The 85710-nt window shown below is 27.1% G+C and carries 59 protein-coding genes, 3 tRNA genes, 1 rRNA gene and 2 pseudogenes; 16 read left to right on the top strand and 49 right to left on the bottom strand.

Annotated elements, in window-relative coordinates; genetic code table 11:
- Positions 1-114: 114 nt before the first annotated feature.
- Together CRV11_RS03120 and rluD are read right to left on the bottom strand one after the other, a co-directional pair.
- A pseudogene (locus CRV11_RS03120) lies at positions 115-2241 on the bottom strand (AAA family ATPase); the annotation flags it as partial.
- A 427-nt stretch (positions 2242-2668) separates the two neighbouring features.
- Positions 2669-3609 (bottom strand): annotated as a pseudogene (rluD, locus tag CRV11_RS03115) (23S rRNA pseudouridine(1911/1915/1917) synthase RluD).
- Between the two features lie 105 nt (positions 3610-3714).
- Between rluD and bamD the strand changes: the two are divergent.
- Together bamD and CRV11_RS03105 are read left to right on the top strand one after the other, a co-directional pair.
- Positions 3715-4446 (top strand): outer membrane protein assembly factor BamD, encoded by a 732-nt coding sequence (bamD, locus tag CRV11_RS03110; RefSeq protein ID WP_136131878.1) that lies wholly within the window; start codon positions 3715-3717, stop codon positions 4444-4446.
- A 355-nt stretch (positions 4447-4801) separates the two neighbouring features.
- Positions 4802-5962, top strand: a complete 1161-nt coding sequence (locus tag CRV11_RS03105; protein ID WP_136131877.1) for a chorismate mutase — start codon at positions 4802-4804, stop codon at positions 5960-5962.
- A gap of 767 nt (positions 5963-6729) precedes the next feature.
- Here CRV11_RS03105 and CRV11_RS03100 read toward each other — a convergent pair.
- From CRV11_RS03100 to pncC, 13 genes are all read right to left on the bottom strand, one after another.
- Positions 6730-7794, bottom strand: a complete 1065-nt coding sequence (locus CRV11_RS03100; protein WP_136131876.1) for a 3-deoxy-7-phosphoheptulonate synthase — start codon at positions 7792-7794, stop codon at positions 6730-6732.
- 502 nt (positions 7795-8296) lie between these two features.
- Positions 8297-8644 (bottom strand): 50S ribosomal protein L19, encoded by a 348-nt coding sequence (gene rplS, locus CRV11_RS03095; RefSeq protein WP_136131875.1) that lies wholly within the window; start codon positions 8642-8644, stop codon positions 8297-8299.
- Between the two features lie 11 nt (positions 8645-8655).
- Entirely contained in the window at positions 8656-9411 is a 756-nt protein-coding gene (gene trmD, locus CRV11_RS03090; protein WP_136131874.1) for a tRNA (guanosine(37)-N1)-methyltransferase TrmD, read from the bottom strand.
- A 32-nt stretch (positions 9412-9443) separates the two neighbouring features.
- The gene (gene rimM / locus CRV11_RS03085) at positions 9444-9989 is read right to left on the bottom strand and encodes a ribosome maturation factor RimM (protein ID WP_136131873.1); all 546 of its coding nucleotides are present in this window, start codon (positions 9987-9989) and stop codon (positions 9444-9446) included.
- A complete protein-coding gene (gene rpsP / locus CRV11_RS03080; RefSeq protein ID WP_136131872.1) occupies positions 9989-10258 on the bottom strand; it encodes a 30S ribosomal protein S16 in 270 nt (89 codons plus the stop codon). The genes rimM and rpsP overlap by 1 nt, the downstream gene beginning before the upstream one ends.
- Before the next feature lie 142 nt (positions 10259-10400).
- Positions 10401-11762, bottom strand: coding sequence for a signal recognition particle protein (ffh, locus tag CRV11_RS03075; protein ID WP_136131871.1), 1362 nt, complete (start codon positions 11760-11762; stop codon positions 10401-10403).
- Positions 11763-12175: 413 nt separating this feature from the next.
- Positions 12176-13738: a glutamate--cysteine ligase gene (gene gshA, locus CRV11_RS03070; RefSeq protein ID WP_136131870.1), complete on the bottom strand. Its 1563-nt coding sequence runs from the start codon at positions 13736-13738 to the stop codon at positions 12176-12178.
- Between the two features lie 296 nt (positions 13739-14034).
- Positions 14035-14108 (bottom strand) — tRNA-Arg (locus tag CRV11_RS03065).
- Positions 14109-14130: 22 nt separating this feature from the next.
- A tRNA-Ser gene (locus CRV11_RS03060) sits at positions 14131-14220 on the bottom strand.
- Between the two features lie 187 nt (positions 14221-14407).
- Positions 14408-14590 (bottom strand): carbon storage regulator CsrA, encoded by a 183-nt coding sequence (csrA, locus tag CRV11_RS03055; RefSeq protein ID WP_136131869.1) that lies wholly within the window; start codon positions 14588-14590, stop codon positions 14408-14410.
- A 271-nt stretch (positions 14591-14861) separates the two neighbouring features.
- A complete protein-coding gene (gene alaS / locus CRV11_RS03050) occupies positions 14862-17495 on the bottom strand; it encodes an alanine--tRNA ligase (protein WP_136131868.1) in 2634 nt (877 codons plus the stop codon).
- Positions 17496-17648: 153 nt separating this feature from the next.
- Complete coding sequence (gene recA / locus CRV11_RS03045; RefSeq protein WP_136131867.1) at positions 17649-18692, bottom strand: recombinase RecA; 1044 nt, start codon at positions 18690-18692, stop codon at positions 17649-17651.
- A 52-nt stretch (positions 18693-18744) separates the two neighbouring features.
- Positions 18745-19248 carry a nicotinamide-nucleotide amidase gene (pncC, locus tag CRV11_RS03040; protein ID WP_136131866.1) on the bottom strand — a complete coding sequence of 168 codons (504 nt, stop codon included), beginning with the start codon at positions 19246-19248 and terminating at the stop codon, positions 18745-18747.
- Between the two features lie 225 nt (positions 19249-19473).
- Between pncC and mutS the strand changes: the two genes are divergently transcribed.
- Positions 19474-22035, top strand: a complete 2562-nt coding sequence (mutS, locus tag CRV11_RS03035) for a DNA mismatch repair protein MutS (RefSeq protein WP_136131865.1) — start codon at positions 19474-19476, stop codon at positions 22033-22035.
- A 39-nt stretch (positions 22036-22074) separates the two neighbouring features.
- On the opposite strand, the gene rpoS is transcribed toward mutS, so the two are convergent.
- The 12 genes from rpoS to CRV11_RS02975 form a co-directional block, all read right to left on the bottom strand.
- A complete protein-coding gene (gene rpoS, locus CRV11_RS03030; protein ID WP_422386600.1) occupies positions 22075-23088 on the bottom strand; it encodes an RNA polymerase sigma factor RpoS in 1014 nt (337 codons plus the stop codon).
- 668 nt (positions 23089-23756) lie between these two features.
- Complete coding sequence (gene ispF / locus CRV11_RS03025; protein ID WP_136131864.1) at positions 23757-24233, bottom strand: 2-C-methyl-D-erythritol 2,4-cyclodiphosphate synthase; 477 nt, start codon at positions 24231-24233, stop codon at positions 23757-23759.
- Positions 24234-24244: 11 nt separating this feature from the next.
- Entirely contained in the window at positions 24245-24946 is a 702-nt protein-coding gene (gene ispD, locus CRV11_RS03020; RefSeq protein ID WP_136131863.1) for a 2-C-methyl-D-erythritol 4-phosphate cytidylyltransferase, read from the bottom strand.
- 143 nt (positions 24947-25089) lie between these two features.
- A complete protein-coding gene (gene cysC, locus CRV11_RS03015) occupies positions 25090-25689 on the bottom strand; it encodes an adenylyl-sulfate kinase (RefSeq protein WP_199732491.1) in 600 nt (199 codons plus the stop codon).
- Positions 25690-25697: 8 nt separating this feature from the next.
- Positions 25698-27119, bottom strand: a complete 1422-nt coding sequence (cysN, locus tag CRV11_RS03010) for a sulfate adenylyltransferase subunit CysN (protein WP_136131861.1) — start codon at positions 27117-27119, stop codon at positions 25698-25700.
- A gap of 12 nt (positions 27120-27131) precedes the next feature.
- Positions 27132-28040: a sulfate adenylyltransferase subunit CysD gene (cysD, locus tag CRV11_RS03005; RefSeq protein WP_136131860.1), complete on the bottom strand. Its 909-nt coding sequence runs from the start codon at positions 28038-28040 to the stop codon at positions 27132-27134.
- A 9-nt stretch (positions 28041-28049) separates the two neighbouring features.
- Complete coding sequence (cysG, locus tag CRV11_RS03000; protein WP_136131859.1) at positions 28050-29462, bottom strand: siroheme synthase CysG; 1413 nt, start codon at positions 29460-29462, stop codon at positions 28050-28052.
- Positions 29463-29781: 319 nt separating this feature from the next.
- Positions 29782-30507 (bottom strand): phosphoadenylyl-sulfate reductase, encoded by a 726-nt coding sequence (locus CRV11_RS02995; protein ID WP_136131858.1) that lies wholly within the window; start codon positions 30505-30507, stop codon positions 29782-29784.
- A 4-nt stretch (positions 30508-30511) separates the two neighbouring features.
- Positions 30512-32227: an assimilatory sulfite reductase (NADPH) hemoprotein subunit gene (gene cysI, locus CRV11_RS02990; protein ID WP_136131857.1), complete on the bottom strand. Its 1716-nt coding sequence runs from the start codon at positions 32225-32227 to the stop codon at positions 30512-30514.
- Positions 32227-34011, bottom strand: a complete 1785-nt coding sequence (gene cysJ, locus CRV11_RS02985; RefSeq protein WP_136131856.1) for an NADPH-dependent assimilatory sulfite reductase flavoprotein subunit — start codon at positions 34009-34011, stop codon at positions 32227-32229. Before cysJ ends, cysI begins: the two co-directional genes overlap by 1 nt.
- Before the next feature lie 1012 nt (positions 34012-35023).
- Positions 35024-36298, bottom strand: coding sequence for a phosphopyruvate hydratase (gene eno, locus CRV11_RS02980; protein WP_136131855.1), 1275 nt, complete (start codon positions 36296-36298; stop codon positions 35024-35026).
- Between the two features lie 56 nt (positions 36299-36354).
- Positions 36355-37977, bottom strand: coding sequence for a CTP synthase (locus CRV11_RS02975; protein ID WP_136131854.1), 1623 nt, complete (start codon positions 37975-37977; stop codon positions 36355-36357).
- A 557-nt stretch (positions 37978-38534) separates the two neighbouring features.
- Here CRV11_RS02975 and queF point away from each other — a divergent pair.
- The 3 genes from queF to argA all read left to right on the top strand — a co-directional run bounded on the left by queF (position 38535) and on the right by argA (position 41222).
- Positions 38535-39377 (top strand): NADPH-dependent 7-cyano-7-deazaguanine reductase QueF, encoded by an 843-nt coding sequence (queF, locus tag CRV11_RS02970; RefSeq protein ID WP_136131853.1) that lies wholly within the window; start codon positions 38535-38537, stop codon positions 39375-39377.
- A 207-nt stretch (positions 39378-39584) separates the two neighbouring features.
- Positions 39585-39661: transfer RNA gene (locus CRV11_RS02965), tRNA-Met, on the top strand.
- 229 nt (positions 39662-39890) lie between these two features.
- Positions 39891-41222, top strand: a complete 1332-nt coding sequence (argA, locus tag CRV11_RS02960; RefSeq protein ID WP_136131852.1) for an amino-acid N-acetyltransferase — start codon at positions 39891-39893, stop codon at positions 41220-41222.
- Positions 41223-41882: 660 nt separating this feature from the next.
- On the opposite strand, the gene recB is transcribed toward argA, so the two are convergent.
- The 4 genes from recB to lgt form a co-directional block, all read right to left on the bottom strand.
- Positions 41883-44465 (bottom strand): exodeoxyribonuclease V subunit beta, encoded by a 2583-nt coding sequence (gene recB, locus CRV11_RS02955; protein ID WP_158674492.1) that lies wholly within the window; start codon positions 44463-44465, stop codon positions 41883-41885.
- A 75-nt stretch (positions 44466-44540) separates the two neighbouring features.
- Positions 44541-47918 (bottom strand): exodeoxyribonuclease V subunit gamma, encoded by a 3378-nt coding sequence (gene recC, locus CRV11_RS02950; RefSeq protein ID WP_136131850.1) that lies wholly within the window; start codon positions 47916-47918, stop codon positions 44541-44543.
- A 155-nt stretch (positions 47919-48073) separates the two neighbouring features.
- Positions 48074-48865: a thymidylate synthase gene (gene thyA, locus CRV11_RS02945; protein WP_136131849.1), complete on the bottom strand. Its 792-nt coding sequence runs from the start codon at positions 48863-48865 to the stop codon at positions 48074-48076.
- Positions 48866-48869: 4 nt separating this feature from the next.
- Positions 48870-49730: a prolipoprotein diacylglyceryl transferase gene (gene lgt, locus CRV11_RS02940; protein ID WP_136131848.1), complete on the bottom strand. Its 861-nt coding sequence runs from the start codon at positions 49728-49730 to the stop codon at positions 48870-48872.
- 502 nt (positions 49731-50232) lie between these two features.
- Here lgt and mutH point away from each other — a divergent pair.
- Positions 50233-50907 carry a DNA mismatch repair endonuclease MutH gene (mutH, locus tag CRV11_RS02935; RefSeq protein WP_136131847.1) on the top strand — a complete coding sequence of 225 codons (675 nt, stop codon included), beginning with the start codon at positions 50233-50235 and terminating at the stop codon, positions 50905-50907.
- Between the two features lie 28 nt (positions 50908-50935).
- Here the strand turns inward: mutH and lysA are convergent, their stop codons facing one another.
- The 4 genes from lysA to recJ all read right to left on the bottom strand — a co-directional run bounded on the left by lysA (position 50936) and on the right by recJ (position 57030).
- Entirely contained in the window at positions 50936-52210 is a 1275-nt protein-coding gene (lysA, locus tag CRV11_RS02930) for a diaminopimelate decarboxylase (protein WP_136131846.1), read from the bottom strand.
- Positions 52211-52523: 313 nt separating this feature from the next.
- Complete coding sequence (gene lysS, locus CRV11_RS02925; protein ID WP_136131845.1) at positions 52524-54044, bottom strand: lysine--tRNA ligase; 1521 nt, start codon at positions 54042-54044, stop codon at positions 52524-52526.
- 9 nt (positions 54045-54053) lie between these two features.
- Positions 54054-55152, bottom strand: a protein-coding gene (gene prfB / locus CRV11_RS02920; protein ID WP_136131844.1) for a peptide chain release factor 2 whose coding sequence is annotated in 2 segments (ribosomal slippage) — positions 54054-55082 and positions 55084-55152 — 1098 coding nt in all. Because the reading frame shifts where the segments join, the coding sequence is not laid out codon by codon here.
- 138 nt (positions 55153-55290) lie between these two features.
- Entirely contained in the window at positions 55291-57030 is a 1740-nt protein-coding gene (gene recJ / locus CRV11_RS02915; protein ID WP_136131843.1) for a single-stranded-DNA-specific exonuclease RecJ, read from the bottom strand.
- A 277-nt stretch (positions 57031-57307) separates the two neighbouring features.
- Between recJ and ygfZ the strand changes: the two genes are divergently transcribed.
- Positions 57308-58267 (top strand): tRNA-modifying protein YgfZ, encoded by a 960-nt coding sequence (gene ygfZ, locus CRV11_RS02910; protein ID WP_136131842.1) that lies wholly within the window; start codon positions 57308-57310, stop codon positions 58265-58267.
- 95 nt (positions 58268-58362) lie between these two features.
- Here ygfZ and pepP read toward each other — a convergent pair whose 3' ends face one another.
- Entirely contained in the window at positions 58363-59679 is a 1317-nt protein-coding gene (pepP, locus tag CRV11_RS02905) for a Xaa-Pro aminopeptidase (RefSeq protein ID WP_136131841.1), read from the bottom strand.
- Positions 59680-59969: 290 nt separating this feature from the next.
- Between pepP and CRV11_RS02900 the strand changes: the two genes are divergently transcribed.
- Positions 59970-60560 carry a 5-formyltetrahydrofolate cyclo-ligase gene (locus tag CRV11_RS02900; RefSeq protein WP_136131840.1) on the top strand — a complete coding sequence of 197 codons (591 nt, stop codon included), beginning with the start codon at positions 59970-59972 and terminating at the stop codon, positions 60558-60560.
- 13 nt (positions 60561-60573) lie between these two features.
- Here the strand turns inward: CRV11_RS02900 and serA are convergent, their stop codons facing one another.
- From serA to tkt, 7 genes are all read right to left on the bottom strand, one after another.
- Positions 60574-61794, bottom strand: a complete 1221-nt coding sequence (serA, locus tag CRV11_RS02895) for a phosphoglycerate dehydrogenase (protein WP_136131839.1) — start codon at positions 61792-61794, stop codon at positions 60574-60576.
- 87 nt (positions 61795-61881) lie between these two features.
- Positions 61882-62541, bottom strand: coding sequence for a ribose-5-phosphate isomerase RpiA (rpiA, locus tag CRV11_RS02890; RefSeq protein ID WP_136131838.1), 660 nt, complete (start codon positions 62539-62541; stop codon positions 61882-61884).
- A gap of 188 nt (positions 62542-62729) precedes the next feature.
- On the bottom strand, positions 62730-63557 hold the full coding sequence (mscS, locus tag CRV11_RS02885) for a small-conductance mechanosensitive channel MscS (protein ID WP_422386598.1): 828 nt from the start codon (positions 63555-63557) through the stop codon (positions 62730-62732).
- Positions 63558-63677: 120 nt separating this feature from the next.
- On the bottom strand, positions 63678-64757 hold the full coding sequence (gene fbaA / locus CRV11_RS02880; protein ID WP_136131836.1) for a class II fructose-bisphosphate aldolase: 1080 nt from the start codon (positions 64755-64757) through the stop codon (positions 63678-63680).
- Between the two features lie 25 nt (positions 64758-64782).
- Positions 64783-65943 carry a phosphoglycerate kinase gene (locus CRV11_RS02875; protein ID WP_136131835.1) on the bottom strand — a complete coding sequence of 387 codons (1161 nt, stop codon included), beginning with the start codon at positions 65941-65943 and terminating at the stop codon, positions 64783-64785.
- Between the two features lie 29 nt (positions 65944-65972).
- Entirely contained in the window at positions 65973-66998 is a 1026-nt protein-coding gene (epd, locus tag CRV11_RS02870; protein ID WP_136131834.1) for an erythrose-4-phosphate dehydrogenase, read from the bottom strand.
- A 142-nt stretch (positions 66999-67140) separates the two neighbouring features.
- Positions 67141-69141, bottom strand: a complete 2001-nt coding sequence (tkt, locus tag CRV11_RS02865) for a transketolase (RefSeq protein WP_136131833.1) — start codon at positions 69139-69141, stop codon at positions 67141-67143.
- A 614-nt stretch (positions 69142-69755) separates the two neighbouring features.
- On the opposite strand from tkt, the gene metK reads away from it, so the two are divergent.
- Both metK and pitA read left to right on the top strand, forming a co-directional pair.
- Positions 69756-70904, top strand: coding sequence for a methionine adenosyltransferase (gene metK, locus CRV11_RS02855; protein WP_136131832.1), 1149 nt, complete (start codon positions 69756-69758; stop codon positions 70902-70904).
- Between the two features lie 288 nt (positions 70905-71192).
- Positions 71193-72692, top strand: coding sequence for an inorganic phosphate transporter PitA (gene pitA / locus CRV11_RS02850; RefSeq protein WP_136131831.1), 1500 nt, complete (start codon positions 71193-71195; stop codon positions 72690-72692).
- Between the two features lie 81 nt (positions 72693-72773).
- Here pitA and prlC read toward each other — a convergent pair whose 3' ends face one another.
- Positions 72774-74840 carry an oligopeptidase A gene (prlC, locus tag CRV11_RS02845; RefSeq protein WP_136131830.1) on the bottom strand — a complete coding sequence of 689 codons (2067 nt, stop codon included), beginning with the start codon at positions 74838-74840 and terminating at the stop codon, positions 72774-72776.
- A 404-nt stretch (positions 74841-75244) separates the two neighbouring features.
- Between prlC and gmk the strand changes: the two genes are divergently transcribed.
- From gmk to recG, 3 genes are all read left to right on the top strand, one after another.
- A complete protein-coding gene (gene gmk, locus CRV11_RS02840) occupies positions 75245-75871 on the top strand; it encodes a guanylate kinase (RefSeq protein ID WP_136131829.1) in 627 nt (208 codons plus the stop codon).
- A 48-nt stretch (positions 75872-75919) separates the two neighbouring features.
- A complete protein-coding gene (rpoZ, locus tag CRV11_RS02835) occupies positions 75920-76138 on the top strand; it encodes a DNA-directed RNA polymerase subunit omega (protein ID WP_136131828.1) in 219 nt (72 codons plus the stop codon).
- Positions 76139-76515: 377 nt separating this feature from the next.
- Entirely contained in the window at positions 76516-78594 is a 2079-nt protein-coding gene (gene recG / locus CRV11_RS02830) for an ATP-dependent DNA helicase RecG (protein WP_136131880.1), read from the top strand.
- 13 nt (positions 78595-78607) lie between these two features.
- Here recG and typA read toward each other — a convergent pair whose 3' ends face one another.
- Positions 78608-80428 (bottom strand): translational GTPase TypA, encoded by a 1821-nt coding sequence (typA, locus tag CRV11_RS02825; RefSeq protein WP_136131827.1) that lies wholly within the window; start codon positions 80426-80428, stop codon positions 78608-78610.
- 462 nt (positions 80429-80890) lie between these two features.
- Here typA and yihA point away from each other — a divergent pair, with 462 nt between their 5' ends.
- Entirely contained in the window at positions 80891-81496 is a 606-nt protein-coding gene (yihA, locus tag CRV11_RS02820; protein ID WP_136131826.1) for a ribosome biogenesis GTP-binding protein YihA/YsxC, read from the top strand.
- 15 nt (positions 81497-81511) lie between these two features.
- On the opposite strand, the gene CRV11_RS02815 is transcribed toward yihA, so the two are convergent.
- Genes CRV11_RS02815 through CRV11_RS02810 form a run of 3 tightly spaced genes read right to left on the bottom strand, consistent with a single transcriptional unit; the run spans position 81512 to position 84897 of the window.
- Positions 81512-83335, bottom strand: coding sequence for a DNA polymerase (locus CRV11_RS02815; protein ID WP_241974176.1), 1824 nt, complete (start codon positions 83333-83335; stop codon positions 81512-81514).
- 57 nt (positions 83336-83392) lie between these two features.
- Complete coding sequence (locus tag CRV11_RS03725) at positions 83393-84250, bottom strand: 5'-3' exonuclease (protein WP_241974175.1); 858 nt, start codon at positions 84248-84250, stop codon at positions 83393-83395.
- A 38-nt stretch (positions 84251-84288) separates the two neighbouring features.
- Positions 84289-84897: a DsbA family protein gene (locus tag CRV11_RS02810; RefSeq protein WP_136131825.1), complete on the bottom strand. Its 609-nt coding sequence runs from the start codon at positions 84895-84897 to the stop codon at positions 84289-84291.
- 124 nt (positions 84898-85021) lie between these two features.
- Between CRV11_RS02810 and mobA the strand changes: the two genes are divergently transcribed.
- On the top strand, positions 85022-85606 hold the full coding sequence (mobA, locus tag CRV11_RS02805) for a molybdenum cofactor guanylyltransferase MobA (protein ID WP_136131824.1): 585 nt from the start codon (positions 85022-85024) through the stop codon (positions 85604-85606).
- Between the two features lies 1 nt (position 85607).
- Here the strand turns inward: mobA and rrf are convergent.
- Positions 85608-85710: ribosomal RNA gene (rrf, locus tag CRV11_RS02800) — 5S ribosomal RNA — on the bottom strand; the annotation flags it as partial.

The raw sequence follows: 85710 nt of genomic DNA, 5'->3' as shown, positions 1-85710 counted from the left end.
ATTGTCTGATAAATTGTTAAAGAGCTTTGCTATGTTAGCTTATTTAAAGTTATTAGTCAATCTTTAATGAAAGATTTAATTGTTAACTTAAATGCTTTCCTAAAAACAATATCTTTAATTGATTTCAATAGTTTTGTTTTTGATATTTATTTTTATAATTTTTTCTTGTGATATTCTTTTAGAAAGAATTTTTTGTGCAAGAGGATTTTCAATTTTTTGTTGAATAGATCTTTTAAGAGGTCGTGCTCCATGTAAGTAATTATAGTTATCATGCCCTAAAAAATCATATACTTCTTTGCAAATTTGTAATTTATAACCTTGTTCTTCCAATCTTTTTTTTAATATTTTTAATTGTATTTTTACAATAGATGTCATATGTATTTCATTAAGTGGATGAAACACAACTATTTCATCAATACGATTAATAAGTTCAGGTCTAAAATAGTTATCAACTTCATTGATTATTAATTCCTTAATTTTGTTATAAGTCAGGGAATTAAATTTTTCTTGAATTAGACTAGAACCTAAATTAGAGGTCATAATGATGACTGTATTACTAAAATTAATGGTACGTCCTTTACTATCTGTTAAACGTCCTTCATCTAGTACTTGTAATAAAATATTAAAAATATCTGTATGTGCTTTTTCAATTTCATCTAGTAAAACTACAGAATAGGGATGGATACGAACTGCTTCAGTTATATACCCTCCTGTTTCATATCCTATATATCCAGGAGGCGCACCTATTAGTCTAGCAATAGAATGTTTTTCCATGAATTCTGACATATCTATTCTTATCATGGAATTATCTTTATCAAATAAAAATTTTGCTAATGATTTAGATAACTCTGTTTTTCCTGTTCCACTAGGACCTAAAAATAGGAATGAACCAATTGGTCGATTAGAATCAGATAAACCAGCTCGATTACGACGAATAGCATTAGATACTATTTTAACAGCTTCATCCTGTCCTATAACTTTTTTATGTAATTCTTCCTCCATGCGTAAAAGTTTTTCTCGTTCATTTTCCATCATGTTCGATACTGGAATACCAGTCCAACGAGATACAATATCAGCTATTTCTACATCACTAACACAATTACGTAATAGTTTTATGTTATTTACTTCATTATTAGTAGCTTTAATAAGTTTTTTTTCAAGTTCTGGAATAATTCCATATTGTAATTCTGACATTTTAGAAAGGTCTACAGAACGTCTAGCTTGCTCTAGTGATAATCTAGCTTGTTCAAGCTGACTCTTGATATTTTGTGTATTTAATATAAATGATTTTTCAGTATTCCAATTATCTTCAAGATTTTTATATTCAATTTCTTTTTGTTGTAATTCTTTATTAATTAGATTAAAACGCTTTATACTTATTTGATCAGATTCTTTTTGTAGTGCTTGTTGTTCAATTTTTAGTTGTATGATTCTTCTTTCAAGTCTATCAAGAGATTCGGGTTTGGAATCCATTTGTAGACGAATACTAGAGGCTGCTTCATCAATTAAATCGATAGCTTTATCTGGTAATTGACGTTCTGAAATATATCTATTGGACAAATTAGCTGCAGCAACTATTGCTCTATCAGTAATTTGCACATGATGATATAATTCATAACGTTCTTTTAGTCCTCGAAGAATAGCTATTGTAGCTTCCACGCTTGGTTCAGATATATACACTTTTTGAAAACGACGTTCTAGAGCTGCATCTTTCTCAATATATTGTCTATATTCATCTACAGTAGTTGCTCCTACACAATGGAGTTCTCCTCTAGCTAATTTAGGTTTTAAAAGATTACTTGCGTTCATTGCTCCTTCGTATTGTTCTCCCATAACTATGTTATGCAATTCGTCAATGAACAATATAATATTACCTTCATGTTTGGATAAATCCTTTAGTAACCCTTTTAAACGTTCTTCAAATTCTCCTCGATATTTAGCTCCGGCTATTAAATTACCTATATCAAGTGCTAATATTTGATTTCCTTTTAGCCTATCTGGTATTTCACCATTAACAATGCGTTGAGCTAAACCTTCAATTATTGCAGTTTTACCTACACCAGGTTTTCCTATAAGAACCGGATTATTTTTAGTTTTACGTTGTAAAACTTGTATAGTTCGACGTATTTCTTCATCACGTCCAATTACTGGATCTAATTTATTGTTTTCAGCAAGTTTAGTTAAATTAATAGCATATTTGTTTAAATAACTTTGATTTTTAGATCCTTGATTGTTCATTCTGACCTCATGGATATTATCTAAGGTATCATTATGGAATATCTTGTATAATTAACAAAAAACAGGACAAATAATTCAATTATTAAAGAATATTATTATTAATAATAATTAATACAAATAAAATTACTATTATAAATTTATAGTATATCTTTTAATTATTAAAATAAACTTATATCAATACTTTAAAGTGGTTTATATATGATTGCATTTAATAATAACGAAGGATAAAAAAGATAACTTACCGGATAAGATTTATCATAATTAAGATATTATAAAATCATACTATAATAGTAAAATCTTGTTATCAATAATTTTTCACATTTACAAATAAAATAGCAATATATTGTAAATATATATAACTGTTTGATAAATAAATATATAAATATTTGATTTATTTTAAAGATTATGTTTAATATTAAAATTTATTTATTCATTTTAGTATATCAATAAGATTATTCATATCTTCAGGAATTGGGGCATTAATTTTCATTAAAACATTAGTAATAGGATGATAAAAAGTTAATGTTTTTGCATGTAGTGCTTGTCTATTGAAATTGTAGATTTCGTTCATAATATTTGAGGTTTGTTTTTCTGATTTAGATTGCCGCTTGCAATAAACTGGATCTCCGATCACTGGATGTTTAATATAAGCCAAATGAACACGAATTTGGTGTGTTCGACCTGTTTGTAAACGTACATGCAGCCTAGAATGGTTTTGATAATATTCCATAGTGCGATAATGGGTTATAGCATGTTTGCCTGTTAAATTTACTGTCATTTTTGTTCTGTTTTTTTTATGTCTAGCTATCGGTTGATTAATTATCCCGTTTATTGGTGTAATACCATTGACAATTGCTTCATATTCACGAATAATTTCGCGTTTTTGTAACATATTAATTAATTTTCTTTGTGTATCAAGTGTTTTTGCTATAAGAATTAAACCTGTAGTATCTTTGTCTAATCTATGTACTATACCTGCGCGTGGTACATTAATTATATTGGGATATTTATATAACAATGCATTTAATAATGTCCCATGAAAATTGTTTGCTCCTGGATGTACTACAAAATTTTTTTGTTTATTAATAATTATAATGAATTCATCTTCATATATAATATGTAATGGTAAGTTCTGAGGTTCTAAAATTGAACATTCTACATTATTAACATTAATAACGACTAATTCTCCACCTAATATTTTTTTTTTGGTTTTTCTACTATATTACCATCTAGTGTGATAAATTTATTTAAAATCCAATTTTTAATACATGATCTAGAATAATTTGGAAAACATTGTTTTAAAGATTGATCTAATCTTTTTTTAAATAGAGTTTTAGGTAAAGTTACAGTATGTTGGATTTTTTTTAACATAATAATTTATTTTAATAATTAAATAGTAACAATATATTTGATAACTAGATATCTGTTGTTTTTAAGTTTAATCGTAATAATACTATAAAGGATACTGATTATATCATGAAATTAATGAAGTATATATCAACTATTTTGATATTAATTTTAATTATAACTGGTTGTTCTGAATTTAACGTTAAAGAATTAACTCATGAATCATTACCTATATTAAATGATATTGCTCAAAAAAATATCCAAAAAGGTAATTTTAAAACAGCAATCAAATATTTAGAAATTATAAAAAATATAGATCTAATTGGATCATATACAAAACAAGCACAACTTGATTTAATATATGTTTATTATAAAAAGAAGGATTTTAATGAAGCGCGAGATCTAGTGAATAATTTTATTAATCTCTATCCTAAACATCCTAACATAGATTATGTAATTTATATGAAAGGATTAATAGAGATGTCATTAGATAATCCAGTAATTATGAAAGTATTATATTATAATCGTTTTAGCCATGATCCAGAACATGCATATAATGCTTTTAACTATTTTCTACAATTATTAAAAAAGTATCCTAAAAGTGAATATGTACATGATGCTTATCTTCGTTTGATCTATTTAAAAAATAGATTGGCTAATTACGAATTATCTATAGCATCATTTTATGATAAAAAAGAAGCATATGTTGCAGTAATTACTCGTATTAATAATATGTTAATATACTATCCTGATACAAAAGCAACTCTTAATGCATTACCTTTAATGGAAAAAGCCTATCGTAAATTACAAATTAATAATGAAGCAGATAAAATTAGTAAAATTATATCATTAAATCATTAAGATATAAATAAAAAATAACATGTTTTATTTGTTTTATATATACTTATTAATTAATTATTAATATAATTAAGCTCTCATTTCTGTAATTATCTATATTTATATACCATTAAAATTAATGGTATATAAAATTATACTATTAAAATAATATTTAATAATACATTGAATTAAAAATAATTTGATAAAATTTATGATTAAGAACAAAAAAATCATTAACCCCTATAATATAAATCAAATATCAATAATCTTAACATTATGATAGCTTTTAAAATTAAACTTTATACATAAAACATATCTTATTTAATAAAACATCACCAACAAAATTCCTTGATTTTTTTATATCTTATAAGGTGCCTTTATGAATTATAAACAATCAACATTAAACCAGATTCGTAAAAACATTAATGAAATTGATGAAAAAATATTGATATTATTATCTAAGCGTCGGTCATTATCTGTTGAAATAGCTGAAATTAAATTTAAAGATCATAGGCCAATTCGCGATATAGAAAGAGAACTATTAGTAATAGAACGTTTAGTGATAATTGGAGAAAAATATCATCTGAATTCATGCTTTATTGCTAAATTATTCCAATTAATCATTGAAGATTCTGTTTTAATTCAAGAATCAGCTTTAAAAAAAAAACCTAAATATTCCTGCGACAATATAACCAAAATTACTTTTCTGGGACCTAAGGGATCTTATTCTCACATTGCTGCTAGGAAATATTTTACACAATCCTTTGATAACATAGTTGAATGTGCTTGTTTAAGTTTTTTTGATATTATTCAGTACGTTGAGAAAGGTATTGCAGATCATGCTATACTACCAATTGAAAATACTAGTTCAGGATCTATTAATGAAGTATATGATCTATTGCAACATACAAATTTATCAATTACTCACGAAATAACTTTACACATAGATCATTGCCTATTATCTAAAAGAGGAACTAACCTTGATGAAATTTGTACAATATACAGTCATCTACAACCTTTTCAACAATGTAGTAATTTTATTAAACTTTTTCCTCATTGGAATATTAAATATACAACTAGTACTGCAATTGCTATGCAAAAAGTAGAGGAATTGAACTCATCAAAGATAGCAGCATTAGGTAGTGAGGCAGGAGGATCATTGTATAATCTTCAAGTATTACATCGTCATCTAGCAAATCAAGAATATAACCAGACGAGATTTATTGTTTTATCACGTAATCCAATCGAAGTAGATGATCATGTTGCTGCTAAAACAACTATTATAGTAGCAACTGGTCAGCGCGTAGGTTCATTAGTTGAGGTTTTGTTAGTATTACACAAACATAATTTAGTTGTTAATAAGCTTGAATCGAGACCTATTAATGGCAATCCCTGGAAGGAAATATTTTACCTAGATATTCAAAGTAATTTGAAATCAAAAAATATGAAAAATGCTTTAGAAGATATAAAAAATATTACTTATTATTTAAGAATTTTGGGATGTTATCCTAGTGAAAGTAATACCTTCACTAGGATGTAATTAGATAAAATTTTTTAGTAAAAAACACTATTTATTTTATATATTATATTTTATTAGTGTCATTGTTAGACTGTTATTATATCTCTTTTTTAATAAAAATATAGTTTTATCAAGTTTATTTATAATAATTTATTAATAAATAGCAAATATATTTATATATAATTTCAATATATTATTGAAATTATATATTTCTTCATTGTAATTAAATGTATATATAAAAGTTGTAAAATGTCTAAGATCCTAAACAAGACATATTGTAATAAATAAGACTGAATATATATCTTAAATATTTTGATGTATCTTAAAAAATCATTAATAATATTTAATTTTGTTACTATGAATTCAAACTAGCAAGGTCTTACTAGGCATTTGATGTAAATCTAAGTAAGATCGAATCGGCTTATACTGAAAGAATAGTTTTTAAAAGATTATTTTTTTTATTGATATAACATTTACTAAAATATTTTATTTAGTAAAATAAATTATTAAATTTATCCTAATTATCTTTTTCAATAATTTTAGTATTATTAACCAAATAATATTAACGTTTCTCTAAACAAATAAATCATTTTACCATTACTAATGGTTGCAATTGTCTATTTTGGAATATATTTTTTATATTTTTACAATATTTAATAAAATAATGAAGATATTATAATTACTTATTTTTAGATCTAGGCAGATAAGTCATCAAAAATATTTAATTGTACAATTATTTTTAATTTTGTTTGACTTATTTATTAATAACATTTCTTATCCTAAATTATTTAACGTTTTGATAATACACCTCGTAATTTTTTTTGCATTTTATGTAATAATTTTTCTGTAGATTCCCAGTTTATACAACTATCAGTTACAGAAACGCCATATGTCATTTCTCTACGTAGTTTATCAGAAGATTGATTTCCTTCATTTATATTACTTTCGATCATAAGTCCTATAATTGAACGATTTCCTTCTTTAATTTGATTAATTACTGATTCAGCTACTAAAATCTGTTTTTTATAATTTTTATTAGAATTGCCGTGGCTACAGTCTATCATTAGATAGGGATTTAATCCCGCTTTAATCATCTCTTTTTCACATTGAGCAACGTTATTAGGACTATAATTAGGCTCCTTTCCTCCACGTAAAATGATATGACTATCAGGATTACCTTTAGTTTGTAACAAACATACTTGGCCAGATTGATTGATGCCTACAAAACGATGCGACATTGAAGCAGCACACATAGCGTTAATTGCTGTATCTAGATTACCATCCGTACCATTTTTAAAACCAACTGGCATTGAAAGACCTGATGCTATTTCACGATGTGTTTGAGATTCTGTAGTACGTGCGCCAATTGCTGACCAACTAAATAAATCACCCAGGTACTGAGGACTATTGGGGTCTAGTGCTTCTGTTGCTAAAGGTAAACCTATTTCTACCAAAGACAATAACAAATTACGTGCGATATGTAATCCTGCTTCCATATCACAAGAATTATCCATATAAGGATCATTGATTAGACCTTTCCATCCAATAGTTGTACGAGGTTTTTCAAAGTACACACGCATAACAAGATATAATTGATCGTTTATTTTTTTAGACAGCTCATGCAATCTATTAGCATAATCAATAGCCGCTTTGGTATCATGAATTGAACAAGGTCCACATACTATTAATAATCTTAAATCTCTTCCTGCAATAATATCAGAAATAATTTTTCTAGAATCAGCAATTTGCGTTCTTTGATGAAAAGCCAAAGGAAATTTAGATTTAAGTTCTTCTGGTGTAATCAATATTTGTTCGTCAGCAATATGCACATTATTTAATACATCTCTTTCCATAATTAATTGCATACTCCATGTATTTAAGAAATATCAGAATTATATATTTCTGCTTATAGATTAAATAGATCTTATAAACTATCATTACTATCTTACCATACTTAATTAAGTATCTATTAGTAAATATATGATCTAATAATATCAATTAAATACATTTTCAATATTAAAATAGCATATGTAAATATTAGAGTTGTATTTATTATTTACTAACGTAAATATCAATTAGCATAATTAAAATAGTAATTATGATAGAAATTATAGAAAGATAATCATCTACTATTGATTGTTGTATATGAATAGTAAATATTAAAATTAGTTGAAACGTTTTTTAATAAATTTGAATAAATCAAACTATATTAGTTACTTAATAATAGTACATAAAAATTTTTTAGTAAAAATACAAATAATCATTGTTATTTATCTTCAACAACAGTAATTACAGCTAATTTTTGAAAAATTCAATTGTCTAGTACATTGATTTAATGTTAAATATAAAAAACATCTAATTAATACGTTCTTTAATACGAGCTGCTTTTCCTGACAAATTACGTAAGTAGTATAATTTAGCTTTATGAACATCGCCAAGACGTTTGACTGAAATACTATCTATTGCGGGGGAATAAGTTTGAAACACACGTTCAACACCCTCTCCATTAGAAATTTTTCTAACAGTAAAAGAAGAGGATAATCTTCGATTTCTTTTTGCTATCACAATACCCTCAAATGATTGGATGCGTTTTTTAGCACTTTCAACTACCCAAACCTTTACTTCCACAGAATCACCTGGACGGAAATATGGTATTTTTTTATTAATTTGTTCATTTTCTAGCTGTTTAATGATGTCTATCATAATTAAATCTCTTATTTTATAACAATATTTTTATTTATATCTCTTTTGAATTCAATTAATAATTGTAATTCTTCTTGACTCAAGATTATTTTTTTTAAAAGTTCTGGTCTTCTTAACCACGTTCTACCTAATGACTGTTTTAACCTCCATCGATAAATTTCACAATGTTTTCCTGATAATAATATCTCAGGAACTTGTTTCCCTTGCAAAACTTTGGGTCTAGTGTAATGGGGACAATCTAATAATCCATTAAAAAAAGAATCATTTGTAACTGATTCGTATTTGCCCAATACTCCAGGAATTAGCCTGGCAATAGCATCAATAAGTATCATTGCCGGTAATTCTCCTCCACTAAGCACATAATCACCTATTGATAATTCTTCATCTATATTGTCTTCAACTAATCTTTCATCTATACCTTTATACCTACCACATACTAAAATTAATTTGTTTTTTTCATATAATGAGATAATTGTTTTTTGATCTACTTTGCGCCCTTGAGGTGTAAGATAAATTACTTTCACTCCATTTCCTGCTTTTATTTTTGCAGCGCAAATCGCATCAAATAATGGTTGAAACATCATTATCATACCAGGTCCCCCGCCATAAGGTCGGTCGTCTATTATACAACGTTTCTTATATGTGAAGTCACGAGGATTCCAGATTTGAAGTTTTATAAACCCTTTTGTTATACCTTTACCAATTACACCATAATCAGTTATAATTTTAAACATATCAGGAAACAAGCTAATAATACCAATCCACATTTTATAATGTATCTTTAAATAAAAGTTATTTTTTAAAAAATTGGATCCCAATCTACTTCTATAATTTTTTTGTAAATATCTACTTTTTTAATCGTTTGATTTTTAATGAATGGAATTAACATTTCTTTTTCATTCAATGAATTTTTTGTTTGTTTAATAACTATAACATGATTAGATCCTGTTTCTATGAAATCCATTACAGTGCCCATATTATAGCCTTTAATATTAATTACTTTACATTCTAATAAATCTTTTAAATAATAATCTCCTTGGTTTAATTGTGGCAGTTGTGCTGCATCTATTATGATTTCATGGTTGTTTAATTCATTAGCGATATTTCTATTATCTATGTTTTTTATTTTTACAATCATACAGTTATTGTGATATTTCCAATTATTTACTTCTAATTTATGCCATTTATTAATTTGGTTAATAAACCATGGTTGATAAAGAAAAATATTATCTAATTTTTCAGTAAAAGATCTAATCTTAATCCAACCTAAAATACCGAATACTCCTATTATTCTACCTAAAGTAATAGGATTAACAGGATAAAAAGTAAGTGATGTTTTACTCATTATGATAATATATTATTAGAAATATAAGTCTTTTTATCTGATTTCATCAAATTATCAATTTTATGAGACAATTGTGCTCCATTTTTTATCCAGTGTTCTATGCGTTTTACATCCAAAAATAACCTTTGTTCCTTACCACAGGCTATTGGATTAAAAAATCCTACATTTTCAATAAAAAAACCATTTCTGGCTTTACGACGATCAGCTACTACTACCTGATAAAAAGGACGTTTTTTAGAACCGTGTCTTGCTAAACGAACAATAACCATGATACCTCCTGTTTTTAATCAAGGACCAGTTACTACAACTATATTTTATTATAAGAAATCGAGTATCCTATGAAAAGAACTTGAATTCTATTCATATTGAGGCAAAAAATCAAGATATAACAAATTACTATTATAGTCATTTTTACCGCTTATAAAAATTTTGTGGAATTATACCTTTTATATACCTAGATATTTTTCCTATTCCACTTTTTTTCATTTTTTTGATTATATTTTGCATATCTGTAAATTGTTTCAGTAAACGATTAACATCCTGTACTTTCATACCAGAACCATGAGCGATACGACGCTTGCGTGAACCTTTAATAATTTCTGGTTTTTTGCGCTCTTTTATTGTCATAGAGTTAATGATAGCTTCCATATGTATTAATATTTTATCATCTATTTCTGATTGTACATCATATGATATTTTTCCTAATCCAGGAATTTTTTTTACTAAATCAGATATATTACCCATTTTACGAATTTGTTCTAATTGTTGTAAAAAATCATTAAAATCAAAAACATCTCCTTTATTCATTTTTTTGGTAAAACGTTTTACTTGTTCGCTATCTATTTTACTTTCAATATTTTCTATTAATGATATTACATCTCCCATACCCAAGATACGAGAAGCTATGCGATCTGGATAAAAAGGTTCTAATGATTCCGGTTTTTCTCCTACCCCTATAAATTTAATTGGTTTTCCAGTTATATGCCTAATTGATAACGCCACCCCTCCTCGTGTATCACTGTCAACTTTCGTTAAAATTATACCAGTAAAGGATAAAGCTTTATCAAATATTGTTGCAACGTTAGCAATATCTTGACCCATCATAGCATCAACTACGAATAAAGTTTCTATGGGATTTATTGTATTGTATATTTGTTTTATCTCTTCCATCATACATTCATTAATGTGAAGACGACCAGCTGTATCAACTAATAAAATATCAAAAAATTTGATTTTTGCTTCTTTTAATGCATTTTGTACAATATTAATTGGTGTTTGATCACAATTCGATGCATAACAATCTATATTAATTTGACGTGATAAAATTTCAAGTTGTTTAATAGCTGCTGGTCTATAAATATCAGTAGAAACTGTTAAAACTTTTTTTTTATATTTCTCGGTGAGAAATTTAGCTAATTTAACTGTACTGGTAGTTTTACCTGTACCTTGTAAACCAACTAACAGTATCACAGCCGGTGGTACTGTAGATAAATTAAGGTTATTGTTTTTTTCACCCATAGTAGCAATTAGTTCATTACGAACAATTTTAATAAATTCTTGTCCTGGTGTCATGCGTTTATTTACTTCTTGGCCAATAGCTTTTTCTTTTACGCACTTAGTAAAATGACGTACAACAGAAACAGCTACATCGGCTTCTAATAAAGCTATGCGTACTTCATGAAGTGTTTCTTTTATATTGTCTTCTGTTAATCTTCCAATACCAATAATATTTTTAAAAGTTTTTGATAGGCGATTAGTTAAATTCTCAAACAATTGCACCTCACTTAAATTTAATTTTCCTTGATTTTTATTTAGCTAATTATAACATAATGTCTATATAATTCTCATTAACTAAAACATAATTTTATTATATCAAATAGACTTTTTAGAGATGAGATTAAAAATCATACAGATTAAAAAACATGCGATTATAACAAATAAATATTTATAAAAAAATAATTAATATATGCATATTATTAATAATACATTGTTTTGTTTGGTTAAATGAATGTTAAAAATTATAATTATTATTCCTAAATAATTATAATAGCTATATTGTTATAAATAATTAGTATACCTTTTATGCAATTTTAAAGCTTGTTTTATTATTTTAAGTTATCAAATTAAAATATAATATTGATTAATACCCTTTAATATTTTTCCAAAATATTTAGTTAAAATCCTTGTTAAACTAAATTATCAAGATAACTTTCAAAACTTATAAAATCACTATTTTCAATATTCTGTTGTTCTAAAATAGATTTTTCTGCTTTAATTTTAAGATCTGTTTCTTTTATTACTTGAAGTGATTCTGCACAGAGAATATCACGATATTTCCTTGACAAAGAAATTCCAGTTTCTATGATACCCTGTTGTTTTATAATATTAAGAATTCTTGCTGAATACGTTAATTCAGGATTATCAAAGTATAGGAAAAGCTCATCACAAATTTTCTGATATTTTTTATATTTTTCATATTTATCTAAAATTTCTGCTAACCTATGTAGGTTATGAAAAATTTCTTTTCCTATATCTGCTAGAAAATATTTTTTATTGTGTGATCTAATATTGATTTTTTGATTGGGTTTCCGTCCTTCTAATGTTACTACTCTCCAGTTTTCAGTAATGTAGTAAAGCTCTTCAAAACTTATTTTAGAAATATCAGAGATCATACACCAAATTAAAAACAGATCAAGAAAACAAACTTGTGTTTTATTAACACCTATAGCTGAAAATGGATTTATATCTAAGGATCTCACTTCGATATATTCAATTCCATTATTCATAAGTGCATCTAAATATGACTCACCTGAACGAGCAATACATTTAGGACGTATTGGTGAGTAAAATTCATTTTCAATTTGGAGAATATTAGTATTAAGTTGTATTCTATTACCATTTTTGTCTTTTATACCTTTTTCTACGAATTGTTTCCAAGGTGTTTTCAAGGCAATTTTCAACTTATTGACATATTCTTCTAGTGAATTAAAAGTCATTTTTAATATATTTTGTGATTTATTATTATATCCTAGATCGCTTAAACGTAATGAAGTTGCATAAGGGAGCCAAAGTGTCCTTTTATTGTTTATTTTAAAGGATAATTTGATATTGTTATTATGTTCTAAAAAACTAGAACATATTGCTGGTGATGCACCGAAGAGATAAGGTATTATCCAACCAAAACGATAGTAATTACGAATCAAAGATAAATACCCTAGAGAAATAGTTTCTTTGCAATTTTGTAGATTTTGCAAATTTGCCCATTCTTTCCAAAATGAGACTGGCAAAGAAAAATTGTAATGAACACCCGAAATAGTCTGCATTATAGCTCCATAACGGGTTTTTAAACCTTTGCGATATAAAGTTTTCATCAATCCAATATTAGATTTACCATAATTAGCCAATTTAATTCTATTCATATCTTCAATTCTACAAGGCATGCTTAATGGCCATAGAAGTTCTTTATCTAATACTCGACAAACGTAACGGTGAATGTCTCTTAGAAAAGATAACATATATTCTATTCTGTTATCAACTGGGGTAATAAATTCTAATAGAGATTCGGCAAAATCTGTTGTAATCCATTCATTTTTAAGAGCTGATCCTAAATCTTTAGGATGTTTACTAATTGCAATATTGCCATTTGGTTCAACTCGTAATGTTTCTCTTTCAATACCGCGATTGATATTCTTTAAATTAAATGCATTGTTTTCCAACCAAGTTAATGTATTAGATATATCAGGAATCACATTAATCTCCAGGTTAACAAGAAATTATTTTATATACTGATATTAAAATTAATAATTCAATATTAATTTTGATACGATTAACAACTATTGCTCGTTTGTTAAATTTGGATATAAATATATAGGTAAAAAACAGTATAATTTGAGTTTATATTAATTTTTAATTTAATTAATTGTTTGATTAAACTTATTATATAATAATAAGCTTCAACATATAATTTATGAAATTTTAAATTATCAAATGGAACAATTTATTTATTAGATAATCTGAAAAAACTGTAAATAGCTAATTAGGTTATCGCATCCGAGAGGATTCGAACCTCCGACCGCTCGGTTCGTAGCCGAGTACTCTATCCAACTGAGCTACGGATGCATTAAATTAATAGTAAAACTGACGGTGAGGGAGGGATTCGAACCCTCGAGTAGCTTTTATACTACATACTCCCTTAGCAGGGGAGCGCCTTAAGCCTCTCGGCCACCTCACCTAAAAATTTTTATTAATTAGATTTTTATTTATATTACTTTTATCTTTAAATAAGTCAAATAATTTTTAACGTTAATTGTAGCAATAATATAAAATTAATGAAACAAATATAATTAAGAAATAAAAAAATTATTTAAATGCAAAGTGTTTGCCTCGCGTTATTTTTTTAGCGAGGCATTAGATTTTTATTAAATGATTGTTTGCTTTGTTTCGGTTCTAATACGTTGATAAATTTCTTCACGATGTACAGATATTTCTTTGGGTGCTTTTACACCAATACGAACCTGATTACCTTTGACTCCTAATACTGTTACAATTACTTCGTTACCAATGACTAGGGTTTCACCAACTCGACGAGTTAGAATAAGCATTATGTACTCCTTAAAAAATAAAAAGAGTCGAGCTTAAGCTTATAAGCTTATTATGGATGATCCATTGTATTTATAACTAATTATTTATAATGCTAAGCGTTAATCTAAGAATGATTCATAAATATTATGAATATAAATATGGCTAATGTACTATATTGTATATTATTTTATCTGAAGTATACTATTTTAATTTAGCTTTATAAATATTAATACTAATATAAAAAATAGCACCAGAATATTTTTTAAGTGTTCTTTTCTATATTATTGATAATTATAATTTGCTAGATACCCACGGTTTAACACTTAGTAACATTCTATCTAGTTCTTGCTTTTTATTGCCACCAGCTCTGGCTAAATCCACTTTACCACCTCCCTTTCCTCCGATTTGTTTTGCTAAATAATCAATTAAATGATTTGCTTGAATTTTATTTGTTAAATCTTTGGTTACACTTGCTATAAGTAAAATTTTATCGTCTGTGATTGTTGCTAATACTATAATAGAAGAACTTAATTGATTTTTTAATTTAATTACTGTATTATTTAGCATCGATTCGGTGAAGTTGTTTATTTTGCTTACTAGAAGGATAGATCCTTTGATATCAATGACATTATTAATTAATAATTTGATTTCATGGTTAACTTGATTATTGCGAAGATTTTGTATTTCTCTTTCAAGAGAATTTGTATGGTTAATTAAATCACAAATTTTTCCATTCAAATGATTAATATTAGTTTTCATTAAATCAGATAAAATATTCAATTGTTTTTTATTGTCGTTCATTTTGTTAAAAGCGGTTTTGCTAGTATTAACCTCTAAACGACGAATTCCTGAAGAAACTCCACATTCAGATTTAATACAGAACAATCCTATTTCACTTGTATTTAGCACATGTGTCCCACCACATAGTTCGGTTGAAATGGTACCCATCTGTATAACACGTACATCATGATTATACTTCTCCTTAAATAGCATTTTTGCACCTTGCAGTTTAGCCTCATCAATACTCATAATTTTAGTTTCAATATTTATATTACAAAAAATATTTTCATTAACGATTTCCTCGATTTTATAAATTTCTTTCAATGTGAGGGGATTATAATGTAAAAAATCAAATCGGAAATATTTATCATTTATTGATGATCCCTTTTGCACTACGTGATTACCTAAAATTTTGCATAATGCTGCATGAAGTAAATGTGTTGCTGAATGATTTATAGACACAAGCTTACGATGCATAAAATCGACTGTAGCATTACAAATATCACCAATTGAAAATTCACCCGATAACAAAATACCCTCGTGATAAATAGTCTTGCCATATTTTTTTGTGTTTTTTATGCTAAATTTAGCATCTTGTTTTGTCAAACTACCTATATCTCCAATTTGACCACCAGATTCAGCATAGAAAGGAGTTGTATCTAGAATAATTATGGCATGATCACCTAAAGTAGAAATGTTTTCTACTGATTGATCTGAAATATAAATTGATTTTATAACAGAAGATACATGAAGCAGATCATAGCCCTTAAAACAGGATTGCACATCAAAAAACATTTCATTATTATATTTAGATTCAAACTTGCTAGATTGACGGGCTCTTATTTGTTGTAACTTCATCTCTTTTTCAAAACCTATATTATCTACATTATAGTTGCGTTCCTTACATATATCTTTGATTAAATCAACTGGGAAACCAAAAGTATCATGAAGACGAAACATAGTCTTACCACTTAAAGTGCTATTTTCTTTTAAATTTGACAATTCGAAATTTAACAGTAACAAACCTCGCTTTAATGTTTTATTAAATTGTTCTTCCTCAAATTTTAATATATTTTCTATTTTAATTTGCTGAGTACTTAAATATTCAGCCGCTTCACCCATAATCTCAATTAGAGGTTTAATTAACAAATGCAAAAAAAATTTTTTAGCTCCTAGTATATTACCATGACGAATAGCACGACGAATAATACGACGTAATACATATCCGCGATTTTCGTTTGAAGGCAATATACCATCTGCAATTAAAAATGCACAAGAACGTATATGATCTGCAATAACTCTTAGAGAACTATGATTAATATCTTTAGTTCCAATTATTTCTGCTATTCTTAAAATAAGATTTTTAAAAAGATCAATTTTATAATTAGATTTAACATGTTGCATAACAGAAGCTATTCTTTCAAGACCCATTCCAGTATCAACAAAAGGTTTTGATAGAGGGATCATACTTCCATTAGGTTGACGATCAAATTGTAAAAAAACTATATTCCACAATTCAAGATAATTATTATCATTTAATTTCATATTACTGTTTAGCAAACATGAATTATTATTGCCATAATAATATAAGATTTCAGTACATGGACCACACGGACCATCATCACCCATTTGCCAAAAATTATCTGATACATATGGTGAATTTTTTTGATCTCCGACTATAATAATACGATTTTTTGGAATTCCAATTTCATGAGTCCATATGTTATAAGATTCTTTATCTGATTTATAAACAGTAATTAAAAAGCGATTTATAGGTATATTAAACCAACTTTTGTGAGTTAATAATTCCCAAGCAAACAAAATCGCTTCTCTTTTAAAATAATCTCCAAAACTAAAATTACCCAACATTTCAAAAAAAGTATTATGTCTTTCAGTATAACCTACATGCTCTAGGTCGTTATGCTTGCCTCCTGCACGAATACAACGCTGGGAAGTTGCAACTCTCAAATGTTTAGTTTTTTCTCTACATAAGAAAATATTTTTAAATTGATTCATGCCAGCATTAGTAAATAATAAACTTGTATCATTATCTGGCACTAAAGAGCTACTAGGTAAAATTACGTGTCCTTTGCAACGAAAAAAATCAATAAACATTTGTCTAATCATATTAGTACTTTTGATCATATAATTATCTATATTCCATATACATAAGTTGAATTCAATTTTTATAAAACATATTATTTATAATATTGAATTATTTATAATAATGAATTATAAAACATACATACAAAATAAATATTTTAATATCAAAGACATTATCAATTTTTAATAGTGTTACTAGATAATAATCTTATTATCAACCAAAGCATAAGTAGTTGATTTATTACTAATATTCAACAACATTTCCCTCAGTTTAGTATCAATTTCATCAGCTATTATTGTGTTTTTCTTCAAGAAAGAACTAGCATTTAATTTACCTTGCCCAATTTTATTATCTTTATAACTATACCAGGATCCTGATTTATCAATTATTCCATGTTTTACACCTAATTCTATGAGCTCTCCAAAAATATTAATACCTTCTCCATACATAATTTGAAAATCAGCTTGTTTAAATGGAACAGCTATTTTATTTTTAACTACCTTAACACGTGTTTCACTTCCAATAACGTTATCTCCTTCTTTTATTGCCCCAACTCGACGTATATCAAGACGAATAGAAGCATAAAATTTTAGCGCATTGCCCCCAGTAGTAGTTTCTGGATTACCAAACATAACTCCTATTTTCATGCGAATCTGATTGATAAATACCAACAAAGTATTAGACTGTTTAAGATTGCCTGCTAACTTGCGCATCGCCTGACTCATCATTCGTGCTGCAAGACCCATGTGTGAAGCTCCAATTTCTCCTTCAATTTCGGCTTTAGGAGTTAATGCAGCTACAGAATCAACAATTATAACATCAATAGCACCTGATTTTGCTAAAGCATCACAAATCTCTAATGCCTGTTCACCTGTATCTGGTTGTGAACATAATAGATTATCAATATCAACACCAAGCTTCTTAGCATATATTGGATCTAAAGCATGTTCAGCATCAATAAAAGCGCAAGTTTTACCTTTAAGTTGAGCAGCAGCTATGACTTGAAGTGTTAAAGTAGTTTTTCCTGATGATTCAGGACCATATATTTCAACGATACGACCTAAAGGAAGACCTCCGGCACCTAATGCAATATCTAAAGATAAAGAACCTGTTGATATAGTTTCTACATCCATTGAACGATCCTCTCCTAAAAGCATTATAGAACCTTTGCCGAACTGTTTTTCAATCTGAAATATTGCAATTTCTAGTGCTTTTTTCTTGTTTTCATCAATTGCCATTTACACTCCTATTTCTAATTGCTAAATATTTTGTATATTTTTTACTATTTTTTTAATCTAATTGGTTTGTTAAAAAATTTTTATAGAATATTTGTAAAGCAAAGTATACAGATTGATGACGTATTCTGTCGCGATTGCCCTTGAATTGTTGATTCAAAGTGAATATTTTATTATCTGTTGTAGCGAAACCGAACCATACTGTACCAACTGGTTTATTAATACTACCACCATCTGGACCAGCTATACCACTAACTGCAATAGAATAAGAAGAACCTGATTTATGTTTTGCTGCTAAAGCCATTTCATGTACAATTATTTTGCTTACTGCTCCAAATTTTTTTAATAACGAGCTATTTATACCTAACAATTTTTCTTTAGCCTGATTACTATAAGTTATAAAACCAAATTCAAACCAATTAGAACTACCATTTGAATCAGTAAGGACTTTAGAAATCCAACCACCTGTACAAGATTCAGCACATGAAATAGTTGCTTTCTGCTTTTTTAATTTGTTACCTATTTGTTTGCTAATTAGTTGTAGATTAGGAAGAAACATAATGAATTCTTATTATAAATTAATAATGATAATTATATATAATCTTATAATAAGATAAAAGATTTATAAAATTTATTTAAGATTTTTAAATAAATTTTATAAATCTAATAATTTTAATTTTAGTTTTAGCTAAAGTATGTATTATCTCAATTGTAAATAACAAACATAATATTGCATTACAAAAATTAATAGTGCAACATTATAATTTCATCAAAAGAGAAAAACATGAATTCCTGCTTACATACACCTATGATGCAACAATATTTAAAAATTAAAGCTAAATATCCAAATATTTTATTATTTTATCGAATGGGAGATTTTTATGAACTATTTTATGATGATGCTAAAAAAGCATCTCAATTATTAAATATATCTTTAACTAAAAGAGGCAAATCAGAAGGTGAACCAGTACCTATGGCAGGTGTACCTTATTATAATGTAGATAATTATTTAGCTAAATTAGTACAACTAGGAGAATCTGTAGCAATTTGTGAACAAATAGATAATCAATCTTCCTTACAAAACAAAGGACTAGTAAATCGCAAAGTTGTTCGCATTATTACACCTGGTACTATTAGTGATGAAGTTATGCTGCAAGAAAAACATGATAATATCATAGCTGCTATTTTTCATAATAAATGTAATTATGGTTATGCTACTCTAGATATGACTTCTGGTCGTTTTCTTCTTAAAGAACTAATCAATTTAGAATTAATGGCTATAGAATTATATAATACTAATCCTTCAGAACTACTCTATCCCGAAAATTTTCAAAATTTTTCTTTGATTAAAAATCAACGTGGCTTAAGAAGACGTCCTCAATGGGAATTTGAAATTGATACTGCATATCAACAACTGAATTTGCAGTTTGGTACTAAAGAGCTAAAAGGATTTGGAATAGAAAAGACTTGTTTAGCTTTAAGAGCAGCTGGATGTTTATTACAATATGTAAAAAATACACAATGTACAGATTTATTGCCTCATATCAAATCCATAATAATACAACACTCCCAGGACAATATTATCATTGATCATAATACATGTCGCAAATTGGAAATAATAAACAATTTAGAAGGTGGGACACAAAATACATTAAATGAAGTATTAAATTCAACCGTAACTTCTATGGGAAATAGAATGTTGAAAAGATGGTTGCAATTACCAATTCGTGATATAAATATTATAAATCAACGTCAGGAATCAATTTTAGAACTACAAGATTTCTATGAAGAAATACAGCCTATTTTACACAAAGTAGGAGATTTAGAACGTATTTTGGCAAGGGTAGCACTTCGCACTGCTCGACCGCGAGATCTAGTCAGGTTGCGTCAAGCTTTACAACAATTACCTAATCTTAACAAGATTGTATCTAAATTTAAAACAAAAAAATTAAAAGAAATATTTAAACAAATAGATGAATTTCAAGAATTATGTGCTTTATTGGAAAAAGCAATAATTGAATTTCCTCCTATGCTCATTAGAGAAGGAGGAGTTATTGCTTCAGGTTATAATGAGGAACTGGATAAATGGCGTAATTTGGCAAAAGGTGCAAAAGATTACTTAAACGAATTTGAAATAAAGGAACGTAAAAATTTATTACTAGATACATTAAAGATAGGTTTTACTGGAATATACGGATACTATATTCAAATAAGCAAAAACCATATCAACAAAATTCCTGATCGATATATACTTGTTCAAACATTAAAAAATGTCAATCGTTATATTGTTCCTGAATTAAAACAGCATGAAAACAAAATAACAATTTCTAAAGAAAAAGCTTTATCATTAGAAAAAAAATTATATGAGTCAATATTTGATCACTTAATACCCTATATTAGATCATTACAACTTAGTTCTCAAGCTTTAGCTGAACTAGATGTACTAAGTAACTTGGCAGAACGTGCTTATAATCTTAATTATTGTAGACCTATATTACAAAACAAACCGTTAATAAATATTATAGATGGTCGTCACCCAGTAGTAGAAAATGCATCAATAGAACCATTTATCCCCAATTCATTATCTTTATCAATAGAAAATAGAATGTTAATTATTACAGGTCCCAATATGGGTGGTAAAAGTACTTATATGCGTCAAACTGCTTTGATAGTTTTAATGGCATGGATTGGAAGTTTTGTGCCGGCAAAAGAAGCATTAATAGGTAATTTCGATCGTATTTTTACTCGAATAGGAGCGGCTGATGATTTGGCATCTGGTAGGTCAACCTTTATGGTTGAAATGACCGAAACAGCAAATATATTACATAACTCTACTAGAAATAGTTTAGTTCTTATGGATGAAATTGGTAGAGGTACTTCAACATATGATGGTCTTGCCTTGGCATGGTCTTGTGCTTATTATCTTACTAATAAAATTAAATCCCTTTCATTATTTGCTACACATTATTTTGAATTAACTTTCCTTAAAGAGAAATATAAAGGTATAACAAACGTATATTTTGATGCAATAGAACAAGAAGACAACATAGCATTTATGCATACTGTTAAAATTGGAAGTATGAATAAAAGTCATGGTTTTTCTGTCGCTTTACTAGCTGGCGTTCCCAAAGAAGTTATTAATTTAGCAAAAAAAAAATTAAATGAGTTAGAGATAGAAAATCGTCATTTTCGCTCTAACTCAGCTACAAATGATTTTGTGCTAGCACCACCAATAGAACAAAACATATCTCTTATAAAGAATATTATCAAAAAAATAGATCCGGATAATCTAACACCACGCGAAGCTATTGATTTAATATATATTTTAAAGTCAATACAAAGCTAACAAATTTTATTTTCATAGATTGATAATAAAATGATCATGCTATTTACAAAATAAAGCCTCAATATTTAAACCGTGAGATTGCAAAATCTCACGCAATCTTCTTAATCCTTCGACTTGAATTTGACGTACTCGCTCTCGAGTTAATCCAATCTCACGTCCAACATCTTCTAGAGTAGCTGCATCATAACCTAATAAACCAAATCGACGTGATAATACTTCTCTTTGCTTTATGCTTAATTCAAATAACCATTTAATGATGCTTTTCTTCATGTCATCATCTTGTGTAGCATTTTCAGGACCTTCATCTTTCTCATCTGCCAAAACATCCAACAAGGCTTTTTCAGAATCTATACCTAGAGGCATATCAACTGAAGTGATATGTTCATTAAGTTTTAACATACGGTTTACATCATCAACAGGTTTATCTAATTTTTCTGCTATTTCTTCTGCACTTGGTTCATGATCAAGTTTATGAGAAAGTTCGCGAGCAGTACGCAAATAAACATTTAGTTCTTTCATAATGTGGATAGGTAAACGAATAGTACGAGTTTGGTTCATAATAGCTCGTTCTATAGTCTGACGAATCCACCAAGTAGAATAAGTGGAAAAACGAAAACCTCGTTCTGGATCAAACTTTTCTACAGCTCTAATTAATCCAAGATTCCCTTCTTCAATTAAGTCTAATAATGCCATACCTCTATTGCTATAACGACGAGCAATTTTTACTACTAAACGCAAATTACTTTCTATCATGCGCTTTCGAGAAATAATATCACCTTTTAATGCGCGGCGAGCAAAAAAAATCTCTTCTTCAGCTGTTAACAAAGGAGAATACCCAATTTCACCAAGGTATAATTGTGTAGCATCCAAAATTCGTTGAGTAGTTCCTGGCAATATTTCTTCTTCTACAATATTATCATCTCCCAGATCCGTTTCTATAAAATCATTACCGTGAAAAAATTCATTTTTACATTCTTTAAAATCCATATTTTCATGTATTTTATTCAATTTCAGTATATCATAATTCATACTTGGTCCTACCTGTGATCTCAAAGCAAAACGACCCCCCTCCAGCCTATATTATTGTTGTAATATTATTCTACAACGGTTGCAAATTGTTCCTTATAAACAACGAATTTTAAAATACTATTTATATAATTTATATTAGTAATATATTTGGTGCTTTTACTTACGTGTTTTTGCAAACCAAAATATATTTTATAAAGACAAATATGTAAATAATTATTTTTAACATTTTATGAAATCAAATCACTCAAAATATCAATTATTGATTTACGCAACATATGTTAAAAATATTGTTATATTTAAATAATTATATTTAACAATGTGTAATCTTATTTATATAAATAAAATTCTTTATTTACCTTTTTTTTATAATTAAAATAACTATTATTGTATAATTGGAAGAATTATATCAATATTTTGAATTTTAATAAATCACCTATTTTATTCTACAACATATTAGTTTTTAATAAAAGCTATTCAAAACTAATATGTTGTAACTATTACGTGACATTACCAATTAGTGTATGATTTTATTATATTTAATAATTAATATAATATTTTTGGTTGTGTTATTTAATAAATGTTTTATATGTAAAACATAATTTATTAAACAAGCAAAATAAATTGAAAGGGATATTTGTTTGAATATAGATTGTGGATTATGATTTTTATAGTTAGCTCATCTTTCAATAAAATTAATTATTGCTTAATAGCAATACCACAGCGTGACATGCAATGCCTTCTCCGCGTCCGATAAATCCTAATTTTTCAGTTGTAGTAGATTTTATATTGATTTTATTTATTTGACAATTAAGATTTTTAGAGATATTAATATGCATTTGTTTTAAATATGGGGCAAGTTTTGGATTTTGTGCCAAGATCGTCAGATCTATATTGCCCAAAGAATAATCCTTTAAAACTATATCTTTCCATACTTCATTTAACAAATGAAAACTATTTACGTTTTTAAAAATAGGACTATTATCGGGAAATAAAGTTCCTATATCACCCATAGCTGCTGCACCTAAGAAAGCATCAATAAGAGCATGTATAACCACATCTCCATCAGAGTAGGCTGTTAAACCGTACTTAAAAGGGATAACTACTCCGCCAAGAATAAGAGGATTAATACTACCAAAAGCATGTACATCAAAACCATGTCCAATACGCATTATTTAATATCCTAACCACTTTTATTTAGATAAATTTCTGTAAGCAAGAGATCTTCAGGATAAGTAACTTTGATATTATCATTACGTCCTTGTATTAAGATAGGATAATAACCACATAATTCTAAAGCTGAAGATTCATCTGTAATATTTATACCTTTTTGTATAACTACTGTCATACAAGAGACTATTAAAGGATAATAAAAAAACTGTGGTGTCATAGCACGCCAAAGGTTATCGCGTTCTACTGTTTTTTTTATAATTGTTTTTCTATTATTACTAATCTTAATAGTGTCGATTACAGGAACAGCTAATATACCTCCTATATTACTTTTTTCACGTATTTTTATTAAACGATTTAAATCTTCTTTATGTAAACAAGGCCTTGATGCATCATGTATTATGACCCAATTTGAGTTATATACAGCTTTTAATGCTGATAATACTGATTGTGCTCTAGTTGCTCCTCCCGTAACACATGTTATTCTATTATCATGTGCTATAGGCAGTTTGGAAAAATATCTATCATTAACATTTAAAGCAACAATGATATGCTTAATATAAGAGTTAGAAAGTAAATTTGAAATACAGTGCTCAATAATAGTTTGTTTACCAACAATTAGATATTGTTTAGGAATTGATATTTTCATGCGTTTGCCAATACCGGCAGCTGGTACTATAGCGACTATATTTTGTTTAATACATAAACTGTTCATAATCAATATTAAATAATTTTTGTATTTATTATATTAATAAAAAATTTAATTAATTACTATTAATATTTAAAATATTATAAACATAATTATACTTACAATAATGCATAGCATAATTAATTTAATTGCAATAATTTCCAATTAAATCAAACATTTATAATATTTCTTTCTATAAGGAAATTTAATAAATTATCAACTAATTGATTAATTGACTCTTCGCCGTTTAACTTGATGTCTGGTTTTTCTGGAATTTCATAATGACTATCAATGCCGGTAAAATTACATAATTTTCCAGAACGGGCTTTTTTATATAAACCTTTGGGATCTCTGGACTCACAAATACTTAAAGGAGTATTAATAAATACTTCAACAAATCGATCATTATTAAATAGTTTTCGTACCATTCTCCGTTCATATCGATTAGGAGAAATAAATGCAGTCATTACTAATAAACCAGCATCTACCATTAGTTTTGCTACTTCACCTATCCGACGTATATTTTCTTTACGGTCTAAATTACTAAAACTTAAATCACTGCATAATCCATGACGCAAATTATCACCATCCAACAGGTAAGTATTAATATTCATATGATATAATTTTTGTTCTAAAAATCCTGCAACAGTAGATTTACCTGAACCAGATAAACCAGTAAACCATAATACAACACCTTTATGTTTGTTTTTCTGTTCTCTTAATTTTTGTGTAATAAAATGTTGATGCCAAATTATATTTTTATATTGCATTATTTTAATTACGATAGTAAATCACGTATATTCCAATGAGGAAAATGGTTACGAATTAGTGCATTTAATTCCAATTCGAAACTACTATATTTATCTTGATAATTTTCAAAACCTACTTTACTTTTATAAATCATACCTGCTCCCATAGTAGCGTTACTCATGCGATCTATAAAAATTAAGCTCCCTGTTACTATATTATCACTGTATGTTTCTATAATTACAGTTTCTTCAAAATTTATTTTTACTAATCCTATACTATTTAATGATAAATTATTAACTTTATATGTTTCTAATGAATTTATGTTAATTTGATGTATTATATTTTCTACATTAATAACAATTTTTTTACAAGCTATTTTAGCATAATAACTCTGATTTACTCTCATAGGTCTTTCTGACATCCATACAACTTTAACAAGAGCAGTTTTTGCTGGTTTGATATTAGTATTAATATCTACAATTAAATCTCCTCTACTAATATCAATTTCATCTTTTAAAATTAAAGTAATAGCTTGTCCAGCAATTGCTTCATCTAAATCACCGTCAAAGGTTACGATACGTGATATAATTGATTCTAGACCAACAGGTAGAATTTTTATACGTTGACCAATATTTATGATACCAGAAGATATAGTGCCAGAATAACCACGAAAATCTGTTTTAAAACAATTAACGTATTGCACAGGAAAACGCATAAATTGACTATCTGCTAAATTTTTTAAATCAGTGTTTTCTAATATATTTAATAAAGTGGGACCGCTATACCAAGACATTTTTGCACTTTTAGTTACTACGTTATCACCTCTAAGCGCAGATATAGGAACAAAATTAATCTTCATGTACTGTGGTAATTTTACTGAAAAATTAAGAAAATCTTTTTTTACTTTATTAAATATATCAGTATTGTAATCAACTAAATCCATTTTATTAATGGCTACTACTAAATGTTTAATATTTAATAAAGCAGCTATAAAACTATGTCGTCTAGTTTGATGAACTATGCCCTTACAAACATCTATTAATATAACGGCTAACTGACAAGTTGATGCTCCAGTTACCATATTACGAGTATACTGATCATGTCCTGGGGTATCAGCAATTATAAAATTTCTTTTTACAGTAGAAAAATATCTATAAGCGACATCAATAGTAATTCCTTGTTCACGTTCAGCTTGTAGACCATCAACAAGTAAAGCCAAATTCAGTTTTTCACCTTGAACTCCATAACGTTTACTATCATTATATAGCAATGATAGTTGATCTTCATATATATAACAACAATCATGCAATAGACGACCAATTAGCGTGCTTTTACCATCATCTACATTACCACAAGTCAGAAAACGTAGCAGATCTTTTCGCAAAAATAACCAATTTTTAACACTATTTTTTTTAATAGTACTATTTACATTTTCTATTGCACTATTCATATGTACAATTCCTTAAAAATATCCTTGTTTTTTTTTCTGTTCCATCGAATTCAATTGATCTATATCAATTAAACGGTCTTTACGTTCACTTGTTTTAGATAACATCATCTCTTCTATAACTTCTTCTAGTGTTTGTGCTGTAGATTCTACAGCACCTGTTAAAGGCCAGCATCCTAAAGTGCGAAAACGTACCATACGTTTTTCCACTAATTCATGTTCTTCTAAAGAAATGCGATTATCATTAATCACAATAAGCATATCTCCTCTTTTTAGTACAGGACGTATTGCTGAAAAATAAAGTGATACAATTTTAATTTTTTCTAAAAAAATATATTGCCAAATATCTAGTTCTGTCCAATTTGACAAAGGAAACACACGAATATTCTCACCTTTATTAACTTGACCATTATAATTATTCCAAATTTCAGGTCGTTGATTTTTAGGATCCCATCGATGAAATTGATCTCTAAATGAATAAATACGTTCTTTTGCTCTAGAACGTTCTTCATCACGACGTGCTCCACCAAATGCTGCATCAAACTTATATTTATTTAAAGCTTGCTTTAGAGCATCTGTTTTCATAATATCCGTATATTTGGTGCTACCGTGGATAAAAGGATCAATACCCATCTCAACACCTTTTAAATTACGATGAACTAATAGTTCAATTCCCAATGAATTCACTATATTATCACGAAAATCATACATTTCGTTAAATTTCCAACCTGTGTCTATATGTAATAAAGGAAATGGAAGGTTAGCAGGGTAAAAAGCTTTCTTTGCTAAATGTAACATTACTGAAGAATCTTTTCCTATGGAGTACATCATTACTGGATTTGTGAATTCTGCTAAAACTTCTCGGATTATATAAATACTTTCTGCTTCTAATTGATATATATGATTGAGTTGCTTAGAGTCCATATCATTACCTTAGGATAAGTTGATAATACAAGATTTAGGATGTTGGTATTTTACTTCACTATTAAACCATGTAAGCTTACTATGTAGATTGACAACTTCTCCAATTACTATTAATGCTGGAGTAGAAACACACGATGCTAAACATCCTAATTTTTCCAGCGTTCCAATCAACACTTTTTGATCTTGTCTTGTTCCTTTACTAATAATTGCTATTGGTGTCGATTTAATACAACCTTTACTAACTAATAGATTACTGATTTTTGTTGCTTTTGTAATACCCATATAAATAATTAATGTTTGTTTTTTAAGTATAAGAGAAACACAATCAGTAATATTTTCTAAATGGTCATGACCTGTAATAAATGTAACTCCATGTGCATAATCACGATGAGTCAATGGAATGCCGGCATATACAGTAGCACCTATTGCTGCTGTGATTCCAGGAACCACTTGGAAAGGAACACCTGCTTCTTTTGCAGCTTGAATTTCTTCACCTCCACGTCCAAAAATAAATGGATCTCCTCCTTTTAATCGAACTACGTATTTCCCTTGTAATGCTAATTTAATTAAAATTGTATTAATATCTTTTTGTGAAAAAATATGACAACCAAATTTTTTACCAACAAAGATAAACTCTGCATCTCTACGGACTAATTCTAATACTTCTTTGCTGACTAAATTGTCATATAATACCACATCTGCTAACTGCATTACTTGCAGTGCTCTTAGGGTTAGCAAATTACTATCTCCAGGACCAGTTCCTACTAAAATAATTTTTCCTGAATAATTTGGTCTAATATTTAATTCATTATGTAAAATAAGTTTTGCTTTTTTAATATTTCCTTTAATTATTTGATTAATACATGGTCCGTTAAATATTCGTTCCCAAAAACGACGTCTATCAGACAAGGAAAAAAAATATTTTTTTACTTTATTGCGCCATTTACCAGCTATTAATGCAATTTCACTTATGTTTTTCGGCAATAGTGCTTCTAATTTTTCTCGTAATATTCTTACTAATATAGGGGATGTTCCACTTGAAGATATTGCTATTAATACAGGTGAACGATCTATGATAGCAGGAAATATGAAATTGCAATTGAATTTGTCATCTACTACATTAACCAGTTTAAATCTGATATTTGCTTCCTTATAGATGTTTTCATTAAGAATAGCATCATTGGTTGCTGCTATTACTAAAAATACATTATCTAACTGTATGGGATCAAATTTAGTAGATATCCATTCTATTTGATATAGTTCTATTAATTCCTCTATTTCATTACAAATTTGACTAGCAACAATTTTTATGTATGCACCAGCACGATATAGTTGCTCAATTTTTCTTTTAGCAACAATGCCTCCACCAATCACTAAAACAGGTCGGTGATATAAATAAGCAAATATAGGTAAATAATTCACTTGAACCTTAATAACATATAATGACCTATTGTTATAGTGAATTATAACTCTTCTGATTTATTACAATTAAATTATGAATTATTATGATTAGTTACTGAATAGAATAAATATATAAATTAAATAGTAATTTAAGATATTTTTGATTGAATAACCCTGACATTAAATAAACTTAATAGTAGAATGTAATATTAACTACATAAATAATATTAATCAATAAAATAGTATGTTCTAAACGTTTTATTAAATACATTGAAAATTAATTTTTAAAAAAAATTAATAAACAGAATATAGTTTAGTTGTTATATTAATAGCAAATTAATCATTCGTGAATGCCGCATTCACGTTTTATACCAAAGAATCGAGTATCTTCTTCTGTCATACCTGGTTCCCAAATGCTAGTAGTATGAATGTCTCCTAAAGATAAGTAGCCTTTATCCCATAAAGGGTGATATTTTAAGTGATGTTTTTTTAAATAATAATGAACTTGACGATTATCCCAGTCTATAATTGGTAAAATCTTAAAAGTATCACGTTGAATTGTTAATATAGACAAATCAGATCTGCTTTTAGATTGACTCCTACGTAAACCCGCAAACCAGCTATTTATATTTAAAGATCTAAGGGCATTATTCATCGGATTTATTTTGTTTATTTTGTTGTATTTTTCAATTCCTTTTAGGCCTTGTTGCCATAATTTTCCATAGCGTGCTTCTTGCCATGCAGGTGAAATGTTAGAGCGAAAAATATGTAAATTTAATTTAAATTTTTCAACTAATTCATCAATAAATTGATAAGTTTCTGAAAATAAGTAACCAGTATCTATTAAAATCACTGGAATATTAGGTTTTATACTTGTAACTAAATGTAAACATACTGCCGATTGAATACCAAAACTTGAAGATAATGCATGAACACTAGGTAAATTTTCTAATGCCCAAATAATGCGATCTTCTGCTGTAAAGGATTCTAATTGAACATTTATTTTAAGTAATATTTTGTCACATTCTGATTTTGATGTTTTATTAAGCACTGAAATATCTAACATATTTTTATTCCCAAAAATCTTTAGCTGGATCTAATACTGGTTTTATAATGCCAACTCTTATTACAAAATCACCAAAATCTTCTTCTTCATAACTTTCTTTAGCCCAATGTTCTATTAATTTGGAAATATGAGAAATGATTTCAATTTCATTAATATTTTCACGATACATTCGAGCTATTCTTGTGCCTATTCGGTTGCCACCAATATGCAAGTTATAACGACCTAATGCTTTACCTACTAAACCAATCTCAGCTAACATAGCCCTTCCACAACCATTCGGACAACCTGTAACACGCAATACTATATATTTTTCTCCTACACCATTAGATTGCATGATTTTTTCTATTTTTGTTAGAAAATTTGGCAAGAAACGTTCAGCTTCTGCCATAGCTAGCGGACATGTAGGAAAAGAGACACAAGCCATAGAGTTTTTTCTTTGTGATGATATATTTGCCATTAAACCATATTTAAGTGCAATTGATTCAATATCATTTTTTTTGTTCTCTGAAACGCCGGCTATAATTATATTTTGATTAGCAGTTATGCGAAAATAACCTTGATGGACTTTTGCTATTTCAGCAATTCCTTTTTTTAAAAAACATTTCTGACTATCTATGATACGTCCGTTTTGAATAAATAACGTTAAATGCCATTTTTTATCTATACCTTTGATCCAACCAATGCGGTCACCTCTGGTATTTAATTGATAAGGAATACTTTTTTGCAGTTTAACTCCTGATCTTGATTCTATTTCCTTTTTAAAAATTTTAATACCCACACGTTCTATTGTATACTTTGTTTTAGCATTTTTGCGGTTAGTACGATCCCCCCAATCTCGTTGTATAGTAATTACTGCTGTAGCTACATCTAGTACTTTTGCATATGGAAAGAAACCAAAGTCGGTAGCGGTACGAGGATAAGTGTTTTTATTACCATGTTCTAGAGATAAACCTCCTCCTATTAATAGATTAAAACCTATCAATTTCTCATTTTTTACAATTGCTATAAAATTAAGATCATTAGCATGTAAATCAACATCATTATGGGGAGGAATAACAAGTGTGATTTTAAATTTTCGTGGCAAATAAGTTTTACCTAATATAGGTTCTATATCTGTATTTACAATTTTATTTTTATCTAACCAAATTTCTGCATATGCTTTTGTACGAGGTAAGAGATGCTCAGAAAGTTTTTTCGCTAATTCAAAAATTTTCTTATGTAGATTCGATTCAAGAGGATTAGAAGTACATAGTATATTGCGATTAACATCATTAGCAGTAGCCAATGAATCTAAACCTATTTGATGTAACATTTTATGAGTTGATTTAATATTTTTTTTTAGAATACCATGCAATTGAAATGTTTGACGATTAGTTAAACGAATACTACCGTAAGTAGTTTTAGTGCTAGCAAAATTGTCAATAGCCAACCATTGCTCTGTGGTAATAACTCCACCTGGCAATCGACAACGTAACATTACAGAATGTAGAGGTTCTAGTTTTTGTTTAATACGTTCAGCTCTAATATCTCTGTTATCTTGCTGATACATTCCATGAAAACGAATTAATAAAAAATTATCTCCTGTAAAACCACCTGTGATTTCGTTCTCAAGATCTTGCACAATAGTACCACGTAAATAATTGCTTTGTTCTTTTACACGTTCAGCATCTTCTAATTTTCCTTTGATAATTAAAATACTATTTAGATCTTTTTCATTCATTAGTATACATCTCTTTTGTAACGGTGTTCAATACGCAAATCGTTTAGAAAATCTTCAGCTTTTGTAAAGTTCATATGACCATGTCTCGCAATAATTTCCAATAATACTTTTTCAACATCTTTTGCCATACTGTTAGCATTCCCACAAATATAAATATGCGCTCCTTCCTTAATCCAATACCATACATCATTTCCATTATCACGAATTTTATCTTGTATATAAATTTTTTCAGATTGGTCACGTGACCATGCTAAACTAATTTTATTTAGAAGACCCTTTTTTATATATTCTTGCCATTCCAATTGATATAAAAAATCCTCTGTAAAACAGTGATTACCGAAAAACAACCAATTTTTACCAGAAGCACCATCATATTCGCGCTGTTGCATAAATGCTCTAAAAGGAGAAATACCAGTACCAGCTCCAATCATAATTATTGGTAATGTGTGATCTAGAGGCAAACGAAAATGATCATTTCTTTCAATAAAAATATCAATCATATCTCCTTCTATACAATTAGATAACCAAGTAGAAGCACCTCCACCTCGAAAATAATTTTCAATATAAAAACTGACTATATTTACTGTAATATGTATTTCATTTTCCACTTCATTTTGTGAAGAAGATATAGAATACAATCTAGGTGTTAAAGGACGTAATAAACTAATTAGTTGTTCTGGTGTTAACTTGCTAGGATTTAAACGAATCATGTCAACAATAGGATATAAATTTGAGTATTTCGTTAGTTGATAATTATCATTTAATATAGAAAATAAATTGTTATTTTTTGATAAAATTGCGTATTTTTTGACTATATTCTTGCTATTTTTTGTTAATTCAAAATGCTTTTTTAAAGCATCTTTAATTAATAAAATTTTATTTTGAATTTTAACTTTTTCATTACCTTTTAAACCAACTAAATTTAATATTTCACTAATTAAATTAGTGTTGTTTTTATACCAAATCCCAAGAGCATCACCGGGATAATAATATATGTTAGATTTACTTATATCAATTTCAATATGACGTATATCTTTTTCTGAATTTTTACCTGTAATTTTTTGATTTACCAAACAGCATGCGTTAAAAGGATTATTTTTAGTATAATCAACACCTATATTTTTGTTAACGTTTTGTATGAAGTTTTTTTTGTCTTGTTTTAATAAATTATTTGTTATATAATATTTAAGTTGATTAATTAACAGGTTACACCATTTTTCCTTTTGATCTTCATAATTGATATCAGCGTCAACTCTATTTATCAACCTTTTTGCACCTAATGCATCTAATCTTTTATCGAAATCTTTCCCTGCTTTACTAAAAAATTCATATGAAGAATCTCCTAAACCAAATACCGCAAAAGAGGTATTAGTCATTTTGGGAGCTCTTTTAGACATTAAAAATTTGTATAAAGAAGTTGATTCTTCTGGTGGTTCACCTTCACCTTGAGTTGATATAATTAATATTAATATTTTTTCTTGTTGAATTTTTTTAAATTTATAATTACTAGCATTAATTAAATTAGTATTTAATTTAGCTGATTTAAGCTGCTCATTAAACCATTGTGCTAAACGTCTAGCATTTCCTGTTTGGGATGCTGATATAATTGTTATTATAGGTGTTTCTTCTTTTATAAATGTATTTTTATTAGCTATACCCCAGATGTAACCTGAAATCCATAATAACTGACTTTTTGATAAATCTATTGTAATTGACTGTAATTTATCCAATTGTTCTAAAGTAATTGGAATTTTAAATTCAGAAAATCCTAAAGAATTGTCCATCTCATTAAAAATGTCATTATTTAATATAATTTACTTGTAAAATCGATAATATGACTAAAGTTATCAAATTATCATTTGAAATTTAAATAAACCTTAAATATATCAAATAACTAAATAGAAAATAAACTAACATACATAATAATATTTACAATTCATCAAATCCAAATAATTCATATAATCAGATATTATATATGGAAATAATACTTTAGAAATTATTTAGAAGTTATAGGAAAAACAAATAACAAACTATATTGCTAATGGATTTTTCTAAAATAAATGAGCTCTTGCCAATTTATGATCTTTTAGACAAGAGTTATTTTAATGAAATTCTAAGATCAGAAAACATTACTAGTAAAAAAATGAGAGAAATTGATTTATAATCAATCAAAACTATACCCAATTCTTTCAAGTATGTTTAAAATAAATAATTATGAGATAATTGATATTATAGAGAAAAAACGTAACTTATATTTTTATTAATTATAACAAGCATATTATTCCTAATAGTCTTATTATTAATATAATTACCATTATTGAGGAGTAAAGAAATAATTTTTTGTCATTGTCATTTAGTTTTTTACTAAAAATTTTATTTCGGTAGATCTATGAAACGCTTATAACAATAATGGATAACTATTATTCATATTTATTATTAGTGAATATGATGACCCATATTTTTTCTGAACAGTAAATATTATAAGTACTACTATTTTCTATTAATTAAACATCTTCTAAAGAATTAATTTTATTTCCTAATTTTTACAGGTATATTTAGTTTCTCATAAATCAAAATTCACTAGACATGCCTTAACAACGCATAAAGGTAATTAGAATATCTGAATATAAACCTTCTCTCCTAATATTATAGGATATTTCATCTTGACTTATTGGTTTAATTATAGAATAATAAAATTAACTATTCAAAAATAGTTTTTTATAGTTCATAAATTACTTAAATAATAATATTATTATTTAATATATAGAAGTTTTTTACATTAATTAGCATTTCTATCTAAAAATAATTATGAGTGGTTTTATGACTAATTTTTTCTTCAATACGAATCAATTGATTATATTTAGCTATACGTTCAGAACGACTTAATGAACCTGTTTTAATTTGTCCTGCTGCAGTACCTACCGCTAAATCAGCAATTGTTGTATCTTCTGTTTCACCAGAACGATGAGATATTATTGTTTTATAATTAGCACTTTTTGCCATTTTAATGGCAGCTAAAGTTTCAGTTAGTGAACCAATTTGGTTATACTTTATTAGTATAGAATTAACAATTCCTTGATTTATACCTTTTTGCAGAATTTTAGTATTGGTTACAAATAAATCATCACCAACTAACTGCATTGTGTTTCCAAAAATTTTAGTTTGATTAGCAAAACCTTGCCAATCAGATTCATCTAGACCATCTTCAATAGAAGTAATTGGATATTTTTCAGTGAGTTCTTTTAAAAAATAAGTAAACTTATCTGAAGTAAATATTTTATTTTCTCCTTTTAAATGATATAGGTTGTTTTTATATAATTCAGAAGCAGCACAATCTATAGCTAAAGTAATATCAATACCCAATTTATAACCTGCACCTATTATAGCCTCACTTATAACTTCTAAAGCTTCAGTATTTGATTTTAAATTTGGTGCATATCCTCCCTCATCTCCTACATTTGTACTCATACCTTTTTTTCTAAGTACGATAGATAAATTATGAAATATTTCTGAACTCATACGTATAGCTTGTTTAATATTTTTAGCACCAATAGGTTGAATCATAAACTCTTGTATATCAACATTATTATCAGAATGCTTACCTCCATTAATTATATTTATCATAGGTAAAGGTATAGAATATTTTTTTGGTGTATCATTTAATTCAGCAATATGTTCATAAAGAAATAGATTTTTTGAAGCAGCAGCAGCTTTAGCATTAGCTAAAGAAACTGCTAAAATAGAGTTTGCACCAAGATTAGATTTATTTTCAGTACCGTCCAAATTAATCATGAAATTATCAATATCTTTCTGATCTCTAGCATCTTTATTTTTTATTGATTTACCTATAATGTTATTAATAATAGAAACGGCCTTAGTGACACCTCTTCCAAAAAAACGAGATGGATCTCCATCTCTTAATTCCAATGCTTCACGTGATCCTATAGAAGCACCAGATGGTACAGAAGCTATTCCTATAAAACCATTTTTTAAATGTACTTCTGCTTCTACGGTTGGGTGACCGCGGGAGTCGATGATTTCACGACCTATCACTTTTACAATTTTAGACATGATCATTATTCCTTAATATAATATTAATATTATACAATTAAAAAATAGCAATATTTCTATCGGTTTTTATGTATATATGCAGCTTTAATAAAATCAATAAATAGTGGATGACCATAACGAGGATTAGATTGAAATTCTGGATGAAATTGGCAAGCTATGAACCAAGGATGATCTGTTATTTCTATGATTTCAACTGATTTGTTATTTTTAGAACGCCCTGAAATCTTCAAACCGAATGATTCAATTTTTTTTAAAATCAAATTATTTACTTCGTAGCGATGTCTATGTCTTTCAGAAATTATTTCAGCATTATAAATTTGTCTTACTCTGCTATCTGATGTCAATTTACATTGCTTACTACCAAGACACATATTACCAATTAATTTATTTTGTTGAGAACTCATTGTAGTATATTTTTTGTTTTTATCTTTTATCAAATAGACTACTGGATTTTTACAATTAGGCATGAATTCTGTAGAATTAGCTTCTTTAACACCCACAACATTACGAATAAATTCTAGTATTGCTAATTGCATTCCTAAACAAATTCCTAAATAAGGAATTTTGTTTTCTCGAGCGTATTTTATTGCTATTAATTTACCTTCAATGCCCCGAGGACCGAAACCACCAGGTATTAAAATTGCCTCTAGTTTTTCTAATAATTTTATACCATGTATTTCAATATCTTGAGAATCAATCAATTGTATATTAACAGAAATTCTATTTTTTAAACCTCCATGTTTTAGAGCTTCAATTACTGATTTATAAGCATCTGGTAAAACGACATATTTACCGATGATGCCAATATTAACTTTACCTAAAGGATTAGACTCTTCATAAAGCACCGTATCCCATTCTGATAAATTTGCAGATGGTGTTGTTAGTTTGAAGAATTTACATATATAACTATCCAATTTTTGAGATTGAATCAATCTGGGTATTTTATATACAGAATCGATATCTTTTAGAGAGATAACAGCTTGTTTTGGTACATTACAAAATAAAGAAATTTTATTACGTTCATTATCGGGGAGATTAATGCTTGAACGACATATTATAACATTAGGTTGGATACCATTGGAAAGTAGTTCTTTCACTGATCGTTGAGTAGGTTTGGTTTTTAACTCATTAGCTGTATTTATATAAGGCACTAAAGTTAAATGTACGTACATGGTATGTTCAGCTCCCACATCAACTGACATCTGACGTATAGCTTCTAAAAATGGTAAAGACTCTATATCTCCTACCGTTCCTCCTATTTCAACTAAAACAAAATCATAATATTTTCCTCCAGTAATAATTTTTTCTTTAATAGCATTAGTTATATGAGGAATTACTTGTATGGTAGATCCTAAGTAATCACCTCTACGTTCTTTATGTAACACCTCTGAATATATTTGACCAGTAGTAAAATTATTTTTTCTAGACATTTTTGTATTAATAAAACGCTCATAATGTCCTAAATCTAAATCAGTTTCTGCTCCGTCTTCAGTAACAAAAACTTCACCGTGCTGGTTAGGATTCATAGTACCACAATCTACATTGATGTAAGGATCTAATTTAATTATAGTTACATTTAGATTACGAGCTTCTAGTACAGCTGCAAGAGAGGCTGTAGTAATTCCCTTACCTAAAGAAGAAATAACACCGCCGGTTATAAAAATATAATTTTGTATCATAATAAATTTAAAATTTAAAGTAAAATATGATAAACAAGACGGTATAATATTATATATTAAATATTGTATTACAACAATTAATTATTTTATTAACCTATATTACCAATATTCATTAGTTTTATTTATTTTATTATAATTATTCAATAAGAATACCTGTATTTGTTTGCTATGAATAATTAAATTTTATTTTCAGAAACAACTTTTCATTTACACTAATGGTATTAAGTTCTTGTTGTTAAGTTCTTGTTGTTTAAGAAGATTATATTAATCAATATTAAAATTTTAATTTATTGATTTCAATGTGTAATAATGATATAAATTAATAATAATTATAAAATAATTAATACAAAAAACAGATATAATCAATCATCTAGGTTAAATTGCTTATAATGTTATATTTCAATATTCATACAAATGAAAACTAAATAAAATATTGTATCTATTAATATGTTGTTTTATTTAGTTGTAATTTTAAAAATATCGATAGAACTTCAAGAAGTTATTATTAAATAAAGTAAAATAATCAACAATTATTATATAATTATCGGAAATCATATATGTCTATATGTAATAAAAATATACCAGATAATATGTTGTTAACTAAGAATATAATTTGCAAAAAAAATTATGGTCTCAATATATTAAAAGTAATACCTCGTAGTTTACATCGTAAAACGATTGGTTTATCTTATAATAAGATACCATTTTTTGGAAATGATATTTGGACATTGTATGAACTATCTTGGCTAAATAATAAAGGTTTACCACAGGTAAGCATAGGAAAAATAGTATTTGATTCTAGCAGTAAAAATTTAATAGACTCTAAGAGTTTTAAATTATATCTTCATAGTTTCATTCAAACTAAATTTGATACTTGGAGTGATTTACGTAATATTTTAGAACATAATTTAAGTATTTGTGTCAAAAGTAAAGTTTCTGTGTCATTGTTCCGCTTAAACGAAATTAAAGTGCAGTCTATAAACCATTTTAGAGGTTATTGTATTGATGAACAGGATATAGAAGTTGAAGATTATAATTTTAATTCAAGTTATTTATTAGGAGCAACAAGCAATAAAATAGTTACGGAAACGTTAATTAGTCATTTATTTAAATCTAATTGCCCAATTACTAATAATTCAGATTGTGGTTCAATTATGATTTATTATACAGGGTTTAGTATCAACTACGAATCACTTCTCCGTTATTTAATTTCGTTTCGTAACCAGAAAGAATTTCATGAACAATGCGTTGAACGAATATTTAATGATATATTGCATTTTTGTTGTCCAGAAAAACTAACAGTATATGTGAGATATACGCGTAGAGGAGGTATAGATATCAATCCTTGGCGTAGTAATGTACCATTTTCTCCTGTTTGTTTAAGATTAGTACGTCAATAATGAATACATTAAAATGTTATTTTAATCAATATTTAACATTGCAAATGTTTCCGCAGCAACTTAAAAGTTATTAAATATAATTTTAAGTTATTTAAATTAATAGTGTAATGTACAATTGATTTTTAGAGTAACTAATATTTACAAAATAAAATTTGCAATAGTGTTGAATATTAAGTATACTTATCTTAATAATAATATACAGCAAAAAGCGGGGTGGAGCAGTTTGGTAGCTCGTCGGGCTCATAACCCGAAGGCCGCTGGTTCAAATCCAGCTCCCGCAACCAGTATTTTATTAAGAGCTTAATTTTACCATTTAAATAAACATTCGTAAAATATGCAATTATGTTATAATCAATTTATAATTGGGTTATAGTTTTTTTAAACTAAAGTAAAAAGAGAACTTAATAATAAGTAGTTAATATTAAAGTTATATCTTTATATTGATTCCAATTAATATCAATTCATTAATTCTCAAAACATCTATACACAAAAATAATTAAATAAAGGTTATATGTGAAAAAAAGTAGCAATGAATTAATTCGTAGCTTTCGCCATACAGTACCCTATATTAATACTCATAGAGGTAAAATATTTGTTATAATGCTAAGTGGTGAAACAATTGCTAATAGTAATTTTTTTAATATTATTAATGATATAGGTTTAATACATAGTTTAGGTATTAGTTTGGTTCTAGTTTTCGGTGCACGCCCTCAAATAGATGCTTATATGTTACTGAATAACATTAAAGCTATCTACCATAAATTTATTCGTGTTACTAATAAAGAATCACTTGAAATAGTAAAACAGACAGCTGGTCTTTTGCAACTTGATATTACTTCTCTTTTGTCTATGTCATTGAATAATACTCCATTAAAAGGTATAAATATTAATGTTATTAGCGGTAATTTTATAACTGCTCAACCATTAGGCATAGAAGATGGTATAGATTATTGCCACAGTGGTAAAATACGTCGTATTGATACACAAGCAATTCATTATCAACTAAATAATAATGCTATTGTTTTATTAGGGCCTGTAGCAGTTTCTGTTACCGGTGAAAGTTTTAATTTAAATTCAGAAGAAATTGCGACACAGCTTGCTATTAAACTAAAAGCAGAAAAAATGATAGGATTTTGTTCTGAACAAGGAGTAATTAGTAATGACGGTAATATAATTTCCGAATTATTGCCAAAAAATGCTCAACATTACTTAAATGTTTTTAAAAAAAAAGAAAAAGATAATTTTTCAGATATAACACGCTTTCTACAAGGTTCAATTGAAGCATGTAGAAGTGGAGTTCATCGCTGTCATTTAATTAGTTATCGGGAAGACGGTTCTTTATTACAAGAACTATTTTCACGTGAGGGTATTGGTACACAAGTAGTAATGGAATCAGCTGAGCAGATAAGACAAGCAACTATCAATGATATAAAAGGAATATTGGAATTAATTCGCCCTCTTGAAAAGCAAGGTGTATTAGTTAGGAGATCTCGAGAACAATTAGAAATGGAAATTGATAAATTTATAATAATTACTAGAGATAATTTAATCATCGCTTGTGTGGCATTATATCCTTTTATGGAAGAAAATATAGGTGAAATGGCTTGCTTAGCTGTTCATCCCGATTACCGAAACTCATCCCGAGGAGAATTATTGTTACAAAAAATATCATCACAGGCTTGTAAAATGGGATTAAAGCAAATATTTGTTTTAACGACCAGAAGTATTCATTGGTTTCAAGAACGTGGTTTTAAACCAGTAAGTGTTGAGTTTTTACCAAAAATAAAAAAAGATATGTATAATTATCAAAGACTTTCCAAAGTTCTTGTGGCTGATTTAAATTAAAATACATGAATATATTCAATAAGCACTTTTATAATTACACAGTGCAATATCAATTTTATTAATTGTATGTTTATTAGGGCTTAATTTAATAATACTACTGTTATTAGAATTTTTATCTATACGACCTGAAATCATTCCCTTTATTTCATTAATAACTAATTTTTTTCTTCTTTATTATCTAATTTTAATAGATATTGATATAATCGAAGCACTTTTAATAGGAATAAAAAATTCCATATCTTTTATATAATCAACATTTTTAATATCTTTAAGATTAATACCTTGTATTATCTAATGTTTTAGATAAAATCACATCTACCCAATTATTAATATCTGATGACTTTTTTAATAATTTACATCTATATTGAATTATCTGATTTTCTAACCATTTTTGCTCGAATACTTTATTGAAAACTATTTTTTGAACAAATTATTTAATAAATTATATTAATAATACATATTATTAATATAATTGTAAGTCATTAATAAAATTTTTTATTTGCTTTCTTGGATTGTTTAATTGTTTTTAACTTTAATAAAAAAATCAAACTTGTTATTATTTTTTAGATCTAATAAACAATTCTTAATCAACTAATTAATAGAAATATTATGTATAATGTTTTAATGTTTGATTAGCTAGATATTTTATTGATTGATTTATTATCTGTTTTTTAGTTTTACATCTATTAATTTAATATCAATACAATGTAATTTATGAATATAATCCATTAATGTTTGCAGATTAGTATTATGATTACATTCTAACAAATAACCTAAAGCACTTTTGTATAAATCATTAGAATTGTTTTTTAATCCCTTTACAAAAGTTGAAATACCAATACTACAATGATAAATAGATCTAGTAACAGCTACATAGAGAAGTCGTAAGTCTTCATTTATTATGTATTCCTTATTTTCTTGATTAATTGGTATATCATCAAAATAATGATTTTTATTATTTACAGCAAAATTCAATGCAAATGGTAACCATACTATAGGATACTGTAAACCTTTTGATTTATGTATAGTAATAATACGTATGATATTGGTATCTTCTGTTAAACGTATTTGTTGATCAATAGATTGATTATCAGAATTGGCAATTTGTTTTAAAAAGAAATTTAACAGTTGATTTGGACCTGTTGATATTACATATTGAGTTTGTAGTAATTCACCCAAATGCATTAGATTTGTGAATCTAAGATTACCATCATGTGAAGCTACAATATTTTCTGTTATATATTGTGATATTATAATGTGTAGCATTGGTAGTAAACCATTTTTTTGCCATAATAATTTCCAATGAGAAAATTTATCAATCCAAATTTTTATTTTTTTATCATCATTTGATAATGATTCGATATAATCTAATCCTATAGAAAAAATTGAAGTTGCTAATGCTGTACGTATCAATTGTTTCTCTTTGGGATATTGTATTGCTTTCAGCAAGTAAAATAGCTCACGTGCTTCAATAGTATTATAAACACTGCCCAAATCAGAAAGATAACATGAGGAAATATTAAATAATTTTAGAGCACTGTGTATTAAATTGGCTTCACGACGATTACGCACTAGAATTGCAATATCAGAAGGTCGCAGTGCTTGCAAATCATTATTTTTCATTAAATATGCTTTTTTTTGATTACTAGCTGCAATCCACTGATGTATGTCAAAAGCGCATTGTTTAGCTATATCTTTTTCAAAATCATTTAGATGAATATTATTAACAGGATGTAACCACAAACACATAGAAGGATATTTATGTTCATTAAGAATAAATTTTAGTGATTGATTTTTAATAGAAGATTTAACTGGATTAAAAGTGATTTCAGAAGAAATAAATGGTAACTTTTGTTGTGTAAACAAGCAATTAACACTTTTAGTCATTTCTGTTGATGAACGCCAATTTATATCTAAAGTATAAATATCTTTAATATCATGACGCATATTAAAATATGTAGAAATATCAGCACCACGAAATGAATAAATTGATTGTTTTGGATCACCTATGATTATTAATGCATTTTTTGTTTGTTTTGAATAAATTTTAGAGAAAATTCGATATTGTTGGGGGTTAATATCCTGAAATTCATCAATTAATAATACTGGAAAATAATTTCTAATATTATTAGCTAATATATTAGCATTTGGCTGCTCTAAAGCTGCATCTAGATAATATAATAAATCATCAAAACTTACCAATCCTTGTAAAAGCTTCTCTTTCTTAAGACCATTGCTGATATCAATCAACGCTTCAGTAATAAAAATATTTCTCAAAGATAAAGGTTTAAACAAAAAATTATCTATAGCTTCAAATAATTTATGTTTAACATCTGAATTCATTGTGTTTTCTTGAATTATAGATTGTCTAAACCTTATGATTTCTTTTGGAACTTGATAGTCTAAAGTAATACTATTAGACCATATTGTTATTTTATCAATCCAATGTTTTAAATTCTTTTCGCTATAAATTCGTTTGTTAATGTTAATAGAATTAATATATAATAATATATCTCGATGATAGATTTTCCATATTTTTTTTATATCATGAATACGAGCTAAATTGTCAATGTGTTTTGATTCTAAATTTTCTGTACAACAACATGCATTGGTAATATCTTGTATATAGTTTTTTTGAAAAACATGATATATAGTAGAGAGAAAATCGTCTGCACTGTTCCATTCAGCTGATATTATACGTCCCAATTCTAATGACATAGAACAACATCTACTTTGCCAAAAATTTAAAGTGATTTTCTTTAATAATCTATACTCATCAGTTAGTAATACATTTCTGAATATTATGTTGAATTCATAATTAAAAGCCTTAAGTACTCTCATGCAAAAACCATGTATTGTATAAATACTTGCATTGTATATATTAAATTCAGCAATCAATAATCTTTCTATAGCCTTTTGCGGATCATCAATCTGATCAAGCAATAATTGATGCATATTATTATCACTTTTTCCTCGTATACAACTTAATCTTAGTTGATGTATATCACCGCGTATTCGTTGTCTTAATTCATTAGTAGCTGCTTCAGTAAAAGTTACTACAAGAATTTCTTCAACAGATAAAGGTCTATAATATGCATTTTGATTTTGTAATCCTAAAAGCAATCTTAAATATAGTAAACTAATAGTAAAAGTTTTCCCAGTTCCAGCTGAAGCTTCAATAAGTCTACTACCTTGTAGTGGTAGTGCTATGGGATTTAATATCTTAATATTTGTCTTGTTCACTGATATTATTATCTAATTTAAAAGTTGTTAATAATTTAAATTTATTTAGTCAATAAAAATAAATCACAATATATTTTACCATTTCATATCTTGATGTGCTTGTAATACTGGCAAATACCATATTTCTGCGGATTTTTTTATTTGTTTTATCTCTAAATCTCCTAAATTACGATATAAACGTTGTACATAAGGATCTTTGTTCTCCCCTGACAAAATGTTATATTCTCCATTTAAAGCAATTAATAATTTATTGTGTGCTTTTGCTATAGAAAATTTATCAGTAATTAATTTTTTAGTTTTTTTATTATAACAATACCTTAACCAAGTACTACCTATTTTATTAAATAATAATAAAGGATTAGTCATTCCAGAAAGATACCCAGTGATATATTTATTTAAAAAATCGATAGATTTATTTTTTTGTATATTGTGAAAATACCAATAACTTTTAGACATTCCAATCATTTTACTATTACCATTACCTCCTGTTGCACAATAGATAAGATGTTCTAATAAAAGTAGAAGTCCATCTTTAATAGTGAGTATGTTTGGAGACCATCGAATTAATCCATTTGATTGTACTTGTTTTAATGAACCTATTAAAGTTAAATCTTGAAGTTTTAAATTGATTTCCCAAGTATTATTTTCTCTCAAATCATCAATAACTTTTATTGCTATTTGCTGCATTTGTTGCTTTAAATCATTCCAAAATAATTCTGCAAAGACACCTGGAGGTAAATAACCGAATACTTTATTATGATTGTAAATATTTTGGATAGCATCGTTATTTTTTTCTATTAGCGCATTTAGTAAATTATATTTAGTTCGGTAAAGTTTTAAATCTTCATAATGATATGATATATTTTTTGATGAGTATTGTTGAAGGGGGAATAATACTTTTAATCTTTTATTAAACCAAGCGCGTACTGGATGGCTCCAGAAATATAACAATTGATTTATTTTTAAATAATCCACCTTATATGTTGTTAATGCATTAACAAAACTACATTGTGGTAGCTTTGTGACTTGCGCTACTGTCAATTGCTCATCAACAAAAATTTTTGATGTCTTGAAATTAGCTTTAAAGTTGTTTGGCGTACATGATAATCTATTGTGATATTGTAATAGATATTTTTTAACATTTTTATAACTATCATCTATTTTAATGTTTTCATCGCCTTTAAGATAAAAGTTTTGCCCAATATATTCTAACAATTCAGTTACCAAAATAGAGGGATAACATTCTGTATTATCTTTAACAGATCTACCAATATAACTTAAATAAAGTTTATTTTTAGCAGATATTAAAATATCCAGGAATAAGTATCGATCTTCATCTATAAGATGAGAATCTCCTTTTCGTGGTTGTTGATACATTAAATTTAATTCACTCAAATTTGGTTTTCTGGGATAATCATCTTTATTCATTCCTAGTAAGCATATAACTTTGAATGGAAGAGACCTTATGTAATTTAATTCACAGAAATTAATTTTTCCTGGGAGAAAATTTTTATTATTATTTTCCTGATCTAGTTGATTAATAAAGATATTTTTCAATAATACAATTGAAATTTTTTCAAAAATGAATTTTTTGCTATTATATATTAGTTTTTTCCAATTATATTCTATAAAGAAAAAAATTGACTCAGATTCATCTTTATTATTTATATTAAAAAAATCATCAATTAATTGTCTACATAAAGGCAGCCAATCTTTTAATAAGTAACTTTTTTTGAATATTAAACTCCAACTATTAATCTTTAAGATCATGTGTTCTAGATTTTTTAATAAAATACTTAACAAATCATTGATTGGTATATTAGATGACAAAATATTTTTTGAATATTCACTGAGATGATCTAATAAAATTTCTTTTGTATTATACAATGCTCTGTGATTGTTTTCGATATCATTACTTTCTAATAAAATTTTAAATTCATTTAATTTCTCATAAGTATAATTATTATCAATTAAATATTGTAATAAAATTAACTGATTTTCTTCTATAAAAAAATGGTCTGCTAAAGACTTTACATCTAATAAAGATAATATATCTTCAAGAATATAATTATTATTATCTAAAGATAACAATTTTAAAAAAACAATAACTATTGGATTTTCTTTGGTAATACTATGATCCAAAATTGTAACAGGCAAAAATTTTTTGATTGATTTATCATAAAATGTTGATTTAATAAATGGTATATAAATATCAATATCAGCTACCATTACTATAATATCATTTACATTAAGATTGGAATCAGAATTAATTAATTCTACCAAATAATTTTGTAATACTTCCACTTCACGTTGTATAGTATGACAAACATTGATTGAAATCGATCTATCTATGTTATAGATACAACGCTTTTGATTATTACATTCTAAGTCTTTGTAACTTAGCCCAATAACACTACTATTCTTGAGATTTAAAATATCGCTTTGAATACAATGCAATAAATTATCTTCATTAATATCTACAAAAATATCATCGTGATTACTAGATTCTAACTGATTAAGAAGAAACAAATTATCACAACCTAACTTACCCCAAGAGACTAATAGTGGATTATTGATGTGTTGTTTATATGTGTTTCTAAAAAATTCTGACCAATAATTAGAACTAATGTTAATTAAATCTTGATCTATAATTTGTTGATGATTTTTTGATTTTCTTGGTAAAATAATATGTTCTTGAATGTCTCCCCAATAATTACGACATGGATTGCTAATAAATAAATGAATGTCAATATAACAGCTTATTTCATTTAGAATTTTTATGTAGTAAGGCGAAAAAGAAGATATGCCAAAAACAAATAAACGAGGTGGTAAAAATTCTTTTATATTTGAGTTCTGATGTAACTTTTTTATAAAAAGTGAATAAAAGTTATTTTGTTGAAATGAATATTTTTTTAATTGAATCCCATAGAAAGATATTAAATCTTGCCAGATAGCAGCTTGCCATAATTGTTCATTACCAAGATTATCAATTAGTTTTCCATTTGCCCAAGTTTGTAGCCAATCTGGTCGATAAATTATATATTTCTCAAAAATATTAGCCATTCCTTCACTAAAATGAAACAAATTGTTTTTATTACGACAATTATCTAGATAATTTGAAAGAAAATGAAAATCATTTGTTTTTAATATTTTTGGTATTCTAGATAAAATCATAAAAATAATATTGTTTTTATTTGAAAAATTTTTTGGAATGACCTCAGGTGATATTTTATACATAATGTCCCAAATGAATTTTTCAAATATATTACATTTAATATTAGCAGCAATGTTAAATTGTAACGATATTCCTGTTTTTAACCATCTAGCTACATCTAAATCCTTTACAAGGATATATTCTGCTGCAAAATGATCACAGCTTAATTTGCGATTAATTATTGTATTCAATAATTTTTTAAGAATATTAAGTTGATTAGAGTGGTATATATAAAGCATAAATTTCCTATTGACTAACTATAATTACTAATTAATAAATTATTTTCCATATAACATCCATGATAGAAATGAGATAATAATGTTCATGAAAGCACACTTGTTAAAATTTATGTCTTTAAAAATAGGGCAATAATTATATTTATTTAATAAAATGATCAAATAGCAATAGGTGCTTTAATGTTTGGATACGGATAGTAATCTTTAATTGCAAAATCTTTAAAATCATAATCAAATATCGTTTTTGGTTTTCTTGTGATAATCAAGTTAGGCAATATACGAGGTATTCTTTTTAACTGCAAAAAAGCTTGTTCTAGGTGATTTTGATATAAATGAGCGTCTCCCACACTCCAAATTAATTCTCCTACATTGAAATTGCATTGTTGTGCCATTATGTGCACTAATAATCCATAGCTTGCAAGATTAAAAGGTAAACCTAGAAAAACATCACATGAACGCTGATAAAAATGGCAGGATAATTTATTATTTGATATATAAAACTGAAATAAAATATGACAGGGCGGTAATGCCATATTTTTTAAATCACTGACATTCCAAGATGATACAATAATACGTCTGGAATGGGGATCAGTATTCAATATATCAATAACTTGCTGTATTTGATCAATTTGTCCTGTTTGCGTATTCCAACTTCGCCATTGTTTTCCATAAATTGGTCCTAAATTTCCTTGAGTATCTGCCCATTCATCCCAAATAGAAACTTTATTTTCTTTCAAATATTTAATATTGGTATCACCTTTCAAAAACCATATCAGTTCATGAACTATAGAAGAAAAATGACACTTTTTAGTGGTTAATAACGGAAAACCATTATTTAAATTAAATCGCATCTGATATCCAAAGATAGATATGGTACCAATACCAGTACGATCAGGTTTTTTAATTCCTTTATTTAATATATATTGTATTAAGTCTAAATATTTTTGCATTTATTCATCTTCTGTTTTTGAGATTAAAATTAGACCATACAAGAATAATGATACCTATTATAAACATTGGTAAAGATAAAATCTGTCCCATAGTTATGCTATCATAAAACAATCCCAATTGAATATCTGGTTCTCGGAAAAATTCTACTAATATTCGAAATATACCGTAACAAACTAAAAAAAGACCAGATGTGCTACCTAAAGGTCTATTTTTAAGTACAAATATATTTAGAATGAAAAATAAAATAACTCCTTCCAAGATAAATTCATACAATTGAGAAGGATGGCGAGGTAATGCTCCATAATACTCAAATAATGATTGGTATGTTGGGTTTTCTAAAGCAGTTTTTAAATCTTCATTATATGCATTAGGAAAAAATACTGTGAATGGGAAATATAAATCTACTCTACCCCATAATTCCCCATTAATGAAATTTCCTAAACGTCCTACACCTAATCCAAATGGAATTAATGGAGCTATAAAATCTGAAATTTCGAAAAATATGCGTTGATTTTTATAACAATGATAAACAATTATTAATATAACACCTAGTAATCCTCCATGAAATGACATGCCTCCTTCCCAAATCTTAATCAAAGATAAAGGTTTATCTATAAGCAGTGGTAAATTATAGAAGAACATATAACCTATCCTACCACCTATAATAGCACCAAAAAAACAATGATATATTAAGCCTTCTATTTCTTTTATACTATAGTTATATTTTTTTGCACGAAGCTTAGCTAACCATAGAGCAAAAATCAAACCTACTAGGTACATTAGACCATACCAACGAAAAGAAATTGGTCCTATAGAAAAAATGATAGGATTGATTTTTGGCAAAGTTATATATTTTATATTCATCTTAACATTAAAAGTAGGAAGAACGTTAATAAAATTTGAAATAATATTTTATAGCATTTAGATGACCTATGAAATCAATGTAAATTTTAATTATAAATATGCTTAATATCCATTAATATAATTTTTAATATTATGTTGTATTTAATTTAAAATTTAATCGATAGATATTAAGTGATTTTAGCAAATTACATTGTCTATAATAATAGTACTTTTTCTGTAGTTTCGAATTACAATATTCTTGATTAAAATTTCCTGTGTTATATTACTCATAATTAAGTTATAAAACGAGTTTGAAAATATAAAATTTTCTTGATTTATATCATATAAACAATTTTAATATGGTTACTATAAGATCTCATATTATCATTTATTAAATATAAAATAAACTATTGCAGTATCTTTTATCATTATAAGTTTTTTTATGTTATTTAGTATATTCAACTAATATTAATAAATATGTAAAGAGATTATTAAATAAACGAACTATTATTTAAATATTATTATGAAATATTTTCAAAACAAACCAAAAAATAAAATTACTTTATTATCAAGAGCTCAGGCATTAGCAGGATTTACTTTAGAAAATTTGGCTAATAATGCAGGTTTGTTAATTCCTAATGATCTAAAAATTAACAAAGGTTGGATTGGAAGATTAATGGAAATATATTTAGGTGTAAATTCATATAATAAACCTGAACAAGATTTTGTGCATTTAGGAATAGAACTCAAGACTATACCGATAGATTCATTAGGATGTCCTATAGAAAACACTTTTATTTGTACAACTTCTTTAATAAAAAACATCAGCAGTACTTGGAAAAAAAGTAATATTAGAAATAAATTATCTAATATACTATGGATTCCTGTAGAAGGTAACAATAATATTCCTCTAAAAATGCGTAGAATTGGTAGATCTTTTCTTTGGAACCCTAGTATAAAGGAAGACATGATCTTACGTAAAGATTGGGAAGAAATAATGGACATGATAGTTTTTAATAGGATAAATTATGTTAATAATTATCGTGGTGTGTTTTTACAACTAAAAGCTAAAACTTCTAGTTGTAGATCGCTAAATAGAACTATTAGTAAAGAAAGTGAAATAATTTTAACTTTACCTAGGAGTTTTTATTTAAAAAAAGATTTTACTAAAATAATAGTATCAGGTTATCATGTATAAATTAATATTAACGTTTTTGCTACACTCACTATGTGGCAATTTCATTGTAAATTAATTCTAAAGATATTAAATCCTGAATTGTTTGTGCTCTACGAATTTCCATACATTTACCATTATTAAACAACACTTCAGGAATTAAAGGACGACTATTGTAATTAGAAGACATAGACGCACCATATGCGCCACAATCATGAAATACTAAATAATCTCCTACTTGTGCTAAAGGGATAGTACGAGTTTGTAATGTATATCCTTCTGATTGAGTAAATACATCACCAGATTCACATAAATGTCCAGCCACTATACTATTAGTGGTTTTATTTGAATCTATGTAACGATTATCTCTGGTCATCAAAGATATATGATGATAGCAACCATACATTGAAGGTCTTATTAAATCATTAAAACCAGCATTAACTAAAATAAAATGTTTGTCTCCCATATTTTTTATTGCTCGTATCTGAGATACTAATACTCCTGATTCAGCCACAAGAAAACGACCTGGTTCTATCTCTAATTTCACTGTATGACCTAAATAATTAGAAACACATTGTTTGACTTTATGCCACATATTGAAATAATGTTCTGTATTAACTTTAACATCATCAAAATGATATGGAATTGATAATCCACCTCCTGCAGAAATAGCTTCTAAATCTTGGTTTAATTCTATAACAGTACGAATCATTGAATTACATACTAGTTTTAAATGATGATAATCCGTTCCTGAACCTATATGTATATGAATACCAAATAAACGAAGTTTATATTTATGAATTATTGATAGAGCTAAAAATAAATGATTATACCAAATTCCATGTTTGCTATTTTCTCCTCCTGTATTTGTTTTTTTATTAAAACCATGACCAAAACCAGGATTTACACGTAACCAAATTGAATGACCGGGAGATAATAAACCAAGTTGAGTTAACATATCAATAGATCCGACATTAACTTGTAATTTTAACTCAACAACACGTTTTAATGTCATTTCATCAAATATATCTGCTGTAAATACTATATCTTCATTATCAGCTTGATAACCAGCTATTAATGCTCGTTCTATTTCTCCTAAAGAAACAGAATCAACTTTTACACCTTCTGAACGCATTAAGCGTAAAATATGAATATTTGAATTAGCTTTTTGAGCAAAACGTATAATATCAAAATTACGTAGTTGAGAAATGCGAGACTTTATAATTTGAGCATCATAAGCCCAAAAAGGACCTTTATAATACTGTGCTATTTTTAATAAATTATTATAATTTATTGCTATATTGGCATCATTTAAAGAAAGAGGCATAGTTAATCTCCTATAGCATCCGATTAAAAATAATTACACATTGAAAAAATAATATATCATTAATAATGATGAATATAAAAAAATATATTTTTATGCGCCAAATAGAATTTATTAAGAATAGACGTGATTTTTATTAATGATTATTTAATAATTGTTATTGATAAAATAATTAAATTATATGTAAAATAACGTTAAAATAGATATTAGATATAAACAATATATGGTTATTATAAATTATCACATAATAAACAATCTTTAATACTAATACTAAATTAGTAAATTTTTAATTAATTATATATAAATATTTGTTAAATTATTTTTTTGGTCGCAATGTAGGAAACAAGATGACATCACGAATACTATGACAGTCAGTAAACAACATAGTAATTCGATCAATACCCAAACCTAAACCAGCAGTAGGAGGTAATCCATGCTCTAAAGCTATAATATAATCTTCATCGTAAAATATTGATTCATCAGGTTGATATTTATCCCTAAATTGTTGCATAAATCTTTTAGCTTGATCATCTGGATCATTAAGCTCAGAAAAGCCATTACAAATCTCATAACCACCTATGAAAAACTCAAATCTGTCTGCTATCTCAGGATTTATATCATTACGACGTGCTAAAGGGGAAACAACTGATGGATATTCTGTAATAAATGTAGGTTGTATTAAATTTGATACCACATATTTTTCAAAAATTTCATTCACTATATGACCTAAACTCCAATGCTTTTTTAATTCAATACCTATTGATTCAGCTGTTTTTACTAATGCATCATAGTTTTTTAAATTGCTTATGTTTATTTTTGAGCAATATTTTATTATTGCTTCCTTCATAGTTAATATTTCAAATGATTTATTGAAATCAAATGTTAATTTACCGTACGATACAATAGTTGTGCCAAGAACACTCGTAGCTATCAATCGTAATAATTTTTCTGTCAACTTCATTAGATCTTTATAATCTGTATAAGCCATATAAAGTTCCATCATAGTAAATTCTGGATTATGAATGGATGATATTCCCTCATTACGAAAATTTCTATTTATTTCAAATACTCGTTCAAATCCTCCTACTACTAAACGTTTCAAATATAATTCTGGTGCAATACGCAAATACATATCAATGTTTAATTTATTGTGATGAGTAATAAATGGGCGTGCTACTGCTCCTCCTGGTATATTCTGCATCATAGGAGTCTCTACTTCTATAAAATCAGAGTTCAGCATAAAATTACGAATAGTATTTATAATTTTTGCACGCATCTTAAAAACACTATTAGATTTATTGTTCACAATTAAATCTAGATAACGCTGGCGATATCTTAATTCTTGATTATGTAAACCATGAAATTTATCAGGCAATGGACGAAGAGATTTAGTTAACAAACAAACTTTTAAACATTGGATAGATAACTCTCCAGTATTTGTTTTAAATAAACGACCATAAGCACCAATAATATCACCTATATCCCATGTTTTAAAATGGTCATTATAATTGTTGTCTGATATATCTTGACAAGTTACGTACAGTTGAATACGACCACCAAAATCCTGCAAAGTAATAAAAGACGCTTTACCTAGAATGCGTTTTGTTATTATGCGACCTGCGACATTTATTTTAATATCTAATTTTTTTAATTCCTGTGCAGAAATATGATCATACTTGCTATGTAACTGATCAGAAGTTGAATCACGTCTAAAATCGTTAGGGAATGCTATAGTACCATTTTTACGTAATATATTTAATTTTTCCCTGCGTAATTTTAATTCAGCGTTTAATTTGATATTATTTTCATTTTTAGAAATATGTGTTTTTTCAACCATTTTATATTCCTATAAACCTAATTTTAAACTTTCTTTTATAAATGGATCTAAATTACCATTTAATACTTCTTGCACATTACGTATTTCTATTCCGGTTCTTAAATCTCTAATACGAGAATCATCAAGTATATAAGATCTAATTTGATTTCCCCAACTTATACAGGATTTGTTTTCTTCAAGGATCTTCTTTTCATTATTTTTCTTCTTGATTTCTATTTCATATAACTTGGCTTTCATTTGTTTAATAGCTTGTTCTTTATTTTGATGCTGAGAGCGATTATTTTGGCATTGGGTTACAGTACCAGTAGGAATATGAGTGATACGTACAGCTGATTCTGTACGATTAACATGTTGTCCTCCTGCACCTGATGCTCTATAAACATCAATGCGTAAATCTGACAAACTAATATCAATGTTAATGTAATGATCTAATTCAGGATATATAAAAACTGAACTAAAAGAAGTATGTCTACGATGGCCAGCATCAAAAGGACTTTTACGTACTAATCTATGAATTCCTGTTTCTGTGCGCAACCATCCAAACGCGTAATGTCCTGATACATGAATAGTAGCTGATTTTACGCCTACAATATCTCCAGGAGATTCATTAATAATTTGGCTTTTAAAACCTTTACATTCTAACCAGCGTAAATACATTCTCATCAACATACTAGTCCAATCTTGCGCTTCAGTTCCACCAGAACCAGATTGAAAATCTATATAACAATCACATTGATCATTATTGCCTGAAAACATATTGTTAAATTCTAATTTTGTTAAATCATTTTCAATGATGTATAGTTCTTTTATGACTTCTTTTATTGCGTTCTCATCTTTAATATTTTTAGCTAATTCAAAAAAATCCCCACTTTCATCTAATTTTAGCAAAATATTATCAAGATCATCAATTATAATTGTCAAAACAGATCGTTCTTTGCTTAAGGTTTGTGTATAATCACGGTCACTCCATACGCTTGGCTGTTCTAGTAAAACATTTATTTCTTCAAGCCTCCGTTTTTTATTTGTATAATCAAAAACAACTCCTTAACCTATTATTACGTTCATGTAAACTATGTATAAGATTGCTAATTGATTGTATTTCTATCATTATTTTAGCTCTTTATATAAAATTCAATTTGATAACGATAATTACTTAAAATCTATTTTGATAACGATAATTACTTAAAATCTATTTAAATATCAGTTAACAATGTTTTATTTTTGTTTACAATAAATATAATTGAAATTAATATAACGGCCATAAATATTCTATAATTAATTGAACAGAATGCTTGCTTCGATATTTTTTTATATCTAATCGGTATACTAATTCAACTTTGTTAATATTATTGTTTGGCCAATGATCGGTATCTACATTAAATAACATTCCATCGATTACTGTACCAACATCAATAGTCCTTAATAAAACATGCAAATGTCTTTTATTTATGAGACGTTGTCTAATTAATTCAAATTTGCCATCAAAAGTAGGTTCAGGAAATGATGTCCCCCACGGTCCAGCTTCTCGCAAGAGATAAGCGGTTTGAATAGAAAAATCTGTAGGTTGCAAACACCCATCAGACCATACTATATATGAAATCAGCTTATCTTCGAATAATTTTTTGACAACTATAGAAAATTGTTGACTAAATTCATCATAATCTGATTCCTTAATGGATAAACCAGCAGCCATAGAATGCCCTCCAAATTTTATCATTAATTTTGGATTTAGCATGTTTAAATGTGAAAGTATGTCTCTTAAATGTAAATTTTCTACTGAACGCCCTGATCCTTTTAAAACACCATCTCCTATACCTGTAGGTGCAAATGCAATTACCGGACGACGAAAACGTTCTTTGAGACGTGAAGCTACTATCCCTACTACTCCTTGATGCCATTTAGGATGATAAACAGTAATACCTAAAGGCAAGTTATTTTCTTTTTGCTTTAATATATTACATAACCTCCATGCCTCATTTTGCATGATATTTTCTATTTTTTTTCGAGTTTGATTCAATAGATCTAATTCGTTAGATAAAACACGAGCTTGATTTAAATCATCTGTTAATAATAATGCTACTCCTTTTGTCATATCATTTAATCTTCCAGCTGCATTAAGACGTGGTCCCAATACATAACTAAGATCATCTGTTGATAAATCATTGAAACTACGGTTAGCTAATTCTAACAAAGCTATAATTCCAGGTCGACAAATTCCAGAACGAATTCTAATTAATCCTTGCCATACTAGAATTCTATTGTTTATATCAAGAGGTACTACATCTGCAATAGTACCTAATGCTACAAGATCCAATAAATTTGCTAAATTTGGCTCAGACCATTTTCCATTAAACCATCCTTGTTTACGCAAATAAGTTCTTAGAGCTATCATCAGATAAAAGGCAACACCAACACCTGCTAATGAACATAATGAAGAACATCTTGTAATATTAGGATTTATAATAGCTTCAGCATCAGGTAGTTGATCAGCAGGAAGGTGATGATCAGTAATAATTACAGGTATGTTATATTTTTTAGCACATTTAACACCTTCATGGGATGAAATACCATTATCTACTGTTAGTATCATATCAGCCCCCACATTATGTAAATGTGTTACTATTTGTTCGCTCAAACCATATCCATCTTTAAAACGGTTCGGTATTAAATATTCAACATTTTTACTACCCATACTTCTTAAAGCTAATACAGTGAGAGCAGTACTAGTTGCCCCATCAGTATCAAAATCTCCTACTACTATAATTTTACGATTATGTACTAACATAGTATGTAGTATTACTACTGCTTTATCTATGTCATATAATGATTTAAATGAAAATAATTTTTTTATGCTTCTTTCTAAATGTTCAGGATCACATACTCCTCGATTTAAGTAAATACGCTTTATTAATGGAGGTAAATGTGTAGGCAAACTATCCTTAACAGTAGCCTTACGTCTGCGTAATATAATTTTATAATTTAACACTGATTATTCACTATATTATTTTATGATTGATATTGAAATTTATATTTAGCCTATGTAACATAAACATACATAAATTAGTTTATTTGTGTATTTTTATTGTGCGATTTGCAATCTTTTATATAATAACATGAATTTTATAATTAAAAATATAATTAATTTTTAATTATAAATATTTTGTATTAACATATGAATATAGTTTAATATAATTATATTAATACTATTAAAGAATAATAATTCTATATAAATAAATTATTACTATATAACTTATAAACTAATTATGAGACAACCTGTAGAATCTTCATCACGTTTACCTTTAACTCTAATGTTTCTTGATGATTGGGCTTTAGTTTCAGTTTATGGTCTTGATGCAATTAAATATTTGCAAACTCAATTAACTTTAGATATAACGCAAATCAAGAAAAATCAACATTACTTGACAGCACATTGTAATTCATCAGGAAAAATGTGGAGCAATTTACGTATATTTTATTTTATCAACAATATTGCTTATATTATACGTAAAGAAATAATTGAAATTCAATTAAATGAAATAAAAAAATATTCATTATTTTCAAAAGTAGATTTTGTATATGATAACCAATTTTTGTTAGGTTTATCTGGCATGCAAGCTAAACAAACATTAGAAAATTTATTTACAATAGTACCTAATATTAACACACCAGTAGTTCAGTATAATACAACTACTGCTATTTTATGGTTTGAAAATCCTATTGAACGTTTTTTAATAGTTACAAACAAAACAACAGGAAATATTTTACAGAATAAATTATTAAACAAAGCAAGTTTTGCTAACAGTGATCAATGGTTAGCATTAGATATTGAAGCAGGTATTCCTGTAATCAATATCCAAAGTACTGGTAAATTTATACCACAGGCTACTAATTTACATATGTTAGGTGCTATAAGCTTTGGCAAAGGGTGTTATATAGGACAAGAAGTAATTGCTCGAGCTAAATACCTTGGTATTAACAAAAACAGGCTATACTGGTTGGCAGGGAAATCTAATTGTTTACCTGAAATAAGCGACTCTTTAGAAATAAAAACAACTAAATATTGGAAAGTTATTGGTAAAATTCTAGCGTCAGTAAAATTAGATAATAACACAATTTGGGTTCAGGCAGTAATGAATAAAGAAATTTCTCCTAATAGCATATTACGTATTAAACATGACGAAAACAGCTGTTTAATGATTCAACCAATACATTATTATATATAAAAAACTTTTATTAAAATTAATAATTCTATTAAAAAATAATTTCCTATATTCACAGGAATAATTTGATATCTTTTATTAAATACTAATAATATATATTATATTTCTTTTAGTGATTCCATAGTATTTTCTATATCTTTAATTTCTTTCACAACACCACTAGTAGTACATTCATTACCTGTTTCAGTTATTATAAAGTTATCTTCTATTCTCACTCCGATTCCATGATATTCATTTGGCACATGTATATCAGGTAAAATATATATTCCTGGTTCTATTGTTAAAACCATGTTTGGTTTTAAAACCTGATCGTTAATTGATATATCGTAATAACCGACGTCATGAACATCAAGTCCTAACCAATGACTTAAATTATGCATGAAAAATTTACGATAAGAACCTTTAGAAATTATTTCATCTAGTGTACCTGTTAATAAACCTAATTTAATTAGGTCATTAATCATAATTTGTATTACAATATTATTAATATCCCTAATACTAATATTTGGTTTTAATATTGAAGCTGCAGTTTTTAATGAATTTAATACAATATTATATATATCTCGCTGTTGTTGAGTAAATTTTCCATTTACTGGGAAGGTACGAGTAATATCGCTAGCATATTCATTGAAATTACATCCAGCATCAACTAATACTAGATCACCGCTGCGCATTTTAGTGTTATTTTGTGTATAATGCAAAATACATGAGTTTATTCCTGAGCCTATTATAGTATCATAAGATGTAAATCTTGATCCGTGAAGGTAAAATTCATGATGAATTTCACCTTCCAATTGATATTCAAAAATACCAGGACGGCAATATTTCATAGCTCTAGTATGTGCTAATGCACTAATTTTACCTGAGGTTCGAATATAATTTATTTCTTCTAAATCTTTAAACAAACGCATTTTATGAACTAAAGGACGCCAATCAATAATTGTATTTGGACTTGAACCTTTTCCCTGCAATCTTTTTTCATTTAGATATTTAAGTACATTCAATACTAATTGATCAACTTCTGCATATTCCCCCCAAGCATGATATATTACTTTTAATCCACTTAATAATTTATAAAGATTTTCATATACACTATTCCACGGGAATGCATAGTCAACATCTATTATACTTAAAGCTGCATCCTGCCCTAAACGACGACCTACCCAAATTTCTTCATCGAAATCTCTAGATCTATTAAATAATATCTTTCGAATAAATTTATCATCTTTTTTTATCATTACTAACAAAGAATCAGGTTCATTAAAACCAGTAAAATACCAAAAATCCTTATTTTGATTAAACTTGCATTTATTTTGTTTATTATCAGGAGTTGCAAATAATAATATTGCACTATCATAAACCATTTGTGATATAATTTTTTTTCTGCGATTTTTTAATATATTAATTGAAATCATACGTTATGTTCTTATAATATTTATGTTTGGATATTATGAGAATGAGAATTCATTATTTATAATAACTATTTTTAATTTTTATAATACATTATAGAAAAATTATACTAAATTTTAAATATAATAATATAGCTTTGAATCAATATAGTAATACTTACATTTCCATAAATCTAACACAATCGCAATTAAAATCATAGATTAATTTAAATAATGGTCTTAATTATAAAATCATGTTGTTATTTACAACACTTAATTGCAATTAAAAGATTTAATCAAAAATAGACAGTACATATATGTTAAAAAAAAAAATATTGCAAAGATATCATATTAGGAACCGTATGCGTCATTTACGATGTTCTATATCAGAAAAAAAACAAAAAGAATCATCAGTACAATTAACTAAACTATTAGTCAATTATGAACCGATAGTAAATGCAAACAATATAGCTTCTTATTTATCAATAGATGGAGAAATAGATACTAATCATGCAATATATTACTTTTGGAAAAAAAGAAAAAGTATTTTTCTTCCTATCTTAAATCCTTTTGCACCTCGTAATCTATTATTTATAGAGTATCATTCAAAAACCAAATTAATTCCAAACAAATTAAATATTATGGAACCTGAATTTAATTCTAAATATTTAATATCTCCTAATAAAATTGATATTATGTTAGTACCAATAGTAGCTTTTGACCTCAAAGGCCAAAGATTAGGTTTTGGAGGGGGATTTTATGACCGTATACTACAATTTTGGTCAAAAGATTCCTTTTTACCTGTTGGACTAGCACATGATTTTCAGTTGGTTAAAGAAATACCAACTATGGAATGGGATATACCGTTACCTATAATAATAACTCCATCAAAAATATGGAGGTGGTGATTAAAACAATTTACTAATATAATAAACGAGTTCGAATTGTTCCTTTAATAGATTGCAATAATTTTAAAATTATTTCCAATATTTGTTTTTCAGCGTTTGCGTCTATTACTACATAACCTATAGATGATGATGTTTGTAGATATTGTGAAAAAATATTAACATTGTGATCAGCAAAAATCTGATTAATAGAATTTAAAATTCCAGGTAAATTTTTATGTATATGTATAAATCTACTCATATGATATTTATGAATAGGCAATGAAACTTCAGGAAAATTTACCGCTGATATTGTAGAACCATTTTCAAAATATTTTATTAATTTACTACTAACTTCGATTCCAATATTTTCTTGTGCTTCTTCTGTAGATCCTCCAATATGAGGAGTAAGAATAACATTATCAAATTCTTTTAAAGAGGAAATAAAAGAACTATTATTAATAGGTTCAGATGGAAATACATCAATAGCTGCACCTGCTATCTTTTTGTCTTTTAATGCATTATATAAATCTAATAAATTTACTACATTACCACGTGATGTATTAATTAATAAACCTGTTGATTTCATATAAGATAGTTCTTTTGCACTAATCATATTATTAGTTGCTTGTGTTTCTGGAACATGTATACTAATAACATCACTCATCCTAAGTAAGTCATGTATATTATCAACTTGTATTGCATTACCTAAAGAAAGCTTATTTTCAAGGTCATAAAAAAACACATGCATTCCCAAACTTTCTGCTAATATGCCTAATTGCATTCCAATATGACCGTAACCAATGATTCCAATTTTTTTACCACGAGCTTCAAAAGAACCCTTCGCAGTTTTATACCAAATATCACAATGCATTTTTGCATTAGCTACCGGAACTCCACGTAACATTATTAACATTTCACCAATTACTAACTCTGCAACAGAACGGGTATTAGAAAATGGTGCATTAAAAATAGGGATACCACTTATTGCTGAATGAATTAAATCAATCTGATCTGTTCCTATACAGAAACAGCCAATAGCTAGTAAATTTTTTGCTAAAGATAAAATATATTTGTTTATTTTTGATCTAGAACGAATCCCAATAAAATGCGCATTAATCAAAGAATTTTTTAAATAATCACTATCAAGAACAGTTTTATAAGATTCAATATTGGAATATCCTGAAGATTTTAAATTGTGTATTGCACTTTTGTGTATGTCCTCTAATAGTAAAAATCTAATTCTATCTTTTTCCATATATACCACCCAAACTGAAAGTTCAGTACAATATAATTTGTATTAGCAAAATCACTAATTAAAATAGGATATATATCTTTAGTAATATTATTTTATAATAGTATTAATACCATTATGGTCACTAACCAATAAAATATCCGCTTTGCGAGACGCGAAAATGCCTACAGTAACGACGCCAGGTATAGAATTTATATGTTGTTCTAATAAAATAGGATTTGAAATAGATAAATTATATATATCCAAAATAATATTTCCGTGATCTGTTATTATGCCTCGACGATATTTGACAATACCTCCTATCTTCTCTAATTCACGCGTAACAAAACCACGAGCAATACCGATTACTTCAATTGGTACAGGAAATTTCCCTAATATATTAACTTTTTTAGAAACATCTACAATACATATAAATTTTTCTGCTACTGATGCAATAATCTTTTCACTAGTTAATGCCGCTCCTCCACCTTTAATCATACACATTTGAGGATCTATCTCATCTGCGCTATCAATATATAAAGGTAAAAATTTTAATTCATTTAAATTTATTATTTTTATACCAAAATTTCTTAGTTTATTTGTTGATTGTTCAGAACTAGAAACAACACCTTTAATTTTAAATTTAATAGAGCTCAATGAGTTGATAAAATAATTAATAGTAGATCCTGTCCCTATACCAACAATAGTATCAGGTTGTATAAATTCAACCGCAGCCAAACCTACAGCTTTTTTTAAGCTATTTTGATCCATGATATATTTAAATACCTAATAAATAAAATTAATAACAGTATAAAATAAATCTTTTTCATAAATTACAGATATTTTAATTAATATAAACAAAATAACTTGCGTAATAAGTCATTAAACAATTTAAATATATAATAAATACCATATCCAATCTAAGATATGATTTAATTAAGAGGATAAATTGATTTATTTTAGGATTTAGCATGTTGTGAACAAGCAATACTAAAATTATTCGCATCTAACATGATTTTAAAATTTTTTAACAAATCCCAGTAAACATTTTGCAAATCATCAGTTTTACACCAGCATCTAACAATAAATTTAATGGAAGAAGAATTTATTTCATTTAAACCAATTTGAATTTCTTTGTCTTTCAATACTCGTTTATCTGATGCAGTAACCTCTCTTAGTAATTTGATTACTTCATCTACATTTGCTTCATATGCTACATTAATAACAAATTCATTACACCTAATGTTTTCCCGCGAAAAATTAATTATCACACTACTAATTATTTTACTATTTGGTAAAATAATAATTTTACCATCATAACTTTTTAGAGTAGTAGAGAAAACTTCGATGTTTATAATACTACCAGTTACTCCTCCTATATCAACTTTTTCTCCTGCTCGCAGAGGGTAAAATGTAATCAATAACACTCCGGCTGCTAAATTTGCTAGTGAACCTTGCAGAGCTAATCCTATAGCTAAACTAGCTGCACCTAATACAGTGATTAATGATGTAGATTGTATACCAATACGACCTAATGCTGCACTAATTACACAAGCAACGATACTATACCTTATTAATCCTGCTAGAAAATCAGCGACAGTAATTTCAATATTACGTACCAATAATACGTGTCTAATTCCATTTGACAACATACGAGAAATGAGCACACCTATCACGGCTATTATTATAGCAGAAATTATATTAAAAATGTGAATTAAAATCATTGCTTGATTATTTGAAATCCAGTAGATCATTTCATTGATCTTATTAATAAAATATGTACTCATCATGTTTATAATGTTTATTAAAAATAATAATAAATTGTTTATCAACAACCTTACAAAGTAATTATCATTATTGAGATAATGGTTTTAACAAAATCATAATAATTATTTATTGATATTAATTTATAACAAATCAACTGCATTGAGTTTCTCGAAATAACTTTGTAAACAAGATTGTAAAGACAACTGAGTATGACGTAACCATACTCTTGGATCATAGTATTTTTTATTAGGTATATTTGCTCCTTCTGGGTTTCCTAATTGCGATTGCAAATAATCAATATTATTTTTATAGTAACGAAGAACTCCTTTCCATGTAGCCCATTGAGAATCTGTATCTATATTCATTTTAACTACACCATAATTGATAGATTCTTTTATTTCGTGATCTGAAGAACCAGAACCACCATGAAATACAAAATCCAATGTATTTTTAGGTAAATTATATTTCTTAGAAATTAATTCTTGAGCATTATGTAATATAATAGGAGTTAGATTAACATTACCTTTGTTATAAACACCATGGACATTTCCAAATGATGCAGCAATTGTAAAATTGCTGCTAATTTTTATTAATTTTTCATAAGCAAAATTTATATCTTCTGGACTAGTATATAGTTTAGAACAATCTATATGACTATTATCAATACCATCTTCTTCACCACCTGTGCAACCTAATTCGATTTCTAAAGTCATATTTATTTTTGACATTTGCATTAAATAATTGCTACATATATCTATATTTTCTTTTAACGGTTCTTGTGATAGATCAATCATATGAGAAGAAAACAAGGGCTTGCCAGTTTTATAGTAATACTCTATACCAACCTCTAGTAATCCATCAATCCACGGTAGTGAATTTTTTGTACAATGATCAGTATGTAAAATAACAGGAATATCGTATTTGTCTGATATGAAGTGTACGTAATTAGCAGCTGCAACACAACCTAAAATAGCTAAATCTTGTGATTTTCTAGAACGCAATCCTTTACCGGCAAAAAATACTGATCCACTATTAGAAAATTGAATGATTACAGGAGATCTGACCTTGGAGGCAACTTCTAAAACAGCATTTATAGAATCAGTATTAATGCAATTTATAGCTGGTAAAGCAAACTTATTTTTTTTTGCTATTATAAAAATTTTTTTAAGATCATCACCGTTAACAACACCAGAATTAACAAAATCTAAAATTTTAGACATCCTTGTATCCTAATATTAAAAAAAATTATTTAACATGTCTTTTCATTATAGAAATAATAGGTAAACTTTGGCTTTCAATAAATTGTAAAAATGCCCCGCCACCAGTTGAAATATAAGATATACTATCTTTAATACCAAACAAATCAATAGCAGCTAATGTATCTCCGCCTCCTGCTACAGAAAAAGCATGACTATTAGCAATAGTGTGGGCAATAATTTCAGTACCTCTACGAAAGTTTGGAAATTCATAAACCCCTAAAGGACCATTCCATAAAATTGTATTTGCTTTTTTTAATATTAATACTAATGATTGTATAGTCTTATCCCCAAAATCTAGTATAAATTCATTACCTAAAATATCTGTACGATTTTTTATAATATCAACTGAATTTTCAGAATATTCAGTTGATATGCGTAAATCAATAGGAACTTGAATATTATATTTACTAAGTAGTTGTTTGGCTAAACCAATAAAATTTGGTTCATAAAGCGATCTACCTACTTTATTTTCAATTGCTAGAAAAGTATTTGCAATACCACCTCCTACAATAACATAATCTGCGATTTTAGATAGAGTATTTAATAAATCAAATTTAGTGGAAATTTTAGAACCACCCACAATTACAACTAATGGTCGTTTTGGTGTTTTCATTACTTCACTTAAAATATTTAGTTCATTTGAAAACAAACCACCTATACATGAAACATCAGCAAATCTAGCTATACCACAGGTAGATGCATGAGATCTATGTGCTATTCCAAAAGCATCCATGACAAATATATCACATAGCGCAGCATATTTTCTAGCAAGAACTTCATCATTTTTACTTTCTCCATGGTTAAATCTAACATTTTCTAATACAATTATTTCACCTTGATTTAATATAATTCCACCTAAATAATCTTTTACTAATTTTATCTTATATTTGATTAATTTATTTTTTAAATATTCAACTATTGGCAACAAAGAAAATTTATCGTCATAAACTCCTTCACATGGACGACCCAAATGAGACATAATTATAACTTGTGCGTTTTTTTGTAAAGCTAATTTAATAGTAGGTAAGGAAGCAAGAATACGTGTATCTGATAATATTTTTCCTTGTTTCATTGGGACGTTAAAATCTACTCTTATTAATACACGTTTATTATAAATATTTAATTCATCCATCCTAATCATAAATATATTATATCCTATATTAAAGAAATCTTTGGTTAACTAGATGCATTAATCATAGCTATATGTGTTGCTGTATCTATCATACGATTCGAAAAACCCCATTCGTTATCACACCAAAGTAAAGTTTTTATTAGATGGGAACCAATTACTTTAGTTTGAGTGCTATCTATGATAACACTGTGAGCATTGTGATTGAAATCTACTGAAACTAATGGTAAATCACTATATGCAACAATACCTCTTAATAATTCTTGTGCAGCTTTTTTAAATAATTTATTAACTATATTTAAATTAACAGATTTATTAACTAAAACATCAAAGTCAATAGCAGTAATATTGATAGTTGGAACTCGTAAAGATATAGCTTCAAAACAATTCTTAAATTTAGGGAAGATTCTAGTAATTCCATCCGCTAAGCGAGTATTAATTGGAACAATAGATTGACTAGCAGAACGAGATAAAAGAGGATTATTATTGTGATAGACATCTATTGTTTTTTGATCATGCATTGATGAATGCACAACAGTAATTGTTCCAAATTTAATACCAAATTCATCATCTAATAATTTAATAATAGGAATTATACAGTTAGTTGTACATGATGCATTAGAGATAATTTGATGTTTTGATTTAATTGTTTTTTCATTAATTCCATATACTATAGTTGCATCAAGATCATCGGCTCCTGGATGAGAAAATAGAACCTTTTTAGCTCCTGCTTTTAAATGTTCATTACCATCGTTACGTGTACCATAGATTCCTGTGCAATCTAGCACAACATCTATATTTAGTTCATTCCATGGCAATTTATTAATTTTATCATAGTGAAAAATTTTTATAGCATCATCATTAATATGAATTACATCATTTTCATGATGTACATTAAAAGAAAAGATACCATGAGTAGTATCATATTTAAGTAAATGAGCCATTATACTTAAATCAGCTATTTCATTAATAGCTATTATTTTAATTTTATTATTTCTTTTACTTTCATATAATGCACGTACTATATTGCGTCCGATACGGCCAAAACCGTTAATTGCTATTCTAAAAATCATATTGCATACCAATAAACAATTAAAATATAATATATTTTAATTGTTTATTTAATATTATGAAAATAACTTTCAAAAGCCAATAAAGTTTATACATTACATTTTATCAAAATAATTATAAATTATTTAAAAAATAAATGATATTTTATTTACTTAACAAGCTTTTAGCTGTTGATATAATATTATCTACAGTAAAACCAAAAAAATTAAATAGTTTATCAGTTGTTCCTGACATACCGAAACTGTTAATACCAATAATTTTACCATTAGTATCAACATATCTGAACCAAAAATCAGTTTTACCTGCTTCAATGGCAATTCTGATTTTTATCTTACTTGGTAGAACTGATTCGCGATAAGATTCTATCTGTCTATCAAATACATTAGTAGATGGTATAGATACTACACGAACCTTGCAACCATCATCAGATAATTTATTGTAAGCAGCAACAGCTAATTCTACTTCTGAACCAGTAGCTATCAAAATAAGATCTGGTTTTTTTGTAAGACAATCTTTTAAGATATAACCACCTCGTTCTACATTTTTTATCTGGTCAGAAGTTCTATTTTGTTGTACTAAATTTTGCCTGGAAAGCACTAAAATACTAGGACCATCTTTCCTTTCTACAGAACATTTCCATGCTATAGCACATTCAACCTGATCGCAAGGACGCCAAAGATTCATATTAGGTATAGTACGTAAATTAGAAATTTGTTCAATCGGCTGATGTGTTGGTCCATCTTCTCCTACTCCAATAGAATCATGCGTATATATCATAATATGACGAATCTTCATTAATGCTGCCATACGTATAGCATTATGTGCATATTCGCTAAACATAAGAAAAGTAGCAGTATATGGTAAAAAACCTCCGTGTATTGCAATACCATTAGCAATAGCAGTCATACCGAACTCTCTTACTCCATAATGTATGTAATTTCCATCAAAATTTTTATTAATTGGATTAGAACCAGACCACATCGTAAGATTACTAGGTGTTAGATCAGCAGAACCACCAAGTAATTCAGGAAGTATATTTCCTAATATCTCTATAGTATTTTGAGAAGATTTTCTACCAGCAATATTTTCAGGATTTTCTTGTAAATTTTTTATAAATGTTTTTGTTATATTATTCCAGTTATCTGGTAATATTTCATGTATTCTTCGTTGAAACTCAGCAGCCAGTTCAGGGTATTTTTTTGAATAAGAGTTTAGTGTTTCTTTCCATTCTATTTCTAAATTTTGTCCTCTTATTCTTGAATTCCAAGCATCATATATTTCCTGTGGAATTACAAATTGTGGATGTTTCCAATTTAAATATTTACGAGTCAACATAACTTCATTTTCACCTAGAGGAGCTCCATGAGAATTATGAGTGCCTCCCTTATTAGGTGATCCATAACCGATAATAGTCTTAAATATCAATAAAGAAGGTTGATTATTTATGATTTTCGCTTGTTCTATTGCTTTGATAATCTCAGTTGCGTCATGACCGTCTATTTTTTTTATTACATGCCAGTTATAAGCTTCAAAGCGTTTAGCGGTATTATCTGTAAACCAATATTCAGTATGTCCATCAATAGAAATACCATTATCATCATAAAATACTATTAATTTTCCTAATCTTAATGTACCAGCTAATGAACATACTTCATGAGATATCCCTTCCATCATACAACCATCACCGACAAAAACATAGGTATTATGATCTACAATATTATAATTAGGACGATTAAACTGAGATGATAATATTTTTTCTGCAATAGCAAAACCTATGGCATTTGCAAGCCCTTGCCCTAATGGACCTGTTGTTGTTTCAACTCCTATGGTATGACGATATTCAGGATGACCTGGTGTTTTGGAATGTAATTGGCGAAAATTTTTCAATTCATTTATAGAAAGATCATAACCTGTAAGGTGTAAAAGACTATAAATTAACATAGAACCATGACCATTAGATAATACAAAACGGTCACGATTAAACCAAAATGGATTATTAGGATTATGCTTTAAATATTTACGCCACAATACTTCTGCAATATCAGCCATACCCATTGGAGCACCAGGATGGCCAGAATTGGCTTTTTGCACTGCATCCATACTTAATACTCTAATAGCGTTAGCAAGTTCTTTATGAGAGGGCATTTTATGCTCCAAAAATAAGTTTAATATGACTGTGTCAGTTTACTAAAATAAAACTTATTATACTAACATTATATGATACTAACGTTAATTTTATATTTTATATAAAACATATAAAACAACATTATCTTTTAACATTCTATAAATTAACATTCTATAAATATGATTTATGTTCTCTTAGATTTTTAGTGTTTTGAGTAAATGGTTAATATAATATAAAATGTTTTTGAAATTTTGATAAAAAATATCAATTAACATATTACTTACTATTTGTACAATAATTACTTAAATAATTTATAGTAATTCAATAATCAATATATGCTATATGTAAGTTACTCTATTAAATATTTTAATAGAGTAAACTAATATTGATTATATAGATAATTTTTCTTGGTTAATTAAATTTATTTGTTAATATAAATTAATAAATATAATATATTCAATTATCAATGCAAATGAACATCTATGATTAACAAATAACATTTATTCTTAGAAATCAAATTTAATGTTGTTTCTGATAACCTTTTTTATTTGTAGTGATGATATTGTCGAAGAGTATAAAAATTTAAGATTAGTTAAATAGTATATCAATATTTTTATAAGGCTAAAAAAATACAATGGCCATAACTCTATTTACATCTGAATCTGTATCAGAAGGTCATCCGGATAAGATAGCTGATCAAATTTCTGATGCTATTCTTGATGCAATTATCGAACAAGATATTAAAGCTCGTGTAGCATGCGAAACATATATTAAAACGGGTATGATTCTAGTTGGAGGAGAAATTACTGCCAATGCTCAGATTGATATTGAAGAAATTATCCGCAACACGGTTCGTGAAATCGGTTATATACATTCAGACATGGGTTTTGATGCTAATTCATGCGCTATTTTAAATGCTATTGGTAAACAATCTCAGGATATTAATAAGGGTATTAATCGTCTTAATCCTTTAGAACAAGGAGCAGGAGATCAGGGTATAATGTTTGGTTATGCTACAAATGAAACTGATGTTTTCATGCCAGCTCCCATAACTTATGCACATCGTTTAGTTCAACGTCAAGCTGAATTAAGAAAAAACGGAACAATACCATGGTTGCTTCCAGATGCAAAAAGCCAAGTTACTTTTAAATATGAAAATCATACAGTTATTGGAATTGATACTGTTGTCTTATCTACTCAACATGCAAGTTATGTAAATCAAATAGATTTAAAAGAATCTATCATGGAAAATATAATTAAGCCAGTATTACCTGAAAAATGGTTGCATACTCAAACTAAGTATTATATCAATCCAACAGGAAGATTTGTTATTGGAGGTCCCATGGGTGATTGTGGCTTAACAGGACGTAAAATTATTGTTGATACTTATGGAGGGATGGCTAGACATGGTGGAGGAGCTTTTTCAGGTAAAGATCCTTCTAAGGTTGATCGTTCAGCAGCATATGCTGCTCGTTATATTGCTAAAAATATAGTTGCTGCTAATCTTGCAGATCGTTGTGAAATTCAATTGTCCTATACTATAGGAATTGCCGATCCTACGTCTATTACGATAAATACTTTTGGTACTGAAAAAATTTCCGTAAAAAAATTGCAAATGGTAATTCGCGATTTATTTGATTTACGTCCCTACGGACTTATAAAAATGCTTGATTTACTATATCCCATTTATAGAAAAACGGCGTCATATGGCCATTTTGGTAGAAAAAATTTTCCATGGGAAAAAATTGACAAAGTAAAACAGTTAAGAAGTGCTTTTTACTAAGTCTAACAATATTTATTTTAAATAAACCGATTTTAATTATTTTTTTGTGAAATTATTTATGTACAAATAAATTAATTTACTTTATTAAATTATTAATAGATGTAGTTAATATAATTATTTCCAATTAAATCACTAATTGTATCTTAACTTGTTATTTGATTATATTTAGAATAATTATAACTCATCATTAAATTAACCCTAATTTTTTCTTTTGCTAATTATAGAGAAGATTATCAAGGATAATATAATAAATACTGTTCATGTTCTATTAAAAATGGCGCAAAATTTATGTTGCATCTATTTGATGGTATGGATATAAATACTGAGTTACTATTAATTATAGCTCTAATATTTGTATTGTGTTACGAAGCGATAAATGGTTTTCATGACACAGCCAATGCAGTTGTAACAGTAATATATACACGCACTATGCGTGCTCAACTTGCTGTAATTATGTCTGGAATATTTAATTTTTTTGGTGTTCTTTTAGGAGGATTAAGTGTAGCTTACACTATAGTTCATTTACTTCCTACAGATTTATTGTTAAACGTCGGGTCATCTCATGGGATTGTTATGATATTTTCCATGTTATTGACTGCAATTATTTGGAACCTTAGTACATGGTATATGGGTTTACCTACATCTAGTTCTCATACTTTAATTAGTGCTATTATTGGAATTGCTTTAACAAATACAATAATTAATAATAATCCATTACTTGATTCACTTAATGTTTTTAAAATTATAAGAGTTTTTAGTTCATTAATCATATCTCCTATTATCGGTTTAATAATTTCTGGTGGATTAATTTTTATTCTGCGTCATTACTGTAGTGACAATAAAAAATACGCACGAATTCATATGACTCCTTCTAACCGTAAGAAAATATACGGAAAGAAAAAACCTCCTTTCTGGACAAGGGTTATTCTTATATTATCTGCTTTGGGTGTAAGTTATTCTCATGGATCTAATGATGGTCAAAAAGGAATTGGTTTGATTATGTTGGTTTTAATTAGTATTGCACCATCAGGATTTGTAGTTAATATTAATTCTTCTGATTATGAAATTACACGTACTCGAGATGCGATTATAAATCTTGAAAAGTATTATAAGCAACATATGGTATCTATAAAGATACTGCATAAATCAAATAAAACACATATTTCAAGATTTATAGATACCAAAGAAGAAGGGAAAAAATTTCATTGCTATTCAATTAATGAGTTTGATACCATAAATCAAACTAAGATATTATTTAATGATTTAAAAAACTATAATCAACTTTCAGTCATTAACAAGATTAAAATTAGAAATTTGTTGTTATGTATGGCTGATACTATTGATAAATTTGCAAAATTACCAGATATAAATACAAATGATAAGTATTTACTTTGTAAATTAAAACTAGATCTGCTATGTAGTATAGAGTATGCACCTTTTTGGATTATAGTTATAGTTGCTTTAGCAATAGGTATTGGGACCATGATTGGCTGGCGTAGAGTGGCTTCTACTATAGGAAATAAAATAGGTAAAAAGGGTATGACATACGCTCAGGGAATGTGTGCTCAAATAACAGCTGCAATTTCAATTGGTATTGCAAGTTATACCGGAATGCCAGTATCTACTACTCATATACTTTCTTCTTCAGTAGCTGGCGCTATGTTAGCAGATAGAGGAGAAATTCATTGGCGTACTATTAAACATATCATTATGGCATGGATATTGACTATTCCTATATGTATCTTACTATCTGGTTTAGTTTATTGGTTAATATTAAAATTAATATAATTTAATTATTATAATATTGTGTTTAATTTTAAACATAATATATAACCAAAAACAACTAAATTAAATATTTTAATTTAGTTGTTATGTATGTTTATTTTTATTATTAAACACATTAATTCCATATTGTTGAAGCAAAGCATTTATATTTGGCGCACGACCAAGAAACCTTTGGAACATATTCATAAAATCTTCTGATCCTCCAAGTTTCAATATATTTTCTAAAAATAATTTTCCAGTTTTTTGGTCGAAAATACCATTTTTCTTAAAAACAGAATATGCATCACAAGCTAAAACATTAGCCCATAAATAACTATAATAACGAGCAGCATAGCAGCCACTAAAAATATGGTTAAAAGCGTGAGGAAATCTATCCTGTTTTAAATAAGGAAAGACAGCAATATTTTTTCTTATTTTATTTAAAATGTTAAGTATATCTTTATTTTTTTGAGGATGAAATTCATAATGTATAGTTAAATCAAATAAACTAAATTCTATTTGACGCAAAATAAATAAACCTATCTGATAATTTTTTGATTGTAATATTTTTTTTATGATTTCACTAGAGATTGGTTCATTAGTTTCATAGTGACCAGAAATTAATGAAAGAAAATCTGATTCCCAACACCAATTTTCCATGAATTGACTGGGAAATTCAATTATATCTAACGGTATTCCATTTGTACCTGAGATAGCAGGAATTTCTATGGATGTTAGTATATGATGAAGACAATGACCAAATTCATGTAATAAAGTTATTACTTCATTATGAGTAAATATAGCTGGTTTATTTTGATTCAAATCTGTAAAATTACAAACAATATATGAGATTGGTTTTTGTATTTTTCCATTTTTTTTACGCATTCGATTAGTGCAAATATCCATCCAAGCACCACTACATTTGTTTTTTCGAGCATATAGATCAATATAAAAACCGCCTAATAACTCTCCTTTATTATTAAATACATTAAAAAATTTTACATCTTTATGGTAAGAATCTATCTGAGGATAATTAATTATACTAATACCAAAAATGCGATTTGCTAACTCAAATAAACCAGATAAAACACGTGTTTCGGGAAAATAAGGACGTAATTGTTCATCGTTAAAATTATAAAGATATTGTTTTTGTTTTTGACTGTAATAAGCAATATCCCATGCATTTAATTTATTAATATTGTATCGTGTTTTTACAAATTGTTCCAATTGTGATATCTCTTTTTTTACTTTAGTATCAATGGCACTCAATAAAGTATCTAAAAATATTAATACTTTTTGTGGATTTTTAGAACTTTCTTTAACTAAAGCTTTATCTGCAAAAGATTTAAAATCTAATAATTGTGCTAACTCATATCTAAGTGATAACTGTTCGTTAATAATATTGGTGTTATCCCATTTATGAGCGTTAGGTCCTTGATCAGAAGCACGAGTTGAATAAGCTAAATACATTTCTTCGCGTAATTGATCGTTATTACAGTAAGTTATTACTGAAGAATAAACAGGAAAATCTAACGTTAACAACCAACTTTCATTGTTATAATTTTTTGAATTTTGATAAATAGAAAACAATATATTTTGATTTATTCCAGATAATTGTTTTTTATTAGTAATTAATTTTTTCCAATTCATAGTAGAATCTAATACATTATTATTATAAACAAGTTCTAATTGAGATAGACGGTCAATGATTTCACGATACCGTTTTTGTTTGTCTTCTCCTAAATCAATTCCTGATAATTTAAATTCATTTATTATATTATCTAAATGTTTTTTTTGTGAGGTATTTAATAATATATATTGATCTTGTTGTTGTAAATATACATATGCTTGATATAAATTTTTATTTTGCTTTTCCCAATTATAATATTGTAGTATTAATAAGTAAGCCTGCTCATATATTTTGCGTAATTCGGTATTATTTTTAACTAAATTTAAATGACTAATTGGTGAAAAAATTCTATTCAAGCGATCATGTTGTTCATCTATAGGTTTTACAACATTATTCCAACTGTAATGAATTTTTTGAGATGATATTTTTTCTACAGTTAATTTGCAATCTTTTAAAACTTCGATTATAGCTGGTATTATATGTTCAAGTTTGATTTTAGAAAAAGGTGGCAGTGTAAAAGAAGTGAGTAATGGATTAATCATATCTATATTCCTTTAATATTATATAAATAGTACCTTTCATTATCACTATCACTTAAGAACATTTTGTTTATATAGTCATTAGAATTATTTGCATGCAAATAATTCTAATGACTATATTTAATATTCTTTATAGATAAGTAGTAATCAATTTTTATTATTAGAATAAAAATATTATTTTGGCAATATAAAATTTAAATATATATCATAATTGTTTGTTTTAATAAATTAAATGCTTTATTAAGAAAACTGATAATATTAATATATAATTATATCTAATATCTCTTAACCACAAAATTGAGATATATATACTAAGCTTTAATTTAGAGTTACCTATGTATATAAAATACATATTTAGGAATAAAAATATCTTTTTTTTATTACATTAAATCAATTATATTAGACTAATGTTTCAGAGTATTTTACATATAGTTTCTGCACCTAGTGGAACAGGAAAATCTAGTTTAATTCAAGCATTACTAGAAATAAAAAAAATGCATTCAATACGTGTTTCTATTTCATATACTACACGTAGTATACGTCCAGGGGAACTTCACGGAAAGCATTATTATTTTATTAGTAAAAGTGAATTTGAAACAATGATTGCAAATCACGATTTTCTCGAATATGCACAGGTATTTAAACATTATTATGGAACTTCTTTAACCGAAGTAAATAATATTATTTCTAGAGGATTTGATGTTTTACTTGATATTGATTGGCAGGGTGCTCAGCAAATTCGCAATAAAATTTCTAATACTAAAAGTATTTTTATACTACCTCCATCAAAAAATGAATTAAATAAAAGATTACTAAGTCGTGGTCAAGATAATAAAGAAGTAATAACTCTTAGAATGAAGAAGTCAATAGAGGAGATGCGGCACTATAAAGAATATGATTATTTAATCATAAATGACGATTTTAATGTAGCATTATCAGAACTTAAATCAATTATTTGTGCAGAACGTTTAAATATATTACGTCAAACAATACGTTATAAGAATTTAATTAACAATTTATTAGCAATTTATTAAATAATTTAATATAATACTGAACAGTATAATAAGTGAGTTGATGATGCCATGGCAAGAATAACAGTTCAGAAAGCAGTAGAAAAAATAGGGAATCGCTTTGACTTAGTATTAGTAGCTGCACGAAGGGCACGTCAAATACAGGTAGAAGGTCAAGAACCTTTGGTCTCACCAGAAAATGATAAACCTACTGTTATAGCATTACGTGAAATCGAAGAAAATTTAATTACAAAACAAATTTTAAATACCCATGATAATTTAAAAAAATAAATAAAAATAGAAAACTCAGTTTTTATTTAATATGATCAAACGCACTGATTTGTAACTGTGTTGATTATAGCAAAACATTTTAGCTAATATTACCTTTAAAAAATATTTTAGTTCAGTTGATTATGAAATATCTTTAAACTTATTCATGTGAGACAATACATTTCATTAACGTAATATCTTTTCAATACTTATGACACATTAATAATTTCAATAAAAAATATAATGTATTTTTTATTTGTTTTAAAATAAATTAAAACAAATCTTAAGAAAGATAAGATCTTATTATACTTGATATGATTAAAACATATCTTAATAAAAATTATTAATATCAAAATATATTGTAACAATTTATATTGAATATAATAAATAATCTTGGAATGAACACAAATTCGTTGAATAATACATTAATATATAACTTAAAAAAGGTTAGTTTATTTCAAATAAAAAAATTAGCTAAAATGGGTTTGCATACTGTACAGGATTTATTATTTCATTTTCCTATACGTTATGAAGATCGTACAAAAGTTCAATTAATTAAAAATTTAGTATTTGGTTTATATGCTACAGTGATAGGTAAGGTTGTACAGACCAAGATAATCTACAACCGTTGCCGTATTATGATATGTCAAATAACCGATGGAAGCGGTATCTTAACAATTAAGTTTTTTCATTTTAATGCTAAAATGAAAAATATTTTAATTCCTGGTCGATATATTGTTGCATACGGAATAATAAACAATAGTAGATATGGAATTGAACTTATACATCCTGAATATACTGCTTATAAAATAAAAAGTAACATCATAATAAAAAAAATATTAACTCCCATTTATTCGACTACTGAAGGCATTAACCAATTAATTTTACGTAATTTAATAGATCAAGCATTAATTATTTTAGATAATAATCAATTAAATGAGCTAATTCCTAAAAAATTAAATAAAAATTTAATCAGCTTTCATGAAGCTTTAAATATTATACATCGTCCTATTTTAAATACAAATTATGAAGAATTAGAAAACCAGATTAATTTAGCAACTAACAGATTAGTATTTGAAGAGTTATTAGCTCATAATCTTAAAATGTTAATTGCTCGTGATACTATACTTAGCTATGCTGCTTTACCTATACCTAAAGATCATAAATTAATAAATAATCTATTGTCTAATCTTCCTTTTGCTTTAACTAATGCTCAAAAAAGAGTACTTAAAGAAATAGAACAAGATTTATCCAAAAATTATCCTATGGCTCGCTTATTACAAGGAGATGTTGGTTCTGGTAAAACTTTAGTAGCAGCCTTATCTGCTCTTAATGTTATAGCTTATGGAAAACAAGTAGCATTCATGGTACCAACTGAATTTCTAGCAGAACAACATGTCGATAACTTACGACAATGGTTTACTCCTCTTGGTATACAAGTAGGTTTGTTAGTTGGGAAACAAAAATCTAAAGAACGCGAAATTCAAAGAGAAAAGATTGTTGATGGTACTATTTCTATAGTAGTTGGTACTCATACATTATTTCAGCAAAAAATGCAATTTAATAAATTAGCTTTAATAATTATAGATGAGCAACATCGTTTTGGTGTGCATCAACGTTTAGCTTTATGGAAAAAGGGTGAAGAAAATAATTTTCGTCCTCATCAATTGATAATGACAGCAACACCTATTCCTCGTACTTTAGCAATGATCTCTTATGCTGATCTTAATATTTCTGTTATCGATGAACTTCCTCCCGGACGAACTCCAGTATCAACTATAGTGGTCCCAGATATTCGAAGAAATGAAATTATTACACGCGTTAAAAATATTTGTTTAGAAGGCCGCCAGGTTTATTGGGTATGTCCTATAATTGAAGAATCAGAATTATTGGAAGCACAAGCAGCAGAGGTCAATTGGAAAATTTTAAATAATGCATTACCAGATTTAAAAATTGGTTTAGTTCATGGTAGAATGAAATTGGCAGATAAACAATTGACTATGAATAATTTTAAAAATAAAAAATTACAATTATTAGTTACTACAACTGTAATAGAAGTAGGTGTTGATATTCCTAACGCTAGTTTAATGATTATAGAAAATGCAGAACGTTTAGGTTTAGCACAACTGCACCAATTGCGTGGTCGCGTAGGAAGAAGTACCTTAATGTCATATTGTGTTTTATTATATAAACCACCGTTAAGCAAATTAGCAAAAAGAAGATTAGCAGCAATAAGAAATATTAATGATGGATTTATGATTGCAAAATTAGATTTAGAAATTCGTGGCCCAGGAGAATTATTTGGGACAAAACAAACCGGTATTCTTGAATTCAAGATAGCAAATCTTTTACGCCATCAATTCATGATATCTGATACACATCAAACAGCATGTTATATTTACCAGTACTATCCTAAAAAAGCTAAAAATATAATTGATCGTTGGATTTCAAAAAAATTTTTTGACACCAATATTTAATTTTTAATATTATTTAATAAATATTATTGCGCAAAGCTCGTCTGCGCTCATGTTCCTTTAAATACCGTTTCCTTATACGAATTGATTTAGGAGTTACTTCTACAAGTTCATCATCGTTAATGAAATCAATTGCTTGTTCTAGAGTCATTTTTAATGGAGGAGTAAGATTTATAGTTTCATCTGATCCAGAAGCTCGCATGTTGGTTAATTTTTTACTAGCAAGAACATTTACAGTTAAATCGTTAGAACGATTATGAATACCAATTATTTGTCCTTCATACACCTCTGTACCTTGATTAATTAGTAAATTTCCGCGTTCTTGAAGACCATATAGTGCAAATGCCACTGTTTTACCTTGACTATTAGAAATTAAAACACCATTTTGGCGTTGTCTGATATTACATGTATATGCATCATCGTAGTGAATAAATGTAGAATAAAAATTGCCACTACCTGAAGTCAATTGCATAAATTGATTACGGAATCCAATTAAACCTCGGCTAGGCATAATATAATAAAGTCTTATACGTCCTTTTCTATCAATTTCCATTGTTTTAAGGTTACCTCTACGTTCTCCCATTGCTCGCATTATTAATCCTTGATGTAGTTCTTCAATATCCAATATTACTTCTTCAAATGGTTCTTGTTTTCGACCGTCTATTTCACGAAAAATTACTTTCGGACGTGATACCGCGAATTCAAAACCTTCTCGACGCATATTTTCTATTAAAATAGAAATATGCAGATCTCCTCTACCACAAACACAAAAAACATCCGAATCTTTGGTTTCTTCAACTCTAAGAGAAATATTGTGAATTGCTTCTTTTTTTAATCTATCGAATATTTTACGTGATGTTAAATATTTTCCTTCCTTACCGCAAAATGGGGAGGTATTAACATTAAAAAACATCCTAATTGTTGGCTCATCAACCTTCAAACTAGGCATGGCTCTCACATTTTTTGGATCACATATAGTATCAGATATATTTAATTCATTTAAGCCAGTAATCGCTACTATGTTTCCAGCTTCTGCCAAATTAATATTAATGTGTTCTAAACCTAAATAACCGAATATTTTGTTAATTTTACCAGAGAGTATTTTTCCATTACGATTAGTTACAATAACATGTTGGTTTTGCTTAATCACACCATTTTTTAAACGTCCAATCCCCATCAAACCTAGATAATTATCTCTATGTAGTTGAGATATTTGCATTTGCAAAGGAGCGTTTACGTCACCCTGTGGAGGTGGTGTATTTTTAATAATTTCCTTGTATAAAGGTGTCATGTCTTTACCCATGTTATTATAATGTGATCCTGCTATACCATTCAAAGCAGACGTGTATATGATAGGAAATTCTAATTGTTCATCATTAGCATTTAGATTAAAAAACATATCAAATACTTTGTTAACAACCCAATCAGGACGAGCTTCATATCTATCTATCTTGTTGATAACTAATATAAATTTTAAATTATAATCTAATGATTTTTTAGTAACAAAACTTGTTTGAGGCATAGGACCATCAATAGCATCTACAACTAATAAGACCGCATCTACCATTGATAAAATACGTTCAACCTCACCTCCAAAATCAGCATGTCCTGGAGTATCAATAATATTAATATGATAATTATTCCATTTAATTGCAGTATTTTTTGATAAAATAGTAATACCTCGTTCCTTTTCTAATTCATTACAATCCATTACTCGATCAATGATCTCATGATTGATATTAAAGATACCAGATTGCTGAAGTAATTTATCAACCAGAGTTGTTTTTCCGTGATCGACATGCGCAATAATTGCTATATTGCGTATATTATTAATCAACAATTTTACCTCCTTTAACTAATATTGAAATATCAAGAAACACATCCAGTGTGATAATAAAATAATTTGAATAATTTTTCTACATGATATAAAGATCAATTATCTGAAATAGATTAAATGTCATATAATGGATAACAATAATATACAATATTAAATTACATTATTTATTAATAACACAATTAAACAAGATATTACATAAATAAATCTAAAATAATATTCATAAATTGCACTTTAATAATTAGTTAAATTGTTTCTATTTAAAATATTCTTTATATTTTCTGATAATTTAATATTAATATGATAAAATATGATAATTATTAGATATAAAATAATAAATATTATATTTTAAAAATATTTTTCGGTTATAAAACAATAAAATAATTACTTTTAATGTTTATTAATTTTATAAATATCTGTAGTGTTATACTGAATTCCTATTAATTTACTTTGGATTATACTGTTTTGTTTAAATTAAATTATCATAATACTCGTTTTATTATAAGCGCTCCCAGTATAAATTATTTACCTGATGATCGGTATAACATTCAAGTGGCATTTATAGGTCGTTCCAATTCTGGCAAATCTAGTTTATTAAATAGATTAACACATCAAAAACATCTAGCGCGTACTAGTAAAACACCTGGTTGTACAAAATTAATTAATTTATTTGAAATAGTGCAAAACAAATATTTAGTAGATTTACCTGGTTATGGTTATGCTAAAGTTTTTAGGAAAAACCAGAAACAATGGCAATATACGTTGATAGAATATATAAAAATAAATAAAAACCTAAAAGGGTTATTATTATTATTAGATATCAATTGTATATTGAACGACTTTGATAAGTTTATTATTCAATTAGCAAATCAGCAAAATATTTCTTTGCTTGTTTTACTAACTAAAGCAGATAAGCTGAACTTTTCTACAAGGAAAATGAGATTAGATATAATGAATAAAAATTTATCAAACTTTAATACAGTAGATATTGAAGTAGAGATAGTTTCTTCTATAAAAAACATAGGCATTGAAAATGTTTATCAAAAACTAAATATATGGTTTAAAGGATAAAATCTTTAATTAATACTATATAATTTGATTATACATGTCATTCCAATTCAATCCCGTTCTTATTTTAACTAATAGTGGAGATTTTAATTGTATGCTATGCTCCATTAAAAATTTAATTTTTTTACTGTACATTGTTATATAATGTTCATGAATTTCAAATAAGAGCTCATCATGTATTTGTATAATCATTTTAATGGTGTTACGGTCTTTACCTTCTAGCCAATTGTCTATATTAACCATAGATTTTTTGATTATCTCAGCTGCTGTCCCTTGTATTTGAGCGTTAATAGCATTACGTTCTATCGATTTACTATGTATACAATTACCTGTTTTTATATTTGCCAAATATAACTTACGACCTTCCAAGGTTGTAATATATCCTTTATCAACTAGTGATTGATAGGTATTTTTTATATAAGTTAATACATTGGGATATCTCTTAAAGAAAATATCTATATATTCTTTCGCTTTTTTTATGTTAATATTCAATTGGTTTGCTAAACCAAAAGAACTTATGCCATAAATTACACTAAAATTAATTTTTTTTGCAATGCGGCGTTGTTGATTATTTATCTTTTTTATTGGCAACCTAAAAAATTCTGCAGCAGTTGCACAATGAATATCTTCGTCCTTATTAAATGCTTCTAATAAGTTTTTATCTTGTGATAAAGATGCAATAATGCGCAATTCAATTTGTGAATAATCAGCTGAAACAATTTTATTAAACTTTCCTGCGATAAATGCTTGACGAATAAAAAATCCTTGAGATTCATTTACAGGAATATTTTGCAAATTAGGCGATGTAGATGATAATCTACCTGTTACAGTTAGTGATTGTTGATAAGAGGTATGAATGCGACCGCTGGTAGAATTAACCATCATCAATAACTTGTCAATATATGAAGATTTTAGCTTCAATAGACTTCTATATTTTAAAATTATTTTTAATAAAGGATACTTTGATGCAAATTTAGATAAAACTTCGCAATTTGTTGATAGTTCTCCTTTAGGCGTTTTTATATTTAAATCTATTTCTTTAATTTTACATAAAATAGTTCTAATTTGTTTAGGAGAAGACAAGTTAAAAGAATCTCCTAATATTTTATGGGCTTGTAATTTTAATTCAATCAAATTATTATGGATCAATTTAGACTGTTTTGAAAGTAATTGTTGATCAACAAGTACACCGTTTCTTTCTATACTGGAAAGTACTCCTATCATTGGTATCTCTATTGTTTGAAATACTTTTTTTGATTGTAAATCTTTTTGTAATTCATTCCACATTATTATATGCAAAATTAAGATAATATTTACATTATTACATAAATAGGATGCAGCTATATCGACGGGAATTTTATTAAAATTATTTTGACACTTAAATTTATTAAAAATATTTTCAAAACAACTAATATCATATTTTTTTAACCAAATTTTGGATAATTTAAGTAAATCAAATTTACCAGATAGATTATTAAGAACATAAGATTCTAAATTAATATCAAAAATATTATTTAATATTATATTATGATTTTTTAAAATCAATATTTGTTGTTTGATATTTCGACTTATTTTATATATTTTAACGTTTTCAAATAAAGGTTTTAGATATTTCAAAACTACATTAGTATCTAGTTGTTCTGGTGCATTTTCGTAATCATGACTAAGTGGTAAATAAGCTGTATATTCTGAAATTAAAGAAATACTGATTCCTACAATTTTAGTAGAAAATATATCCAAAAAATTCATCTCTAAATGAAATGCAAAAATATTGGTTTTATTAATTTTTTCAATCAAACAATCAAACTTTTTTTGAGTAAGAATTAAACTTAATGTTTTCATTGATTTTATTAAAAATAAAGAATACCAATAGATAATAATACATCTTTATTTGTTTTATTAATTATCTAAAAATCTTTTAAATTCATGACGATTGAATAATTTTTTTAATAATAAAGTATTTATATTATTCATAATTAAATCTTCATATTCTGAATTCACTATAACATCTGTTTTAATTTTCGCTAATTTATATGATAATAAAGCTATTTCACGATATTTATTAAGTCTAAGAGCAATATTTTTTGCACCACGAAATGAAAGAGATGATATTTTATCAAGATTAGAATATATTCTTTTTATATTTCCTATTTCTCTTAGTAAGATCAATGCTGTTTTTTTTCCTATTTTAGGTATTCCAGGAATATTATCTGTGCTATCACCCATAATAGCGAAAAGATCTACTATTAATTCGGGTAAAACACCATATTTTTTTTTAATATCATCCGGTCCCATAAGATTTTTGTTAATATTATTAATCATATTAACACGGTGAGTCACTAACTGTGCCATATCTTTATCATTACTGCTAATTAATATAAAAATGCCTGTTTTATTAAACTTATATACTAAAGTACCAATAACATCATCTGCTTCAACTCCATTCACTGTAATAATTTTTAAACCCATTGCTAATATAATTTCGTATAATGGATCAATTTGTATACGCAAATTATTGGGCATAGGTGAACGATTACACTTATAATGTTTAAACAGTTCATGTCTGAAAGTTTTTGAAGAACTATCAAATATTATAGCAATGTGACTTGGTTGATATCTATTAATTAAATTTTTTAATATATTAATGAATCCAAATATTGCACCAGTTGGTTCACCTCTGCTATTAATTAGAAAAGGGAAAACATGATATGCTCTATATAAAGCTGATGATCCATCAATTAGAATTAAGGGTTTCATGAATATTTTATAAATAACTATTTATTATCATTTTAAAATTATTTTTTGTTAACTAAAAACTTTATTATATCAAAATAACTATTAATAGAACTATTATCTAATGGAATACCTAAATCTTTAATATTAATCATGTATTTTCCTTTAACAAATATTGTTGGTATATTTAATACATTAAAATCTTTGGCTGCTTTTTGTTGTTTATCAATTATCATTTTTACTGTATAACTATTCCATAAAGCTTCATATTCTTTAGAAGAAACACTCAAAGATTTTATAAATATATTTTTCAATACATTAGTGTTTGTTATATCCTGATTTTCTTTTTCGCTGTTAAAAATTGATTTCATTAATTTGTTTTCAGCACCTAAAGCTATAGCCATAGCCCATACATGAGTAATAACAGATTCTTTTCCATTATAATCAACATGATATTTTGTTATTTTAATGTTTTTTGGTAATGGATAGTTAATCATATGATTTTCAAATTGGTTACAATATTGACACAAAAAAGAAAAAAATTCGACTACTGGCGGTTGATTTAAAATTGGTTGCGATAAAGTAATATAATGTTTACCATCAATGAATTGTGCAGCAAAGATATTAAATGAGATGAGTATTCCAATAAACATTGTATAAAATTTTTTCATATTTAAAGTTTCCTCATTAATTTTATTTAAGTAGACATAGTTTAATTAAATTTATGATAATATTTAAAATATTTTAAGAACATCTTAACACAAATTATTTACTATAAAAAATGGTGCTTATAATATGGATGTATTAACTGGAATAATTCTCACAGGCGGAAAAAGCTTACGCATGAATGGTAAAGATAAGGGACTAATTTCTTTATATGGTATGCCACTATATCAACATGTTCTGCGTAGATTAAAACCACAAGTTAACAATATAATAATTAATGCTAATCGTAATATTAATATTTATAAATCAAGTGGTTATGCAGTTATTCAAGATTCATTTAAAAATGTTTCGGGGCCTTTATGTGGCATAATTAGTTCATTTAATTTTATTAATACTGATTGGGCAGTATTTTGTCCTTGTGATACACCTAATATACCATTAAATTTTGTAGAAAAATTATTAAAAAACAAGCACATTGCCCCAATCTTATGGGTAAGATCTAAAATAAGAGATCATCCTACTATGGTATTAATTAATCGCAAAATAATTAAATTATACAAATTAAAAGAAAATGATCTCAATAAGTATAATTTAATTGATTTTTTTAAAAGATATGGGGGATATCCCATATTATTTATTGATTCTGAGCTGTTATTCTACAATATCAATACTCAAATAGATCTAAAAAATTACAAAAACTTGTATAAATATTAGAACCTGGCAGTTACCTACTCTCACATGGAGAAACTCCACACTACCATCGGCACGACGACGTTTCACTTCTGAGTTCGGCATGGATTCAGGTGGTACCATCGCGT

It is taken from the genome of Candidatus Pantoea edessiphila, assembly GCF_002933335.1.
Taxonomy (GTDB): domain Bacteria; phylum Pseudomonadota; class Gammaproteobacteria; order Enterobacterales; family Enterobacteriaceae; genus Pantoea_C.
This window is presented reverse-complemented; position numbering and strand designations above follow the sequence as displayed.

Excerpts from the sequence above, each read along its gene's own strand:
- epd (WP_136131834.1), bottom strand. The coding sequence starts at position 66,998 with ATGATTTTTAGAATAGCAATTAACGGTTTTGGCCGTATCGGACGCAAT.
- rpiA (WP_136131838.1), bottom strand. The coding sequence starts at position 62,541 with ATGGATCAAAATAGCTTAAAAAAAGCTGTAGGTTTGGCTGCGGTTGAA.
- bamD (WP_136131878.1), top strand. The coding sequence starts at position 3,715 with ATGAAATTAATGAAGTATATATCAACTATTTTGATATTAATTTTAATT.
- metK (WP_136131832.1), top strand. The coding sequence starts at position 69,756 with ATGGCCATAACTCTATTTACATCTGAATCTGTATCAGAAGGTCATCCG.
- CRV11_RS02900 (WP_136131840.1), top strand. The coding sequence starts at position 59,970 with ATGTTAAAAAAAAAAATATTGCAAAGATATCATATTAGGAACCGTATG.
- ygfZ (WP_136131842.1), top strand. The coding sequence starts at position 57,308 with ATGAGACAACCTGTAGAATCTTCATCACGTTTACCTTTAACTCTAATG.
- cysC (WP_199732491.1), bottom strand. The coding sequence starts at position 25,689 with ATGCAATATAAAAATATAATTTGGCATCAACATTTTATTACACAAAAA.
- rpoZ (WP_136131828.1), top strand. The coding sequence starts at position 75,920 with ATGGCAAGAATAACAGTTCAGAAAGCAGTAGAAAAAATAGGGAATCGC.
- CRV11_RS03100 (WP_136131876.1), bottom strand. The coding sequence starts at position 7,794 with ATGGAAAGAGATGTATTAAATAATGTGCATATTGCTGACGAACAAATA.
- queF (WP_136131853.1), top strand. The coding sequence starts at position 38,535 with ATGTCTATATGTAATAAAAATATACCAGATAATATGTTGTTAACTAAG.
- pepP (WP_136131841.1), bottom strand. The coding sequence starts at position 59,679 with ATGATTTCAATTAATATATTAAAAAATCGCAGAAAAAAAATTATATCA.
- prlC (WP_136131830.1), bottom strand. The coding sequence starts at position 74,840 with ATGATTAATCCATTACTCACTTCTTTTACACTGCCACCTTTTTCTAAA.
- mobA (WP_136131824.1), top strand. The coding sequence starts at position 85,022 with ATGGATGTATTAACTGGAATAATTCTCACAGGCGGAAAAAGCTTACGC.
- alaS (WP_136131868.1), bottom strand. The coding sequence starts at position 17,495 with ATGATCAAAAGTACTAATATGATTAGACAAATGTTTATTGATTTTTTT.
- pitA (WP_136131831.1), top strand. The coding sequence starts at position 71,193 with ATGTTGCATCTATTTGATGGTATGGATATAAATACTGAGTTACTATTA.
- tkt (WP_136131833.1), bottom strand. The coding sequence starts at position 69,141 with ATGCCCTCTCATAAAGAACTTGCTAACGCTATTAGAGTATTAAGTATG.
- mutS (WP_136131865.1), top strand. The coding sequence starts at position 19,474 with ATGAATTCCTGCTTACATACACCTATGATGCAACAATATTTAAAAATT.
- rpsP (WP_136131872.1), bottom strand. The coding sequence starts at position 10,258 with ATGGTTATTGTTCGTTTAGCAAGACACGGTTCTAAAAAACGTCCTTTT.
- cysJ (WP_136131856.1), bottom strand. The coding sequence starts at position 34,011 with ATGGACAATTCTTTAGGATTTTCTGAATTTAAAATTCCAATTACTTTA.
- CRV11_RS03725 (WP_241974175.1), bottom strand. The coding sequence starts at position 84,250 with ATGAAACCCTTAATTCTAATTGATGGATCATCAGCTTTATATAGAGCA.
- CRV11_RS02995 (WP_136131858.1), bottom strand. The coding sequence starts at position 30,507 with ATGTTAGATATTTCAGTGCTTAATAAAACATCAAAATCAGAATGTGAC.
- mutH (WP_136131847.1), top strand. The coding sequence starts at position 50,233 with ATGAAATATTTTCAAAACAAACCAAAAAATAAAATTACTTTATTATCA.
- CRV11_RS02810 (WP_136131825.1), bottom strand. The coding sequence starts at position 84,897 with ATGAAAAAATTTTATACAATGTTTATTGGAATACTCATCTCATTTAAT.
- fbaA (WP_136131836.1), bottom strand. The coding sequence starts at position 64,757 with ATGTCTAAAATTTTAGATTTTGTTAATTCTGGTGTTGTTAACGGTGAT.
- cysN (WP_136131861.1), bottom strand. The coding sequence starts at position 27,119 with ATGAATAGTGCAATAGAAAATGTAAATAGTACTATTAAAAAAAATAGT.
- thyA (WP_136131849.1), bottom strand. The coding sequence starts at position 48,865 with ATGCAAAAATATTTAGACTTAATACAATATATATTAAATAAAGGAATT.
- cysD (WP_136131860.1), bottom strand. The coding sequence starts at position 28,040 with ATGGACTCTAAGCAACTCAATCATATATATCAATTAGAAGCAGAAAGT.
- trmD (WP_136131874.1), bottom strand. The coding sequence starts at position 9,411 with ATGTGGATTGGTATTATTAGCTTGTTTCCTGATATGTTTAAAATTATA.
- lgt (WP_136131848.1), bottom strand. The coding sequence starts at position 49,730 with ATGAATATAAAATATATAACTTTGCCAAAAATCAATCCTATCATTTTT.
- recA (WP_136131867.1), bottom strand. The coding sequence starts at position 18,692 with ATGGCAATTGATGAAAACAAGAAAAAAGCACTAGAAATTGCAATATTT.
- cysI (WP_136131857.1), bottom strand. The coding sequence starts at position 32,227 with ATGAATGAAAAAGATCTAAATAGTATTTTAATTATCAAAGGAAAATTA.
- lysS (WP_136131845.1), bottom strand. The coding sequence starts at position 54,044 with ATGGTTGAAAAAACACATATTTCTAAAAATGAAAATAATATCAAATTA.
- rimM (WP_136131873.1), bottom strand. The coding sequence starts at position 9,989 with ATGAGTAAAACATCACTTACTTTTTATCCTGTTAATCCTATTACTTTA.
- ispF (WP_136131864.1), bottom strand. The coding sequence starts at position 24,233 with ATGCGTATTGGACATGGTTTTGATGTACATGCTTTTGGTAGTATTAAT.
- CRV11_RS03105 (WP_136131877.1), top strand. The coding sequence starts at position 4,802 with ATGAATTATAAACAATCAACATTAAACCAGATTCGTAAAAACATTAAT.
- csrA (WP_136131869.1), bottom strand. The coding sequence starts at position 14,590 with ATGCTTATTCTAACTCGTCGAGTTGGTGAAACCCTAGTCATTGGTAAC.
- recG (WP_136131880.1), top strand. The coding sequence starts at position 76,516 with ATGAACACAAATTCGTTGAATAATACATTAATATATAACTTAAAAAAG.
- CRV11_RS02975 (WP_136131854.1), bottom strand. The coding sequence starts at position 37,977 with ATGATACAAAATTATATTTTTATAACCGGCGGTGTTATTTCTTCTTTA.
- pncC (WP_136131866.1), bottom strand. The coding sequence starts at position 19,248 with ATGTTTCTTCCTAATCTACAACTAATTAGCAAACAAATAGGTAACAAA.
- eno (WP_136131855.1), bottom strand. The coding sequence starts at position 36,298 with ATGTCTAAAATTGTAAAAGTGATAGGTCGTGAAATCATCGACTCCCGC.
- serA (WP_136131839.1), bottom strand. The coding sequence starts at position 61,794 with ATGGAAAAAGATAGAATTAGATTTTTACTATTAGAGGACATACACAAA.
- mscS (WP_422386598.1), bottom strand. The coding sequence starts at position 63,557 with ATGAGTACATATTTTATTAATAAGATCAATGAAATGATCTACTGGATT.
- CRV11_RS02815 (WP_241974176.1), bottom strand. The coding sequence starts at position 83,335 with ATGAAAACATTAAGTTTAATTCTTACTCAAAAAAAGTTTGATTGTTTG.
- rplS (WP_136131875.1), bottom strand. The coding sequence starts at position 8,644 with ATGATAGACATCATTAAACAGCTAGAAAATGAACAAATTAATAAAAAA.
- lysA (WP_136131846.1), bottom strand. The coding sequence starts at position 52,210 with ATGCCTCTTTCTTTAAATGATGCCAATATAGCAATAAATTATAATAAT.
- gmk (WP_136131829.1), top strand. The coding sequence starts at position 75,245 with ATGTTTCAGAGTATTTTACATATAGTTTCTGCACCTAGTGGAACAGGA.
- ispD (WP_136131863.1), bottom strand. The coding sequence starts at position 24,946 with ATGAACAGTTTATGTATTAAACAAAATATAGTCGCTATAGTACCAGCT.
- recC (WP_136131850.1), bottom strand. The coding sequence starts at position 47,918 with ATGCTTTATATATACCACTCTAATCAACTTAATATTCTTAAAAAATTA.